The following is a 115,343-nucleotide window of genomic DNA, read 5'->3' on the forward strand; positions in this document are numbered from 1 at the left end:
CAACCGCGTCGATGTTCAAAACTTTGGCCTGAATGCTTATCTTCACCACATAAAAACGCACGCCTGACACAGCGTGTCATACAGTGATAGTAAGGTGTATCCACTAAACTGATTTGTTGCTTTCTGGGGCTAGTCATCACGTATCTGATATAAATGAGAAAAGGTCATTTGAGCTTAGTCCATAGACTAAAATTGTTCAATTTGGAATGGGTGTCCTTTAAATTTTTCTTAAACACGCTGAGTCTTTAACAAGCGACAACGCTATCATCGGCCCCAACTTGTTATTGGTTGAATGCTTGGTGGGTCAACTCAAACAATTAATGCTATCCATCGAACGTTTCGACCATGAAATTAAATCAATTTATAAACAACATAGCGACCGATTTATATTTGATAGTTTGCCAGGGGCTGGTCCGCAAATGGCGCCAAGATTATTAGCGGCGATGGGCTCAAACCGTGAGCGTTATCAATCGAGTGAAGAGGTACAGAAATATGCGGGTATTGCACCAGTAACAGAACGCAGTGGCAAAAAAGAATGGATACATTGGCGCTACTCATGCACCACATTTTTACGGCAGACCTTTGTTGAATGGGCAGGTCAATCAGTGCGATATTCATTTTGGGCCAAGGCTTATTATGAACAACAAAAAAGTAAAGGAAAGCCGCACAATACTATTATAAGAGCACTGGCTTTTAAGTGGATAAGAATACTGTTTCGGTGTTGGAAAACGAAGACCGCGTATGATGAATCAACGTATTTAGAAGCCTTGAAACGTAAGGGCTCTCCCTTGTTGAAATATGCGATGGAAAGCAAGTTTTAGGACTTGCGGTCCACCTCAGGGCGTGTTGTTATGTGTTTTTACACTATCAATATGATTATTAAGAGTAAAGTACCAACAGTTAGATAAATAAAGTTATTACCAAGACCTTTATTTTCTTCTTGTAAATCACCTTTCAACTTTAGAGCCTCTAGATTTGTGAGGTGTTTACAATGAGGACATTTAGCCTCCCTCTTATTAAACTGTAAGCCGCATCTAGAACATTGTTTAGAGTGAATGTAGTACCGGGGAAAAATTTTAATTACTCCAAACTAGAGAAACACATAACGCTATTTTAAGCTGCAAATTAGAGTTGGTTATAATCGCGAAGCGATTACCAGCTGTAATTTGTCTGCTTGAAAATTCTTGTTAGCAATATAAATTTCAGTTGCGCGCCTTAACTTCGACAGTGTATTTCCACATATCTGCCTCATCATCACCAAGTTCAATACTCGCACTACCACCTTCAGTACTGAGAACAAATTCCGGCATGTCCATATAAGACTCGCCGTCTTCGTTAATACAAGACATTTGCCCTTCTAGCAAAATAGCCGTTTCATCTTCCTGCGAGATCATCCCCGAATAAGTACAATCCCCCGTTTGAGTCGTTCCTTTATGACCAAAAGAAAGAATTTCGAAAGATGGAAAATTCAGCATAGATTTCGCATCTTTCACAATAACCGATACCTCATAGCTACTTGCTGAAAGCGTTAAACCGGGGAACCCGAATAACAGTAAAGCTAATATCTTAGTTCTCATATGACTCAATTTACCTCCATATTGCTAACAGCTTATTATGAGGAAATAATCCTTGTTTAAACAAGGAAAAAATCCTTCTTTCATATTTTTATGATAATCAAAACATACCTGATTTATTCACTGCCTACAATAAGTTACTAATAAAACATCTCGTTATGCCAAAGACATAAACGAGAATATTTCCTTTTTATTGGATGAAAGCAGGAAACTACACAGAACTGTATAAATAAACAGTTAAATTATTAACTCTCTTTTTCTTACCCATATTAAAGAGCAGATGTGGACATAAAGGTATGCAAAACACACTATCGAGTCTTATTTATATTGGATAAAAGTGTTTATCATTTTTAATAAAAGAAATAAAAGGAGGCAATGTCGACTTAAGCAATAAGCACCAAAGTAAGCTGTATTTCACTGATTATAAAGAGCCAAGAGAGCGATGAGTCGATTACAGGTTAACAATATATAAACTATTTACTCTGTTCTACAATGGTGATGATTCATTCAAATCCTGCCGCCCTGTTAACGTTTACTGCTGTTTCCTTGCTATACGTTTTTACATCAATACTTTTTTATTTGATGATTGTGCTGCCTTTCACCATAACAATCCAAAACTTTAACAGTGTTTTATTAATAATTTAGGACAAGTATCCATCTAATTTTTGCAGTAGCTATTCAGTTTTTTGGGCTAGGCTGATTTTATATAAAGGTTTGACTTACCAATGCGATTGCAATGAAAGACAGTAGTATTTTTAGTATTGTTTTATAATGATGTTCACTGATGATTGCTTTAAGTTTGATACCTAATGGCAGAAAAACGATAACAATGACTAGTACCAGTGTTGAGCTGTAAATGGTTTCGGTAGTAAATTTAAGACTGACTGTAAACAAAACCAGCTGTACAAGTTTTCCGAATAAAAAACAAAGATTGGTTGATTGTATGATTTCACTTTTTGATTGGCCTGATTCAAGCGAGTACATAATGAGTGTCGGAGCCATAACATTCGTTAAGCCTCCTAAAAATCCTGATACTAAACCGAAAATTACTTTAGAGATCTCTGGGTGTTTTCCGATCCAATGAAATCTTACTTTAAATGTATCCGTAATTAAGTAAATCACAATCGCTAAAGCAAGAATAACTTTGAATATTGGGGTATCAAATTGGATTAAAAAAACTGTACCAAATAAACTACCAAAAGCAGTATAAGCAACTAACTTGTAATGTTTTTTAATGGCTTTGAAAACTTTACCTTCAGATTTTATGCTGACTACATTAATAAATATATTTGGAATAATCGTCAGCATTATTGCTGTTTGCACATCAGTGAGTAGAGCAAGCAATGGTGTTGCTAACATTGGAAATCCAAAACCAATACTGCCATGAACAAGCGCAGCAAAACCACAGATAGTAGTGAAATATAAAATCAACTCAAAATTCATAAATACCTAATGCTAATGTGATGTTCTTTGCCGACTAACAAAATCCGAAAGGTTACTCATTTTTATGTTATTTTTGATTAAAAAATGTTATCTGCATTATTTTATTTTCATAATTAATGTTTTGTAGGGCACTCTAAATCAACAACCTAAAAGTCACTAAACTTTATCCGCATACCATCATAAAAAATGACATAACCCATAGAGTGATGTCATTTTGATATTTTTATCAAACGTGTCTAGCGCAGAGTAACACAGTAAAATAAATTACGATGGCTCATAATCTAAATTTGCCGACAGCCAACGCTCCGCTTGTGGCATGGTCATTTCTTTTCGGGCGGCGTAACTTTCTACTTGGTCTTGTGCTACTTTAGCTACCGCGAAGTATTTAGACTCTGGGTGGGCAAAGTACCAACCACTTACCGCTGCCCCTGGCCACATGGCAAAGCTTGAGGTTAGTTCCATACCAATGTTTTCTTCAACATTAAGCAGCTGCCACAACAAACCTTTTTCGGTATGCTCTGGGCAGGCAGGATAACCGGGTGCGGGTCGAATGCCTTGGTATTTTTCACGAATTAAATCGTCGTTCTCTAAGTTTTCGTCTGGCGCATAACCCCAATATTCTTTACGAATTTTCTCGTGTAGATACTCAGCGCTTGCTTCGGCTAATCGGTCGGCCACGGCTTTAATTAAAATGCTGTTGTAGTCGTCGTGCTCAGCATCGAAGGCTTTGACTAAGTCTTCTACGCCAAAACCTGCCGATACCGCAAATGCGCCAACATAATCGTTAACACCTGAGGCTTTATCGGCCACGTAATCGGCTAAACAGCGGTTAAATTGCCCTGCTGGCTTTTTACTTTGCTGACGTAGCTGGTGCAGCTTCATTAGTTTTTCCGTGCGTGAATCATCAGTATAAAGTTGTAAATCATCTTGTTCACGATTGGCAGGAAACAAGCCAAACACGGCTTTTGCGGTTAGTTTTTTATTGTTGATAACATCGTCCAACATGGCGTTGGCGTCATTAAACAATTTAGTTGCTTCTTCGCCGATAACTTCATGTTTCAATATTAACGGATACTTACCCGATAACTGCCAAGTCATGAAAAACGGTGTCCAATCGATATAGTTTCTAACAATGTTCAAATCGATATTATCAAGCACACTGACGCCTAATTTATTCGGCACTTTCGGCGTGTAGCCCTCAAATGAAATTTGCACGGCATTCGCCCGTGCGTCTTTTAATGAAATTAAACTTGAACGCGGGCCTTTTTTATAATGGCGTTCGCGCACTTTTACGTATTCAGCATTTTGGCGCTCTATAAAAGCGTTTCTGTGCTCGTCAGAAAGTAAGGTACTAACTACCGATACTGAGCGCGATGCGTTCGGTACATACACCACAGGATGATCATACTGCGGCGCTATTTTCACCGCTGTATGAGCTTTTGAAGTGGTTGCGCCACCAATTAGTAACGGCAGGTCAAAGTTTTGTCGCTTCATTTCTTTGGCAACATGCACCATTTCGTCAAGCGATGGCGTAATTAAGCCCGACAAGCCGATAATATCGACCTTTTCTTCGCGGGCAACGCGTAATATGTCTTCACACGATACCATTACGCCTAAGTCGATAATTTCGTAGTTATTACATTGCAGCACCACACCAACAATGTTTTTGCCAATGTCGTGAACATCGCCTTTTACTGTCGCTAGTAATACTTTACCGTTAGATTTAACTTCGGTTTTTTCTGCCTCAATAAACGGGTTTAAATGCGCTACCGCTTGTTTCATTACCCGCGCAGATTTAACCACCTGGGGTAAAAACATTTCACCTGCACCAAATAAATCTCCTACCACATTCATGCCGTCCATTAACGGCCCTTCAATAACATCTAAAGGTCGCTTAGCTTCTAATCGTGCTGCTTCGGTATCTTCAATAATAAATTCGTTAATACCTTTAACTAAAGAGTATTCAAGGCGTTTGTTGACCGCTAATTCACGCCATGAAAGATCGGCTTTACTGTTTTGGCTTCCGGCTTGGCCACGAAATTCTTGGGCTATATCTAATAAACGTTCGGTAGCACCATCGTCTGAGTTCTGAATAACATCTTCAACTGCTAAGCGCAGGTTGTCAGGAATATCAGAATAAATCGCTAATTGCCCAGCGTTAACTATGCCCATGTCCATACCCTTTTTTATTGCATGATAAAGAAATACCGCATGAATCGCTTCACGTACTGGGTTATTGCCACGGAACGAAAATGACACGTTAGATACGCCGCCTGAGATCATAGCGTGGGGTAAGTTTTGCTTAATATCGCCTACCGCTTCAATAAAGTCGCGTGCGTAGTTGTTGTGCTCTTCAATACCTGTAGCTACAGCAAAAATATTCGGGTCGAAGATAATATCTTCTGCTGGAAAACCAATTTCATGCACCAAAATTTGATAAGCACGCTTACATATCTCAAATTTTCGCTCACGTGTGTCGGCTTGGCCTTTTTCGTCAAACGCCATAATAATAACCGCAGCGCCGTAACGACGTAGCAATTCGGCTTGTTCGCGAAAGTTATCTTCGCCCTCTTTTAAACTAATGGAGTTAACCACCCCTTTACCTTGAATGCATTTAAGGCCCGCTTCTAAAATATCCCATTTAGACGAGTCGAGCATAATTGGCACTTTGGCGATATCTGGCTCGCCGGCAATTAAGTTTAAAAAGCGTACCATGGCGGATTTTGAATCCAACATGCCTTCATCCATGTTGATATCAATAATTTGCGCGCCGTTTTCAACTTGCTGTAAAGCAACAGCAATGGCTTGTTCGTAGTTTTCTTCGGTAATTAAGCGTTTAAAAATAGCCGAGCCAGTAACATTGGTGCGTTCGCCAACGTTAACAAACAAGCTGTCTTCTTTAATGGTTAGCGCTTCTAGCCCCGATAAACGACAGGCAATTTCTTTCGGCTTAATTTCACGCGGCGCAATGTTAGCCACGGCATCAGCCATGCCTTTTATATGATCAGGTGTGGTACCACAACAGCCGCCAATAATATTTAAAAAGCCAGATTTTGCCCATTCAGCAACATGTCGGTCCATCTCTTCAACGGTAAAGTCATATTCACCAAAGGCGTTGGGTAAACCGGCATTAGGATGAGCAGAAACAGCCACATCAGAAATACGGCTTAATTCTTCAACATATTGGCGTAACTCAACTGGGCCAAGTGCACAGTTTAAACCAAATGAAATCGGCTTAGCGTGGCGAAGCGAGTTATAAAAAGCTTCGGTGGTTTGGCCTGATAATGTGCGCCCAGAGGCATCGGTAATGGTGCCTGAAATCATGACAGGAAAACGCTCGCCGCGAGCTTCAAATACGGTTTCAACGGCAAAAATAGCTGCTTTTGCATTTAAGGTATCGAATATAGTTTCGATTAAAATAATGTCACTGCCGCCATCAAGCAAGGCGTTAGTTGATTCAATATAAGCGTCTTTTAGTTCATCAAAGGTAACATTACGATACGCTGGGTCATTAACATCAGGCGATATTGAGCAGGTACGGTTTGTTGGCCCTAACACACCGGCAACAAAGCGCGGTTTATCGGGGTTTTGTGCGGTAAATTCGTCAGCCACTTCACGGGCTAATTGCGCTGCCGCTAAGTTAATAGCTGCGCTGTAACCTGCCATGTCGTAATCGGCCATGGCAATGGTGGTGGCATTAAAGGTGTTAGTTTCAAGAATATCAGCGCCAGCGACTAAATATTCACGGTGAATGGCTTTAATCACCTCAGGCTGGGTTAGCACTAACATATCGTTATTGCCTTTAACATCACTGTGCCAGTCAGAAAACTGCTCGCCGCGATAGTCTTGCTCTTCAAATTTATACGCTTGGATCATAGTACCCATTGCGCCATCTAAAATAAGAATGCGTTTATCTAACTGCGCTTGTAATAAGCCATAAGAAGCTGATTGCACAACTTTTGTTTGAGAATTTTCTAATTTAGACACGAGATTTTCCTGGATGAATAGCTTTAATATGGTCTGCATCTAATTGATACGGCGTAATTTGATAAACGTAATAGTTTAACCAATTGGTAAAAAGCAAACTTCCATGACTGCGCCAGGTATTGGCCACATCGCTTTTTGGGTTGTTATCGCTAAAATAATGTTCAGGTACGGCGACCTTGCCACCCGCATCAAGATCACGAAAATATTCGTCGCTTAATGTTGATGCGTCATATTCGGGGTGGCCAGTAAGATAAACCTGCTGCTTATTTTTACTGGCGGCTAAATAAACACCAGCGTCAGCCGACTCGGCTAATATTTCTATGTTATCAAGTGATTGATAATCGCTTTTATCGATATAACCATAACGAGAATGTGGCACGTTAAAGCTTTCGTCAAAACCTCGCGTGAGTTGATCATTCGGCTTTAAACAACGATGGCGGTAAACACCAAAAAGCTTTTGCTCGCGTAAATGTCGCTTTAACCCGTAATGATGATAAAGCGCAGCATGTGCTGCCCAACAAGAAAACATGGTGGAGGTGACGTTTTGCTCTGCCCAGTCAAACACTTGGCAAATTTTGTCCCAAAAAGTTACCTGCTGATAATCGAGTAATGCTAATGGCGCACCTGTAATGATCAAACCATCATACTGCTTATGCTTAATATCATCGAATAAGCGATAAAAGTTATCTAAATGTGCTTGCGGTGTATTTTTAGATTCATTGGCGTGAATACGTACAAATTCAACATTAATTTGTAACGGCGTATTCGCCAACATACGCAAAATTTGCACTTCAGTTTCAATTTTATTAGGCATTAAGTTAAGAATGGCTACTTCCATTGGTCGTATTTCTTGATCGGCAGCACGACGTTCAGACATCACAAAAATATTTTCATGATCTAAAATCGTCAAAGCTGGCAGTTCATTGGGGATCTTAATGGGCATAGCACTAACCTAATATCAAATATTCTCAAAGTATAAAATAACGCTGGAAAACAGCATTATTACTCACAAATTTTATCTGTCTATAATGTGACTTGGATTTCTAGCTATGTCAACCTCTAAACGTATAGACGTCTAAATGTTTTTTTTATAATAAATCAGTTTTATTTATTAAGACGATAATTCGGCTGGAGGAGCTCATGATGAAATGACAAAAGTAAAGTAGTGTTCAAGCAAACAAAATCAATAACTCGTTCGAGGTTTAATGGACTAGTGAATTTACAGAAACTGAACTTACGAATAGCGCTATATCAGCTGAAGCTGAACGTTTTCAAATATAATATATTGCAGAGAAGACGCGCTCTAGGCAGGTAGGTTTTTAATAAAAATTACACGTTGATTTGTTAGCACCTAAAGGTTATACACCTTAGGAAATATGCATGGTACTGTAATAAATATTAAAATAGTTAGCTTAAGCGCTTACCAATAAACACAACGCTATTAATAAACAATTAAGCTCAGCGCGAGTTACTTTTTACGGTACTTAACATAACCATAAACGTAGTTTAACAACACAGCTATAACTAGTAGCAAAACACTGGAAGACATCTGTTTTTCACTCAAAAGATTTAAGTGCCAAAAGTAAGCGATAATGGTCAAACATATCGCAAATAGTAACAGACTTATCCCGATACTTTTTACAAAAGCTTTCGGCTTAGAGAAACTCCCCTCTTTGTAGCCAGTAATAAGACCCCTACGCCCTTTGAAAATAATCAAATAACCACAAATAGCACAAGGTAAAATGGCAAATGCTAAAATAAATAAAGCTTCTATTATCGACTCAAGCATAACGCACTTCCTTGATGCTACCGTTAAGCCTAAGCTCAACAAAAACAGTAAATCAATTAACTAAAATCAGGCAAACAGACTCTTAGTCTTGTTGTAGCCTAACAACCAATATTTTTTATATCATACTGACAAAAATAAGCACAAAAGCTAACAGTAAATATTTAATACTATCCCTTGAAAAGGTGATCTTAGATTGAAACCAAGTTTTAACAGGCACAATTAACAACATCGGCGACAACAACAAAGCCCTAAATAGGGCTAATGTACCAACGGCTCCAGCTAACTCACCAAAATCAATAACCTTAGATTGATAAAACTGCAGCGCATAAGTCAGTACAACAAGTGCCATAAAGCCTTTGATAAGCCTTGTACTGCGTTGGACTTTACTGATTTGGCTTTTCGATAAACTCAAATCTTCCATAATATAAGCTCCATAATGATCTCACAGGTCATAAAGTTGGCTATCACTAAGTTAGTGGCAATAATAAAAGCCAACAGTATGTTGAATTATTTATATAATTTACTATTAATTTATTTCTCTTTGCAATAGCGCAACCATGCTGCCTGTTTTAGCTGACCAAACATTTTGTGCTAATTCTGGTGTTAATATCTGCACGACTAGCCACCCTTCCTTGCCCTCTCGATTAAATATTTCAGCAAAGTCAGGCAGTTTAGCCTTTTTAATTCCAGCTAAAAAGCCTTCTTTATTCGGTAGTTCTAGCGTTTTATATTCGTATTTTTTCATTTTTATCACTTCCTGGTAATCGAGGTCATGAATACTAATATCAAATACAGACGCTAATGCTTTTTTAGATTGAAGCGATGCTGATGCTTCATTTTCAATTCGTTGTATTGTTCTAAGATTCAACCCTGTTGCTATCGCAAGTTCATCTTGTGACCAGTGCTTTTTATTTCTTAAATCAATAACTAAATTTGCATTAATTTTCATAAGTATCACAACCTATTATTTTAGAGACTGATAAATTACCGACAAAATTACTAAAATATTTACGACAAAGCGACGAGATAGTAACGACAACTATACGACACTTTTACGACAGTTGTGAAATAAGTAAACAAGTTAAAAATAACAGCACTTTACATATCGATTTATCAGCCTGCAACCTGCTCTGAATACTTAATAGGCCATTACTACCCAGCAACGCCTAGCATAAAAAACATCTTGTTAATTACCCCCTGAGAAAGAGGATGATACAAGCAACAGCATATTACGCTAAAGTGCATGATTGGTTATTAAGTTACTAAGTTGAGTGAGTGGTTTGGTGGTTTGGCGGTTTGGCGGTTTGGCGGTTGAGTATGATCGAATTAATGGACTCAACAACCAGTATAAACAAGCAAAGAGGATCATCGTACCATCAACTATATAGAAAACGACGTACGTAACCCTCTATGTGAAGAGCTATTTAGTAACCTAGTTATAAAAAGCTTCAACTGTTCCTTTTAATGTTATCAAAAGAGGTTGTCCTCGACGATCTAAGGCTTTAGGGTGAGGGATTTTTACCCATCCTTCACTGATGCAGTACTCTTCAACATCTGAGCGTTCTTTGCCGTTCAACAAAATACCAATAGCGTGTTCAAAAATTTCTGCTACGTGGTGTGGGCTACGAGGGTTACCTGAAAGACGATCCGGTAAAGCCGGCAACGAAGTACTATCGTTCATGTTAATGACCTGAATTAAATAAAAGTGCGCTATTGTAGACAATATCATCGTAGCGCTCAAGAACTGCCATCGAGTTAAATAACAATATTATTGCCTTAAAGCAAAGGTTTGTCTGGCTAAGCTAAGCTGCCGCATTACATAAAACTACCACACTTTATATAGATTTTATGTCGATATATAATCTTTCTTGCTCAGTAAACAATGATTCTACGTGTTGTTTTATTTCAATATCGGAACCAACTAGCTGAAAATCATAACCGTTACCATTACCGTCAATAATAACTGACAAACAATTACGACCAATATTGACTGTCGACATTCGCGACACACTAACATCAACTTGCGCTGATTTTTTTACAAAAGGTACTGTTTTCAATCTCGAGAACTCAATCATATTGCCATTTCGCTTTATCAAATTAGCTGGCGAATTTTTAAATTTATATTCATGACTAAAACGATAAGACACCATAAAGCAAAAAATCGACAAAAATAAAAGGTATATCTCAACTTCGTTATTATAATGCCAACTCATAAAAGCAACGGCTAAAAGTAAGCTAGCAAGTAATATTATGCTGTTTCTATAAAATATATTAGTCATGTTCAATTGGCTCATCTCTTCAATATCAAACGTATGAAAATAGTGAAAAATTTCGAACAGCATAAACTATCGCAGGAAAAATTTCTAACGAAATAAAGGCCTATTCATATGATTTTAATAGCGATATTATTGAAACAACGAGTCGATATTAAGCAAAGCGATACAGCCTTGATGATATCCATTTCGGTTTTAAAGTACCCTCCACCTTAGCGATTATTTATGACCAAGGGTACGTAATTTACTATACAAAAGTGAAGTTGAGCCAAGCATTAACCGCGACTTATTTAAAACTTTATTTGCAGCGTTATGATGGCGATGCTAACTTAGCAATAAGTGGCTCATTGCCTTTACCGTTGACCTTTTAAGAGATAAACCATGGACTTATTACAAGGACTACTGTTAATTACCTCGATACATTTATTAGCCGCAGCTTCACCGGGTCCTGACTTTGTTTTAGTATCACAGCAAACACTATTAAACGGCAAAAAATCAGGTTTTATGGTTAGTATCGGTATTGCCCTAGGCCTGTCTGTACATATTGTTTATTCAACGTTAGGTTTAGCTGCAGTTATTGCTAATTCCAGTGCCGCTTTATGGACAATAAAAATTATTGGTGGTTGTTATTTACTTTATTTAGGTATTCAAGGTTTACGTTCGAAACCCAAAAGCAACAGCGCGGATGGCGTTACTGTACAGCCTGTAGAGAAGCATTCAAGCTTAAAGTCGCTAACAAAAGGCTTTTTATGTAATGCTTTTAACCCCAAAGCACCAATTTACTTTGTTGCATTATTTACCGTTGTTTTATCGCCAAATTTACCAACATTACATCTAGTTATTTATGGCATTTGGATGATGGTATTACAGCTATGCTGGTTTTCAGCCGTAGTAATATTACTTTCTCGACCAAGTGTTAATAGAAAATTTCAACATTTGAGTCATTGGATTGATCGCGTACTCGGTGGGGCTATGGTTTTACTCGCCTTAAAAGTACTGAGCAGTAAAATACATTAGGTAATCAACATGACAACTTCACAAGAAAAAAAATATACAAGTTTTGCCTCATTCTACCCCTTTTACTTAAGCCAACATCAGAATACTACCTGTCGTAGATTACACTTTATTGGTTCGAGTTTAATATTAATTATGCTGTTATACATAGTGCTCAACGGTGCTTGGGTGCTGCTTTGGACCTTGCCTTTATTAGGCTACGGTTTTGCTTGGGTTGGTCACTTCTTTTATGAAAAAAACAAACCAGCCACTTTTACCTACCCTTTATATAGTTTTATTGGAGATTGGGTTATGTATAAGGACATAGTAACCGGTAAAATTAAATGTTAACTTGCCCTTATTTTTATTGCGCTAAGTGATGGCAGCACTGCCAAGGAGTAAACCCAGTGACGATATATATTTCATTACTCAGAGGTATTAATGTCTCAGGCCAAAAAATTATAAAAATGGCCGATTTAAAAGGCCTTTACCAATCACTGTCATTGCAAGATGTTAAAACCTACATTCAAAGTGGTAATGTCATTTTTACCAGCGATATCAAAGCACCGGACGAACTTGCAACAAAGATAAGCCAAGCTATATTTGCCCATTATCAATTTGAAGTGCCGATATTTGTGCTTACGCTTGAGATGTTAAAAGCTGCGCGACAGCAATTACCGTTTGACGATATTAACCTTGATAAAGAAGGCAGTAAGGTGTTGTTGTGCTTTTTATCTGGCAAGCCTGACAACGCGATAGAGCTGTTATCTCCCTACTTAAAAAGTAATGAGCGATTGTGCATAAATGACAACGTACTTTATATCTATTGTCCTGATGGCTCAGGACGGACAAAGTTAACGCATCGAAATATTGAACAAAAGCTTGCGTTAAGCGCGACAAGTCGTAATTTAAAAACTGTCGATAAGCTTATTGAACTTGGCTCTTGCTAGTAACCCTACTAGTGACTGTAAAGTACTCAAACGATTTACGACATAATAGCTAAAGCAATTGAGTACTCTATATCAGTGAGGAAAAGCAACTGATAACAACTAATGGCAACTAATGGCAAGTAAAGTAAAACTTATCTAACATCATGTAAAAAATATTTGACTCATAATAATTTATTATCTAAAGTCTAAATATTGTTACATCAAGTCTAATATTTTATACACCACTTTTGATAAGCCTATTCTATATGTCGGGCTTTCTACATTTTGAGGTGATAAGTAATACCAGCTCCATTAATGGGTTGATTTATTTTATACGTTGAAACAAACGGCCAAATACAAGGTAGTTACTTTAATAACGAGTTGTTCTAATGATTAAATAAATAACGAAGCAGTTGGTTGTTTTAACAAGTAGAAATGATCACACAGTTAGTGCGATTGGGTTAATAACGATAAGCGAGGATAGGTTATGTCATATAAAGAAAGAAGTATTTGGGTATCACTCGCTATTACTGTATACATTTGGTTTAATTATTTTTCGGGTATTTATCACGCTGCGCAGCAAAATGAGTTAACCATTAGCAGTATGCAATCAGCTTTACTCAATGTAGTAATAATGACCATAGCGTTAGAAATACTGCACCATATTGTTATGGCGATAATTGACCATAAAAACACTAATTACGACGAAGATGAACGAGATAAGCAGATATCATTGATAGGTAATACAAATGCATATTATATTTTAAGTTTCACCGTTATTACTGCGGTGCTGCATTTACTCTTTCCTGTGATGACACAAAGTTTGGTCAGCGCACTTAATTTACCCAGTGATTATGTCATTATTAATATAATTATTTTTGGCGCTTTGATCGCTGAAATTACAAAATTTTCGACACAAGTGTTTTATTATCGTAGGGGCTTTTAAAGTGACAAAAAGCATTTCTAATCAGATCCGCCGTTTACGTTTTAATCGCAATGAAATGACCCAACAAATGTTAGCCGACGCTGTCGGGGTATCTCGACAAACTATTGTCGCGATTGAAAAAGACAAATATTCGCCATCATTAGAAGTGGCATTTAAAATTGCACTATATTTTGATGTGCCATTAGAGTCAGTTTTCCAATACCAATAGCACCGGTGTAAGCAGCATTTACCATAACACTTGATCTATCTCGTTTAACAATTCTTGAGCTTGCTGATTAATACTGTCAATTTGATGCTTTTTAATCACTGTTTCTAGTTTGAGAGCAATTTTAGATAAGTCTGCAAAACCGAACATTTGTGCTGCACCTGCAATACGGTGCGACAACCTCGACAGTTGCTCAAGATCATTGTTATTGATATGTAAAACTAAATCTTGCTGCTCTAATACTAAGTTAGATTTAAACTCCTCTACTAAGTCTGACATTTCTACTTTATTGAAACTATCATTTGCTTGTTCTTGAGAAATAGCATCGCCATAATACTTAGCTATAGTAGGAATAAATATCTTACGCTCAATAGGTTTGGATAAATGACCATCAAAGCCTAAAGACAAGTAATGTGCTATTTCATGTGACATTGCATTGGCTGTTAAGGCAATAATGGGGGTTTCACAGCCTTTTTGCTGCAATATTTTAAATGCTTCAATACCATCCATTTCAGGCATTTGTATATCCATTAGCACTAAACTTGGCTGATGTTGTTCAAATAAAGCGACTGCTTCCCGCCCATTTCGAGCTGTCAGCACCTCTAAGCCCAACGAAGCTAACAGACGAGCAATGAGTCGACGATTATCATTGTGATCATCTGCAAGTAATATCGTGCCTTGTAGTTTCTCATGTTCCGTCACTAAATGATTATTGGCATCATTTGCAAATATGCTGCTTTCATCACATTGCTCAGCAGTGCTCGCCTGACAAGGTAAACTAAAAACAAACACGCTGCCTTGATTTAGTTCACTTTCAACATCTATTTTACCGCCCATAATTTTGGCTAATTGATCGGATAAACATAAGCCTAAACCCGTACCACCAAAACGTCGGCTGATACTACTATCACCTTGAGTAAAACTTTCAAATAAATTTTGCAGTTGCGAACTGCTCATACCGATACCACTATCAGTGATCTTAAATATTAAGCTGCCATCATTACGAGTAATTTTAAGTTCTACGTGACCTTTGGGGGTAAACTTAATGGCGTTTGAGCATAAATTAATTAAGATTTGTTTAACACGGAAACCATCAATTTCAATTAAAAAAGGTTTTGGCAGGCTATGCACAATTTCAAATGTCAGGCGTTTTGAGCTCGCTTGCAAAGTGAATATGTTGGCAAGTTCTTGCAATATATCATGTAAGTTTTGTGTTTGTAGTTCTAACTCTATTTTATTGGCTTCAATTTTACTTAAATCAAGAATATTATTGGTTAGCTCTAACAGGTGTAAGCTATTTCCATGAATAATTTCCACTTCTTTATTGATAAACTCATCATCTACATCACCACTAATAATCGCCTCTGCTTGGCCAATAACCGTTGTTAACGGCGTTCTGATTTCATGGCTCATATTGGCTAAGAACTGACTTTTGATCTTATTAGCATTTTGTAATTCCTGCATTAAGTACTCAAGTTCAGTTGTTCTTTGTTTTACTTTTGACTCTAGATCTTGCGTCGAGCGACGCTCAATATCTCGTCGGGCAATTAAAAAACCAATTAATAAGGCAGCGAAAATAACAATAATAATAAAGTTGCGTTCTTGAGATGAGCGTTCGCTTTCAAGCTCTTGTAAACGTTTTTGTTGTTTCAATTGCTCAACTTGTTGTTTAAGTTGTTCAGAATCAAATAAGGCTAATTGCGAATTAAGCTGACTATTCGCCATTTCAAGATGAGTTTGTAAAAAATCTGCTTGGCTTTTTACAGCTTCAAAAGTTTTATTTTGTGCTGCCAAGATCAGTGAGCGCAGCGACAGGTTATGCTTTAGTTGTTCTTTGTATTGCATTTTATTCGCAACTTCACTGGACTGCTTTACATACCTTAGGGCTAATTCTAGTTTACCTTGGTGAAAATAGGCTTTGGCTAAGCTATAAAGGCCGCCAACATAAGCATTGTCATGACCCTGTGCCACGCTTAACCGTATGCCCTCTTTGGCATATTTTATCGCTTGTTCTATATTGCTTTTATGGTTATTGAGTTCAGCTAAGTTATGTAAGGTTGAAGCTGCATTATAGTCGTCTTGGTTTTGGTGGTGAAAATCAAGAGCCAAGGTCATGTAGCGTTCGGCTTGCTGATAATTACCGGCATACCGGTAAGATGAGCCTAAGTCACTATAAGCCATTGCAAGGCCGATTTGATCATTGAGTTCTAATCGCTTTTCAATCACCGCATGAAACATCGATATTGCGATATCAAAACGTTTAAGCCGTAAATGTAAGCCCGCAATATTGTACTGAACGTCGATTTTATCTTTCTCACTACCAAAAGACTGATAAAGTGGCAGCGCTTGTTGGTAACTTACTAATGCACTTTCAATTTTTGACGTTGCAGCATGCACCAAAGCAATATTATTGTATAAGTTTGCTTGAGCAATAGGCGCATTAATTGTTAGATAATAATTTAGTGCTTGTTGGTATGACTGTAAGGCTAAAACATTATTGCCTTTGTAGTATGCATAAACCCCGATTCTTTTATAGGCATCGGCTTCAATAGCGTAAAAATCAAATTTATGCGCAAGTTGTTGTTCTTCTTTAGCAACCTCAATTGCTTTGTCGAGTCGGCTTAGTTGGTGATATATTTTGCTTTTACTTGCTAAAATTGAAAGTTTATTTAGTGTTGATAGCGTTTTATCAGCACTGAGGGAGTTAACCAAAATTAAAGCTTGATTTTTATCTGTCATTCCTTCAAGAGTTAATAATTTTTGTCCTAGGTTTTTACCAAGGTATTCACTTGTTCTCTCACTGTTAGCTGCAAAGCTAATAATAAGCGGGAAAAATAATAACAACAGTCGACTGGCAAAAGCCATTGAGACACCTTAAAAACACCAGAAACTCTTATTACCGTTAACAATAATGCTTCTTCACGATAAACAATTATTTCAATTGAAAAAATATATGAGCGCTATTTATAGCATTTTGCTATTACACTAACAACGCTAACAGTGAGTGATTTCGAGATTACCTTACCCGCTTTGATTTAATCGAAAAAATTATAGCTATTAGACAGATAAATAAGGAAAAAATGATTTTACCCTGACTGCTTAAATGAAAATAAAACAAGGCTTAAATATTCTTATTTTGCCCCTTTGAGGTTTTGTAAAAATATAAAAGCAGCTCTGTGAATTACTATTTAGACAAGCCAAAACGGCGGTGAAGTGAAAGTTCAACAGGTGCTAGTAAAGAGCGAGAAAAAAAGTTTATAATTCGCGCCTAAATGCACCACTCATCAAATGAATCGTATTCACAATGTATCAGTCGACTAAAGCCGCCTTTATTAAACTTAAAAACAATAAACTTTTCGAGTTAAGTGTTATTTGCGTAATCATCATTTCAGCACTTGAAATTGGCGCTAAAACCTTTCCATTGTCAAATACAGCAGTATCAATCACTTCAGTACTCGACACCTTTATTACTGTGTTTTTCTTATTCGAAATATCATTAAGATTCCTCACCGACGAGAATAAAAAAGCCTTTTTCAAATCAGCTTGGAATGTTTTTGATACCCTAGTAGTGATTATCAGCTTAATTCCTATTAATGATTCTGAAATGGCTTTGCTAGCTCGACTAGTAAGGGTATTTCGGGTTTTAAGAATGGTTTCGGTTGTACCTGAGCTACGCATATTAATTAATTCTCTGGTTAAAGCATTACCACAACTGGGTTATGTCGTATTGCTCATGTTCATTATATTTTATATATACGCAGCCATTGGTAGCTTTCTGTTTAGTGTTATTAACCCCGTATTATGGGGCGACATTGCCATTTCAATGTTAACCCTTTTTAGGGTCATGACTTTTGAAGATTGGACCGATATACAATATGAAACCATGGAGGTTTATCCGTATAGTTGGATTTACTACATGACCTTTATATTTTTTACTGCTTTTGCATTTCTTAATATGGTTATCGGTATTGTGGTCAATGTTATGGAGGAAGAGCATTCAAAAGAAAAAAATAAAAATGAGCCAACATTGAGTGAACTAAAACAAGAAATCTCTGAATTGAAAACACTCATTTTAAAGCTCGATAACAACACCAGTAACGTTAGCGAAAAAGTAAAGCAGCAACCTTAAATAACTCTTTTTGTATTATTTTATGGTTATTTTACTAAAACATTAGCTGTTAAATAATCATATGAGTGATTTACGTTTTTTTACATTTTAAGTTGTATATTTTTGTTGGTTTTAAAGATAAGCTTTAGAGATTGCTATAAATTTCATTGAAAACATAAGGGAAAATATGAACTATTTAACTAAAGTAATGTTAGCGACTTCTGCGATTATTACCGCGACATCAGTTATGGCCGAAAGTGCAAAATCTTTAGACCATGCTCAAAAAGCAACAGATAACCGTAAAGCTGTATTCACCTTGCTCGGTAGTAATATGGGACCTTTAGGTGCGATGGCAAAAGGCAAAATACCCTTAAATGCCAAAGCTGTAGAGAAAAATGCGGAAAGAATTAACCAGTTATCTTTGATGTTGGCTGATTACACGAAAACAGACACCTCTGGTTTTAAAGTAAAAACAGAAGCATTAGATAAAATTTGGCAAGAGCCAAAGGCTTTCGCTAAGCGTATCAACGCATTAACTGAAGCCTCTGCACAATTGCAATTAGTTGCAAAATCAGCCGACAAATCAGCAATTAAGCAAGCTATTGCTGGTGTAGGTAAATCATGTGGTGGTTGTCACGATGATTACAAAGCCGACTAATGATTGTGTAATACTATTAGCGAATATATTTACTAATGTTTACTAATACTAATGTTTACTAATACTAATGTTTACTAATACTAATGTTTACTAATAATAGTATTCTTCAATAACCGGGGCATTTAACACAACTAACCAATAAATGAATCCGGCAACAACGATTGATATTAGGATAGCTAAGCCGATTTTAGAATGGCTGATGCTATCCTTTTTATTAACCATTTTGGCCGATTTTTTGCCGGTAATTATTGCAGAAATCAGTGCTTGCTTTTTAACGCGTTCATAGAAGATCACGGCAGAAATATGCAGCGCTATCGCTGCTAATATAAGATTGAAACCGTTGCGGTGAATAAAAACCAATACCGACTCAACGCTACTGTTTATTGAGCCGCTATATGGTCCCGTAGTAAATATGTCATCATCCATAAACAAGCCACTCACCGCTTGCAAGAGTATGGTGATTAACATGAAAAACACCATCAAACTTCCTAACGGGTTATGCCCTGCATAATGTACTGGCTCTGCTTGCTTAAAAGATTGAATATAAGCGATTGTTTTTTTCAAACTAGGAAAGAAATCAATGAATTTCGAATGCGTTGTACCTAAAAAACCCCACAATATTCTGAATACAATTAAACCTAGAGCAAAATACCCTACCAATAAGTGATACTCAATAAGACCATTATCTTGATCAGACGTGTACCAAGATGCACCAATACTTAATACCAACAACCAGTGGAATATGCGCAAGGGTAAATCCCAAATTAAATGCATTTTTTCTTTATTCATTGCTACTTTTATCTCAACGTTTTATTTAAACTAAACCTTTGTCATATCAACAAAATTCAAACTGACATTACCACTAAGCTTTTTGTTTCAGCCATTTTATCAGTAAGATATTAGCATTTTCATTAAGAATAAACATGATGCATTACGACAAAATACACTTATATTGAAAGTAAATGTCACTGCTTTTTTTTACCATGTGCAGAAACAAATTCATTACGCAACGTAATCTTAACTCCCTGAGAAAAAAGCAAAACAAATACTTTGATATGGTGCGCAATAAATAATGCCAAGAAGTGAAATACTGGTCAATATTCAAGTTTGAAAATGTCCTCTTTAAGACAATGTTTACCTTATTGCTATAAATTTAGCCGCAAAAACAACAAAATCATAAAATAACTTTGCTAACGGGTGTTAACTAGGTAAGCTCAAAGCAAAGTATTAACAACAATAATAATTATCATTTATGAGTAACATTAGAGATTCGTTTCATTCCAGAATAGGGTTTGTTCTTGCTGCTGCTGGCTCAGCAATCGGTTTAGGTAATATTTGGGGCTTTCCAACACAAGCGGCAAATAATGGTGGCGGTGCATTCTTATTTGTTTACTTAGTGGTAACTGTTTTACTGGCGCTACCTGCCCTTTATGCTGAAGTGTACATTGGCAATCAAGCACAAAAAAACCCGGTTTCTGCAATAGAGGACGCTTGCCGTGACACAGCACCAAAGCTTGGTAAATATGCCGGCTTAATTGGCTTAAGTGGCGCAATTATGATGCTTAGTTTTTATACTATAGTGGCTGGTTGGATGCTCGCACATGCTCTTTCGCCACTGTTTGAATTACTTGGACAGCATGAGCTTTCTCAATGGTTAGCAACCTCGAGTACGCAACGAAACTTAATGTTTACGCCGATATTTATTTTACTTGGGGCGGGTATTATTCATCAAGGGGTTAATGCTGGTATCGAAAAATGGTCGGCACGTTTAATGCCAGTACTATTGGTTATGCTCGTTGCTTTAATTACTTATATTTTACAACAACCAGGCGCCGAGCAAGGCTTAAGAACTTACTTAATACCTGACTTTTCACAAGTTACTAACCCCAAATTAATCATTTCAGCTATGGGACAAGCTTTTTTCTCATTATCTATTGGCGTTGGCGGCATGATGGTTTACGGCTCTTATATGAAAAAAGACCGCGATATAGGCAAGCTCGCTATTTCAATCACCGCGCTAGATACCTTTATTGCCTTTATGGCAGGTTTATTAATTATTCCGGCACTTTATGTCGCACAAGAGGCAGGACAACAAGTATTTCAAGGCGAGAAGTTAATTGGTGAAGGACAACTGATTTTCAATATATTACCTGAGCTTTTCAATTCTATGGGCAATATTGGTATGTTAGTGGCAATTGGATTTTTTTCGTTATTATCAATAGCGGCGCTAACCTCAACAATTTCGTCAACCGAAGTACCCGTTGCCTACCTTGTTGAAGATAAGAAATTCAGCCGTTCAAAAGCAACTTGGCTAGTATCGGCCATTGTTTTAACGGCAAGTATGACCTTAATTGCATTTTTCGATAGCCTATTTGGCCTAGTAATTCGAGTTCTAACCACCATTTTACAACCTTTAAGCTGCTTATTTTATTTTATTGTCGTGGGCTGGCTATGGAAACGAGGCAACAAGTTACGCGATGTGTCGCTACAAGAAGGCAGAAAGTGGCTACCAATTTGGGGTAACTATTTGCGCTTTGTTTGTCCGCTGCTATTAACGGTAGTGTTTATCAATGTCGCTATATTGAATTAAGATTTTTTGCGCCAGTAATATGTAATAACACACCTAGTATTAGAAGCCTAAAAGCCATGACAATGTTCATGGTTTTTTATTGACTTTAAACTGCCAGCGCGCGCTCTTGTCATGTTATTCACTCACGTTATTGCGACCCGACTTTTTTGCTCGGTATAACGCTTGATCAGCTAATTTTAAAGTTTGTTCAAAGTTTAGCTTAGATGTTCTTACTGCCAAGCCAATAGAAATGGTGACTCTGACAGTTTTCATTTGGGAAGATTTTTTGCGGCTACGTGCTTTTTTCGTACTTCGCAGCCCTTGTCGAATAACAATATTGTAATCTTCTACCGCTTGTCGAATGGCCTCCAAAGCAGGTTTGGCCTGCGCAATGGTTTTTCCGGGGAAGATAATGGTAAATTCTTCCCCGCCATAACGAAACACTTTGCCAGCGCCTTTAACTTGAGCCAACTTACTTGCCACTAGTTTCAGAACTTGATCACCAATGTCATGGCCATAAGTATCATTAAACTTTTTAAAATGATCGATATCAAGCATAGCCACAGTATATTTTCGACCTAACGATAACGCACGCTGATTAAGTGCCCGCCGTGAAGGTAAATGAGTTAACTCATCTCGATAGGCTAAAAAATATGAATCTATAAATATCACACACAAATAATGCATCATTAACAAACTTAACAGTACACTCCAAGGCAATGTAGTGAGCTGATAGTAATGCCCTAGCCAAATGCAATAGCTGCTTAACAATGCCGTTATGACTAAACTTTTTTCTCGCACACATCGCCACAATAACAATAAAGTGCAGCATGTTAATGGTAACTCGATAGTTAGATATTTCAGGTAAGGTGCCAAATGCGTAACATGCACTAAGCGTGCTGTTAACATATTAACAATATCAAACCAATAGTAACTGGCAACAGCTAAACCAGACAGTAGTGTAAAACGATAAGCACCATGAATTGACAGTAGCCCTCGGTCTTTAAGCACACTCAATACCGATAATATGCTTGCGCCAGCCAGTAGCATCCAATCACCATGAGATAGCAACCACTGCTGCCAAGGTATAAAATTAGTTAAGGCTAAATAGAAAAGTAATAATACGATTGTCGCTAGCGTCAAACGACTACGATTGAAATAACTGGAAAGTACAATAGTGAGCACAAATAGGCCATAAAGCACTTGCTCAATAAGGCTTATTTTTACTGACCAATAGATTGGATATTGTTCAACAAGAATGAACAAAGCAGCAAAAGCGCTCAAACTTAAAATACTACTTTTTAAGCCGCTGAAAAACTGACCCAAGCGTAACTCCAAAATAAAATATCGACTAATTCAACGCCATATCCAGTTATTATAATGACCAGTAAAATAAGCAACATCAAACTATTTAACTTCACGCTGATAATAATAACTTTCAACGATGAAAACAAAGTTACCTTTATTTAAAGTTTTAGCTTTTTATCTGCTGCTATAGCAAGCTTTTCATCTTCTTGCTTTAATTCAACTTGCTCTATTTTTTCAAAACGATTACTAATTTTGTCAGCCGAAGTATGAATTTGTTTAACATCACTCGCCGCTTGATCAATATGTTTGGCTAAATTAGCAAAACGGCCTTTAAAGCGAGAAAAGTCAGCCGCCAAGTGTGACAAATGCGCCTGAATAACATGTATCTGCTTACGCGTTGCCTCGTCCTTCAGCACTGAACGTGCGGTGGTTAAAATAGCCATTAAAGTGGTTGGCGATGCTAACCAAACACGTTTTTTATTGGCATAGTCTACCAGATCACTATGATGCGCGTGTATTTCAGCAAAAATAGCTTCAGCAGGGATAAACATTACCGCACCATCTGCCGTCTCTTTATCAATTAAATATTTATCACTAATATCATTAATATGCTTTTTAATATCAACTTTAAATTGTCGCTCAGCCGTTTTGCGCTCAAATTCACCCAAGCTATTGTCAGCCATTTTTTTATAGCTTTCTAATGGGAATTTCGAGTCAACCACCACATTACCGGTTGGCTCAGGCAAAAATAAAATACAGTCAGCAATTTTGCCATTTGATAAGGTGTGTTGTAGTGAAAAATGTTGTTCTGGTAGCACATTACGAATTAAAGCATTTAACTGTACCTCACCGAAAGCACCACGTGAGCGTTTGTCTGACAGCACTTCTTGCAAGCTCACTACGTTACTAGAAAGCTCGGTAATTTTTTTCTGCGCGTCATCAATTAACGCCAAACGCTGTAAAATATCGTTAAAGGTTTTGGTCGTTTTCTCAAAGCCGTCCGCTAAACGTTTTTCAACCTGGCCGCTAATATCTTTAAGGCGGTTATCTGTCGAAACGGTAAGCTCATCAATTCTTTTCGCCATTTGCTCAGCTGATAAATGTAGCGACTTAGCCATTTCTTCACGGCCTAATTTAGCTGTAGCCGTGAGTTGATTGGTTAATTGCTCAGCAGCTGCACGCTGATTATCATTAAACGTAACATGATGTTCATATAAGTTTTTTTTAAGTTGCTCACTGTGATTATGCAGTTGTTGTACTTGCTTTTCACCTTGTTCACCATGCTGACGCAATAACTTTAATTTAAAGTCAGAGATTTGTTGTTCAAAGTAAGTTTTTAGCTCATTTTGTTGAGTCGCTAATTGTTGGTGATTAAAACTTAACTGCTGTTGTAACTGTTGCTGATTATTGGCATTTACTTCATAGCTTAAATTTACTTTTTCTGCTAATTGTTGCAAAAGTTGTTGTTGTGCTTCAAAAGATACTTGGCTGACTTTTACCCGTCGTAGTAATAACAAGCTTGTGATAAGCAGAGTTATCAGCAATATAAGCACAAGAGCGATTAGGGTCGGGAAGTTATCCAAAGTTAACCAAGGAAGATTTAATACTGAGATCATACTGCTGCCAAACACTGTAAATATTACCAGTTATTAGAGCATACTTTACTGATAAGGTTAACTAAATATTTAAGTTCGAACACTGACTATATGATGAATTTTAATTTCACAGCCAGATTAAACATTAGTTTATCCATCATTAGTTTCACTTTTATATATCAGCAATTTTTTGCATAGCTTATTTAAAGTAATCCCTGTCTAGCTATAGAGATGCGCTTTTCATACTGAGTTACTGGTTTTAACGAGCAACTCACAGGTATCTAGAAACTAGAATGACACACCCGTGCCCATTGACCTTTAAGTTTGGCTCTGTGAAAACTACCTCAACCATTAAATAATAAATAATAAAAAACGGTAATTCATTAAACTCAATTACCGTTTTTTTTATTGCATCAGTGAAACTTAACTTATTCACTATGTAGCGCAATATGTAGCGCAACAACTCGTTAGTTAGTGTATTTTTTCATCCAATTAAATACTTCTTGGTACCATACTTTCAAATTATCAGGGTTGCGAATATGATGATCTTCATCGGGGAACATCACCAAACGACTTGGAATACTTTGACGTTGTAAAGCGGTAAACGCTCCTAAGCTTTGTGCATAAGGTACACGATAATCTAGTTCACCTTGGATCACTAACATCGGTGTTTGCCAGTTTTTAACTAAAGCTGCAGGGTTAAATTTATTATAGTCTTCACTCCCCTGCCATACCGGGCCGCCCATATCGTGTTCAGGAAACCATAACTCTTCTGTTGAACCGTAAAAGCTTGGCATATCATACAAACCAGCATGATTAACAATACATTTGAAGCCATCAGACCAATTACCTTGGATCCAATTCATCATGTAACCACCATATGATGCACCAAGCGCACAAGCGTTATCAGCGTCCATCCAAGGCTCTTGACTGGTGATATCAGCAAGACCTTTTTGTAAATCTTCTAGTGGCTTGCCGCCCCAATCACGGGCGATCGAATCGGTAAATTTTTGTCCGTAACCAATCGAGCCATGAAAATCTATCATCACAACCGCATAACCTTGTGCAGCCCATAACTGAGCATTCCAACGATAATGAAACATATTACCGAAGCTACCTTGTGGTCCGCCATGCACTAAAAAAGCAACGGGGTATTTGCTACCCTCTTGAAAGTTTGCTGGTTTTAGCCAGTAACCATGCACTTCTTCATCATTCCAGCCTTTAAAATTAAACTGCTCAAATTCTGCAAGTGTAATGTTACTCAGTTTATCGACATTGACTTGCGTCAGTTGTTTTAATTGATAACCATCACGGTCAACCATAAAGATATCGGTTGGTGCATCAAGCGCGTGACGCGTAAAAAATACTTTGTCTGCCGATACCGCTATTTTCCCTGCCGTTCCATCATTATATACCCGTCGAACATCACCAAACTCTGGGTTTATTTCAAAAATGCTTTTTTGCCCCATATCGTTAGCCGTAACATACAAAGTACGATTATCATTCGCAAAAACTAATTCACTCACCGAGCGATCCCATTGCTTTGCAATAGCACGAGTTTTACCGGTTTTTCCGTCGCGGATCATCACCGTAAACTTATCAGACTCATAGCCTGGCACTGACATGGCTTTATACGCCAAATAACGACCATTAGAAGAATAAACTGGCTTGGCATCCCAAGCGGTATTTTCTTCGGTAATATTAGTCATTTTTTTAGTGGTTAAGTCGACTTCAAAAATATCAAAGTTAGTATTCCACGCTTGTTCTTTGCTTGGTAGTTTTGCTGAGAAGCTCAAGCTTTTACCGTCAGGATGAAAACTCACTTCGCCTGCACCGGCGATATCGCCCTGCCAAGAAGGCATTAAATCAGTCGCTTGGGTAAATGCCCCGTTGGCACTTTTTTCAGCCACAAACAGATGCGACTTATAAGCGGTATTCCAAGTGTCCCAATGACGCACCATTAATTGATCGTATACCCTTACATTATGCTGTTTTTTGGCATCATTGGCTTTGGCATCAAGCGTGCACTGCATGGTTTCACAACCTGGTAACACAGTCAGTTCAACGGCAAAGCGTTTGCCATCGTTGGACATTTGAAAACCATTGATATCAAGTGGCAACGCGGACACTTGTTGAGCTTCACCACCGCTCAGTGGTAATTGCCATATTTGTGAGCTACCGCTGCGCCCAGAAAGAAAATAGATACTTTTTCCATCTTGTGAGTACATAACATTGCTTTCACCACTTTTATTGCTGGTAAGTTGCTGCACCTTATCTGAGTTAACTTTTTGTAAATACAGGTGGTTATCTGTAGAGCGAATGCCTTTTTTTAAGCGGTATATAAAGCTGTCACCTTGCGGAGAAACGACAAAATCATGAATTTGATTAAACTCTGTTAATGCGCTGACATCTAACACCTTTGACTCAACTGTGCTCGCAGCACTTGTCGCACTGGCAAAGGCCAACGTAGTAAGGGTCGCCATGCTGACTATTTTTTTATTCATAACATCCTACTTTGGTTTATATGCTTTTATTAATACTTTTTACTGTAAGTTCTGAACATACACGCTCTTTCACATCGACATATAAGGGTATATTAATGTCGTAATGCCATGAATGGCAAGAAACGACCATGTGACCGCGATATACTATACGTCCTGTATATAAAAAACGCCCATATGGGCGTTTTATAACAGAAAATTACTCGCCTTTTAATTTGCTATCAAGCTCAGCAATTTTCGCTTGCCAGATTGCAGGTCCGGTTACATGCGCTGACTCACCTAAGCTGTCAACGGCAACAGTGACAGGCATATCTTCGACAACAAATTCGTAAATAGCTTCCATGCCCATATCTTCAAACGCCACAACTTTAGCTTTTTTAATGGCTTTAGACACTAAGTACGCTGCACCGCCTACGGCCATTAAATAAACTGACTTGTGTTTTTTAATACACTCAACGGTGTCAGGGCCACGCTCAGCTTTGCCGATAGTACCTAACAAACCTGTTTTTGATAGCATCATTTCAGTAAATTTATCCATACGTGTTGCTGTTGTAGGGCCTGCAGGGCCTACAGCTTCATCACCAATAGCATCAACAGGACCTACGTAGTAAATAAATTTGTCAGTAAAGTCTACAGGTAATTCTTCACCTGCCGCTAACATATCTTGAATACGTTTATGCGCAGCATCGCGCCCCGTTAAAATTGTGCCACTTAACAGTACCGTTTCACCTGTTTTCCATGAACTAATATCAGCTTTTGATAACTCATCAACATTTACGCGACGAACATTCTCACCAACTTCCCAAGTAATTTCAGGCCAGTCTTCAAGTTTTGGCGGTGTTAAATCAGCAGGGCCTGAGCCATCAAGATGAAAATGCACATGTCGAGTGGCCGCACAGTTTGGGATCATTACCACAGGTTTTGAAGCCGCATGGGTAGGCACTGAATTGATTTTAATATCAACCACAGTCGTTAAACCACCTAAACCTTGGGCGCCAATACCTAGCTTGTTAACACGATCATAAATTTCTAAACGTAATTCTTCTTCTGCATTTTCAGGCCCACGGTCAATCAGTTCTTGAATGTTAACAGGGTCCATTAGGCTTTCTTTGGCTAATACACCAGCCTTTTCGGCCGTACCACCGATACCTATACCTAACATACCTGGTGGACACCAGCCCGCGCCCATTGTCGGTAAAGTTTTTACCACCCAATCAGCAATTGAATCACTTGGGTTTAGCATGACCATTTTAGATTTATTTTCGCTTCCGCCACCTTTAGCTGCGATCATCACTTCAATGTGATCACCAGGAACCATGTCAATATGCACCACAGACGGTGTATTATCTTTGGTATTGATACGTTTGCCAGCAGGATCGGCAACAATTGACGCACGTAATGGGTTATCAGGGTTTAAATAAGCACGACGAGTACCTTCATCAACCATTTGTTGCACTGTCATGTCAGTTTTATCCCACTGCACGGCCATACCCACTTTAACGAAGCAGGTAACAATACCGGTATCCTGACAAATAGGTCTTTTACCATGTGCCGACATACGTGAATTAATGAGAATTTGCGCAATAGCGTCTTTTGCCGCCTGACTTTCTTCTTTGTGATAAGCCTTTTCAAGTGCTTGAATAAAATCTAACGGATGATAGAAGGAAATATATTGTAGCGCGTCTGCAACGCTTTCGATTAGGTCTTGTTGTTTTATAATAGCCATAACGGTCTCTTTTTTTATCAATTGGGCGAGAGATAAGTTGAAAGTTATAAATTTGCCGATATCATACATCGGTTGTTAAATCCCTACCAGTATCAAATGGTCTAATATGACCCTAAGATAATACCAATAAATAAAATAGCGTGAGAATATTTTGCCAACACATTCCATAAGACGATTGTCTGCACAATTACTGCAATTAGACACACCATTTAATAGCCAAAGCCTATTCTCGCTTATTGCAGAGCAACCTTGGGCAATGTGGTTAGACTCTTGTGAAAGTACGCATGTTGATAGCCGCTATGACATAATGGTATGGCAGCCCTGCGCAACATTAACAACTTTTGGTGATGTTACTGAGATAAAAAACGCGCTCGATAATAGTCAGTATCAAAGTGATAAAGACCCATTATTGCTTTTAAAGCAGCAGCAAAAAACCTGTTTTGAAAATGTGACTATTGCCCCCTGCGAATTACCTTTCAAAGGTGGTGCAGTTGGTTATTTTGCTTATGATTTAGGTAAACGTTTTGAAGTGATCAAACAGCAAACAGATAAAGATATCGATATTCCTGAAATGGCTATTGGCATTTACCAACAGGCAATTATTTTTGATCGCAAGTTACAAAAATACTGGTTGCTGTGTTTTGATGAGCATAGAGCCTCCTTAGTTGATTTTTTTCATCAGGCCTTAGTAAAAAGTTCCTCAAAACTCGCAATAGATAAAGATTCAGGAACAACAAAAGATTTCAAGTTAACCACAGCTTGGCAATCGAATATGCCACAGCCACAGTACCGTAAAAAATTTAAGCAAGTGCATGATTATTTACTATCAGGTGACTGCTATCAAATTAATTTAGCACAACGTTTTAGTGCGCAATATAACGGTTGCGAATATCAAGCTTATTGTGCCTTAAGAGCTGAAAACAAAGCGCCTTTTTCTGCTTTTCTCCGCTTTGATGATAGTGCGATATTAAGCATTTCACCTGAGCGCTTTTTGCAAAAAATTGATAACAAAATTCAAAGTAAACCCATTAAAGGCACTCGTCCTCGTAATCAAGATCCAGTTATCGATCTGGCAAATGCTGACGAGTTACGTCAAGCCAGTAAAGATAGAGCAGAGAACTTAATGATTGTTGATTTGCTGCGCAACGATATCAGCCGAGTATGCGTGCCAGGCTCGGTAACCGTGCCAACGTTATTTGCTATTGAAAGCTTTCCAGCAGTGCACCATTTGGTCAGTACCGTAGAAGGCGAAATAGCAGCACAATATGACGGCAGTGATTTACTGCGTGCCTCATTTCCTGGTGGCTCTATCACCGGCGCGCCTAAAATTAGAGCTATGGATATAATTGAGGAACTTGAGCCAAACCAACGAAGTGTCTATTGCGGTGCTATTGGTTATTTATCTGCCTGCGGTAATATGGATACCAGTATCACCATCAGAACCTTAGTTTGTCATGATGAAAAAATACACTGCTGGGCCGGTGGCGGCTTAGTTGCAGATTCAAACGTTGACAGTGAGTATCAAGAAACTTACGATAAAGTGAATAAAATTTTACCGATATTAAGCAAACTAAACTCAGTTTAAGTGCCTAATACTTAGCTGGAACTTGCTTTTTTACAAATAACTTTTGAAGGTATGTATGACGAAAGAAGAATTTATACAGCGCTTTCATATGCGGTCTTTACCTGCCTCGGTGCATAATTTCCGTTATCCGCAACAACTAAAAAGTGCTGCGGTGTTAATCCCTATTGTAAGCGATCAAAATCAGTTAAATGTTTTGTTGACTAAACGCGCAAGCCACCTTACCCATCACCCTGGGCAAATTAGTTTTCCAGGCGGTAAAGCAGAGCCATTTGACCGCGACTTAACCGCTACAGCATTGCGTGAAACTGAAGAAGAAATTGGTCTAGTGGCTCCCTCTATTAATGTGCTCGGCCAACTTAACCCTTACCAAACCATTTCAGGTTATGAGGTAACACCAATAGTTGCAATTGTGACTAACAGTAAAAGTTATCACATTGACAAAAATGAAGTTTCAGAAGTATTTCAAGTACCTCTAGCACATTTTTTACAACGTCAGCACCATATTCAAGTGCCGTTTTATCATAGAGGTGAGCACCATAACATCCACTTCATGCCTTACCAACAATACAATATTTGGGGCGCAACTGCCGCTATGTTGCATGACCTAAGCGTTTTAATAAATTAATTTATGCCTGGGTAAGTTACTGACTATAATAATACCAAGTAAGTGATATTTTGTTTTGCATGCTGAAAGCTTTCAGCTACAATCTCCGAATAATATTTTACCTCAAACTATATTTAACAGTATTTATTCAGGTTTTTCTATGATTAGTGTATTTGATATGTTTTCGATTGGAATTGGCCCTTCCAGTTCTCATACCGTTGGCCCAATGAAAGCTGCAAAGCTATTTGTTGAGAATCTTATTGCAGAAGGTAAATTAACCAACACAGATCGGGTTAAATGCGAGTTATTTGGTTCGCTAGGACAAACAGGTATTGGCCACGGTACAGGTAAAGCTGTTATTTTGGGACTTACGGGTCAATGTCCGGAAACAATCCCTGTTGACTCTATCGAATCGACCCTAGCTGAAGTTGTTGCTAGTGAGAAAATAAACCTCAACATGCAACACCTGATCACTTTTCCCAAAGCAAACGCTATTATTTATCATCGTAGAAAAACTCTACCTGCGCATGCTAATGCCATGACTTTATATGCTTATTCCGATGACAGCGTGATTTTTGAAGAAACCTATTACTCTATCGGTGGTGGTTTTATTGTTAAAGATTGTGATTTTGAAAAAGAAAAAGATAAAGCGCTATCAACCCACGCCAATATTGATCGACCACATCGTTTTTCTAGTGCCGATGAATTATTGCAAATAGCCAATGAAAAAGGCCTGAGCATAAGTAGCATCATGATGGATAACGAAAAGTGTTTGCAAGCTGAAGCTGATATTCGTTCGGGTTTATTAAATATTTGGCATGCAATGAAAGCCAGCATTGCACGTGGCATAGTCACTGAAGGTATTTTGCCTGGCGGTTTAAAAGTTACACGCAGAGCGCCCGCCTTGCATCGTGCCCTTTCAGTTGAAAAAAGTAACGACCCTCTCTCAGCGATGGACTGGGTTAATTTATTTGCCTTGGCAGTAAATGAAGAAAACGCAGCGGGGAGTCGAGTAGTAACCGCTCCAACCAATGGTGCAGCAGGTATCCTTCCCGCGGTATTATCTTATTATGATAAGTTTATTAAACCCGTGAGTGATGAAGACTGCATTCGTTATTTATTAACCGCGGCTGCCATTGGTATTTTATATAAAACTAACGCAACTATTTCAGGTGCCGAAGGTGGCTGCCAAGCAGAAGTTGGTGTTGCCTGTTCAATGGCTGCAGGGGCATTAACTGAAATTATGGGCGGCTCACCAGTACAAGTTGAAAACGCGGCAGAAATTGGTATGGAGCATAACTTAGGCCTTACCTGTGACCCTGTCGGTGGCTTAGTACAGGTGCCTTGCATTGAACGTAATGCCATGGGCTCAGTAAAAGCAATTAATGCCTCTCGTTTAGCATTACGTGGTACAGGTAAGCAAAAGGTGTCATTAGATAAAGTGATAAAAACCATGTGGGATACTGGTAATGACATGAAAACCAAATATAAAGAAACTTCGCGTGGTGGTTTAGCGGTTAATATTATTGAGTGTTAATACCTGAACTCTGCATAATGAGTGCAGCATAATGAGTGCTTGATATTCAAGTGAATCAAAAGCTGTAGTCTGAACATTATAAAAGCAAAAAGCCGTATTAAAGTTAATACGGCTTTTTACTATTTATACTATAGCTTATCAAAAGTTAACTAAGAATTCGCCAGTACTAACGCACAGGTAACTTAATGTTGGCAAACATCTCATCGATTTCTGCATTGTTTTTCAATAGAATAGCTCTAGTAACTAAGTCACGATTTAAATGCGGGGCAAAGCGCTCAATAAAATCAAACATATAACCACGCAAGAAAGTACCGCGTCTGAAACCTATTTTAGTGGTACTTGGACTAAATAGATGACTCGCATCAATAGTGACTAGATCATTATCAATTTTCGGATCCATCGCCATGGTTGCAATAACACCAACACCGACACCTAATCGCACGTAGGTTTTAATAACATCCGCATCGGTCGCCGTAAAGGCAATCTTAGGTTCAACGCCAATTTGACTAAAGGCCGCGTCTAATTCCGATCGCCCAGTAAAACCAAAAACGTAAGTTACTAAAGAATATTTCGCAATATCTTCAATAGTAATATTTTGTTTACTCGCTAACGGATGGTCAGCTTTAACAATAATACTACGATTCCAATGATAACAAGGTAACATCACCAAATCGTTATAGAGGTGCAAAGACTCGGTGGCAATCGCAAAATCAGCTTCTCCTTTACTTGAAGCATCACTGATTTGTGCAGGTGTTCCTTGGTACATATGTAATGAAACTTTAGCATACTTCTTCATGAAGCCTTGAATAACTTCCGGTAAAGCATAACGCGCTTGCGTATGCGTGGTAGCAATACGTAATTTACCTTCATCAGGTTGCGTGTGCTCACGCGCAACGGCTTTAATGGCTTCAACCTTTGATAATATCTCTGTTGCTATATTAATCACTTCATTACCAGCGGACGTTACATGAGTGAGATGTTTACCACTGCGGCCAAAGATTTGAATGCCTAGCTCATCTTCTAGCATACGTACTTGTTTGCTGATGCCTGGTTGCGAAGTAAAAAGACTTTCCGCAGTAGCGGAAACATTTAAGTTATTATTGAGTACTTCGACGATATAGCGGAGTTGTTGCAGCTTCATAATTATAATTCAGAGGTTTCTTATTCGAAAAATATATACTTATAATGACATTTATACCATATTAATTTTTTAATTGTGGGGAAATTAGCAACTAATGAACAATTAAAATGGTTACTTAAACAGCAAAAGCATTACCTTTAGCCATTCGATATCTGCAAATCTATGAAAACAGGGAAAAGAAAACGCTTTATCCTTTGCTTCATCGAACAATTTTTGTAGACTGCTATATTAGCAATTAATATTTTTCATAATAGAGAATTAAACATGGGCATTATCATCGCTTTAATTATCGCTTTAATTATCATTGTCGTGGTAGTCAATGCAATACAACAGCATAAAGAAAAATTAGAACATGAGAAGCGCGCTAAGGCAGCAAAGCAAAAAGCTATAATCGATGAAACTGAAGAGTTACTCTTGAGCTTGGCTAACTTACCTAACAACCCGAGTTTAATAAAAATTCTCAATAACCGCAGTTTACATGCGGCAAAGTCTATGGCCAAAATACTACCAGAGAACAAATCTTTGGGTAAACGCGTCCAAGAGCTAGAAGCCCGAGTAAGTGCCAGTAATGATAACAATAGCCAAGCAGCGAGTGAGCAAAGCTTTACTTTACCTGATAATGAGCAACACTTAGTCGGCATTTTACAATGTATAAAAAAATTACGAGCAACACTGAAATCTGAACAAACTAAAGGTAATTTAGATGCTCAGACTTTTACACAAGAAGATCAAAAGTTGGGTGCAATGCAGCTAAAGATTGGCGTAGAAAGCTTACAAAAACGTGGCATGATGGCTTATCAAAAAGAAATGTTAGGCTCTGCAAGACAATACTTTGAAAAGGCATTACAAACCATATCAGAAAGCCCTGTGCAAACAGAATACTGTACCAGCAAGCGTGAAGAAATTGAAAATATACTCGAAGATATTACCTCATCACTAAAAAATACCAATGCGAAAGATGCCGCTAAAAAAGCTAAAGCTGAAGAAGATGATTTAGATTTATTATTTCAACCTAAGAAAAAGTGGTAACCTAACCAGCACATTAATTAAAAACCAGCAGCAATGCTGGTTTTTAATTTATTAGCATAATGAAAACACGCCAAAATCAAACACCTTATATTACCCTGCCCTCTTTTATACGTCGTGTAGATAAAACTGACCATCTCAAAAATCTGATCCGTGAACAAGGCTGTGAACTCAAACGTATTGGCCGTTCTCGTCACTGGCAATTACAAGCTAGCTTTGAACAAATAGAAGCAATAATAAAAGCTATTGAGGCGAGTACAGAGCCAAGTTGGCAATGGTTGGTCACCCACCTATCTAAACAGCATAAAGATTTGGGGTTTGATATGCTACTCAGCATTGCTGAGAAAAAGCCTGCGATAACAGTGTCTGAGCTAATGCAGCGCACTGATTGCACCATAGCCCAAGCACGAAAAGTGATAGATACACTAGAGTTTAGTGATTAAAAGTCACTGCAGCTAATTACCCCTTCTACTAATAGCTTAGTTAAATAACAGCAGCATTAGAAATAATAAAAGCGCTCAAAGAGCGCTTTTATTTTGTCAACCACCTGATACTAAAACGGGTGGGTTAAGCTATGCTGTCTTTTTTTCTTTCGGCTTTGCTTTTGGTTTCGCTTTAGCTTTAGCCTTAGGGGCTTTTTTCTTTGCTAACTCTTCAACCCATTTACCATCAATATATTTAGCATTCCAACCAGTAGCTTTACCTTCCACTTCTGTCATCACATATTGTGATTTAGTTTTCCGGCTATAGCGTACAACGGCAAGGTTACCTTCAGGATCTTCTGCTGGCGCATCGGCAAGGTAGTAGAATTTTTCTGAAATTCTATCACGAAAACGTGCTAATTCGGCCACTTTAGGTGCCCGTGTTTCGCGTGACTTTGGAAAAGTATTGGCCGCTAAGAAAATACCTGCTGCACCGTCGCGTAAAACAAAGTGTGCTTCAGACTTTTCGCATGGTAATTCAGGTAGCTGTACCGGATCTTCTTTCGGTGGCGCAGCTTCACCGCTTGCCAATAGTTTACGGGTATTTTTACATTCACTATTGGTACAATCAAAATACTTACCAAAACGACCAGATTTAAGCTCCATCTCGGCTTCACAACGGTCACATTCTAAAATAGGACCATCGTAGCCTTTAAGCTTAAATTCACCTTTTTCTAGCTCTAAACCATCACAAACGGGATTATTACCACAAACATGTAATTTGCGTGTTTCATCAATTAAGTAGCTATCCATAGCCGTACCGCACTTGTTACAACGATGCATAGCACGTAACGCTTCAGTTTCTTGATCTTCCGCTAAAACACTAACCGCTTCTTCACCCGGTGTTAGGTTCATGGTAGTTGTACAGCGCTCTTTTGGCGGCAATGCATAACCAGAACAGCCTAAGAAAACACCTGTTGAACCGGTTCTAATCCCCATTTTACGGCCACAAGTAGGGCAATCAATATCGGTAATAATAGGTTCGTTATTACGCATGCCACCTTCATCAGAAGGTTTATCAGCAAGCTCTAACTGTTGCGTAAAGTTTTTATAGAAGTCGTTTAATACATCTTTCCAGTTACTTTTACCTTCAGCAACTTCATCTAACTCCTGCTCCATATTGGCAGTAAAGTCATAATTCATTAATTTTTGAAAGCTACCCGATAAACTATCTGTAACAATTTCGCCCATTTTTTCAGCATAAAAACGTTTTTTATCTAAACGCACATAGCCGCGATCTTGAATGGTTGAAATAATTGACGCATAAGTTGATGGTCGACCAATTGAACGCTTTTCTAGCTCTTTAACTAATGATGCTTCACCAAAACGAGCAGGTGGCTTAGTAAAGTGCTGAGCAGGATGTAATTGTTGCAAAGTTAACGCTTCGCCAACAGCTAAATCAGGTAAGTGCTTGTCATCACCTTTCGATAATTGTGGGTGCACTCGTGTCCAACCATCAAACTGCATTACACGTCCTTTAGCTTTCAAATCAAAACCAGACGCATCGACCGTTATGGTACTTACCGTATAGCGTGCTGCGGTCATTTGACAGGCAACAAATTGGCGCCAAATTAGCTCATATAATTTTTTCGCATCAGCATCAACGTCAGTGATAAAAGCAGCTTCAAGTTTAACATTTGACGGACGAATAGCTTCATGCGCCTCTTGTGCATTGCCTTTACTGCTATATACCTTTGCGTTCTCTGGTAAATAATTGTCACCAAAGCTATCGCTAATATAAGCACGGCATGTTTCAACGGCGTCTTTACTTAAATTAGTTGAGTCGGTACGCATATAAGTAATATGCCCAGCTTCATATAAACGCTGTGCTAAACCCATAGTACGTTTAACACCAAAGCCTAACTTAGTACTCGCAGCCTGCTGTAATGTTGACGTAATAAACGGAGCAGACGGTGTGCTCTTTGATGGTTTGTCTTCACGCTTACTAACGGTGAAAGCAGAAGATTTTAAAACCGCTAATGCTTTGTTTGTATCTGCTTCATTTGTTGGCTTGAACGGCTTACCCTTTTCATGAGTAACATCAAGTGCAAAGTCTTTACCCTCAGCTGTTTGTGTATCAGCACTGACTTCCCAATATTCTTTCGGATCAAACGCCTTGATTTCACGCTCTTTTTCAACCACAAGCTTTACTGCGACCGATTGTACTCGACCGGCAGATAAACCTCGGGCTACTTTTTTCCACAGCAATGGACTAACCATGAAGCCAACAACACGATCAAGAAAGCGGCGAGCTTGTTGGGCATTCACCCCAGGCATACTCAACTCACCCGGAGCAGAGAACGCTTGTTGTATCGCGTTTTCAGTAATCTCATTAAAAACTACACGCTTAAACTTCGCATCATCGCCACCAATGATCTCTTTTAGATGCCACGCTATTGCTTCCCCTTCTCTATCCAAATCGGTTGCGAGATAGATAGTATCAGCAGTACTGGCAAGTTTAGTTAATTCACTAACCACTTTTTCTTTGCCGGGCAATATTTGATAATTCGCCGCCCAATCGTTATCTGGATCAATCCCCATACGATTGACTAAAGCGAGCTTATCGCGCTTCTGCTTATATTTAGCTTTCGCTGCAGGTGCCATTTTTCTCACCTCAGCAGGAGATTTAGCTGCCACTTTTTTACCAGTGCTACCGTGGGGTAGATCACGCACGTGACCGACACTCGATTTAACAATAAAATCCTTACCAAGGTACTTGTTAATTGTTTTCGCTTTGGCTGGCGATTCCACAATTACCAGAGATTTTGCCATATTATTTTATATTCCTACTAAGCTGACTATTGCCAGTTTCGTCACAGTTAGTTGCGCTGAATTACTTGATATTGCGCGAGCAAAATATTAAGTAAAAATTGTATTCATCAATAAAACTGAGACCTAAAATTAAATTTGAGACTAAAATTACTATTAGATATATCTGTAAATTAGCAAGGTGACAAGCAAAAAATTTTTATATATGTGCCTTTTTACAACTTTTAGCTATAATGATGCGAATTTTTCGGCGCCATCATAATCGACTTTATGATAAAACTTAAGGGCTGAAACAGAAATAACTTCAGTTTATCACCAGTAATAACAATTTATTACCATCACTCCAGGTAGTTTGCGTTCATTTAAGTGAATTTCAATACCTTTTAATAGGAAGAGAATATACATGACAACTTCATGGTCAGCATTTAAAAATAAAATCAGTCAGTGCCTATGTCCACCAGGCAACGGAGTTTTTACCGTTAACACCGCAAAAGAACGTAAAGAGCGTTTACATCAAGCGTTATTTGGCCAATCAGATAATATTGAGGCTCTATGGCAGCAAAGCATTGAAAAATTGCCAGAATCAACTAATGCAGTGATTCTAGGCATTGCTTCAGATTGTGGCGGCGGTATTTTACGTGGCGCAAACTGGGGGCCATTATTTGTTCGTTCAACATTACTCGCACAATATCCCAATTTAACTGCCTTTGATTTAGGTGACGTGCGAGTTATTCCTCATTTGTTACACGATAAATATCTTAATGAATCCACGTTGGCCAATTGTCGTAAAGCACTGTACCAAAATGAAAAAAGCGAATTAGCGGTTAGTCCATTAACGATAACTGAAGACGTTTTACACGACTTTTATGCTGAATTTCCAAACAAAGGTATTTTTGGTATTGGCGGTGATCATTCGGTAAGCTACCCATTAACAAAAGCATATTTACAGGCAAAGAAAAAGCAAGGCGTACGTGCTGCAATTGTTCATTTTGATGCACATACTGATTTGCTCGTCGAACGTTTAGGTATCGATCTTTGCTTTGGCTCTTGGTGTACACACATTTTAGATGATTTAACTGAGCATCGTGATTTGATTCAAGTTGGAATTCGCTCAAGCGGCAAGCCTAAGTCACATTGGGAAAGCACCTTTGGAGTTAAACAACATTGGGCTCATGAAGTTAAAGAGCAAGGTGTTGAAGCGGTTATTGAAAAAATTATTACTCAGTTAAAGGCTGATAATATTGATGAAGTTTATGTCAGCTTTGATATTGACGCGCTCGATGAAAGCTTTGCCTCGGCAACAGGTACACCTGAGCCTGATGGCCTATCTCCAAACGAAGCGATGCAAATACTACGTGCTGTTGCTGCTCAGTGCCCTATCACTGGCGCTGATATGATGGAGATAGCACCATTTACTGATAGCACAGGCTTAGGCGAAGTTAGCCGTGATAGAACGTTAGCGGCCGGTGCTGAAATTTCAGCCTTTTTAATTGAAGAAATGAATAAGTAAACCATATAAATAACAGTACGTACTTTACACTACATTATGCTGCGAGACTGTTAACCCATGTTAATTAAAACAAAAAAGCCGTTCAATGAACGGCTTTTTTGTTACTTAGTTCCGGTTACTCAATCACAATATTAACCGAACTATAGGTTGTCGTTAAGCCACCAGGCGCCGTTACTTTTATTTCCAAAATGCCACTTTTAGGGTCTGCTTCACCTTTAATTGCCACACTAAAGGTACTTGCGCCATTGCGTGAATCACTTGGCCAAGTATAGCTACCTGTGCCGACCACTGTCCCGACACCGGCATCAAAAGATACAATCGTACCTTCAGGCATTGGTTGGTTATGAAAGTCAGCCACAGCAATCGTTACTGTTCCCGTATTTTCGCCTGCGATATAAAGTGTAGTATCTGTAGAGTCAAGATTTGGCGAACTAAGCGCGACAGCATCATTTGTCGCTAACAATGTTATATAAGGTTCATCATCAGACATAACAATAACGGCAGAGCCGCGGACATTAGTTGAAACTTTCTGAGATTTTTTCGTTGGATCTGGCTCATCGTCTGGGTTAGCACAATACTGATTTACTACTTGTGTGCCAGGATTTGACACATCATTAAAGCCGCATAACACACCATTATATACACCATCTTGCACGTCAAATGTACCGTTGGCATTAAAATCAACAAACTCTTCTAATTCACCACCAGTTTCAGAACTTGTCTCTTGTGGGTTATATAAATTATCTTCATTATGGTCAACAAATGCTTCTTTTAAATCGTATGCTCTGCCACCCACATCTGTTCCTTGGAATAAAGTATATTCACTTTCATCAAAACGACCATTACCATTCTTATCAGGAAAAGACTCTTCACCAATAGCCGTTGCTAAGACTGTGACACGACCGCCGAACTCCTGACCTAAATAATTTTTTCCGTCTGCCAAGGGCTCGCGAGCACAAAAAATAGTTGGATCAAGATCATTGGCTAATGTACAAAAACTTTGCGTCAAAATACGACCTGCCGGCCGAGGGTTTTGACTCGTCCACAAGACAGAACAAACACCATTCGTAGTCGTACACGAAGACTCTACAGAGCCACCTTCTGTTGTAAAATTAACTGCCGTGCCATCCGGTACAGGATTATTAAAGGCATCAGCCATGCGAACAGTAACAGGCACTTCAACACCATCTACTCCCCATGCCTCTGGATTTGCTACCCCTCTAGACATACTGAAACTATCTTGGTCAGGTAACCCTGTTGAAACAACAAGTAAGCTAGACTGGGTAAAAACGATTTGATCGTTAAGTGTTTTAGTTGAAGCCGTCACACGAACGGTTGTCGGTACAGTACCCGAATTAACCACAGTTTGTACCAAACCTTGAGCGTTAGTTGTCGCAACTTCTTGACTTAAATTGATACCACCAACATTGGTATTTAATGCAAAATTAACATCTCGATTATTATACGGGTTGCCATCTGTGTCCTTGACTTTAAAAACGACAGTAGAACTCTCTGAGCCGCCAACAATACCAGTACCTAATATGCCAATATTTTCAGGACTAGCTGAAACAAATTCAATACTACCAATATCAGCAGCTAGCACATTGATTGATGCCGAAGCTGATAAATTGATACCACCAGCATTTGCAGTTACATTAATAGGATCATCACCCACACATCCTTGCGCTAAATAAGTACTTGTCGCAACACCGTTTGACGTTGTCACTGGGCTACTGAACATTGCTGTTGATTGTGCAGAACAGCCCGAAGAAAAATTCACCTCTACGGGTTCTGTAAATAAATTCCCTTGATCATCAACAATTGATACCGAAATAACACTAGTACCACCTGCAGAAATCTGTGCGAGAGAGACACTAGCAGCACCTTCTACAAATGGTGTCCCGCTTCCCATTGTAACTGTCGAAGAGCCAACAACAAGAATAGTACTACTTGATTCGCCACTAGAAATAGATGCTGTAATTTCACCTGCACCTAGAGTGTCTCCCGCAAAAATATCAACAGTTGCTTGGTTATTATCATTAGTAATTGCTGATGCAATTGGGATATCACCGACAGTTGTACTAAATGTCACGATTAATGGTGCACTAATACCACCAACAGTAGCAACTACACGACCTGGTTTTGATGCTGTAATAGTATTGGTAACATCGCCGTTTTCGTCAACTAATACGACATTTACATTAATATTACCTACGACGCCAATGTCATCACCTTGGGTAGTAAAACCTAACGGCGTTGTCGAGCTTTCACCTGTAGAGATAGAAGCTGATATTTCAGCAGCGCCACGAACATTACCAGCGGTAAGCATTATCGTAGCAACACCGCTATCATTAGTTAAAGCTGTGCCTGAAGCAGGAGAAAATGCCCCTAAACCAGTACTAAAGGTAACCGCTCTACGAGCAACAGGCTCAGAGCCTTGCATAACGGTTGCAGTAACGGTTACTGGTGCTGCACCTGTCACCGTAGTTTCTGAAATAGCCAGTGAAATAGTTATAGCGTCTGGTGTACTACCATCGCCCTCACCTGTGGTTTCATCAAAGCCACCACTACTACCGCCACACCCGATTAAGGTTGCGAACAGTAAAATAAAACTAAAGCGTTGAAGTAGCGCCATAAAAAGCATCTCCCTGGTAATTTTTGTCATCAACTATCTCATCTTAACCGAATTTTTCAGAAAAGGTCAGCGATTAAGAAAAAAAACCTAACTTGGGTGATAGTTGATGATTTTCAACTAGATAATCTATTAAATACTTGGTGATTTAAGTCACAACCCTAAACTTTTCAAAACATTACCTAGCATTCACATTGATAAAACAAGTGAAGCTCCCTGAATCACGAAACAACAAAAAAATGACTTCTTATCCTGACCTTTTATGATGATTGCCAGGCTATAAAATACACACTGATAAAATAATCTCTATAAATCAACAAGCACAAGCCCTTAATCATTTGATTTATACTCCTAGCAACAACATAATAAGTTATCGTTCAATAAAACTAGAATAATATGACTGAAAAAAAGCAAGCAAGTTTAACCACTAGAATTGTTACCGGCATGGTTGCAGGTATTCTTGTTGGTACCATTTTACAATGGTTGATGCCCGATGGTTCAGATGCCGTCATTCCTTTGTACCTCTTTGACCTTTCATTACGCGGATTTTTAGTTGATGGCGTTTTCGAAGTTGGTGGACAAGTATTTATTTCCAGTTTACAAATGTTAGTGGTGCCATTGGTCTTTGTTTCGTTGATCTGCGGTACTTGTTCGTTAAAAGATACCACTAAGCTTGGCAGAATAGGCGGAAAAGCTATTGGGTTATATTTATTAACCACTGCAATTGCCATTAGTTTTGCGATGTCGCTGGCTTTACTGATCAGCCCTGGAGAAGGGGTAGATATGGTTGCTGGCACTACATTTACTAGCCGTGAAGCACCGTCACTTGCACAAGTACTTATTCAAATGTTTCCAAGTAACCCATTTGCCGCTTTCGCTAAAGGCAATATGCTACAAGTTATTATTTTCGCATTATTGTTTGGTATCGCTATTGCTCTTTCTGGTAAAGCAGGTGAGCGAATTGCCTCATTATTCGAAGATTTAAGCGAAGTTATTATGCGCCTTGTAACAATATTAATGAACATTGCACCTTATGGCGTATTTTGTTTATTAGCGGGTTTATTTACTGACGTTTCACTTAGCACTTTTGGCAATTTATTAAAATACTTTTTTGTTGTGGTATTTGCTTTATTATTACATGCCTTTGTTACCTACCCAGTATTACTTAAATTACTAACCGGCTTAAACCCGTTAATTTTCCTGAAAAAAATGCGTGATACCGCCATTTTTGCTTTTTCAACGTCAAGTAGTAATGCCACATTACCGATAACCCTTGAGACGACGACCAAAAAAATGGGAGTAAAAAATTCTATCGCATCATTTACTGTCCCATTAGGTGCCACTATCAACATGGACGGCACCGCTATAATGCAGGGTGTTGCGACTGTTTTTATCGCCCAAGTATTTAGTCAAGATTTAACCCTTGCTGATTACTTAATGGTTATCCTTACCGCTACACTAGCTTCCATAGGCACCGCGGGGGTTCCTGGTGTTGGTTTAATCATGCTAGCAATGGTGTTAGAGCAAGTAGGCTTGCCTGTTGAAGGCATTGCCTTAATTATTGGTGTTGACCGCTTATTAGATATGACACGTACTGCTGTGAATGTTACCGGCGACAGTATGGTTACGGTCATTGTTGGTAAGTCTGAACAACAGTTTGACGAAACCGTATTTAACGATGCTAACGCGGGTAAAAATATCGAAGATATCGACTTTCATCACTTGAATAAGCAATAATATTGCTCAAAGTGCCGTATTGTTTCATTAACAATACGGCACTTATATTAATCTCCTTGGCCCTATCGAATACTTCTAATACTTCTAATACTTCTCAAACAGTGCATTAACATGATGGCTATATAAACCGCCAGTTTTGCGATATTGATAGCAAATAAACCATAATGTTTTTACAGCAAAGTATTACACCAACAAAAAAGGTGCTAATTAGCACCCTTTTATCAATTCGTTATCGTATTAGCGTTTATTATATTACCCAGTAATTAATGGCTCAAAACCTTTAACTAACTCATCAATAGCTTTCATTTGTACTAAATAAGGTTCAAGTTTATCTAAAGGTAAGGCACATGGACCATCACACTTCGCCATTAACGGATCAGGATGAGCTTCAATAAATAACCCCGCTAAACCCAATGCCATGCCGCTACGAGCTAACTGCGCAGCTTTAGCACGCCGTCCGTCAGCAGAATCAGCACGTCCACCTGGCTGCTGTAATGCGTGAGTTGCATCAAACATCACTGGGGCGTAATCTTTCATCTCATCCATCGCAAGCATATCAACAACTAAATTGTTATAGCCGAAACAGCTACCACGTTCGCAAAGAATAATATCTTCGTTACCCGCTTCGGCAAATTTATTGATGATATGACGCATTTCATGGGCCGCAAGAAACTGTGGCTTTTTAACGTTGATAATTGCACCCGTTTTTGCCATCGCAACAACCAAATCAGTTTGACGGGCTAAAAATGCCGGTAATTGAATAATATCAGCAACTTCAGCAACAGGAGCCGCTTGATAAGGTTCATGTACGTCGGTAATGATCGGCACATTAAAAGTAGACTTTATTTCTTGAAAAATCTTCAAACCTTCATCTAAGCCAGGGCCTCGATAAGAGCTAACCGATGAGCGATTAGCTTTATCAAATGATGCCTTAAATACGTATGGAATATTGAGCTTTTGTGTCACTTCAACATAATGCTCTGCAATGGTCATCGCAAGATCACGTGACTCAAGCACATTCATACCACCAAACAGTACAAAAGGCTTATCGTTTGCGATCTCAATATCGCCTAATGAAATTAATTGCTTTGTCATAATATTTCCAAATTTGTTTTATAAGTTAGTGCATTAACTACCGACAATTCTTAATAGCTGACCACATAACCATGCCATGTATGTGCCTAATGCATAGCCTAAAACAGCTAACAATACACCTACAGGGGCGAGTGACGGATGAAATGCTGACGCAATAACGGGGGCAGACGCTGCACCACCAATATTAGCTTTACTGCCTACAGCTAAATAAAATACCGGTGCTTTAATAAACTTACCAACAGCGAATAGTAAAATAACATGTACCGCCATCCAGATTAAGCCAATCACCATATACTTAGGTGCTTCGACGATTTGGGTAATGTCCATATGTAAACCAATCGTTGCCACGAGTACATAAAGGAAGCTGCTTCCTACTTTAGATGCCCCTACTGACTCTAAGTTTCTTACCTTGGTAAAAGATAATGCCAAACCAATACTCGTAACTAAGACAATGATCCAAAACAACTTGCTATGTAAACTAAACTTCTTTAAATCAGGGTAGTTGTTTTGAAAGAATGGCACTAAATAATCAGCAGCAAGATGCGCCATACCAGCAGCACCTAAACCAACCGCTAATATTAACATGTAATCTTTGAGCTCTGGTGTTCTAGAATTAGCCTTGGTATGCGCTTCTACTTTTTCCACTAAACGGTCAATACTTGATGTATCGGCACCATTTTTGGCATCAATACGCTTATGATTAGCGGCCATATAAAGTAGCCCGGCCATCCAAATATTTGCCACAACAATATCTACTGTTACCATGATAGTAAATATTTTGCCATCAGCCCCGTAGATTTCTTTCATGGCTAGCATATTAGCACCGCCACCAATCCAGCTACCGGCAAGCGCAGCCATACCACGCCATACAGCATCGGGGCCAGAGACACCAATTAATTCAGGCCAAATAGCTGAAACAATAAGTAGCGCTAATGGACCACCGATGATAACACCGACAGTACCGGTTAAAAACATAATAACGGCTTTACTACCCAGCCCTGCAATCGCTTTGATATCAATACTTAAAGTTAATAAAACCAAACAAGCAGGCAACAAATAATACTTTGCGACTTCATCAACTTGACTAATATCAGCACTAACAATGCCAAAAGTATTTAACAACGAAGGTAATAAGTAACACATAAGTAATGCGGGCACATATTTATAGAATGAACGGCAGGCTGCATTACTGCTAGTAGAAGTATAAAATACTAGGCCTAAAATGAGTGCTAAAATACCGAGAACGGTTGCATCGTTAGTGATTAATGGCATGTTAGCCACAACAGAATCTTGCATTATTTATCCTTTTAATTTTCAAGCTTATTTATTATTTTTATAATGGTTAAAACACTTCTCGTATTTGTTTACGTTGATTTTATTAATGTAATACCGTATCTGAAATTGAAATTTTATCTAACTGTAATTTTAACAGCTGCGCCGAAGGATCTTTTGGGCATTGCTCAACAAAGTACTGATAGTCATCGTATGCCACTTTAAAACAGTCAAGCTGGTGCAATAAAAAGCCCCGATCACGACGTTCAAATGGATCATTTGGGTTTAATGCCAAGAGCATATCAACACACTTTAACGCATTATCGTACGCTTGCTCTCGTATAAATGCCGTTTTTAAACTCGTGATATGCTCAAGCACTAAGCTTTCTTGATTCATCGTATCTAAGGTAATTTCAAACGGATCGCCAGAAATTTCATTCATTCGGCTATCTAATTCATGCCAATTCAAAGATTCACCAGTTACAGGATCAAAAATAATGGCGTAATTATCATCGCAAACAATGCGTAACATGGCTTTTTCAGGCACAAAAACAATATCTGCCTGACAATCACAAGCGTTAGCTACATACGCAATCAACACCGCTTTTAAAGTGGGTGAAATTAATTTATGGGCTAATGCTGACGATACTTGATGTGAAGCAACCGGCCAATATTGCTGTTGTTTATCGATAAACAATTGATCAATAAACAAAGCATTAATTAGCACCTCTGCGCGTTCTACAGGCTCTGAAACCTTGTCCGTTTCGGCTTGACAATAACGCACTAATTCATCCACTTCGTTTTGACCAGTAATTGTTTTACCAAAAATATACTCTTCTACTAATAAAAAAGTTTGTAATAGTTCACTTTGTTCAGATTTGATTTCTGACAACAACAGATCGTTCATGAATACTCTATTAATATTAAATCTTGAATTTCTACTATAAACCGGCAAAAAATACGGTTTCTTTACTCATCGCAATTCGAACAATGAGCATTACCCAGCCCATAGCACCTAAAAAGCCAATAATTTGCATCGTACGATTACGCGCTAGCTTTAAGGTGTAATAACCAGTAAAGATATACGCAACAACAGCAAATAATTTTTCAGCTAGCCACAATTGCTCAGCGGGGTTTATCGCTAATTTAATCGATAAAGCAATACCTAGCCCCAACAATAAGGTGTCGATAATATGTGGGGCGATTTTCAACCATTTCAATGTTAATTTTTCTGAATTAACTAAGGTTAAAGCAAAACGAAAAGTAAAAAGTAAAATACTGATCGCAGCAACGGTCATGTGTAAATGTTTAAGCACGGTTAACTCCATTAATTATTATTGTTTATCGGTAAAACAACCAAACGTAACGCGGTCGTTATTACCATAATCTTTTATTGTTTGAATGTTACTGTAAGCTAAATTAGCTAAAATGGTTTGTACTGCATGACTTTGTTCAAAACCATGTTCAATATACAGAAAACCACCCGGCTTTAAAAATTTAAGCGCTTGGCTGGCAATTATTTTAATATCAGCTAAACCATTATCGGGTGCCACCAATGCAGTTTTTGGCTCAAACTTAACATCACCCTCGTTCAGATGCTGATCATGCTCATCAATATATGGTGGATTACTGACAATAACATCAAAGCCTTTATTTACAGTTACCTGACTAAACCAATCACTTTGATAAATCGTAACCTGAGTTAATTGCAAGTTATCGGCATTGCTCTTGGCAAGCGCTACCGCATCATGGCTGTAATCTACTGCTTCTATTTGCCAATCAGGTTTTTCCGATGCTAACGCTAAAGCGATAGCGCCAGTGCCTGTCCCTAAATCCAAACAGCGGAGTGCTTTATCTTGATGGTGGTTCAAAACCAGCTCAACGAGCACTTCAGTATCAGGGCGAGGAATTAAAGTTGCGGGTGAGACTTGCAGTGGCAATGACCAAAACTCACGCATATTAACTATATAAGCAATTGGCTCACCCTGAAGTCTGCGTTGCATTAATGCTAAAAACTGTTCAGTTTGTGGGGTGGTTAACTTATGCTCAGGCCAAGTCAAGATGAAAGTGGCCGGTTTGTTCATCACAAAGCAAAGTAAAATTTCACTGTCCAACTTTGCACTGTCAGAATGAGGCAGCAAAAGCTGCTGACCAAAAGCAATTAATTCAGCAATGGTCAGCGATGATAATTTTTTAAGCGATAACAATGGTGTTAATACAGGTTCAGACACTAATTTTGCTCAGATAACTCTGCTAATAAGTCAGCCTGGCTTTCCTGCATAATCGGTTCAAGAACTAATTGTAAATTACCTTCCATAATTTCGTTTAAACGATAAAGTGTTAAATTAATACGATGATCACTCATTCGTCCTTGAGGAAAGTTATATGTACGAATTCGTTCAGAACGATCGCCACTAGCCACTAAATTACGACGCGAAGACTCTTCAGCACTTCGACGTTTTTCATCTTCGGCTTGCTGTAAACGTGCTTGTAATACTGACATGGCTTGCGCACGGTTTTTATGCTGTGAACGTTGATCTTGACATTCAACTACTACACCACTTGGGATATGAGTAATACGAATAGCTGAATCCGTTTTGTTAACATGCTGACCACCCGCACCAGAAGCACGGAAAGTATCAACTTTTAAATCCGCTTTATTGATTTCAATTGCTTGTGACTCTGGAATTTCAGGCATAACAACAACCGTACAAGCTGAGGTATGAACACGGCCTTGTGATTCGGTTTCTGGTACACGTTGCACACGGTGGCCACCAGATTCATATTTCATTTGACCATACACGCCATCGCCGTTAATTTTAGCAACAATCTCTTTGAAGCCGCCCTGCTCACTCTCATTTGAGTTCATTAACTCAATTTTCCAGCCTTGCTTTTCAGCATAACGGCTATACATGCGGAATAAATCGCCAGCAAAAATAGCCGCTTCATCACCGCCTGCGCCAGCACGAATTTCAACAAAACAATTGTTATCATCTTTTGGATCACGAGGTAAAAGCAAAATTTGCAGTTCGCCGGTCATGTTCTCAACAGCTTTTTTAGCTTCTTTGAATTCTTCTTGCGCCATTTCACGCATATCAGGATCATCATCCTTAAGCATTTCTTCAGCGGTAGCAAAATCATTTTCTGCTTCTTGATAAGCATGAAAAGCAGAAGTAACAACTTCTAGTTGTGAGAATTCTTTCGATAACGCTTGGAACTTTTCTTGATCGGCAATCGTTTCAGGATCAGAAAGTAACGCTTGTACTTCTTCAAAGCGTTCGACAAGTATTTCAAGTTTTTGGTAAACAGATTTATTCATTAAATGATCTTATATAGTCAATAATTGATGAATTACCCGCGCATTATATTCGACTAAGCAGATAATTAGCAGTAGTTTATAACAAATGGAATAAATAATTCACCGCAGCGAAGCATTAAAAGCTATAGAGGGCTAGGTTTATCGCACTAAAGTTGTGCAGAACAATATTCAATATCGACAGGCTAGACAAGTCATAAGCCTCAGGGAGATGGCCAGTTTAACAACACTAAATTAGCTAAGCAGCCCATTTCTACCGGCTGATTAAATAAGGTCACTGTTGATGATAAAAGGAGTTTAACTCACGTTACGCTTTAAAGAGAACTGCCTTTATTCATACTATGCTTGATTATCTATATCAAAAATATCGCGTAAATAAACCAGTCTATCTAACTGACCGCCTTGTGCAGCTGATTGAATAGCGCTGGTTGGTGCATGCATAAATTTATTGGTAAGTTTGGTCGCAAGCTCTGCTATGACCGCTTCAGGCTTTTTATTCGCGGCTAATTGTTGCATCGCTTTTTCAAGTAATAAATCACGATTTTTTAGGCACTGTTTACGATAAGAAATTACCGTATCCTGAGTATTTAAGCCTCTAAGCCATGACATAAAGCTTGTTGATTGCTCTGAAACAATGCCCTCTGCTAATACGGCTTCTTTACGGCGATTATCTAAATTTTTTGCAATGATATTTTGTAAATCGTCAACAGTATAAAGAAAGACATCTTCTAGATCTGAAACTTGCTCTTCAATATCTCTAGGCACAGCTAAATCAACCATAAACATGGGACGATGCTTTCTTTTCGTTAACGCTTTTTCAACCATACCTTTACCTATAATGGGCAAGGTACTACCTGTTGAGCTGATCACGATATCGGCATTGGCCATCATTTCTGGTATTTGTGCTAGCGTAATAACATCAGCACCAAATTGTTTGGCCATATTCTCAGCACGACTTATAGTGCGATTTGCAACAGTAATATGACCAACATTATTTTCATATAAATGTTTAGCAACCAATTCAATAGTTTCACCTGCACCGACTAGGAGTACACGCGCTTTGTCTAAACTAGCGAAAATATGTTTGGCAAGGTTAACGGCAGCAAAAGCAACTGAAACTGCACTCGCGCCTATTTCGGTATCGGTTCTCACTTGCTTAGCAACGCCAAAGGTACGTTGAAACAGTCGATCCATCACCAATGCCATAGAACCAGCAGCTTTTGCTTGATTATAAGCTTGCTTCATTTGCCCTAAAATTTGCGGCTCGCCAAGTACTAATGAGTCTAGGCCACAAGCAACGCGCATCATATGATTTACCGCTTGCTGATCTTGATGCCAATATAAGCTTGGGGTAATAATTGAAGCCGGTACATTATGATGTTGCTCTAACCAACGCACTAAACGCTCTTGCGTTAACGCTACATCACCTTCTTGCACGATATAAAGTTCAGTTCGGTTACAAGTAGATAAAATCGCGGCCTCTTTACAATCAGCTGAATCTAATAGTTCTTGCAACGCCATACTCAGGTTATCAGGGTTAAAAGAGATCTTTTCCCTAACGGCAACCGGAGCGGTTTTATGATTGATACCTACTGCAACTATTGACATATGAGTATATTAAATCCAAAAAATTTAAATGGCAGGCAAAGTCTGCTGCGAATAACCAATTATCTTCGTGCGCATTATACGCAGCTAATAACGGGTTAGCTCTATTATCAGCCAGACAATGAAAAAAACCTATGATCTGTGACAAAAAATCGCGATAATTTTACGAAAGATCACATTAAATTGAAAGTGCCGAATGAATGATTGCCCATATGTTTTGGTTATTTGTTATTATTCTCACTTAAACAATCGGGTTTTAAACCGAATTATTCAGGAATGCTATGCGCAGTAAGTTTCTCATTGTTTTATTATTTGTCAGTATATTAAGTGCTTGTACTAGCATTAATGACAGGCCTGTTGAAAGTAATACAGCAAGCCAAGGTATTGACAGTCGCAATAAACAAATATCACAACTAACACGCTGGACCATTAATGGCAAAATAGCTTTTATCAACAATCAAGAACGTCAAAGTGCAACACTGCATTGGCAAAAAGATGAAGCTGAAAAAACAGAATCATTAAACTTATCCACCTTGTTTGGCATTAAAGTCTTGGAGCTGAACCAACAACGAGACAACTTCACCTTAGAAGTCGATGGCGAATACTACCAAACACAAGATTTGGACTACTTAATATATTCGCTAACGGGCTTAAATTTACCAACTCGTGCCATGAGTCATTGGTTAAAAGGCATTGCCTTTTTGCCTACCGACAAACTGACATACAACGAAAAAACACAACTACCAGAGTCTTTGCTCAGTTACTACAATGATAAAAAATGGCTGATTAAATATAGTCAATACCACCATATAGGTCGCTACCAATTAGCTAAGCAACTGACGATTTCACAAGGTAATTTACGCATAAAGATTGCCATTCATTCATGGAATATTTAACGAGGTTGTTTTGAATAAACACGTATTTCATTCATTCCCTTCACCAGCAAAACTGAACTTGTTCTTACATATTGTGGGTAGAATGGATAATGGTTACCACCAGTTAGAAACCGTTTTTCAATTTCTTGACTATCATGACACCATTGATTTAAAGGTCACTGAAGATAAAGCGATCACATTACTAACCCCTATCCCTGGTGTCGACAATAGCGACAACTTAATCGTCAAAGCAGCTGTGCTGCTACAAGAACACAGTCAATGTCAGCTGGGCGTAGACATTAAGCTAGAAAAGTTACTTCCTATGGGCGGTGGCTTGGGTGGTGGTTCATCAAATGCCGCGACAATATTATTAGCACTTAATGCTCTTTGGCAAACTCAACTTACTATTACGCAACTTGCCGAACTTGGTGTCAAACTTGGTGCTGACGTTCCCATTTTTGTTCATGGCTTTGCGGCTTTTGCCCAAGGTATCGGCGAACAGTTAACACCGGCTTCGCCAAAAACTTATTGGTATTTAGTTGCCAAACCTAATTGCAGTATTTCTACACAAAGTGTTTTTAACGCAGAAGATTTAACTCGCGATACACCGGCTATACGTTATAGCGATGATGATATCGAAAATTATCACAATGATTGTCAAACTTGGGTAATAAAACACTACCCTGAGGTTGCCAAACTACTGGCTTGGTTGGTAGAATACGCGCCGTCTCAAATGACTGGAACTGGTGCGTGTATATTTTCACGTTTTAGCTCTAAACAAGACGCGTGCTACGTACAATCTTTATTGCCAAACGGCATAGAGTCATTCGTAGCAGAAGGACTCAATCAATCGCCCTTACATGCTGTAATTGCAGCAGTAAACGACAATTAAGTTCGGATGAAATTTCATATATATGCCACTAAAACTGGCAAAAATAAAATAATTTGCTGATATTTAACTTACCGTTTAATTCAGTATCGTAATTTAGATGTCAAAAATTTCTGAGGAACTGACAGTGCCTGACATGAAGATTTTTGCGGGTAACGCCACCCCTGAACTGGCCAAACAAATCGCTAATCGCTTATACATCACCTTAGGCGAAGCCAAGATTGGTAGTTTTAGTGATGGTGAAATTAGTGTTGAAATTACCGAAAACGTGCGTGGTGCAGATGTTTTTATTATTCAATCAACATGTGCCCCTACTAACGATAACTTAATGGAACTAATCGTGATGATTGATGCGCTACGCCGTGCATCAGCTGGACGTATTACTGCCGTTATGCCTTATTTTGGTTATGCACGTCAAGACCGTCGTGTACGCAGCGCTCGTGTACCTATCACAGCGAAAGTTGTTGCTGATTTCTTATCAAGTGTGGGTGTTGACCGTGTCTTAACGGTTGATTTACACGCTGAGCAAATCCAAGGCTTTTTTGATGTACCAGTAGACAATGTTTTTGGTACACCTATCTTACTAGAAGATATGTTAGAGCGTAATATTGAAAATCCAGTCGTTGTTTCTCCTGATATTGGTGGTGTTGTGCGTGCGCGTGCCGTTGCCAAATTATTAGATGATGCTGACCTTGCGATTATCGATAAACGTCGCCCTAAAGCAAACGTTGCGCAAGTTATGCATATTATTGGTGATGTTAAAGGTCGTGACTGTTTCATTGTTGACGATATGATTGATACTGGTGGCACATTAGCAAAAGCCGCTGAAGCGTTAAAAGATCACGGTGCTAAGCGCGTATTTGCTTATGCTACTCACCCTGTACTTTCAGGCAACGCTGCAGAAAACTTGAAAAATTCAGTTATTGATGAAGTGGTCGTAACTGATTCAATTCCACTGTCAGATGAAATCAAAGCACTTGGTAAAGTTCGCCAACTTACGCTAAGTGGCATGTTGTCAGAAGCGATTCGCCGTGTTTGTAACGAAGAATCGATTTCTGCGATGTTTGATGCTTAATCAAATTTAGCAAACTTCTGCAATGCATAAAAAAGCACCTTAGGGTGCTTTTTATTATCTTGGCATTAGGCCACAATATTCACATACCTGTAATGCTGTCAAGGCAATACAGTCGCTATCTTAAGCCCTGCATGACGGCTATGCTCTGTTATCATATTGGCAAGTTCAGGCTTACAAGATCCACAATTAGTACCACACTTTAAGCGTTCTCCTAATTGTTCAACTGTTGCTGCACCTGCCTTTATTGCATCAACAATAGTGTTTTGTGCAATATTAAAACAAGAACAAACTTGCTTGCCTAGGCTAAATTCACTGCTAGCTTGACCAAGCAACAACGCTTGTATATCACTGAATTCTAGAATACCTTTACTGAACAAATGCTGTAGCCAAGCACTTTCAAATACAGGCCAATGCCTCGAAACATAGCAAACAAAAAGTAATTTTTTATCCGCTAATAAAATAATGTACTGTGTCGTGGCATCACCAAAACTCAGCCACTCTAGATTTAACGGTAATGCTGATGTTATGTCTTCTTTCTCATCTATTTTTCGATTGCTTTTCTCATCAACCAACTGCTGGCACCATAACATCAGATCGGTTATCGGGGTTTTATTCGCCATGCTTAATTGCATGCCGTAATTGGTCTTATTTTTTAACCAGAAAGTAATATTCTTCACTGCAGCCTTGACATCTATCTGAGCTAAGAGTGCATCATCAATATGGCACTCTATAAATTGCTCGAACCGAGTACTCTTAATTGCCACCGGCACTTGCTTACTTTCCGGTTGCCCAGATATAGCGTCAACAATGCTCGGGTACAAACGGCTAGCATTAGCATGTGAAGCAAATTGTTCATTCCAATGAATCGACATAAAACATTCGTTATCACGTATGCCATTGTCAAATTGAACTTGCAACAGAACCGGCTCAGTACCAGAGCAAGCTGAATGAATCGCTACAATATCATTCTCCATTACATCTAATGCAACGGCATCTCGTGAATTAAGATATAAGTAAGGTTTCGTAGTGTGTTGAGTTAATTCATATGCTAAACCGGTGCGCGTCATACTATGCCAATGATCCCTTAAGCGACCGCTATTTAAGCTAAAAGGGAAGTTTGTATTGGTTACTAGTACGGAGGATTTCGGCGTAACAGCAAAGAGCTGTGCTTTTTGGCTATTAGTAGCAAAACATCCATTTTCAAACACTTGTGAACAACCTGTTGGATAATCTCTATTGATTGGCCATTGCATAGGTTTGAGCTTATCGTAAGCCTCAAGAGATAAACTCGCTAAGCCGGAAATATCAAAAATACGATTTGACTGTTGATTGACAGCAGTTAAGCCGGCAAACTCAGTGAATACTTCGCTAACATGCTGATAGTCAAAGCCTGAAAATCCCATAGCGTTAGCGACATCCGCAATAATTTTCCAGTCGTGACGAGCTTGTCCCGTCGGTGCTTGCACCGCTCTTTGTCGAGAAATACGACGTTCGGAGTTAGTCACCGTGCCATTTTTTTCTAACCAAGGCGTAGCTGGTAGTTTAATATCAGCAAGCGCTAACGTGTCATTATCGCTAACACAATCAGAAACCACCACTAATGGACACTGAGTTAGTGCGCGCTTAATTTTATCGCGCTCTGGTAAGCTCACCATAGGGTTTGTTGCCATGATCCAAACGGCTTTAATTTCCCCTCGCTCGATAGCATCAAACATCTCCACCGCACTCTTACCTGCCGAGCTCACCATGGTAGGCGATTGCCAATAACTTTGCACATGGTCACGATGTGCTTTATTGTCAATATCAAGATGCGCTGTTAACTGATTAGCCAAGCCGCCAACCTCTCGACCGCCCATGGCATTGGGCTGCCCCGTAATAGAAAATGGACCACAACCTGGTTTGGCTATTTTACCACTGGCTAAATGACAATTAATAATGCTATGGCATTTATCAACCCCAGTACTTGATTGGTTAATGCCCATTGAATACAGCGTAATAGCTGAGTCACTAGCAACAAATAACTGATAAACCTGTATAAGCTGACTCTGTTCAATATCACAATAACGAGCAACACGCGCAATCGACCATAATGATGCTTGGGCTAAAGCATCATCCCCTCCCTCAGTATGGGCAACTAAGTAGTTTTGATCTAAGCCGCCATGCAGAGATAAGTAATATAATAAACCATTAAAAAATGCCGCATCGGTGCCGGGTTTAATGGCAAGATGATAATCTGCCGCGACACTGGTGGCTGTAGCGCGCGGGTCAATAACCACTAATTTCATATTAGGGTTAATTTTTCTTGCTCGCTCAATACGTTGAAATAAAACAGGATGTGTCCACGCGGCATTTGAACCGGTGATTAATAGCAGCTCAGTAGTTTCTAGGTCGCGATAATTACACGGCACGACATCTTCACCAAAGCTGCGTTTATAAGCAGCAACCGCTGATGACATACAAAGCCGTGAATTAGTGTCAATATTGCCCGAGCCGATATAACCTTTCATGAGTTTATTGGCGAGATAATAATCTTCGGTCAATAATTGCCCAGAGACATAAAATGCTACTGAATTTTTGCCATATTTTTTAATGGTATCAGCAAAACCTTTGGCAACTTGCTCAATAGCATCAATCCAAGGCACTTTTTGACCTTTTACCTCTGGAAAAAGTAAGCGCCCGCTATCGCCAAGAGTATTAAGTAAATTACTACCTTTAACACAAAGCCGACCAAAATTTGCTGGGTGATCAGCACTAGCTTGCAGCTTTTTAGCTTTTTCACTTTGCTTAGTAATATCAATACCACAACCGACGCCACAATAAGCACAGGTACTTTCGATGATTTGCTCAGCTTGCACTATTATCCCCCAAAGGCATTGTGTTTTCACAATACCTGCTTACGTATTAATTATATGACCTACGCGACTTAGAAAACTCGTTAATAAGCTTAAACCAACAACTGAACTTGCTGATTCATAATGCGTACTGGATAGTTTTTGACACTAATGTCTTGCTGTAAGCACTGACCAGTTTGTAATGAGAAGTGTTGCTTAAATAATGGTGAGGCGACAACCAGATTTTCACCAATACTGCCAACAATACCGCGATAAAGTACATTCGCTTTGCCAATAGGGTCATAGTTACCAATGGCGTAGACTTGTTGCTCTGTATCTGGCAAGTGAAAAATAGCAACTTGTTCATCAACGACGGTTTTATCGCTTTGCTCCAAAAGCGCACATACACCTGAATTTGAGATCAAATCTTCCATTTGACAAACCGTTTGCCATTGCTGATCTTCTAATGAACTTGGCCATTGGGTTACTGTTTTTAACGACATATTTTTTTCCTTATACCGGTTCAACAATTTTAGGACTTTGCGTTACTCTATTTTCAGCTATATTCACTGCGATACGCTCATGCTGATAAGCAGGACGAATTTGTTGACGCTCTTCAACAAATTGAATATTTGTATCTGACTTATCCGAATTTACAAAAGGCTTGAAACGTTTCAGTGCCTGTGGATTGGCCAGTGTCGTTTTCCACTCACATTGATAACTACCAACAATAAGCTGCATTTGCTTTTCAAGTTCATCAGCAATTTGTAAACTATCCTCAATAACAACATCTTGTAAATAACTCAATCCGCCTTCTAAGTTATCCATCCACACAGAGGTACGTTGCAACCTGTCACCAGTATTCACGTAAAACATCAAAATTCGGTCGATATATTTAATCAGTGTTTTGTCATCCAAATCAGTGGTAAATAAATCACCATGGCGCGGTTTCATACCACCATTACCACAAACATAAAGGTTCCAACCTTTTTCCGTAGCAATAATGCCAATATCTTTACTTTGTGCTTCAGCACACTCCCTTGTACAACCCGATACGGCAAATTTTATTTTATGTGGGGCACGTAAACCTTTGTAACGATTTTCTAATAATATTGCCATACTAATGCTATCTTGTACGCCGTATCGACACCAACTCGAGCCAACACAAGATTTTACTGTTCTTAGCGACTTGCCATAGGCATGGCCGGTTTCAAAACCGGCGTCAATGAGTTCTTGCCAAATAGGCGGTAACTGCTCTACGCGTGCGCCAAATAAATCGACGCGCTGACCACCAGTGATTTTAGTATACAAATTATATTTTTTTGCTACCTCACCAAGCACAATCAACTTATCGGGCGTAATTTCACCACCAGCAATACGCGGAACAACCGAATAAGTGCCGTCTTTTTGCATGTTAGCGAGGTAGTTATCGTTAGTATCTTGTAGACCGACGTGAGATTTATCTAAAATATAATCATTCCAAACAGAAGCTAAAATAGAAGCCGTTAATGGTTTACACACTTCACAACCCAGACCTTTGCCGTGTGAAGATAATAGTTGTTCAAATGTGGTGATTTTCTCAACTTTAACAATATCAAACAATTCTCGGCGTGAATGAGCAAAGTGCTCACAAATATCTTTTTTAACTTCAACGCCACGTTGCTCAAGTAAGCTATCAGTGACATTTTTCACTAGCGCGGTACAACCACCGCAGCCTGAGCTAGCTTTGGTACAAGTCTTAATATCGCCAACACTACAAGCACCGTTATCAATAGCGCTGACAATGTCGCCTTTAGTGACGTTATGACAAGAACAAATGGTCGCGCTATCCGGTAAAGCATCAACACCTAATGCGGGCTTATCAGCCGCCATCGGCAAAATCAACGATTCTGGTGACTCTGGTAAATCAATAGCATTAAGCATGTATTGCAAAAGCGTGTCGTATTCACTGGTATCACCAATAAGGACGGCACCGAGTAGCTTAGTTTTTTCTGCATTTACGACTATTTTTTTATAAACACCATTCGGCTGATTTTCATAGGTATAACAAAGCGATCCTGATGTTTTCGCATGGGCATCACCAATGGAGCCAACGTCTACCCCCATTAACTTAAGCTTGGTACTCATATCTGCACCGGTAAAATGTTGTTCTTCGCCAAGAATATGCTTCGCCGCTACTTTTGCCATGGCATAGCCAGGCGCAACTAAACCAAAAATAAAGTTACTCCATAACGCACACTCACCAATAGCGTAGATATTATTATCCGAAGTTTGGCATTGATTATTGATAACAATTCCACCACGTTCGCCAATAACGAGATCAAATTCACGAGCGAGATTATCAAAAGGCCTGATGCCAGCTGAAAATAAAATTAAATCGGTTTCTAGTTCACTGCCATCACTAAAACAAAGTTTGTAGCGACAATGCTCACCATCAACAATTTCATTTGTGGCTTTTGACGTATGCACTTGCACACCCAACTGTTCAATTTTACTTTTCAGTAATCGCCCACCGCCTGCATCAACTTGCACGCCCATCAATTGTGGTGCAAATTCAACTACATGAGTTTTTAAGCCTAATTGTTTCAGGGCATTAGCAGCTTCTAAACCAAGCAGCCCGCCACCAATAACAACGCCAACCTTACTTTTATCAGCACTGGCTTGAATAGCATCAAGATCATCAATGGTACGATACACTAAGCAATGTTCGCGATCTTTACCTGGAATAGGTGGCACAAAAGGATACGAGCCCGTAGCAAGCACTAATTTATCGTAGTGATAGCGCTTTCCTTGCTCTGTTTCAACGAAACCTTGCGCTTTATCTATATGACTAACCTTGGCATCAACGGCGAAATTCACTTGCCATTGTTGATAGGTTTTTTCGTCTGTCATGGCTAAATCTTCCGCCGATTTACCAGCAAAATACTCTGACAGATGTACGCGGTCGTAAGCGAGTCTCGATTCAGCACAGAGTACGGTTATTTCTACCGTTTGTTCACTATTACTTAGCTCAACAAGTTGTTCAACAAAGTGATGGCCAACCATACCATTGCCAACAACAACCACTTTTGTTTTTACCACTGCCTGATTATCTATATTCATCAACCTACACCTGCTTATTTGTGACTTGTGTTAAACCAAAAATTTACTTTCAGTCAGACTAGCGTCAAAGAAACACCACTTACCTCAAGTGCTTTCAATTTACTTCAGCTGAACTTAACAGATGCAGTTGCAAAGCAGGTGCCAGTTAACTTTTAACATTAAAAACAATAACTAAGAATTTTATTAATGAAAGAAAGAGCGTTAATGCACTAGTATGATGATGCAGCCGCACCACTGCTGTGCAGTTAATCGGTCTTGTTATATTAATGCAGTAATGTATTAACGTTTAAAAAGCAATAACACCTAGTAGTGTGATCAACAAAATAAATGTCGTTGCTTGCCAAAATTGTGTTGGATAACGTTTTATAAAGGGTAGACTTTGATATGCTTGCAACACATCAATATTAGGTTTATTGAGATCCGTAAGAAATTCAGAAAAGGCTTGATAACGTTCTTTTGGATTGGCTTGTAAGGCTTTTTTCAAGGTCAAATCTAGCCATAAAGGTAATTCATTACGATAATCTTTAATACTGCGATATTGCCATAAAGGGTAGGCTTTTACTGTTTCATGGCTCGATGCCATCGGCTTATAAGGTAAAGATCCCGAAAGCATTTCATAGCAAACTACGGCAAGTGAGAATAAATCACTTTGGTGGTCGGCATGCATCTTCAGTAATGTTTCAGGTGCAATGTAATTCAGCGTACCTTGCGGCACAGTCTCTGGCAGGCCAGCTGTCACTTCATCTTGAGCAGCAATTAAAACCGTGCCGTAATCAATTAGCGTAATATGCCCAGAGGCATTAATCATAATGTTATCAGGTTTTAAGTCTCGATGGACTAAATCAAGACGCTGAAATGCTCGCAGCGCACTCACTATTTGACTAACGATATCACGTACCTGAGCAATAGTTGGCTTGGGATTATCGTGCATCCATTCACTTAAGGGTTGGCCATCAATAAACTGACAAACATGATATAGCGCCTTGCTAGGATTCGGGTTAGTAATAACCTGCATAACATTTCGATGCTTTATCCGCTCTCCCACCCAGCCTTCTCGCAAAAAGCCCTGAATATAGATAGCGTCGTCGATAAAGTTCATCGAAGGCACTTTTAATACTAATGGTTCTTCGTGATCTGCATGCTCGACTAAATACAAATGTGAACGCACGCTGGCATGCAATATTTTCTTAACCTTATAGCCATCGAGTTTCTGACCCACTTGCAGCGCTGGAGGTATTATTCTCGCCAACAAGTATTGCTCAATCTCGGCAAGTTCTCGCTTAGGTGTCGCATTAATATATACCAACACACAACTTACGTTGTCCTCACTACCCGCTGCGATTGCTTGTGTAACAATTTGCAAACTCACTTGCTCAAGCATGGCTTTATTAGGCTGCTTTGGTATTGTAGATAATACCTTGGTAAGTTGTTGGCCAGATATATGCTCATGGACACCGTCACTGGTCAACAAAAAAATATCTCCAACATTCACTGCTAGCTGGTATTGATCAACTTTTAAATGGCTGTCAGCACCCAATGCTCGGGTAAGTAAACTGCTACCGAACCCTTGCTTTTGATTATGATCGCGGGTAATAACGTGATATTCGCCGTGACAATATTTACCTACACGAGTGTCTCCAACGTGGAAAATATAAGCGCTAGTTGATTTGACAATTAAAGCAGTGAAGGTGGTTAACCATTGTGTAGTGTGCTGCAGATTATTTTCATGCCGACTGTTAACATCAGAATCTGACCCCATAACTCCTTGAGAAAACAACCACTGATTTAAACTCTTTAACACTTTAGCCGCTGATTTATTCGTCGACCAAGATGCTGTCGTTGCATAATACTCTTGAATAAATTGTATGACTGACAATTGCGCCGCTTGAGCCGCATGGCTAGCACTTGAAACGCCATCGGCAATCGCAACAACGATGCCCTTTGACTCTCGTTCAGCGACACTCGGTTGCAAGGCAGCAAAAGCATCTTGGTTTTCAGCTTTTGTGCCAGCTTGAGATGCGCCGCCAATAGTAACCGCTAATGACAAGCTCGTAACACTGGTTTGCTTGGCACTACTATCCTTTACAGCCTTATTATCTTTTGGATTTTTCATCATCTGACTAGCTGACACTAATAAGCTCTACCGTACCATCTTCATGTACCTCAGCAATACTACCTTTAGGTTCTTCCATAAATAATAAAGCGATAAAACCTATAACAGCAGTTGCAGCAATGACTAAGAAAAATTGACTATACGGCAAGAAAGTGAGCACCGTTAAATAAACAACTGCACCGACATTACCATAGGCTCCTGTCATGCCTGCTATTTGACCTGTTAAGCTACGCTTAATTAATGGTACAGCCGCAAAAACCGCCCCTTCACCTGCCTGCACAAAGAAAGAGCACAGCATCGCTGTTACTACTGCTAATGCTAGTGGCCAAGCCTCTGAAATCAACGACATAGCAAAATAACCACAAGCTAAGCCTGCCGTTAGAATTAGCAGGGTTTTCTTACGGCCAAACTTATCGCTTAGCCAACCACCACCAGGACGTGACATTAAATTCATAAAGGCATAAGTTGACGCTAACATGGCAGCAAACACCATATCTAAAGCAAAGGTTTCAGCAAAAAATAATGGCAGCATAGAAATCACCGCAAGTTCAGAGCCAAAAGTAGCGAAGTATAAAACATTCAGTACCGCAACTTGTTTAAATTTATATTGCTGCGCAGGTGGAATAATTGACTTAAAAACCTTTATATTCACTTTATAGGTTTGAATTAACTCGGAAATGAACAAGGCAAATAGCGCTAAATAAACCAAAATAGCACTTTGCTCTGACAGTAAGCTCACCCCACTTGGCGACAACTTCCATGTGAGTAGCGCCAACGCACCATACATGGGTAATTTCATTAAAATTAAAAGGTAAAAATCATTGCGACTAGTGACCAACATTGCACCGCTACTTTTAGGCTTAAAATAAGTAGAACCTTGCGGAGTATCTTTGACATTAAAATACCAAATAACACTAAAAACCAAACTAAGCATGCCCGTCAATGCCACGGCGTAGCGCCATCCGTCTTCGCCACCAAAAAATAACGCTAAACTGGGGAGTAACATAGCGGCAGCGGCTGAACCAAAATTGCCCCAACCACCATAAATCCCCTCAGCCGTACCGAGTTCATTGGCTGGAAACCACTCACTGACCATGCGAATACCAATAACAAAACCGGCACCAATAAAACCTAGTAAAAACCGTGATAACGCCGCCTGCTCGAAATCGGTAGCGAGTGCAAACATAAAACAAGGAATGCTACACAATGCCAACAATATTGCATAAACAAGCCGAGGACCATATTTGTCAGTTAACATACCTATGATTACTCGTGCAGGAATGGTAAGTGCGACATTTAATAATAATAACGTTTTAATTTCGGCACTGGATAAATTTAGGCTATCCGCTATTACCGAAAGTAACGGTGCATGATTAAACCACACAGCAAAGGTAATAAAAAATGCCATCCAACTTAAGTGCAGCACTTTCATCTTACCGACAAATGAAAATATTTTAATCCCTGCAGGATCAGACATATAAATTTCCTTAACTAACTGAGCGAAATGAAACTAGAGCTAAGCAATCTTAATACCAGTAAAAAAATAAAATTTTAAGCATTACAATTCAGTAAGATACATAAAAAGTGAGTTAAAAAATCAAAAGGTACGATAACCGTTAATCACCTTAATAGGGCTTATTGCACACCAAAGGTGCAGGTCATTGCTTGAAAGCATTCAACTTCCTATTCCTTTTTAACCCATTAATAAGTAATTAAATTAACAGTTTAATCCAAGGGGTTGCGATAACATTGGATCTCCGTTAATAGGGGTGTTATCATGCCGCGCCTTTTTTAGCTAATTAATAGCAGTTAAAAAAGGAACAGGTTGTTTTTGGTCGCAAAAAACAACAACTTTTAATTATTAAATAATGGATATAACCATGACTGATTTATTTACATTGGATGCTGAAGTACGTACAGATTTAGGGAAAGGTGCGAGCCGCCGCCTACGTCACGCGAACAAAGTTCCAGCGATTTTATACGGTGAAGGCCAAGAGCCTGTTTCTTTAACGTTAGAGCACAAAAATGTTTTCCGTGCACAACAAGAAGAAGCTTTTTACTCTCACGTTTTAACAATCAACGTTGACGGTAAGCCTGTTGAGTGTCTTTTAAAAGATATGCAACGTCACCCGTTCAAGCAAGTTGTAATGCACTTAGATTTCTTACGTGTTGATGCAAAACATGCTGTACAAGTTAATGCTCCTATTCACTTCATCAACGAAGATGTTGCTGAGAAAAAAGGTGGCGCTATGACTCACCACGTGAATGAAATTGCAGTAACATGTTTACCTGCTGACATTCCAGAGTTTATTGAAATTGATGTTGCTAACTTAGAAGTTGGTCAAACATTGCATTTATCAGACATTACGTTACCGAAAGGCGTAACTTCTGATGAATTAGCAAAAGGCGAAAGCCATGACCAAGCTGTTGCTACATTGAATGCTCCTAAAGGTGCAAGCGATGACAGCGCAGATGAAGCAACTGAAGAAGCTTCAGCTGAGTAAATATTAATTTACTCCTGATGATAAAGCTTAAAGGGATATTGTGTTATACATGCCCTTTAAGCTTTTTAGATTTATAACAAGTAGTTTAATGATACTTGAAATTATCGACCTTAAGTTTGAACAACAAGAGTAAACTATTAGATGACGATTCAATTAGTAGTCGGCTTAGGAAATCCAGGCTTAGAATACAGTAAAACCCGTCATAATGCCGGTGATTGGTTCGTCCAAGAGCTTGCTTCACGTTACAACATTTCATTAAAGCCAGAAAAAAAATATTCAGGTCTCTATGGTAAAGGATTAATTGCCGGACAATTAGTTCATCTTCTTATACCAACCACTTTTATGAATTGTAGTGGTAAAGCCGTAGCTCCATTAGCCAACTTTTTTCGCATCCCCGTTGAAAATATTTTAGTCGCTCATGATGAACTCGATATGTTGCCAGGTGTTTGTAAGATCAAACAAGGTGGTGGGCACGGCGGTCACAATGGCTTACGCGATATTATTGCGTGCATGGCAAATAACAAAGAATTTTATCGGTTACGCATTGGTATTGACCATCCAGGTCATCGCGATCGCGTCACCGGGCATGTGCTTGGTAAAGCACCGGCCAACGAACAAAACTTAATTGACCAAGCGATAGACGAAGCTGCGCGCTGTTTTGAAATTTGGCTAAAAGACGATATTAAGAAAGCTCAAAATCGTCTACATTCTTTTAAAGCGCAATAATCGCTATTGCGCCAACATTATAGGTAAACATCATGGGATTTAAATGTGGTATTGTTGGCTTGCCCAACGTCGGAAAATCAACACTTTTCAACGCGCTGACAAAAGCGGGCATTGAAGCTGCTAACTTCCCCTTTTGTACAATTGAACCTAACACAGGTGTTGTACCCGTTCCAGATCCACGCTTAGATGCACTTGAAAAAATTGTTAACCCTGAACGTGTTTTAGCAACAACAATGGAGTTTGTTGATATTGCAGGATTAGTTGCTGGCGCCTCTAAGGGCGAAGGCTTAGGTAATAAATTTCTTGCTAATATCCGCGAAACAGATGCTATTGGCCATGTAGTGCGTTGTTTTGATAATGACAACATCATTCATGTTGCAAATAAAGTAAGTCCTGCTGACGATATTGATGTTATTAATACTGAATTAGCTTTATCTGATATGGATACAGCAGAGCGTGCTATTACGCGTTTAGCTAAAAAAGCTAAGGGTGGCGATAAAGACGCAAAATTTGAGATGCCAATATTAGAAAAAATACTTAAGCATGTTGAAGATGGTCATATGGTTCGCTCTCTAGAGCTGAGCAAAGAAGAGAAGGCAGCGGTTGCTTACTTAAACTTCTTAACCATTAAGCCAACCATGTACATTGCCAATGTAAATGATGATGGCTTTGAAAATAACCCTTATTTAGATGCTGTACAAAAAATAGCTGACGAAGAAGGCGCTATTGTAGTTGCTGTTTGTGCTGAGATAGAAGGCGAACTATCTGAAATGGATGATGAAGACCGTGTTGAGTTTATGGCAGATCTTGGTTTAGAAGAGCCGGGCTTAAATCGCGTTATCAATGCCGGTTACTCATTACTGCATTTACAAACCTATTTCACCGCTGGTGTAAAAGAGGTTCGCGCATGGACAGTTAAGCAAAATGCTACCGCCCCTCAAGCTGCGGGTGTAATTCATACTGACTTTGAGAAAGGCTTTATCCGAGCTGAAGTCATCGCATATGAAGACTTTATCGAATTTAATGGTGAGTCTGGCGCTAAAGAAGCAGGAAAATGGCGTTTAGAAGGTAAAGAATACCGTGTCAAAGACGGTGACGTTGTTCATTTTAGATTTAACGTCTAAGTTTACTTCATAAAAACAAACGAAAAGAGAGCTAAGGCTCTCTTTTTTATTAGCCCTTATTTCTCCTTTCCTTAAAGTTACTGCACCAACCTACGAATTACATCGTAATAAAGCTATTCTGAAATTCCTAACTACATTAAAATAACGGCCAGTTTTATTCTGCCAAGAGCAATCATTGAAGAACAAAACTGGCAAAGTTTAACTTTCAGGTTAGACTTTCTAAAACAACAATATCAATATTTTAGGAATACTATGAAAAAAACTATTTTAGCTTCGCTAGTGCTTGCAACTGCAATGCTTTATACACCACAAAGTTCAGCCTTTGACGAAAGCATGTCATTACGTATCTGCGAGTATGTCTCTATTAATGATAAAAAACGCCTACGTAAGTATTTAAAGTCAAATAAAGTTAAGGTTCGCTCTATCTTTGACAGCATTCAATGTAATGGTGTCAACTTACTCGAGTTTGCAGCAACATCAAACGCTCTTGATGTTGGAGAATATTTAATAGGTAAACTTCCTGTTAAAACTGTAACAGAGAACTTAGCCTCTATTAAAGCAAGCTCTGCTCACTTAGCAAAAGTAGCAAACGAAAGAATTAAATAAACTTTTAACAACAATCAAAAACAAGCTCATTAAGTGAAAAGCTTAATGAGCTTGTTATTTTGAGATGTTTTTGTGCAGATATCCGGCAAATTGCACACTGAATAAGCAAACAAACAAAAAGTCGTATTTTTTTGATAAAAACGGTTGACGTAGCTCAATCAGATTTGCATAATACGCGCCACTTGCTGAGAGGCGAGATGGAAAGGCTACATAGCTCAGCTGGTTAGAGCACATCACTCATAATGATGGGGTCCCAGGTTCAAATCCCGGTGTAGCCACCACTTATCTCTAAGTAAGAATTGAAATGCGGGGTTGGCGGAATTGGTAGACGCGCTGGATTTAGGTTCCAGTATCGCAAGATGTGAGAGTTCAAGTCTCTCACCCCGTACCATTTCAATGTAACGAATTATGAAAATAATAAGTTACGAAAGTAAGTACATTGCTGGGGTATAGCCAAGCGGTAAGGCAGCGGGTTTTGATCCCGTCATTCTGAGGTTCAAATCCTCATACCCCAGCCACTTTCTTTTACTCTCTGTATTATTCGAAAGTTCATCAATGTTACTCACTTAATCATAGAAGTATCCTGTTGGGGTATAGCCAAGCGGTAAGGCAGCGGGTTTTGATCCCGTCATTCTGAGGTTCAAATCCTCATACCCCAGCCACTTTCTTTGATTACCTTAAATTCTCAATCAATAATTTTTACGAGAAAACTACCTAGTTATGCGGGGTTGGCGGAATTGGTAGACGCGCTGGATTTAGGTTCCAGTATCGCAAGATGTGAGAGTTCAAGTCTCTCACCCCGTACCATTTATAATAGCTTATTTAATTTCACACCTCGTTAAATCTAATAAAAATCCCTACACACGTAAAATTATAACTTTCTTTTTATCCCCTCTATTCATTACTCTTTATTCAAGCAATATATTGTTCAAATATCATAATATTTTATCCATTGAAGATTCATCGCTAGAAACAATACAAAAGAGCGACTCTCAAATCGAAGTATCAAAATACCCTGCCATTACTGCGCTTTACGTATGCGCTAATTCAGCATAATTTAAGCCGCTTCAGCCCCCTATTGGCCAGACCTTACTAACTAGTGCAAATGAGTCTCATGTAAACTCACTAGTGAGCTGCTTAGCAGCTTAAAAAACTAGCCAGCATTCATACAAAGTGAGGTTAAAAAAATCAAACCACTATATTTGAGCCTTTAATTGCCATTTTAGAGTATTCAAAGGCAATAGGCGTGAGATGAAAGAACGTGATGATCTGCAAATAACAGTTTTACACGCCCATTTCCCTAATTTTTTATAATAATGCTGACACTATACTCAGCATTATTATAAAAAGTTTTAGTGAAAATTAAGTAACGTTAGCAACAAAAGTAAATTCACTCTGTAAAACTATAGCCAATCTGCGTGAAGCCTATAGCTTAAGAAACCAAGTGGCTTTAAATACCACAAGCATAAGCGAGTGCTTTATTCTTTAATTGCGGTAACTTGTTTACCATAGTCAAGCCGGCATTACGAGCTAACTTAACTAAAGGTGAAACATGGCCAAATGATAAATATAAAGCATCCATTGTCGTCATCATTAACAAGTTATCTGTGCGCCTTTTCTGTTGATAACGAGCCAGTACATCCTCTTGGTGCCAAGACTCGCCATTTCCAATAGCTTGTGCAATAACATGCTGCAAAGCCTTAACATCTTTAAAGCCTAAATTGACACCTTGTCCCGCCATTGGGTTTATTGTGTGTGCAGCATCCCCAAGCAATAAAACACGCCCCTTGTGATACTGATTTGCATGACGCCTAGTTAATGGGAATGCCGCTTGATTGATAACTTCAATACGCCCTAATTTACTTGGAAAGTTTTGCATGATCTCTTGCTCTAGACTACGCGGAGACAAGGCTGATAAACGCTTTATTTCATCTTTAGCTTGATACCAAACTAAAGAGGCAGAATGACCAGGCATAGGCAACATAGCAAGAGGTCCTGTTTGAAAAAATTGCTGCCAAGTAATATCTTGTTGTGGCTTTTCAGTACGAACATTAATTAACATGGCTGATTGTGCATAATCCCAGCCTGTTGTTCCAATATGCGCCAACTTACGCACATATGAATTACCGCCATCAGCACCAACAACAATCTTAGTGCGTATACTTTGCGAAGCTAAGGTTAACTCGACTTCTGTGCTGTGCTGTTCAAGTTTAACCAAACTTTCAGGGCATAATAACGTGATGTTTGGATGTTGCTGTAATTTTTGCCAAAGAGACAGTTGAATTAAGCGATTCTCAATAATATGACCTAAGTGTGATTGCCCTATATTATTAGCATCAAATTCAGTATAACTAGACTCACATTCTGATACACCAAGGCGCTTGTATGGACACATTCGCCACTGTTTCAGTTGCTGCCACGCATCTAGTTGCTGTAATAACTGCTCTGAAGCTAATGAAATAGCGGAAACTCTTAAATCAAATGCTTGCTCTACAGAAAAAGCAGCCGGTGCCTTTTTTTCAATAACAGCAACCTTTAAACCTAATTCAGCCAATGATAAAGCACTCGCTGCTCCTACCATCCCTGCTCCAACAACTACACAATCAAATTGATTCATAATGATTTTCATAACTTTATTCAGATAAAGTTATTCTACCCAACCTGATATCGTAATTCGATATTTATATACTGGATTATTAAGTACCCTGACACTATGTGGCATTGGATGCGATAACTTTAAAACTGTTAGTGTATTAAACTTAGGTGAAATAACACGTTTATAAAACTTTATCTTTTTTGGATAAAGCTCTAACTGACCGCCAAACCTTTCTTGCCACCCAGTTGATAGCTGATAAATAAAAGCATACTTACCGGCACCGCCATCAGTGTGATAACTAATGAATTGCCCTTTTTTGAATGACGCAAAAAAGGTATCTTGCAACTCCCCCTTTATTAATTCTTTATCTTTAAACAATTCAACAACTTTATTACCCAAGTTTTGGTGCAAAGCTGACTGTTTATGTTGCTGCTGATATTTATTGCTTGAACGATAAAACGAGAAGGAAAATCGATTTCTTTTCAACGCCTTAATTGCTTGTGCATGTTTGGTGTTATCAATAACCTGAGTGGATATATTATTTTTTATCCGACTAAATGGTTGTGATGGAGCGCTTAATAGTCCCCACTTTTTAATATGTTGGCGCTGAATAATTTCACTTCTTAATTGTCGCGCTTCATTAGCAGGTAAAAACTGTTCAATGATTACAAAACCATTCTTTTCTAACGTGTCAGTCCATGTCATACCTAACTGTCCTTGAAAAATTGCCGCGCTAATAAACTGCAAAGCCTATAAAATCTTTGCGCGGCAGATGTATTAAACTTCGTACGAGAAATGCACCGTTAAACGTATAGATTTCAGCTCAACTAGTCGATAGTCAGCTTTTCATAGGCTTTATTAATCAAGGGCTGAAGAACTACTATGTTATTGTGAATAATTAACAAACACTCAATTACTATGATCAAAAAATACAGCAAAGGGTAATTAGTAGCTTAAACACTTTTCTTCGTTATAATCAAAATAGCTTAATCCTAAATTATATAAAAATACAACTAAAAAAAAGGAATGATTATGTCTGCATTACAAAAAGAAAGGCGCGTTGCTAAAGATATTAATTTAGTCTACGACTTATCAGAAAAGCCTAATTTAAGTCAGCTTAAAGCCCACGAAGACCGAGCGGTTGTAGCAAAATTAAAGGCCGACTTAGTACTACCTAACGATAAGATTTTAACTGTAGATATAGATTTTGATAGCACAAGTGGCTACCATGATAATGCCATCATGGTGATGGATGATTTTGGGGTCGAGATAATTGCCACGGCATTTGAAGTAAAATATGGAAAAGAACATGCAGATAAAGTGCGAAGAGCGTGGGCACGTAAACAAAATGATAGCGACCCTCGTAAGCCTACTTATCTGTTGGTACAAAAGCCTGAATCGGTTGAGAAAACACCAAAAATCTTTGCTTCTTGTGGTCAAGAGCGCCACCCGCCAAAAGAAGCACCAGCTAGCATTATCTAAAAAAATAAATAAGCCTTTAATAATCAAGCTAAGGCTGTGGCAATTATCATTGCTAATGCCTTGGCTTATATACTGTTCATCGACAACTGTTGCAAATGCACAAAATTTAACTCAACGCTTAACTACCAGTAATAGTATTGTACAAGACAGTAAAGGCTTTATTTGGCTATCAACAACTAATGGGTTAATTCGCTTCGACAGCGAAGATAAAATCATTTTTAATAGTAATAATAAAGATTGGCCGTTACCTTTTAATTGGATAAATGACATTTATCTCGTCGGAGATGACAAGTTATTAGTCGCGACGGAAACCCATAAACTATGGTTGTTTAACACCTCAAATGGCCGTGCTACTCAAGTTAATATCGCTATTAAAGAAAATAGCATTTATCAACTCATTGAGCATCATGGCTGTTACTACCTTTTTGTCCAAGATAAGCTCTATCAAGTAGACTCTACATCATTAGCCCCCCAATTGCTTTCTGGCAACATTGATATAAAAAAAATAAAAAGCACAATAGGAAACGTATATTTTTCAACAACAGAGGGTATTTACAAGCTATTAAATAACAAGCTAGTTTTAGTTGAAGCTGGTAGTGCATCTGCTATTGCATCGTCAGAAGATATGCTAGTTATTGCCAAAGAAAAAAAAATAATTACCCTCAATGACCAAGGTAAGCGTCAAACATTTTCTATTGATAACCCTATTTCGACTTTAGCTTTTGCTAATAGTAAAGACAGTGTTTTTGCGATTAATCAACGCGGTTATATCGAACACTACGCGCTAAGTGATTTCACGAAATTATCACATGCATTTCCAAATAATAAATTAGCTTTTGTTGATGAGCTATTTCATGACAATACTGGTGTTTTATGGCTTTTAACCAATCAAGGGGTTAAAAGGATGACACCTTCGCTCAATAAAAACCATAACAAGATATTTGACACCTCAATCAACTCGCTAGCGTTAACGGCACACAAGGATCAAATTTTAATTGGCAGTTATGGTGCAGGTTTACACGAACTTATGCCAAATAAATCTATATTGCCTAAAAATATCAATCAGGGTTTTAGCGCTAGAGGTAAAATTATTACCGACCTCTACAGCCATAAAAATGATGTCTATATCGCCACTTTTGATGGTCTATGGCAATACAGTGTTAATAAAAAACAACTCACACGAGTCAACTTTCCAAACAACAATAAGCTACTACTCGATCTTAGCTTTAAAGATAATCAGCTTTATTTAGCTAGTGACGCCAGTGGCGTCTATATTTTCGATTTAACGTCAAAAACGATTGTTAAGCATCTAGCAGATAATCACTTAAGATCGAACGAAGCGATTAATTCTCTACCATTAGCAGACGATATAATATGGATTGCAACCCCTGCTGGAATAGATATTGTCAACGCACGTAATAACGTCAGCCAAAAAATTAAAAGCTTAGGTGAAAATAAAGTAATTTCTTTATTGGCACATAACAATAAAGTTTTTGTTGCCACAAAGGGTGATGGTTTTTTTGTTTACAACTTCTCTGGTGAGCTATTAGCCCATTTTGCCAAAAATATCATTTTTGGCTACATGAGTGTTATCAACGATGAAATTTGGATATCCGGACGACCAGGCTTATACCAGCTTAATCCTAATAGCTACGAACTAAAGATGGTTGCAAATACCGAACAATACATATTTACTAAAAAGCCTATTTTATTGAATAACACTGTTTATGCTGCTCATTATGGCGGGGTGTTAGAGGTTGCTTTAAGCCAAGAAGAAACTATTAACTCTAGTGTTTATATCAGTAAAACCATCGCCTCAGGTAAGCCGCAACTATTAAGCAGTCCTATAAAAATAGCGTCATCAAATGATGTTGTCACCTTAGAATTAGCAAGTTTAGATTTTAGGCCTGGTCAAGAAAAGCAATTTAAGTATCAAGTTAACAATGGTGAGTGGAATGAGATTAATGGCAACCAATTAACACTAACGGGCTTATCTTCCGGTAACTATCACATTGAAATCATGGGGACCAATAGTTTAGGGCAATGGAGTGACTTCAAAGCCTATGCTGATATAGAAGTTGCTTATCCTTGGTATTGGCACCCAAATAGTAGAATCATCTACATCACACTGGTTACGCTAAGCTTGTTATTCATCTCCTGGTTATTATATCTACGTAGTCGTTCAATTAGTCATATTCATCAACTTTTAAATGAAGAAATGCAAACTCATGGTCAAGCCGCTGCAATTATTCGCCGTAAATTAAAAAAAATTCAAACGTTAATTAACCAAGAGAACGACGTTCAAGTCACTGTCAATAGCGACAAAACCCAACATACCAGTCACTATAACCAAGAAACGCTAACCCTGATAAATGATTGCCTTAAAGAACTTAACATCCAGCAAAACCATACTGAGCCTAGCAGTTTATCTGGCAGTTCTTTAACAATTGCACTGCCCTATCTAGCCGATTACTTTCATCAGCAATATCATGTCCTTGTATCGGTTCATTTAAACATTAGCTGTGAAAAAATTGAGTATGCAATTCAGAGTGCAATTTACAGCATAACTTATGAGGCGATATTGGCCGCGATTAACAATGGTGACGGAGGTGTTTTTGCCATACATATTAGCGAAACTAAAGACAAAATTTGGTTAAAAATAACCGATAACGAACAAAGTTTCGCGCAGTTTAATAGCAAAATTAATTTTGATATGGCGATGTATTATATTCGACAAGTGGCGAACAAATTTAACGCAACATTTCACACTTACGACAATCAAGAGCACGGTAGTGAAATCATCATTTCTATTCCATTGATGGAGCTCAATTTGACCTAAGGGTATGCCGAGAGTAGAAGCGATAATTAACATAATGGCAGAAATGTTAGAAATATATTTTTCTCTGATATTTTCTAAGCTAGCATCAAAGGCAAAGAAAGAGTAAAATACGCCCCCTTAAATTCTCTAGCAAAAACTAGAATCAATTTCATAGCAAAGATTAGGCGCGAATAAATGAGTAAAAAGCTATACATCAAAACTTGGGGCTGTCAAATGAACGAGTATGACTCGCAGAAAATGGCTGAACTTTTAGACTCAACTCACGGGTTCGAGTTGGCTGAAGAGGCTGAAGACGCAGATGTGATCTTGCTAAATACTTGTTCGATTCGTGAAAAAGCCCAAGAGAAAGTATTCCACCAATTAGGTCGTTGGAAAAACCTTAAAATCGACAAACCTGATTTAGTTATTGGTGTTGGTGGCTGTGTAGCCTCACAAGAAGGCGATGCCATTCGCAAACGCGCACCGTATGTTGACATGGTTTTTGGTCCACAGACCTTGCACCGTTTACCTGAAATGATCCAACAAGTAACCGGTAATAAAGGTTCAGTTGTTGACGTTAGCTTTCCTGAAATTGAGAAGTTTGACCGTTTACCAGAACCCAAAGCTGATGGTGCAACCGCCTTTGTTTCAATTATGGAAGGGTGTAGTAAATACTGTACCTTCTGTGTAGTACCTTACACACGTGGTGAAGAAGTTAGTCGTCCACTTGACGATGTCTTATATGAAATTGCTCAATTAGCTGAGCAAGGCGTTCGTGAAGTAAACTTACTGGGTCAAAACGTAAACGGTTACCGTGGTGACTCACACGATGGCAGTATTTGTCGTTTTTCAGAGTTATTACGTTTAATTGCCACTATTGATGGTATTGACCGTATTCGTTACACCACCTCTCACCCAATTGAATTTACGGATGACATCATTGATGTTTATGCTGATGTACCGGAGCTAGTAAGCCACTTACATTTACCGGTACAAAGTGGCTCAGATCGTATTTTAACGCAAATGAAACGCGGCCATACAGCGATAGAATATAAATCCCAAATTCGTAAATTAAAGAAAGTTCGTCCTGATATTTGCATGTCTTCTGACTTTATTATTGGCTTCCCTGGTGAAACCGATGACGATTTTGAAGCAACAATGAATTTAATCAAAGCAGTAGACTTTGATTTAAGTTTTAGCTTTATTTACAGCGCTCGCCCGGGTACGCCTGCTGCCGATATGATTGACGACATTAGTGATGATGTTAAAAAGCAACGTTTACAAATTTTACAAGACCGTATCAGTCAGCAAGCATTACGTATTGCTCGCCAAATGCTGAATACCGAGCAACGTATTTTAGTTGAAGGGCCGTCGAAGAAAAACCCAATGGAGTTACGTGGTCGTACTGAAAACAATCGTATTGTTAATTTTGTAGCCCCGCATACCGTGATTGGCCAGTTTGTTGACGTGAAAATCACCGATGTTTATGCTAATTCACTGCGTGGTGAGTTAGTTCGCCAAGAAAGTGAAATGGGCTTACGAATAGCGCATTCGCCAGCTGATATTTTGGCTAACAGCCATCATCAAACAAGCGAAAATACAGTTAACGAACTAGGCGTAGCAACTTACACACCATAAACTAAACACTCACTAAATTAGCAACATAAATGGCAAATACTCCTTTGTCATTTATGGCTAACAGCTTGAGCACTCAGGATAAGAAATTGAGTAAAAATATCAGCATAACTTTTGAATTATCTCCCGCCGATAACAATCGCTTGGCCAATTTATGTGGCGCTATCGATGACAATCTCAAAACAATTGAACGCCGTATGGGCGTTGAGATTAGCTACCGAAGCCATGAGTTTAAAGTTACCGGTAAAAGCTTACATTGTGAGGCGGTAAAGAAGCTCTTAATCGACTTATATCTCGAGACAGAAACCGTTAAAGGTAAAAGTAGTACTATTTCTGCTGAGATGGTGCATTTAGCTATAGTTGATGCTGGTGTGTTAGAAGTTGCCCCAAGTAAACTTGATGCTAAATATGATGAGATGGTGACGATAAAAACCAAACGGGGCATGATAAAACCACGTAACGAAAACCAGCAAAATTACGTGCAAAATGTCATTACTAACGATATTAGTTTTGGTGTAGGTGTTGCTGGTACTGGTAAAACTTATCTCGCGGTTGCTTGTGCCGTAGATGCTTTAGAGCGGCAAGAAATTAGACGCATTTTATTAACACGCCCTGCTGTAGAGGCCGGTGAAAAATTAGGTTTCTTACCTGGTGACTTATCCCAAAAGGTCGACCCTTATCTGCGTCCACTTTACGATGCTTTATTTGAAATGCTGGGGTTTGAAAAGGTTGAAAAACTAATTGAACGCAATGTTATTGAAGTTGCACCGTTAGCTTATATGCGTGGTAGAACACTGAACGATGCCTTTATAATTCTCGATGAAAGTCAAAACACGACGGTAGAGCAAATGAAAATGTTCTTAACTCGTATTGGCTTTAATTCCCGTGCGGTGATCACCGGTGATATCACACAAGTTGATTTACCGCGAGGACAAAAGTCAGGCCTTCGTCATGCCATTGAAGTGTTAGTCGATATCCCTGGCGTTAGCTTTAACTTTTTTCAGTCAAAAGATGTCGTGCGTCACCCTGTTGTTGCACACATTGTTGAGGCTTATGAAGCTTTTGAGCAAAAAGAAAATATTTTGAAAAAAGAAAAACAGCAAACACGCGAACAGCAGCAAAAAGAGCAAGCGCAAGTGCTCGTTCAAGCGAGTGAAAATAAAAATGACCAATAACGGTCCTACTATTACGCTTGATCTACAAATTGCTTGTGATAATAAAGTGTTGCCTGAAATTGAAGATTTTCAACGCTGGTGCGAAGCTGCTCTTACGCCTTATCAAAAGCCATTTGAGTTAACCATTAGGCTAGTCAATAACGATGAAGGCAGAGAGCTTAATCACCAGTACCGTGGTAAAGATAAAGCAACCAATGTTTTATCATTTCCATTTGAAGTGCCTGATGGCATTGAACTTGATTTACTGGGTGACTTAGTTATTTGCGTTGACGTTGTTGAGCAAGAAGCCATTGAGCAAAACAAAACCGCCAATGCCCACTGGGCACATATGGTGATTCATGGTTGCTTGCACTTATTGGGCTTTGATCATATCGAAGATGATCAAGCAGAAGAAATGGAAGCTCTTGAAACAAAGATCATAACGGGTTTAGGCTTTGCTGCACCTTATGATGTCAATTAGCGGTAAATGCGTATATTATCCAAATTATTATTTGATCTACTTCAGTAAAATTGTTGCTGAAGAGAGTAAACAGCGATTTAGTACTTGAAATTAACCCTGAACGGCTACAAACTAATCAAATGGTTAATAAAACTAAATCAACTAACAAGGAATTAAAAAGGCTCTATGAGCGACGACCAACCCCACTCTAGTAACGGTTCTTCGAACAAGTCAATCTTGGATAAAATTATGCAAGTATTTACTGGAGAACCGAGAAGCACAGACCAACTCGCTGAAGCATTGAATGATGCTGAAGACCGTGAACTTATTAATCCTGAAATTAAGCAAATGATCGAAGGTGTACTTGAAGTATCTGATATGCGAGTACGCGATATCATGATCCCTCGCTCACAAATGGTCACGCTAGACATTAATGATCCGTTAGAGAAATCTCTCGCCATCATTGTTGATTCAGGACACTCAAGGTTTCCGGTGATCAATGATGATATTGATGATGTTGAAGGCATTTTATTAGCAAAAGATTTATTAGCCTATGGCTTCAATCAAGTCGAAGAAGCGTTCACTATCGCACAAGTTATTCGCCCAGCGATTATTGTGCCTGAAAGTAAAAAAGTTGATCCTCTTTTAAAAGAGTTTCGTCAGCAACGTTATCATATGGCTATTGTTGTTGATGAATACGGTGGCGTTTCTGGTGTTGTTACCATAGAAGATATCTTAGAGTTAATCGTAGGTGAAATCGAAGACGAAACCGATGATGCTATGGAAGAAGATATAAAGTACCTTGCCGGTCAAGTTTATCAAGTAAAAGCATTAACTGATTTAGCTGACTTTAATAGTTACTTCAACTTTCAATTTAATGAAAGTGATGCCGACACCATAGGCGGTATTGTTATTCAACACTTTGGACATATGCCGAAAAAAGGTGAAAAAATCACCATCAATAAAGTGATATTTAAGGTGACCGCCGCGGATAGTCGTCGTATTCAAACATTGCAAATAACACTACCGAAAGAGCACGTCGTCACAGGTAAAGTTCCTGATTAAACTTTATGCTAAACAACATTGCTAGACGAATTTATCAAAATATAACCCATAAACAAAATGTGCTTAGTTTTAGCTTAGGGCTTGCATTAGTACTTTGCTATGCACCATTTTCTTATTATTGGTTAATGGCACTTATATTGCCAACTTGGTTATATTCATTACAAGGTAAGTCGAGCAGAGACGCCACTAAACAAGGCTTTATCTTTGCTTTTGGTTGGTTTTCTGCCGGCATCAGTTGGGTGCATGTTAGTATCGATCAATTTGGTGGCTTACCTTTAGCAATCTCATTACTATTAATGTTATTACTATGTTTATATTTAGCATTATTTCTTGCCCTTGCTTGCTATTTAGCCGCTTGTTTTTCTTATCAAAAACAACTTAACCTCTGGCTTTTATTGCCTTTTTGGTTACTTAGCGAATTTTTACGTGGTGTATTTCTTACCGGTTTTCCTTGGTTAACTCTAGGTTACAGTCAAATAGATGGTCCATTAGCTACCTTTGCCCCTATTATTGGTGAAAAAGGCCTGAGTGCTCTGATCCTCATCATCAGCATCGCTATGGTTTATGTGATTAAGCAGCGTCGCATTATGCTTAACATTGTCTTACTCGCTACTGTCAGTGCTAGCTACTTAGCATTGCATAACTCAGCTTGGGTTTCAAAAACCGGCAAGTCAGTCAATGTAATGATGGTTCAGGGTAACATAAAACAAGAAATGAAATGGCAGCCAGAACATACTTGGCCGTCAATGTTAAGCTATTTAGATTTAACCCGACAACACTACCCTGCTGACCTTATTATTTGGCCGGAATCAGCAATTACCGCGGTAGAACCAAGTCGACAAGCACAAGATTTTCTGCAAATAGCGCAAAGTTCAGCAACACTTAATAATAGCGCTATTATCACCGGTATTATTGATTACAACATTAATAACAAAAATTACTACAATAATTTAATTGTACTTGGCAAAAGTACCACAGAAGATGAACAAGGCAGCTATCAATATAATAATTTGAATCGTTATAGTAAGCACCACTTACTACCCATTGGTGAATTTGTTCCTTTTTCAGACTGGTTAAGACCCATAGCACCGTTTTTTAATTTACCTATGTCATCTTTTAGTCGTGGGGAATACGTACAAAAAAACTTACTTGCCAATGGTTTGCAGTTATTACCATTAATTTGTTTCGAAGTTGCATTTTCAGAGCAACTTAGTGCGAATTTTTCTAACCAAACAGACTTACTGTTAACGGTCAGTAATGATGCTTGGTTTGGAGACTCACATGGACCGCACCAACATTTAGATATTGTCAGAATGCGAGCGCTAGAGTTTGGTCGTCCATTCCTGCGCGCTACCAACAACGGCATCACTGCTGCCATTGATCATCAGGGCAACGTAATTAAAAAAATACCGCAGTTTGAAGAGGCAGTTCTCAAGGTTCAAGTTCCGCTCACAACAGGGCTAACACCTTATGCTAGCTATAGTAGAATTATCGATTTTACTATCCCTTTGCTCTTTTTAGTCCTAGCATTGTTTCGCCAATGGTATTATAAAAAATCATCAAAGTGATACCAGCACGCTCTGAATTTTAACTATTAGAGCTAAAAATAGCTTTATTTCATCTCACTTAATTTACCATATTAACTATTCGAATCTGTTTAGCTAAGCCTATCAACTAAGCCTATGAACTAAGCCTATTTGTACAATGCTCATAACCAAATACCCGTTTGTAAATTGCAACCGGCATGCGAAATTAAGCACTCAACAAAAAAATAAGATCCTTTTCTTTTAAACCTTTTTCGCTTCTCACACGACTTAGTTTATATCAGTGCACTTTAGCAAATGGTTTTGCAAAGCGCTGATTTGACATTCGGGGGAAAAGTCATGTCGATCAAAGATACCAGTGCACAAGACAGTAAAGTAATAATAAAAAAATCAGCCAGTAAACGCTGGGGAATCATCACATTAAGCATAGTAATAGCGGCTTGCCTTATCTGGCAAGTGGCTCCTTCAGCATCTCGTTGGAGTAAAGCTGAGCAATCAATAGCATTAGACAGAGTGCGCATCGCAACAATTAACCAAGGCGACTTCACACGCGATATTTCAGTGTTAGGACGAGTTGTTGCTGCGGTAAGTCCTACCGTATACAGCCCTGCTGATGGCACCATTACCTTAATGATCGAAGCTGGGCATGAAGTTGAGCAAGGCCAAGTCATTGCAAAACTCGAAAGTCCTGAACTTAATAGTCGTCTATTTCAACAACAAGCAACCTTAGAGGGATTACAATCGAGTTTCGACCGACAAAAAATTCAAGCGAAAAAGCAACGACTGATTGACCAAAAAGCGGTGGATTTAGCAAATGTAAAGTTAATAACGGCGAATAGAGAGAAACGTCGGGCTGATTTAGGTTTCGAAAAAAGTGCCATTAGCCAAATTGATTATGAAAAAGCTCAAGATGAACTCGAACAAGCAAATTTACAGCATAAGCATGCCGTGCAAGATGCCGCCTTAAACACCGAAAGTTTAGACTTTGATAGCAGGTCCTTGCTGCTAGATATTAGACGCCAGACATTACTCGTTAAAGAGTTACAGCGTCAGGTTGATGGCTTACATATCACATCTCCAGTCAAAGGGATTGTTGGCAACCTTAGTGCAGATAACAAAACTTTTTTAAGTAAAAACCAAGCAATTTTAACCATTGTAGATTTATCACAGTTTGAAGTTGAAATTGAAATTCCTGAAAGCTATGCCGATGATCTGGCCATAGGTATGGATGTCAACATTCAATTTGAACAACAACCTTTTCGTGCTCGTCTGGTCACAATTTCCCCCGAAATACTGAATAATCAGGTGACTGGACGAGTGCGTTTCACTAACAACATTCCAAAAAAACTTCGCCAAAACCAACGTTTAAATACCCAAATTATTCTTGAGCATAAAGAAAATGTTTTACAAGTTCAGCGTGGACAGTTTTTAGAAAGCAGCGGTGGTCGATTTGCTTATAAAGTTGTTAATGGTTTAGCTGTAAAAACCTCAATAACTACCGGAGCGCGAAGCCTCAGCCATGTTGAAATATTACAAGGTCTTGACGTTGGCGACCAAATCATTATTTCAGGAACGGATACCTTTAATGCCGCCGAACAAGTATTACTTAGTGAGTAAATATCACTGTAGTAAACAAAATATCAATGGCGTTACTGAGCCAATAAAAATTTAACAATAGAACAGAAAACTGTTCATTAGATACCAGGGAATTAGCTATGTTGATCATGAAAAATATTAATAAAATTTTCCAAACTGCAGATATTCAAACACATGCGCTACGCGACTTTTGTTTACAGGTAAACGAGGGCGACTTTGTCAGTGTAACTGGACCTTCCGGCTCAGGAAAAACAACCTTTTTAAACATTGCAGGACTCTTGGAAACTTTTAGTAATGGTGAGTTTTTATTAGATGGCGAAGATGTAGGTAAGCTCAACGACAATGGCCGTTCGCGGATGCGGAATGAAAAAATAGGGTTTATCTTTCAGGGTTTTAATTTAATTCCTGACCTCAATCTTTACGACAATGTTGATGTTCCGCTCCGTTATCGTGGCTTTAATGCCAAAGAGCGGAAGTTTCGCATTGAACAAAATCTTGAGCGTGTTGGCCTTGCATCTCGAATGAAGCACTTACCAAGTCAGCTCTCAGGCGGACAACAACAACGTGTCGCCATTGCACGAGCTTTAGCTACCGACCCAAGGTTTTTATTAGCTGATGAGCCAACAGGAAATTTAGATTCTGAGATGGCACAAAGTGTCATGAGTTTACTAGAAGATATCAATCAACAAGGTACCACTATCATCATGGTGACACATGATGCGCAGTTAGCACAACGCGCGAAAAGGACCATTCAAGTGAAAGATGGCAAAGTCAGCGAGCTAGAAAATATTAGCAGACAGCATAACCAAGCTATTGCTTAAAGTATTCAAACGTTAACGTACAAAAAACAAGGACACATTATGTTTAGTTATTATTTACGACTCGCTTGGATAAGTATTCTCCGGCATTGGGGATTAAGCCTATTAATGATATGTGCCATAGGGCTTGGTATTGGTGCAGCAATGACGACAATTACCGTAAACTATTTAATGTCGGCGAACCCGATCCCTGAAAAAAGTGCACAATTGTATTATGTTCAGCTTGATAGTTGGGACGTTAACGATCCCTTTGACGACGGTTTAAACCCGCCAGATCAATTAACATATACTGATTCAACCAATTTAATGCTTGCAAAACAAGCATTTCGACAAAATGTGCAAACACAAGCTTTCGGTGTTATTGAGCCTGAAGATCCTGAAATGTTACCCCTAATTGTCAATGGCCGGGCCAATTCAGCAGACTTTTTCCCAATGTTCAATGTGCCTTTTATTTACGGCAGTGGTTGGTCAAATAAAAGCGATGAAAGTAAAGAGTTTGTTGTGGTATTAAGTAAAGCAACTAACGATAAACTTTTCGGTGGTGCTGACTCTGTAGGTAAATCAATTAAGCTCGAAGGCAATATGTTGCGCGTAGTTGGTGTTATTGACAATTGGCAGCCAAAACCACGATTCTATGACATAACCACAGGTGCCTTTAACGACTCAGAAGATGTTTTTGTGCCCTTTCATTTAATTGCCGACGAAAAAATATCGCGCTCAGGCAATACCAATTGTTGGAAACCAAGCGGAGATGGCTTTCAAGCCTTCCTAGCATCCGAATGTATTTGGACACAATTTTGGGTGGAATTAAAAACTGAACAAGACAAAGCCGATTACCAACAGTTTCTCAATGCTTATGTACAAGAGCAGAAACAGTTTGGCCGTTTTCAACGCCCGCTTGATAATCGCTTAAGTCATGTAATGCAATGGCTAGAATCACAAGAAGTAGTTGCTGATGACGCGCAAATGATGATGGCGATGTCATTGATGTTTTTACTGGTTTGTTTACTTAATACCGTTGGTTTATTACTGGCAAAATTTTTAGGTAAAGCACCCGAAATAGGTTTACGACAAGCCTTAGGTGCTAGTAAGCGTACATTATTCAGCCAGTACATTATCGAGTCTGCATGTATAGGTATATTAGGCGGCCTGCTTGGCTTAACACTCGCTTTTATCGGCTTAAAAAGTGTAGAAAGTCTTTATGGTGATTATATGAAAGGATTAGCCAGCTTAGACACTAACATGGCCATATCTGCCGTAGTTTTGGCGCTGGTATCCACCATTCTCGCTGGCTTATACCCCACGTGGAGAGCTTGTAATATTCAGCCCGCTCAACAACTTAAAAGCCAATAAGCTTAGCAGATAAAGTAGGAAACAATTATGTTAGAAACAGGACTGATACTGCGCGCATTAGCACGTAACAAAATCGGAGCATTACTTATCGCGTTACAAATTGCATTAACCATGACCATTATGGTTAATGCAATATTTATGATCCAAGACCGTCAGCAACAAATGCAGCGCAAAAGCGGTTTAGATGAAAAAAATAGTTTTTACCTAACTAATACCGTTTTTGGTCAAGATTATAATATTCAAGCACACTTGCAAACCGATCTACATACTATTCGTAACACGCCAGGTGTTGTTGATGCTATCCAAATTAATGCTATCCCCTTAAGTAGCAGTGGTTGGTCAATGGCTTTACAGCATGAACCAGGTGAAGATAAAGATGCTGTGGGCACAGCCATATACATGGTTGATGATCATGCCATTAACAGCATGGGATTAACCTTAGTTGCAGGAGCTAACTTCCAGCCTGAAGATGTTGAATTACGTAAAGAAGGGCAATCAACTTGGCCAGCAAAAACCATCATCACTCAAGCTTTTGCAGAAAACTTATATCCTGATAATTGGCAATCTGCTGTTGGAAAAACCGTTTATATATCACAAACACAACCAATACAAATTATCGGTATTGTCGCGGCATTACAAGCACCATGGAATGGTTGGAATGGTGTTGAACGTAGTATGCTCGTACCATTTCAGCGTGAATCTAAAGGCAGTTATTACTTTATTCGTACTGAAGCCGGTCGACGTGACGAGTTGATGCCTATCATCGAGAAAACGTTAGCTGAAAGTGATAAAAAACGCATTATTCGTCGCGTGACAACTATTGAGGACACCCGCGAGCGTAGTTATCGCCAGCATAATGCTACCAATAAAATTTTAACAACAGTAGTGATAACCTTAACTTTAATTACCGGTTTTGGCATTGTTGGGCTTGCTATTTTTAGTATTAATCGTCGTACCAAGCAAATAGGTACTCGCCGAGCGCTTGGCGCGACCAAAGGACAAATAATGCGCTACTTTATGATGGAGAACTTCATTATTTCAACGTTTGGCATCATTATTGGTTGCTTTGGTGCCGTTGCACTGAATATGTGGCTAGTAAACACTTTTAACCTATCGCCTATCAGTTTTCAGTTAGTCGCTTTTGGTGTTATCACGCTGTTTATTGTTGGGCAATTAGCTGTACTATATCCCGCCAGAAAAGCCGCTATGATCGCACCAGCAACGGCAACCAGAACGATATAAACAATAACGTTCAAATTATCAAGGGCCCTATCGGGCCTTTTATTTTTTCCTTACAACATACAGCATTTTACCAAAACTAAAGTTTTCATTGTTTTTCATGCTAATATTCAAAGAAAAAGGAAGCCTGATGAAAACCTTATTCTACACAATAAAAGCCGTACTATTATTAGCAGCAATAAGCCCGACAATAGTTTTAGCAAAAACCACCTTAATTAAAAATATTCAAGGCTATACCATCACCAACAATGCCTTGGAGCGCTTTACGGCTATTACTTTTACTGACGATAAAATTGATCAACTTTACTCTGGGGCAGACCCACTACCCACAAGTAAAAATATAAATATTATTGATGGCCAAGGAAAAACCTTACTCCCTGGTTTGATTGACTCCCATGGCCATATCTTAAACTACGGCTTAAGCTTACTGCGTGCAGACTTAGTTCATAGCATTTCAGAACAAGATGCTGTTGATAGAACCTTTAACTATGCAAAATCCAATACTGAATTAACCTGGATACAAGGCCGGGGTTGGAACCAAACACAATGGCCGAGTAATACTTTTCCTAGCGCCAAAAGTTTAGATATTTTATTTCCAAATCAGCCGGTTTGGTTAAAGCGTGTTGATGGTCATGCGGGTTGGGCCAACTCAAAAGCTATGGCGATAGCTGGTATCAATAAAGCCACGTTATCACCTGAAGGTGGTGAGATTATCAAAGATGAAAATGGTCTCCCTACGGGGATTTTCATCGATAATGCTATGGCACTTATTGACAACAGTATTGCTCCACTTAGTGTCAAACAACAAAAGCAAGTACTAGTCAAAGCTATGAATTCACTGGCAAGTTATGGCCTAACGAGCGTGCATGATGCTGGTATTGATACTGATAATTTAAATGCTTTTAAAGAACTTAGCCAAGAAAATGCTATGAGTATTAGGGTGAATGCCATGTTGTATTTACCGTCAGCTAACTGGCAAGAAACCTTAACAAAAGGCCAATACCGCAGTAAAGACGATATGTTCACGTTCAACAGCGTAAAAATTCAAGCTGATGGTGCGCTAGGCAGTCGTGGCGCGGCACTCATTGAAGATTATTCTGATCATTCGGGTCATAAAGGCCTATTACTAAACACACCAAAAGCGTTTCAACAGCTAGTTAACACCTCAATGAAACTGGGTTTTCAAGTGAATAGCCATGCCATTGGCGATAACGCAAATAAATTAGTACTCGATACTTATGAAGCGCAAATTAAAGCAACTGACACTAAAGCGCTTCGACACCGTGTTGAACATGCACAAGTATTGCGATTAGAAGATATTCCAAGGTTTTCAGAGCTTGGAGTCATTGCAGCCATGCAGGCAACACATGCCACTAGTGATAAAAACATGGCTCAAGATCGAATAGGCCCAAATAGAATACTAGGTGCTTATGCTTGGAGAAAACTGCTTGCTGCTAATGCGATTATTGCGGCAGGTTCAGATTTTCCCGTGGAGTCACCCAACCCATTTTATGGCTTACATGCTTCGATTACTCGCCAAGATCATAGTAATAGCCCGAAAGGTGGATGGTTTCCAGAAGAAAAAATGACACCACTAGAAGCTTTTAGAAGCTTTACCTTAGATGCTGCTTATGCCGGTCATCAAGAACAAATCATTGGTAGTCTTGCCAAAGGTAAAAAAGCAGATTTTATTATACTAGACAATAATTTGTTTACCATGGCAAAAGAGGATATATGGCGAACCTCTGTCAACAAAACTTGGGTGAATGGTAAATTGGTCTTCGAAAAATAATATGACTACAATAACAAATTTAACTAAACACTACTGGCGAACCATTACCTTAGTCATTTTAGCCTTGATAACAATTGGCTCGTTATCACCGGTAGAAAGTTTACCGGCAGCACCTGGCAGTGACAAAACACACCATTTTATTGCCTACTGCGCTTTAATGTTACCCGCGGCATTACGTCGACCTAAATACTGGCTTGCATTAGCATTATTTTTCATTCTCTGGAGTGGTTTAATTGAATTAATACAACCGCATGTAAATAGATATGGGGAATGGTTAGATATGCTAGCAAATACCGGTGGCGTGCTTTTAGCCATAATAATAACGCAAGCCCTATTTTGGCTAACGCCAAAGCAATTAAGGTAACCCTGTTTGAGTAAGGAGAGTGTCTATTTATTGCTGACAAGGTATCAAGATGATTTAACCTAACCTGAACTCTGGATAATGAGTGCTTGATATTCACGTGAATAAGATGCTTAGGCGGCAAAGTAAATGCTATAGCAAGGTGAACATCACTAATAGATATCATCAATGCTTCATTTTATGCCATTTCCAAGGCAAAACGTTTATCAATAGCGCGCTATTTATCGACGTTTTAACGCAGATAATGGCTTAAAAGGGAAGATTGAGCAAGTGCTGCTTATCCAGAGTTCAGGTTAACCTAAGCTTGGGATAATCGATGTGCAAAAAGTTGCTATAGAGCAATGTTTTAAAAAACTTTAGTCAATTGTTATAAAACTTAGCGCATAGTTTCTTATCAAGCTGATAAGCCTTGATGCGCGCAGAAACCATCACATTGACAGACTCAGCTTATCCGAACTCAGGTTATTTGTGCCGGTCACTCTTTGAAAGTAAAAAAGCCCTAGCGGGCTTTTTTAGTCAATAGCTACCAAGCCAGGCTAAGGCAAACAGGCTAAAACAATAGAGATTAGCGTAAGTCATATTGTGAATATTCATTTTACGGTTTTTTAAATACCGTGACTTGGTTACGACCATTTTGTTTTGATTTGTATAACGCATCATCAACATGTTCAAGCCAATGCGACACCGTGGTAAACGAGGGGTCAATCTCAGCGATACCTAAACTGATAGTATATTTAATTTCAATATCGTTGTGGATAACTACAGATTGCTCGACAGTTTTGCGTAAACGCTCAGCAAAAGTCACGGCGTCATCAAGGCCTGTATCAGCTAACAAAACAACAAACTCTTCTCCGCCATATCGTCCTGATACGTCGGTTTCTCGTACTTGTTCATGAATAAGCTTTGCTAAATGGCGTATTACATCATCGCCAACTAAATGACCATAACTGTCATTAACTACCTTAAAGTGATCAATATCAAGCATCACTAAGCTACTTGAATGCTGGCTACGAGCATAGCGTTTAAATTCAGCTTCAAGGCAATGCTGCCAGTGATTACGATTGAACAATTGCGTTAAGCCATCAGTTTGACTCAAAATAGCCAAGTCGGCATTGACCTTTTCTAATTCTTTTTTATGTGTGGCATTATCCGTGACATCATAAACTAGCAAACATAAGTGAGAAACTTGTCCCGTTGTTGACATCAAGGGAATAAACGTCGTGTTCTGATACATAAAGTCAGCGGTACCAGTAATTGGACGGTAATTATTAAATTTAAAAACATAGGGGCGTTGCTCCCAAATAGTAAACGCTTTGTTCTTTAATAAAAATACCGACTCGGCTTTACGACGAAACCAGTCTTCGGGGATCTCATCAAAAAGATCAAATAATATTTGTCCTTTAACCTCACGTGGTAACAAGCCACTGTGGTTTTCCATAAAACCGTTCCATATTTGAATACTATAATCACGGTCAAGCACCACTAAGCCAACATCAATGGTATGAAGCATTTCCATTAGCCAATGTAATTCATTTAACTGTTCTGTTTCTATTGACATGATTAATCCAACAAATAAGCAATTTTATTATTAAGGGTTGTGACTGACTCTTCAGTAAAGAGTAATAACAGTTCACATTTAATTGGGTAATTTTCGATACTATAACTAATTTCTATTGCTAGCGTTTTCTTCCATTTATTGGTATTCGTCGCAATCAACTCAGCAATTTTTCTATGCTGCCCTAAAACTACAGGATGTCCTTGGCTAAATGACATATCAAGTTGTGCAGAAATACCACTTAAACAGGCACCAATAAGCAAGTTAGCTAAGTCCATAAGTAATTCTAATTCAATACTATTATCAAGTGCTTGATCATATTTCATTAGTGAAGCGACATCTTTAAAACTAGAATCATTTAAAATGAGTAATGCTTCTCCAGAAACCCCTGCCCCAATAAACCCTTGGCAAATACCAGAGGTTTTTTCTTTACTTTCAACATCTGAAAGCGCCATGGTAAGTTCACTAACTTCAATAAAGTTAACATTAGGAATTGGCAGAACAACAAATACATCTAGTAAGCGCGCAAGTAAATCCCCTGCTCGGCCCATAGCAACATTGGCAATTTCTTGGTAGCAATCAAGCATATCACTGTCAATATCAATCGTTGATTGCTCTGGCTTATCAAGATCTTCTAATTCAATTTCCTCTGCAAACGGCGTTACCTTTGTCTCTGCAGTAGGCACGGATATCGGGGTATTGTCATCCGAACTATGGTTGCTAAGTTCAGCAGGCTGTGTTTGAGTTTGCTGAATCAGGAGGTCACTTTTATTAAATACCCCATAAGCACTTAATATTTCGGTAAGCTTATTTTTATCAACTGGCTTTTTAATAAAATCTAACGCACCTAAACTTTTGACTCTTTGATGTGCTTCTGGCTGAATATCACCAGATATAACAATGACGAGGGTCGGTAAGTCTTGCTGTAATATGGTTTCCAATACTTGATAGCCATCCATTTCTGGCATATTCAAATCAAGTAGCAAAACATCACCTTTACCTTCCTTAATCGCTGCTATCCCCTCAACACCATTACTGGCAAAAGTTATCTCAACATCCCAACCATCAGGAAGCGAGCGCGCGACTTGTTTTCGCGCCATATTGGAATCATCACAAATGAGTAAAGGTGTTGGCATAAAGGAAAAATCCTAGGTTGCTATGTAAAAAGAATGTTCAAGCGATTTTCCTAACAAGATATATATTAGTAGTACATAGACTCGATAGGTAATGACGCTATTATAGTCAAAAATAGTACTATTTTAAAAATAAAACACCTTTTATTCGCATTTTTTATTACACAAAGGTAAGCTTGATCAATATTTTATCCTCAGTAAACTATCTAATGATGAATATTTCGAAACTACCCACATTTATACTACTTAGCTCATTATTTACCTTTGCCGCTTCTGCTGAAGAACTAACAGAAACCACTAATTTAGTGATGGCAGGTAATAAGTACGTTACCTTGCTTGGTAATCAAGTGAACTTGGGGGATATCGCCCCCGACTTTAAAGTAGTCACTGAATCTTTTTCTCCGGTAACATTGGCTGAATTTAAAAATAAAGCGGTATTAATTTCTGTCGTACCAAGTTTAGATACAGGTGTTTGTTCTATTCAGACTAAACGCTTTAATGAAGAAGTTACAAACTTACCTGAAGATTTAGTCATGTTAACGATCAGTAATGATCTACCCTTTGCCCAAAAGCGATTTTGTAAAACCGAAAAAGTCGATAACATAAAAGTTTTATCTGATGCGGTATGGCGTAATTTTGGTCAAAACTATGGTCTTCTGATTAAGGATATGGGCTTGCTAACACGGGCGATATTTATCATAGATACCGACGGTAAAATTGCTTATAAAGAATTAGTCAGTAATATATCTCAACATCCAGATTACGACACCGCCTTAGCCAAATTAAAATCATTAAGCCAAAAAGTTCCCCCGGTTCAAGTTGAAACAGCACCTGAAGCTGATAAATCAGCAGATTAATCCCTGCTGTTAATAAATCTTGTCAGAGCCAATAAAATCGCGCTCTGACAAGTATAAAAAAAACTTTTAATGACAATATTTTAAGTACTTTTTAATATTTTTTTTACTCTATCTATTGAATTTAAACTCATCAATCCCATCTTTAATATTGTAGTCGCCAATAGGGTCTACATTAACCGCCTGTTCAATATTGAAAGGCACTTTAACACTCTGAGCATTATAAGTTTCAGATGTATTAATTCGCAGCATCAGCTGGCTTTAGCATCACGAAATTTTGACAGAGACAACATATTGCTAAACTTTAATAGGATATGAATTATGCGTACAACAACAGATTTCAGCCCACTTTACCGCTCATTTATTGGTTTTGATCACTTAGCAGGATTAATCGATAAAGCTTCAAGAGCAGACAAACAGTCTTCTTATCCCCCGTACAACGTTGAGTTACTTGCAGAGGATCAATACCGTATAACCATGGCAATCGCTGGATTTGCAGAAGAAGAGCTTGATATTGAATCAAAGCAAGACACCCTTATTGTTACAGGTACAAAATCAAATGACAGTAACAATGCAGAGCGTAAGTTCTTGCACCAAGGCATTGCCGAACGCAACTTTGAACGCAGATTTCAATTAGGCGATCATGTAAAAGTTATCGGCGCTTTTATTGAGCACGGTTTATTACATATAGATTTAGAACGAGAAATACCAGAAGCATTAAAACCAAGAAAAATAGCGATTAATGGTAAAAGCCTGATACAGCCTAAAGGTATTGAGCAAAAAAGTTAACACGGTTACTTATTCACTTCCCTTCTTATTTTGCCCAGTTTTTAACTGGGCTTTTTTTTATGATTAACTGCTGTTAATATGAACATAAAAACAGCAATAATTAATTTTAATATCAACATATCTATCAATTATTAAGTTAAAGCTGATCTACCATTGCACTGCAAAATAGCACTGATAATCACTCACTATAATCATATAACTCATGATTATTTAACCCTCATGCCAAGGGATTTATACTTGCTAAAAATAGCCAAAAATAAACTCATCAATAACCTATTGTTATCGATATTACTTTTTTGCAACAGTGCAACTTCAGCAAATATAAACATTGTTACCGAACATTTATCGCCTTTTCAAATCGTTAATGGCAAAAACATTGGAGGTTTATCAACAGAAATAGTTAAGGCGGTATTAAAAGAAGCTAATTTACCTTATAGTTTAGCCGCAAACCCTTGGTCATTGTCGTATAGCAGTGCATTGCATGATAGCAACACTTGTATTTATTCACTTGCACATATCCCAGAGCGCAAAGCACTTTTTCAATGGATAGGACATATTGCGACGAGTACTATCTCATTGTATAGCCTCAAAAGTAATAGCATTAAAATCGCCAATTTAGCACAAGCTAAACATCATAAAGTTGCCGTAATAAAAGATGATGTCACCCATCACTTTCTAATGTCAAAAGGTTTTGTAGAAAATGAAAACCTTTATGTGATGAATAACTACGACTCGCTACTAAAGTTATTAGACATTCCTAGTAGACAGATTGACTTAGTCGTACTTAATGACGACCTGCTAAATAATCGAGTACAAAACTCAACTGAAGCAGCTAAATACAAAAATCAATTATTTTTAAAAGAGCTGACATTAGACTTTTATTTTGCATGTAGCCTGCATACAGACAAAGCAACCATCAATGCGCTGACCAATGCCATGCAACGGTTAGAGCAAAGAGGTGACATTACTGCCATCAAAAATAAATGGCGGCCAACTATGGTTAATCTTATTTAATCATTATGGCAGGTTCACACTTACTGTAAGATATAAAATTAATCACTTGGGGGCGCGTAAAACCTGTTTACACGCTTAAATACAGTATGTCAGCATTTATTCCCCTCATGCATTTTACTTCGCCATCACATCTAATAACGCATGAACCGTTGCTTCAACACCTGACTTAATTGCCGGTTCAGGGGTTATTTTAAATTGTGGACTATGATGACTCGGCACCGCGGCTCCGCCGTTTGCAGCCCTTTCAAAGTCAGCTTTGGGTGTACCACCTACTTTAAAGTAAACGCTAGGAATATAAGGATCAGAGGTGAAAAAACCAAAGTCTTCGGCTCCCATGCCGGTTTCAGCAGGCGCTAGCAATGCATCATCACCCATTTTCTCACTAAGTACCCCTTTTAGGCGCTTAGCGAGTTTTTGATCATTAAAAGTTGGAGGGAACGAGAACTCACTTACCACCACCTCAGGTAAGTTATCTTCTGCGATGCCAGCAGTACGAGCAGTGCCAATAGCAACACGTTTTATAGCTGTTAACAATTGCTCGCGTACCTCTGGCGTTAAACTACGTACCGTTAACTGTAATTTAGCTTCATCCGAAATAATATTATGCTTAGTGCCGGCATGAAATGCCCCCACGGTAATAACCCCCGCATAACGTGGCGCTAATTCACGACTAATAATGGTTTGTAAGTTATTAACAATTTGTGCGCCGATCACAATTGGATCCTTACCTTGATGCGGCGATGCACCATGAGCACCAATGCCATGTACAGTAATATCAACGGTATCCGCGCCAGCATAAGGCGAACCTTCATCAACAATCACTTTCCCCGCTTCTGAATTAGCACTGACATGGAAAGCAAAAGCATAATCAGGCTGACCAAATCGTTGCCATAAATTATCGGCCATCATTGCAGAAGCTCCAGGGCCTTTCTCTTCAGCCGGTTGCCCAATCAACATTAACGTACCTGACCATTGGTCTTTATGCTCAGCCATAAAGCGTGCAGTACCAACAAGGCTAGTAATATGCACATCATGACCACAAGCGTGCATAACGCCAACCATTTCACCGTTCCAGTCTTTCATCTTTACCGTTGAAGCATTAGCTAAACCTGATTGCTCAACAACCGGTAAGCCATCCATATCAGCACGCACCATCACCATAGGACCAGGGCCATTTTTCATGATAGCCACGACACCTGTACCACCTACGCCTTGAGTTACATCAAAACCAACCGAGCTCAACTCTTCACTTAAACGTTTCGCGGTTTTGGTTTCCATTAAGGATAACTCTGGATTACGATGAAAATGATCCCATAACGGCGCTAGATGCTGTTGGTAATCTTGCGCAACATAGTCTGCTGTTGTTGGTGAAAAGGCTAAAGCAGTATTTGGCATTAAAGCAGAAATTGCCAGCGTTGAGGCAATTAAAATAGAAAGTGCATTACGATTCATTTCAGTCTTCTTCTCAGGTTTATTGTGGTTAACTTAATGTACCTAGGCTAACCGTTAATGTCTTGTTGTTTTCGTTATTCTGCGCTATTACAACATCAAATAATATTAATTTTCCAACAGTTTCCGACTAATTTTCAGTAAAAACATGTCGTTAATTAAAGCAACAATTAACTGTGTAATGCTTCACCAAATCGTGTGCACAACGTGCTTTTTGTTTATTAAAAACACCAAAAACCAAATTATTTGTTTACTTATTGATTTATGAATCTCGGGGATAAGATTTTTTTAACAACAATCCTTGTTCAATAAATTAGCGGCAATTAAAGCTGACAGCAACGGCGTTTATTTGATGAAATATTGTCAATATTTTACTGACATTAAATTTTTTATTGTGCTAAAAAAGTGTCTAAAATAAAAACAATAAGGTCAGTAATGGATATTAATTTAGCCTCAAAAAAAGCATTAGTTTGTGGTAGCAGTCAAGGTATTGGCCGTGCTTGTGCAATAGAGCTTGCCAGTTTAGGTGCCAGCATTACCTTATTTTCTCGTAATAAAACGAGGCTAGAAAGCGTAAAAAATGAACTGTGTACTGCACAAGGACAACAACATAAAATACTGATAGCTGACTTTTCTCATCCTATAGAAGTTAAGCAAGTTATTATCGATGATATTGCCACTAATGGTGGTTATGACATACTCATAAATAACACCGGAGGCCCAGCACCTGGGCCGGCAAATAGTAGCGATGTCAATGCATTCATTGAAGCATTCAACCTGCACTTGATTACCAATCATCACTTGGTACAAGCCTTACTTCCTGCCATGAAAGAAAATCAATTTGGCCGTATTATCAACGTTATTTCGACTTCAGTTAAACAACCGATTCCAGGTTTAGGTGTGTCAAATACCATTCGGGGCGCAGTGGCAAGCTGGTCTAAAACGCTAGCAAATGAATTAGGCCCTTTTGGTATTACAGTAAATAATGTCTTACCCGGTGCTACTGCAACCGCTCGTTTAGATGCCATTATTGCTGGTAAAGCACAAAAGCAAAAGATTACGATTGAGCAAGCCACCGTCAACGAAAAAGCACAAATCCCCATGCGTCGCTTCGCCACGCCGGAAGAGTTTGCTGCTGCAGCAGCATTTTTAGCCTCACCAGCAGCCGGCTATATTACCGGTATTAATTTACCGGTTGATGGCGGTCGTACAAGTTGCCTATAAAGGAATTACCAATGGATATCATTGCAAACTTTATTGATGGTCAATATCAAGTACCGATAAATCAGCAGTACCTTGATAACATTGAACCTGCCACAGGTAAAGTGTACGGTCAAACTCCTGATAGCGACAACCAAGACTTAGCACTTGCGATTTCCGCAGCCAAACAAGCCTTGCCTGTTTGGCAAAAGATGGATCTTGAGCAACGCGCAGATGTCTTAATTGCGATTGCCGATGAGATTGAACATCGCTCAGAAGAGCTCGCCTTAGCCGAAGCCAGAGATAACGGTAAAGCTGTCAGTCTCGCCCGCAATATTGATATTCCTCGTGCAGCCAGTAACTTTAAGTTTTTTGCTCATGCCTGCTCTCAATTTGCCAGTGAAGCTCATGCCATGGCTGGTAGCGCAATAAATTATACCCTCAGGCCACCCGTGGGGATCGTAGGCTGTATTTCACCTTGGAATTTACCGCTATATTTATTTACCTGGAAAATAGCGCCAGCGTTAGCTGCAGGTAATTGTGTGATTGCTAAGCCCTCGGAGGTAACACCAAAAACCGCGGCCTTACTCGGTGAAATTTGTCAAAAAGTTGGTTTGCCTCCAGGCGTATTAAACATTTTACATGGCAGCGGTGCAAAGATCGGTCAAGCTATTTGCCAACACCCACAAGTAAAAGCGATTTCATTTACCGGCGGTACAGCCACCGGCGCTGCTATAGCCCAGCTTTTAGCGCCTAAATTTAAAAAGTTATCTTTAGAGTTAGGCGGTAAAAATCCGGCGTTAATTTTTGCTGATTGTGATTTCGACAATACCGTTGAACAAGTATTTCGCGCCAGCTTTGCCAATCAAGGACAAATTTGTCTATGCGCATCACGACTCTATATCGAACGCTCAATTTACGACAAATTTAAACAAGCACTTGTCAAAAAAGCTATCGCATTAACACCCAGTGATCCGCTAAAAGCAGAATGTCAAATGGGGGCAATAGTTTCAAAGCCCCATCTAGATAAGGTGCTGAGTTATATCGATAGCGCAAAAAGCCAAGGAGGGAAAATTCTCACGGGTGGCCAACAAGTTAAACTCAATGGTCGCTGTCAGCAAGGTTATTTTCTCCAACCGACGATTATCGAAAATTTACCCAACAGCGCCCGCTGTAATCAAGAAGAAATTTTTGGTCCTGTCATCACCCTACAACCCTTTGACACCGACCAAGAAGCGTTAGCATTAGCAAATGATAGTCAGTACGGTTTGGCTGCAACAGTATGGACCAACCATTTAGCACGCGCACATGATATGGCTGAGAGCCTAAATACCGGCATTGTTTGGGTAAACTGCTGGTTATTAAGAGACTTACGTACTCCCTTTGGTGGTATGAACCACTCAGGCCTTGGCCGTGAGGGTGGCCTAGAAGCCATGCGTTTTTTTACCGAAAGTAAAAACGTCTGTGTTAAATATTAACCAACACCAATTGCAAGCCTTAGGCTGAATATTTTATGAATCAAACTTGTACTAAGTTCAAATCTTCAGGAGCCATATTTGCTAGCGCGTTGGGCTGCAAATGGACATTAACCTGAATAGACCCTACTCAATATAAACAGGCTAGTTCACGTTAGCCCGCTTTTATTCGCCAATAAACGCTTTACTTAGACACTATGTTACCCAGTTGAGTGACTACACTTAAAAGTGTTCAAGCGCTGCTTAGCGCTTAAAACGAGTTAAGCAGTAACCCAAATAGCTAACATAACTAACATAACTAACATAACTAACATAACTAACATAACTAACATAATTAAAATAACGACAATAAAAAAAACATTTAATGGATAACCTTATGTCAGAATTTTTTAATGCCGATCAGGCACCAAAACCGGTAGGTTTATACCCGCATGCAAGACAAGTAGGAAATTTGCTATTTTTATCCGGTGTTGGCCCTCGTCAAGCAGGTAGTGCCGATATTCCCGGCGTCAAGCTCGATGAAAATGGTGGAATTATGAGCTACGACATTGAAGCCCAGTGTCATAGCGTATTTCAAAATGTCAGCACTATTTTAGCCTCAGCAGGCGCTAATTGGATGGATTTAGTTGATGTCACGGTTTTTTTAACCAATATGAAAGATGACTTTGCTATTTATAATCGAGTTTATGCTGAGTATTTTGCTGAAAACATGCCCTGTCGCACTACAGTTGAAGTCAATAAACTGCCGACTCCCATTGCCATTGAACTAAAGTGCATCGCTGCGCTTCCTGCGAGTTCAGCAAAAGAAGGCGCATAAATCATGACGAACTTCTCCATGCCTTTTAACTTACAACAATGGATTGATCAGCACCGAGAGCAGCTGAAACCACCAGTATGCAACAAACAAATTTTCGAACAAGATGACTTTATTGTCATGGTGGTGGGCGGACCGAATAGTCGCAGTGACTATCATTACAACGAAACGCCTGAACTATTTTACCAACTTGAAGGCGACATGGTGCTCAGTGTGATCAACGAAGATTATGCGAGCGACCCTAAAAATAGCCAAGCACCAACCTTTAGCGATATTGCCATCAAAGCCGGCGAAATATTTTTACTACCACCTAAAGTGTTACATTCGCCACAACGCTTTGAAAATAGTGTCGGGCTTGTGGTTGAACAAAAACGGGCAATAGGCCAACAGGACGCACTTTTTTGGTTTTGTCAGCAATGTAAAAATCCGCTATACAATCAACCATTTGGCTTAGATAACATCGAAACCGACTTACCGGTAGTGTTCAATAACTTTTATGGTGATAGTGAAAACTGTCAATGCAAAAAATGTGGCTTTCGCGCCGAAAAAAACTAGGGGGTCACAATGCTAAAAATAGATATTCATACACATATTTTGCCAAAAACTTGGCCGAACTTGCGTGAAAAATACGGTTATGATGGCTTTGTTAGTCTAGATCACCATAAATGTGGTTGCGCACGGATGATGGTTGACGAAAAGTTTTTTCGCGAAATTGAGCATAACTGCTGGGATCCTAAAGTTCGCTTGCAAGACTGCCAACAACACAAAGTTGATGTACAAGTATTATCGACAGTACCTGTGATGTTTAATTACTGGGCGAAGCCTGAAGATACGTTAGACCTGTCAAAATATTTAAACGACCATATTGCCGGTATAGTAAACGACTACCCTAAACGCTTTATAGGTTTAGCGACTTTACCAATGCAAGCACCTGATTTAGCGATAAAAGAATTAGAACGTTGTGTTAAAGACATTGGCATGGCCGGCGTACAAATTGGTTCTCATATTAATGACTGGAATTTAGATCACGAGAAATTATTTCCAATTTTTGAAGCAGCACAAGATCTCGGCGCAGCGATTTTTGTTCACCCTTGGGACATGATGGCAAAAGAAAAAATGCCCAAATACTGGTTACCCTGGTTAGTCGGAATGCCCGCCGAATCGAGCTTAGCTATTTGTTCTATGATTTTTGGCGGCGTACTACAACGCCTACCAAAGCTTAAAGTTGCTTTCGCACACGGTGGTGGTTCATTCCCGTCAACTATTGGTCGAATTGAACATGGTTTTAATGTTCGCCCAGATTTATGTGCGGTCGATTGCTCAATAAACCCACGTGACTTTCTCAAGCAAATTTATCTCGACTCACTGGTACATGACCCATTAGCACTGAAATACTTAGTTGATTTGATGGGGCCAAACAATATTGCCCTAGGCACTGACTACCCTTTCCCATTAGGTGAACTTAGTCCAGGTAAATTAATTGAAGACAGCCAGTTTGACGATGATATTAAAGCTAAGTTACTGCACGGCAGTGCGCTTAATTGGCTCGGTTTAAGCAAAGCACAGTTTTTATAAACACCAGCAAGTTATAATTCACGATTAGGTGTAAAAAATGAAAATAATCATTACGTTGGATCAGCAACATTATCATGTTAATACTGACGTTAGTTATTCGTTAGCTATCGCGCTAGACTTTCAGCAGAGCGAAAATCAACCCTGTCATTTTAGCGCTGCGCCAGCATTAGCCAAACCTATGCAAGCGAGTGGTTTTATTGGCGACACCACTCAAGGTGGCAGTTGTAATGTCTTTGAGCTCAGCTTCAATCCACATTGTAATGGTACGCATACTGAAACCATTAACCATATTTGCCATCAAGGCAGTGCTTTGGCGAACAGTATTGCTTCACTTGAGCTACCGCCTTTAATACCCTGTGTATTAATTTCAGTTAGTCCGATCGCCGCAAATGAGACTTCTGATAGATACAGTCCAAGCTTAAAAACAAATGACACAGTGATCAGCCGCCAGCAACTTGAACAGCTGTTAACACCGTACCAAGATCAGCAATTACAAGCCTTAGTGGTAAGAACCATGCCCAATAGCGCCAATAAATGCCAAGCCCATTATAGCGCAGCTAATCAACCGGCATTTTTTACCCGCGATGCCGTGCTTTATCTTAACGAGCGAGGGGTCGAACACCTGATTCTAGACCTGCCTTCGTTAGACCGACTCAACGACGATGGATTATTAACTTGCCATCACGAATTTTGGCAAGTTGATGAAGGCGCACATCAGCTGAACTGCACCAGCTTAGTCAATAAAACCATTACTGAAATGGCTTATATCAACAACAACATCATTGACGGTTTTTACTTTCTGAATTTACAAACACCGGCTTTTGTTAATGACGCTGCGCCCAGTCGTCCTCAGCTATTTCAAGCACAGCAAATAAATTAACCACTAGGTGTAACAACAATTAAATAATGAGAACAAAATGAACACTGATAAAAACACCTTAGCGTATGCACAACAATTAGATCAAAACGATCCACTTGCAGCAATGCGTGAGCACTTTGCTATCCCTAAACAGCCTGATGGCACAGACGAGTATTATTTCACCGGCAACTCATTAGGTTTACAGCCTAAACTAGCTCGTGCCGCGGTAATTGAATTACTTGATGCGTGGCAAAAAAGAGGCGTAAAGGGGCATTTCGAAGGCGAATTCCCTTGGCTACCTTATCATGAGTTTTTAACCGAGCAAGCAGCTGAACTTGTCGGTGCATTGCCAAAAGAAGTGGTTATGATGAACTCACTTACCGCCAACTTACATTTTATGATGGCGAGCTTTTACCAACCAACTGAGCAACGTGCAAAGATCTTAATCGAGGATCATGCTTTTCCTTCTGATCATTACGCGGTTGAATCCCAATTAAAACATCACAATAAAAATGTCGATGACAACCTACTATTATGGGCACCAAGAGCCAACGAGGAGTTACTTAACTATGATGATCTTTGGCAATTAATCGAACAACACGGCGATGAAATTGCCTTAATTTTACTGCCAGGCGTACAATATTATACTGGCCAAGTACTAGATATGGCACGAATCACCGAAATTGCCCATGCGAAAGGTATAAAGGTCGGCTTTGATCTCGCACATGCTGCAGGCAACATAGAGTTATCTTTACATCAATGGCAAGTCGACTTTGCTTGTTGGTGTAGTTATAAGTACCTCAATAGTGGCGCAGGCTCTGTTGCCGGCTGTTTTGTCCACCAACGACATGTTGAAAACACTGAACTGAATCGCTTTGCAGGTTGGTGGGGACATGACAAGTCTAGCCGCTTTAAAATGGAAAATAACTTTAAAGCAATTCCAAGCGCAGAAGGTTGGCAATTATCAAACCCACCGGTATTGTCATTAGCGGCTGTGCGTGGCTCTTTCGATACCATCACTTTAGCGGGCGGCATGCCCGCACTACGTAAAAAATCGTTATTATTAACGGATTATTTGATCGAACTGCTCAGTGCACAATTGGGCGATAAAATTCGTATTATTACTCCTAAAAATGCGGCTGAGCGTGGTTGCCAATTATCGCTCATGGTCAATGATACGGGGATTGACGGCAAGGCGATGTTTAATGCTTTAGAAGCAAAAGGTGTTACCACTGACTGGCGAGAGCCTAATGTTATTCGCGTTGCTCCAGTGCCTTTGTACAATAGCTTTCAAGATATTTATCATTTTGTCAGCATATTAAAGGAGTGCCTTTAATGTCGCTCAGTAAAAATTCCTCTACACGTGAAACTATCACTATTGCCGGTGCCGGCCCTGTGGGGACGCTATTAGCCATCATTTTAGCGCGCCACGGCCACTCGGTTAACTTGTTTGAATCACGTCCTGACTCGCGGTTGAAAAGTATTTATCAAGGTAAATCAATCAATATCGCATTATCAGATCGAGGCTGGCTAGCTCTTGAGGCTGTTGGGCTTGATAGATTAGTCAAGCAACAAGCCATTGCGATGCACAAACGTATTATGCATGCCATTGACGGCAGCCTTACCGAGCAAGCTTATGGTAAAGAATCGCAAGCAATTTGGTCTGTATCGCGTGCGGGTATTAACGAACAATTACTTGATTTAGCTGAGCAAGAACCATTAATTAGCATAAAGTTTGATCAACGATTAGTCGACGTTAACTTTGACAATGCCTGCGCCAGTTTTTTACACGAACATAATATTGAAAAAGTCTCTGCAGATATATTGTTTGGCGCCGACGGCGCTTATTCAAAAGTCAGGCGTTTAGCACAAGAAACACCGCGCTTTAGCTACAGCCAGTCTTATATGCCGCAAAGCTATATTGAGCTACATATTCCAGCCAATGATGACGGTTCATTTAAAATGGCGAAAAATGCCTTACACATTTGGCCACGAAATAAGTTTATGTTGATCGCCTTACCAAATCCTGACGGTTCGTTCACTTGTACATTATTTCTCGACTTTCAAGGCGACATGTCATTTGCATCATTGACTGAGCGCGATAACGTTGAACAGTTTTTCCAAGCTAACTTTGCCGATGCTATGGCTTTATTAGAGAACCCAATTGATGACTTCATGGCAAAAACGGCTAATCCATTGTTTCTGGTAAAAGTTGATCCTTGGGTGATCAACGAAAAAGTTGCGCTGATCGGAGATGCTGCTCATGCCATGGTGCCATTTTATGGCCAAGGCATGAACTGTGGCTTTGAAGATTGCCGTGAACTAGGACAATTGATTACTCAGTATAATCACAACTGGTCAAAAATATTTCCCGCCTACCAAGCGCAAAGAAAAATAAATGCTGATGCGATAACTGAGTTAGCCCAACGTAATTTTATTGAAATGAGCGAACACTCGGGTCAAGCTAGATTTTTATTACAAAAAAAAATTGAAGCTGAGTTTCATCAACGCCACCCTGAACTCTGGACTCCTCTGTATTCAATGGTGACTTTTTCGCCAGACATTCCCTATTCAACGGCGTTAGTTATCGGTGATATTCAGCAAGTCATTATGCAAGAAATCATGCAAATCCCTAATATTGAAAGCTGTTGGCAAGACGACCTCGTTTACGAAAAGCTTTACCAATTAGCCCATGCACTCATAAACGATCAACAGCAAGGTTTATCTCATGACTAAATCTGACTATAAAACCATAAACGCGAATAAATCAGCTTCGAATACAACAGCACATACAAGTGCCGACAACACAAGTGGTTGCCCTTTTCACCAAGCAAGGGCTAACGTAAATAGTAGCGCAGATAGTAACACTCGTCCGCTTGAGCAAGGGATACATCAAGACTTTAACAACGATATGTCTTACGGGGATTACCTACAATTAAGCCAAGTGCTATCTGCGCAAAAGCCCTTAAGTGGCGAGCATGACGAAATGCTCTTTATTATTATTCATCAAACTAGCGAATTATGGTTAAAGTTAGCCGGCCATGAATTACAAAGTGCGATTAATTATATAAAAGCTGAAGATTTTGGTCCTGCTTTCAAAGTGATTGCCAGGGTTAAACAAATATTTATGCAACTAACCCAGTCTTGGAATATTTTATCGACGTTGACCCCAAGCGATTATTTAAAATTTCGTGACGACTTAGGTCGTTCTTCAGGTTTTCAAAGTTGTGGTTACCGCAAATTAGAGTTTTTATTAGGTAATAAAAGTGCTGATATGCTCAATATTCATCGTGCTAACAGCAGTGAATATCATGAACTTGAGGCACTGTTAAAACAAAATAGTTTATACGATGAGGTCATCATCGCACTAGCAAACGCCGGCTTTAGCATCGACAAAAAGGTTAGCAAACGCGATGTTACCCAAGCCTATCAGCGTAACGACAGTGTTTTGCAAGCATGGTTGAGTGTTTACCAGCAACCTGAAACTTATTTCGAGCTATATGAATTAGCAGAAAAACTAGTCGATATTGAAGATGCTTTTCAGCAGTGGCGTTTTAAGCATATGTATACAGTGCAACGTATTATCGGTTACAAAAAAGGTACAGGGGGATCATCAGGTGTAGGCTTTTTGAAAAAAGCTTTAGATGTTAGTTTTTTTCCTGAGCTGTTTGAAGTACGCACGCATTTATAGTGCAACGCTGTAAACACGTCATGGTTAACCGTCATGTCCAGTTGCCATGACGGTTATGCTTGGCTAATTAAGCGTAGCCGTTGTGATTTTAGGCAGCATTACCCCTCAAGTACAAACAATAACTCTGCCAAGTCAGGCTGCCACTGAAAGTCTTTTAACTTAATTTTTCCGCCAATTACCACGACTTGTTCATCTTGCAGCAAATTACGTTGTTGTCGAAAGTTATCAGTGTCTGGCGCAAACGAAATTTTGCCTTGTGAATTAATCACTCTATGCCATGGTACAGCCTGACCACGCCAGCCAATCTTAGGCACCGAGCCTAAGGCTTTACCGACTAATCGTGCCCGACCAGGCAAACCAGCTAAATCAGCAATTTGCCCATAACAGGCCACTTTACCTAAAGGAATAGCCTGTACCGCTTGCCATATTTTTATATGCTTTTCATTTGGCTTTATTGCTGAAGTTAATTGAGTAACCATTAATTAGTAAAGAGCTTGTTAATTATTAACTCTGCCTCATGAAATAAATGTTGTGCTACATTTTCTGCTAAAGGTGGATAATTTTCAACGTCAGATGAACATGCATGATGAGAAAACACACCACGACAGCTGTTTAAGAGTTTGTTTATAACACGTGGCATTGTTTTCAACAATATTCCCTGATAATCAATACATTATTAGCTGGAATAGTACAAATATAGGTTTAGATTAAAAGCGCTTTGTCTCTCTTCAATTTTGCTAATAGGGCATTAACACTTGGCAATTGCTCTGTGACCTGTGCTTTGTCATAAAATTCATCTTTAATCATCGGCGGTGATTCAACATAATTATCGTGAATAATTTGTTCTATTATACTGATGCTTTCGTTAACTATCGTGGGGTAATTAGCAAAATTATCGCCCGCTTCAAGTACCTCTAATACTGTTTTTTCCCAATCGGTGTACCAACGAGCATGAATATCTTTACGGCTTGATTTTTCGGCTAACGAGATATTTTCCATTAGCTGTTGATAGAGTGCATATTCATCTTTTGCTTGAAGAAAAGAGCGTTTGGTGGCACCTTTAGCCATGCTGGGGCGCACTAGAGATAACAACTCGATACTTTCATCAGCCAGTGATTTCGCTAATGATAGCAACACTTTTGCACTGCGATAGCGAGCAAGATTTGGGAAGTAGTCTCGTACTTGTTGTAACTCAGTTAACTGCTTCGAAATTTCCTTTTCCCACAACATCACGGCAGGTATTTCATGTTGCAAAGCACTTTCTTGGATATACTCAAAAGCGCGCCTTAATTCAATAACGCTATGGTTGAGTTTATTCACTAGTTCATTACCTTGAATTAAATCCCAATCAACCACCTTTGACTGATAAAAGCGCTCGAATATTGGCCTTAATGATAATTGCCGATATTGATAGGAACGATCAATGCTTTCTTGGGCTTTTAATAACGTTAACAGCGGACGGCCTGACTGAATCAATACCTGTTTACTGTCTGCGCTAGGAAAACTGCGATAAGCTTCATGACTAGCAAGATAGGCAGTGTGATAATCATCATTGGCAAGTGCCCGTTCAGCAGTAGCTAATTTTTCCTGTGAATTTTCAGCCAGCACCAATTGCTCTTGATAGGTTTCGGGGGACAATTGTGCTAATTTTTTTAACGCTAAGGTCAGTGATGACAGTTTTTGAGTTTTTTGGGCTTCTTGATAAGCACTTAATGCCTGACTGTAGTCTGAAGGCGCACAAGAAACAACATAAAAGAGCAATAAACTTAAAACAGCTATTCGGTAATTCACCCCCATTTTCAAACCCTTTTATATGCTAAATACTTAATAATAAAGCAATTACTAAATAAACACGAGCACTAATATAATTAACATACTTTAACAAGAGCACTAAAAAACCACTTCAAATGAAGTGGTTTCTATGAATGTAGATGAATAACTTAGTGACTAAGTAATGAGCTTATTCGCCACACTTGCCTTCACCACATTTACCTTTAGCTTTAGTCTTTGCTTTAGTTTCGCCACACTTGCCTTCGCCACATTTACCTTTGGCTTTGGCTTTCATTTTAGTCTCGCCGCATTTACCTTCGCCACATTTACCTTCGCCACATTTACCTTTGGCTTTGTCTTTCATTTTACTTTCGCCGCATTTACCTTCGCCACATTTACCTTTGGCTTTGTCTTTCATTTTGCTTTCGCCACATTTGCCTTCACCACATTTACCTTTTTCGTGGTCATCAGCAGAAACGATAGTCATAGTATTTTGTACAGCAAATGGGTTAGTCTCTGCTTTTGCTGGCATAGTTGCCGCAACAGTTAATGCAAATAAACCTAATAAAGCTGCAATTGAAGATTTTTTGATTAATTTCATTACTTTTTCCTTTTAATTTTTCAATTTGACACTACATCATATAAGTATAGCTATTTACAAAGACCCTATGGACTGTAAATAAATTTCAAGTACTGTACACTTTTTACATAGAATTAAAGAAACTCACGTTTTATCAAACATAATATTTTTCCAACCTAATTGAGCCTAGCTTTATCTTCATGAAACCACAAGTTAATAAAATAATCCTAGCGCCAATGGAAGGTGTAGCGGATCAGTTAATGCGCCATTTACTAAGCTCACTAAATAGTTATGACTTTTGCATAACTGAGTTTGTTCGAGTAGTTGATTCTTTAGTGCCTAAACATGTGTTTAGAAAAATTTGCCCTGAAATCGCTAATCATTGTTGCACAGAAAATGGCACGCCATTAAGGATGCAGCTACTTGGACAAGAGCCCGATTGGATGGCAGAAAATGCGGTTAGGGCAATTGAACTAGGCTCACATGGCATTGATGTAAATTTTGGCTGCCCGGCCAAAGCAGTCAATAAAAGCAAAGGGGGGGCGGTTTTATTGAATGAACCAGAAAAAATTTATCAGATATTAACAAAAATCAAAGCCGCTATTAGCCAAGATACAACATTGTCAGCAAAAATTAGACTAGGATTCAATGATGCATCAAAACTCAATGAAATTGTCAGTGCCGTTGAATGTGCAGGTGCTGAACAGCTAACAATTCATGCGCGAACTAAGCTCGATGGCTATCGACCACCGGCATATTGGCACTTTATTGCCGAATTAACACAAAAGCACAGCCTTGAAATATTTGCTAATGGGGAAATTTGGAATAAAGCCGATGCCCAAAACTGCTTACAACAAAGCCAAACCGCTAATTTGATGCTAGGACGTGGCGCATTGGCACTTCCTAACTTAGCTAATGTGATTAAATTTGATGCCACGCCCATGCCTTGGTCTGAACTGAGCCTACTGTTAAAGCGTTACAGTGCACTTGAATTAGATGGTAATAAAAGCTTTTATTTCTCAAGCCGCTTAAAACAGTGGTTACGCTACTTAAGATTACAGTACCCGCAAGCTGAGCAGCTATTTAATGCGATCAAACTATTAAAAGATAAAGCAGAAATTCTGCAACAAATTGACCTTATTTCATCATCATAGGTCAATTAAAAAAAGATATATTTGTATTCTTCCTGCAAATATAAGTCTCATTTGAGCAGCTTGTTCTGGCAAAGTTGGACTTATGAGTAATAAGCATAATGCGGTAAAAATAATTATTAAACTAACGCAGCTTTTTAATATTTAACAAGGTAATATATTTTGTCTAAAAGATAGTTAATCTGATGAAATAAGAAGTAGCAATAGTGAAAAAAGGTTCAGAGTTAAGGGCTCGTTATAACGACATCAACCGTGGTGTATACTTTATTGGTACAACCCCACCCAAAAATGATACCCCCATTGAGCAAGTGTCGGCCATTGCCGATAAACTCCTTGAACGAGTCAGCGATATCGACTTTGACGGTTTAATTGTTTATGACATACAAGATGAAGATTCTCGTACCTCACAACCGCGCCCGTTCCCTTTTAAAACTACCCACGATCCTAGACTCTATTCGTCACTTTTAAATAAAAAGTCGACACGACCCGTGATCACCTATAAAAGTGTTGTGCAGTCTAATGCTGATGACTTTGAACAATGGACTAATGACGCATGGCATGATTATGGCGTTCGTGACATTGTGTTAGTTGGCAGCCCTTCTAAACAAAATAATATTAGTTTACCGTTAACTGATGCTTATAAAACCTTAGTAGCCAATGAAAATGACTTTTTTATTGGTGGTATTACCATTGCTGAACGCCATGCAAATAAAGGTAATGAGCATGCTAAACTCATTGAAAAACATCAGCAAGGTTGCAACTTTTTTATCTCACAGGCTATTTACAACGCGCAAGCAACCATTGACATGCTGACGCGCTATGCCATTGAGTGTCAACAACAGGGTCTAAAACCTCAACGTATTATTTTAACTTTTTCACCGTGCGGCAGTAAAAAAACCTTGGAGTTTATCGAATGGCTTGGGGTAAGCGTACCTGAAGCAACAAGCTTACGTATTTTAAATGCCGAGCAACCGTTATATGAATCAATTAGGATTTGCAGTAATACCTTAGTCCAAATACTTGATGCGGTATTACCGTATAAGTTACCGCTTGGGCTTAATATCGAAAGCTTAACCAATCGAAAAGAAGAAATTGACGGCTCGATTCTGTTGTATAAATTATTGCGTTCAACGATGGATAATTATCTAGCTAAACAAGAACTAACCGCTCTTATCACTGATAAATAGGCATTTTTTATTTTTATTTAGATACGCTATGCTTATTGATAAAGGTGATTAGCTTCGATCTTTAATCCATACAATAAATAGAGCATAAAGTGAGGATAAGGTATGTCTGGTACAGCAATGGTAGTCGCAATCGTATTCATCTCAGTAGGGTTTGGGGTGATATTCGACATGTATAAAAAGCATTTAGACTTTAAAGAAAAAACCTTAAATCATAACAGTCAAAGTAATGAACAAGTTATCGCTATGAAAAAACAAGTGCAAACATTAGAAGAGCGTATGCAAGTGTTAGAGAAAATTGTGACTGATGAAGGGTACGATGTTCGAAAAGAAATAAACAGATTGTGATGCAACCAAGTGCATGGTGAAAACACTGCCGCAAGCTGTCAGATAAAAACTGCGAGTAAAAAGTGTCAACTTATCTTCGTAGCTTTTTATTTTACTGGCAGCTAATAGCTTCAATTATCGCTACCTTTTTACTTAAAACTACGACCTATATTTGATATGAAATTAATCATGAGATCCGCGTTTGACAATTTACGACTTAATCCACTGCATAGCGTTGAAAGCGATGTAAATGGTGAGAAGCAAGTGGTAAAAATATTTTGCAACGAGCAGTTAATTGCCAAAAGAGTCACACTCAAGAAATCGGTACGTTATTTTGCTATTAAAGCTTATCAGCACTTCTTAACACAAGAAGAATAAAACAAGCGCTTAATGCGCTATCAAGAACTTGCTTTAAATTTTTAATTTTTGCTAACGAAAAACCTCGAGCTAGCTATGACATCAAATATCAGATAGCGACGCTAATGTTTTACCATGTGGAATTGGCTGCTTAGTCTCAGGATCCACTTGCACAAAAACAATATCATCAGCCAAACAGATAGTTTTTTTGGTGACTTTATTGCGCATCATACATGTGATAGTAATTGAGGTTTTTCCTACCGCTTTTGTAGCTAACCCAAATTCAACCACATCACCTTGTTGAGCTGACGATTCGAAGTTGATAGCACCAATATGTTTAGTCACCAAACAATTAGTCTCAAGCTGACAAATAGCATAAATAGCAGCTTCTTCATCAATCCAAGCCAGTGCCCTGCCACCAAATAATGAGTTGGCGTAATTTAAGTCATTAGGCAAAATTAGCCGACGAGATAGAAAGCGCATAAATAACCTTATTTATTTGTTAAAGATATTCAGCCAAGCTGAGCTAGCATTGGCTGATAATATGAGGATAGTGTTTAAACTGACTTAGCAGCAATAATATCATTTACTAGTTCAAGTCCAGTTTTATTGCATTTAGGTAGCTCAACAGAAGATGTTGATAAGGCGTGCGTTCTATCACCCCATTTAACAACATGTGCGCTCCAGGTTAACCCACCACCAAAAGCGGGTAATAACACATAAGATTGCTTATCAATAAAACCTTCTTCTATGGCTTCAACAAAAGCAACTAAGGTCGTTGCTGCTGACATGTTGCCATATTTATGGATATTGACAAACACTCTGTCTTTGTCCATTTTTAAACGTTTCACGAGCGTATCGATAATACGTAAATTCGCTTGGTGAGGCACAATACTTGCCATTTGGTCAGCACTAAGCTGCGCTTGAGCTAGGGCTTTTTCGCACGCTTGCGCCATACCTGAAACGGCTTTTTTGAATATCTCTTGTCCTAAAAATGCCCAATTGCTTTGTCCAAACATACGACCTTTATTAGCATATTTCATTCCCCAACCTTGCACAGAAAGAATATCTCGAGACTCACCGTAGCAGCCTAAAGCTTGCGTAATAACGCCCGTTTCTTCTTCACTTTCTTCCAAGTAAAGCGCTGCTGAGCCATCACCAAAAAGTACCGCAACATCACGGTTATCCCAGTCCATAATTGGTGAAATGGTTTCAGCACCAATGACTAATGCTGACTTAACCACACCACTTTTGATCATTGATGTTGCAACACTTAGACTGTACATGCCACCAGTACAAGCAGTACTAACATCCATACAAGCGGCATTATCGGCCCCAAGTAGCCGTTGTACATTAGATGCAGCATTCGGGCAAAGCTCATCAAAAGTTGTACTACCAAAAACAATCAAGTCAACGTCTTTTGCCGTTTTACCGGCCGCTGCTAATGCACGTTCACAGGCTACATGAGCCAATTCACTGACAGAGACATGAGATATTCTACGTTCTTTCATACCTGTTCTAGAGGTAATCCATTCATCATCTGTTTCTAAAAAGGTTGCTAAATCATCATTGCTAAGAATAGCTGGCGGTAAACATTTACCCCACCCTGTGATTGCTGCATATGTCATATTAAACCTTACTCTGCTATAACTCTTACTTCCAACCAGTAAAAGTAGTTCGTTCTTTATGGCAATATCATACTACAAAAAAACAGCGTTTTATCTGCCATTTATCTGATATATCGTTAATATTGAGCATTTAGCTGACTGAAACTAGATTTTTTTCATAATAATTTCGAAGCTTTTGCGCCAATCTTGATAATCGATGGGAATAGGTATCAATAATTGCTCTTTCACTAAAACTAGTGCTGGAAAACCATTGATAGGCAGAGAACGCATTTTGTTAATCTCAACCATTAGTTGCTCATCTACTGACTGACTCTTTAGTTTTTGTAGAAAGTCGAGGCTATCTAAGCCTATATCAACCGCGAGTGCTTGCAAAGTATCAAGGTTAGAAGGATTTTTTGCCTGTAAATAGTAAGCATGTTGAATAGCGGTAAGCATTTCTTGCTCTTTACCAAACTCTCTTGCTATTAGTGTCGCTCGACAAGCAGGATAGGTTGAGCGTCTTGGATGACAGTGTTGCCAAAAGTCAAAATTAAACTCAGTACCAAGCTGCTGGGCTATTTTACGCCAGGTTTGCTGTAAAAACACCTGCATTGCTTCTGGCATGAGCACATCGGAATCTTCGGCTAAGCCACCAAGACCATAAATGATGTCTACTTCTGATGTAAGTTCTCTTTGTAAGCGTTGCCAAGTTGGAGCATAACCCCAGCACCAACTGCACATAGGATCGTAAATATAAAATAGTTGAGCTCGCAATTTATACACTCCGCTTAAGTTTAGTTTTAGTTTTAGTTTTAGTTACAGATTATTTTTAACATCAAACGATACCTGCACCGCTTCACAAGACAGTCATGAGAATCGCAGCAAATAAACAACACTCCTGCCCAAATATCGCTAGATACTACCATTATTTAGACAAACAAATCCTAGCGCCTGATCTTACGTCAAGCAAGCTATACTTGGCTAATTTAAGCATATGTTTATTCACTCTGGAGCAACAGAAACAATATTATATCCAGCTTGTGTTTACAAAGGCCGCCATGCTTTAGCACCAAGCTAGCAGTAATATTGAAAGTGCTTATCAACAGTGTAATACACTCTTATAGTCAAATATCGTTCACCAAATTCATTACATATGTGACTTGATGCACTGACTAAGCTATTGTTTAGTATTTATAAAGTTAATTCATTAAAAACCATTGCTTGATGGTGAGGAAAATGTGATGCCTGCCGCGCAAAATAATAACGCTGTAGAATCGATGCAATCACATACTTTGATTCCTTTTATTATCGGCGTCACAGGTCATAGAGACCCAGTGCACCTGCAAGGTGAAAGCACGACTAAAGTTGAAATTAAACAAGCGATAAAAGACTGGCAAGTACATGAACAAACACAAACATCACGGTTCATCTCATACTCAGTTGCAATGTCACCTATGTTTATACAATTCAAATGGCAAGATGGCACTTATTCTAAAGTGATGATAGTACATAACTAGCCTGAGCTCAGAATAATTTAATTTCTCTATATTGCAGACACGAAAAAGCCGACATAAAAGTCGGCTTTTTCAGAAGCATAAAAATTAAAACGGCATTTTCATCCCTGGAGGCATTTGCATTCCTCCCGTTAAAGCACCCATTTTTTCTTTATTTTGCTCTTCAACACGACGTACAGCATCATTCATTGCTGCAGCAACCAGATCTTCAAGCATGTCTTTATCATCAGCCATTAAGCTATCGTCGATAGCAACACGTCTAACGTTATGGTTACCTGTCATAGTCACTTTGACCATACCAGCACCTGACTCACCAGTTACTTCCATATTGGCTAATTCTTCTTGCGCTTTAGCCATTTTTGCTTGCATTTGTTGGGCTTGTTTCATTAAGTTGCCCATGCCACCTTTCATCATAATTTTCACTCCAAAAGTAAGATGCCGCCAAAGATAGAGGTTAACGGCTAAAAATTCAAGTAGCGATTAACGCGCTACGATAGTTTCTTGATCAAGCTCAGCCTGGAATTGTTGTTGCAATGCGATGACTATTTCGTCTTCCGCTAACACTTGCTTTGCATATTCATAGCGTTTGGCATTAATATCAGCTTGGATCTGGTAAGGGTCAGCAACGGTTCTTTCAACAATATTCAATTCAACCGTTACTTTACGTTGTAAATATTCAGAAATTTTTCTTTCTAATTGTTTATGTGCAGCATCACTATTTAAATGTTTAATTGATTGGTCTAATTGTAATATCAATAAATCATCAGTAGAGTTTTCATCAATAGTTGCATGTATCGCCAGTTGTCGTAAACGAGCAGCTAAGGACATGCTATCAATCATATGTGCCCACTTATCAACTTGGTTCGCCAACTTTATGGTCGCAGGATCGATAAACTCTTCGCTATAAGGCTGTTCAGGTACCGTTGATAAGTCTAAGCCGCTATCAGGCTCAGTTGGTACAGTTTGCTCAACATTATCGTCGACTATCTCTGCGCTAGGACGCTTGATAGCGTCACTAGACTTTTTTCCACCATTCTCCAGCGCTTTTTTTCGGCTTCTGAGCATATTACGGGTAGCGATTGCAGCAGCAACCGGCGATAAATTTTGTGAATCCTGCGGCTCTGTTAATAAGCCATCTACAACCGTATTCTCAGTACCCAAAGTGTCATTAGTATTAGCACTGTGTACGCCTTGATTGTAGTTATTATTACTAGCTTGATTATGCTTAGCACTATCTTGAGAAGCTAGCTGTGGTGGCTCACTATGTTGTTCAGAAATGTGAGCTGATAAAAGCGGCTCATGAGGTACTGGCTCTATCATAGCATCAGCTTGACGTTCAATTGCGAGCATCTCATTCACTAATGCTGAGTTGTTCTCAGTATCGATACAACTACCAAGTTCGTTTTCAACTTGGTTTTGATGATTACTTCTTTGCTCACCATCACTATTAACACAGCTATTACTAGCGTCGTTATGACTAACAGTTGCCTTCATAGCCTCTGTTATAGGTGCTGTAGCAGGAGAAGATGATACTAAATCATCAGTACCAATAGCTTTAGTTACAGTAGGAGGTGCATAAGATAATTCGGCCGCAGGTAAGTTATCAAGCAAGGTATCTACATCAACTACTTTATTCGTCGATTCAGGTAAACTTTGATTATTAGCTAATGGTTTAAAAGCTAGCAACCTCAATAACATCATATCAAATGCTGCTTGTTCATCATCAGCGTAGGGTAAATCTTTTCTTGCCATTAGCACAATTTGATAATAAAGCTGTACGTCTTCAGGCGACATTAGCTGACAGAATTGTGTCAACATTTGTTGATGCTCTGTCGGTAAGCTAAAGTTAGTTTCAACAACTTGTGCCATAGCAACTTGATGAAGTAGTTGAATTAACTCAGCTGATAAGCGACTGTAACTTGGTGCATAGGATGCTATCGCAAGTGATAGTTTCATTAATGCTGTAGCATCTTGTTTTAATAGAGCAATTAAAATTTTAAACACCCAGTCACGATCTACACCGCCTAGCATTTGCTGGACGTTATCTCTGGATATATTGCCATTACCCTGAGCGATACTTTGGTCGGTCAAACTCAAGCAATCGCGCATACTACCGCGTGCAGCCTTTGCTAAAAGGTTTATGGCTTCATCATCAAATGTCACCGCTTCTTTGCTTAGTATTTCAGTGACTTTATCACTGATTTGCTTAACTGATAGAGCTTTTAAGTGAAACTGTAAACAACGAGATAAAACTGTTACTGGTAGCTTTTGTGGATCGGTAGTAGCGAGAATAAATTTAACGTGCTCAGGTGGCTCTTCTAAAGTTTTTAATAAAGCATTGAAACTGCTGCGCGATAACATGTGAACTTCGTCGATCAGATAGACCTTATATCGACCTCTTGTTGGCGCATATTGCACGTTGTCCAATATTTCACGAGTATCATCTACTTTAGTACGAGAAGCAGCGTCTATCTCAAGCAAGTCAACAAACTTACCCGCGTCTATGTCAACACACGCTTGACAGATACCACATGGCTGCGCGGTTATACCTTGCTCGCAATTCAGGCTTTTAGCAAAAATTCTGGCAATAGTTGTTTTACCAACTCCACGAGTACCGGTAAATAAGTAAGCATGGTGCAACCTTTGCTGCGTTAATGCATTAACCAATACGGTAACTACATGTTCTTGGCCAACAAGCTCAGTAAAGGACTTAGGCCGCCATTTTCTTGCTAAAACCTGATAACTCATTGTTCAGCCTTAATCACCAGCATATTGTAGTAAAGAGAATACGGATAAGCCCATACCTTGTATTTTTTCCTCACCACCTAAATCAGGTAGTGAGATAACAAATGCTGCGTCTGTAACTTTAGCGCCCAAACGCCTTATAAGCTTTGTAGTCGCTTCAATAGTGCCACCAGTTGCTAATAAATCGTCGATGATTAAAACATTGTCATTTTCTGTTAAAGCATCTTGGTGGATCTCTAACGTGTCATGGCCATACTCTAATTGATAGTCTTGAGCATAGGTAGCACGCGGTAGTTTGCCAGGTTTACGAACCGGAACAAACCCAACTCCCATAGCAAGTGCTAATGGCGCGCCAAAAAGAAAACCACGCGCTTCAGTGCCTACTATTTTTGTAAAACCACCATCTTTAAATTTATTCGCTAAGATATCAATAGTCAGTTTAAAGGCTTCAGCATCATCGAGTATGCCAGTTACGTCTCTAAACATAATACCCGCTTTAGGGTAATCGGGGATGCTATGAATTGCAGATTTGAGTGTGTCGATTTGTGTTTCAGTCATGTTCTAAAAGTCAAAAAAAATTTTAGCTACAGAATAAAGCAATTCAACTAAAAATTATAGTGACTGATAGCGAGTATTTGATGATAGAAGACTATTTATCGTATTAAGTAGGTTTTGTTCGTCGATCGGCTTATCAATTATTGCCGAAAACAGCTCAGTATCGCAAAGAGACTGGATGAGACCTTTGCCCTGTGTGGTCATAAATACTACAGGCGTACTACTATAGGTGCTATTTTGTCTTATATGTTTAGTTAATTGTATACCATTCATAACCGGCATTAAATGGTCGACAATAAACAAATCATAACCAGATTTTTGCAACTTTTCAGATGCCGCTAAACCATTACACGCAGTGTCTACAATGTAGCCATGTTTGGATAATAGCACGCTTAAACTATCTAATATTATTTGTTTATCATCAACAACAAGAATTTGCATATTTCTCTAAGCAACTTGAAATTTAATTTGC

98 protein-coding genes, 5 tRNA genes and 1 pseudogene (1 of these 104 running past the window's edge) are annotated in these 115,343 nt (G+C 39.0%); 58 read left to right on the forward strand and 46 right to left on the reverse strand.

The genetic code is table 11. The features are described from left to right. Window positions 1–227: 227 nt before the first annotated feature. Window positions 228–821 (forward strand): annotated as a pseudogene (locus B0169_RS06950) (transposase); the annotation flags it as partial. Between the two features lie 381 nt (window positions 822–1,202). On the opposite strand, the gene B0169_RS06955 reads toward B0169_RS06950, so the two are convergent. The 9 genes from B0169_RS06955 to B0169_RS06995 form a co-directional block, all read right to left on the reverse strand. Beyond that, window positions 1,203–1,577, reverse strand: coding sequence for a hypothetical protein (locus B0169_RS06955; protein WP_077285257.1), 375 nt, complete (start codon window positions 1,575–1,577; stop codon window positions 1,203–1,205). A 699-nt stretch (window positions 1,578–2,276) separates the two neighbouring features. Further along, the gene (locus B0169_RS06960) at window positions 2,277–3,017 is read right to left on the reverse strand and encodes a sulfite exporter TauE/SafE family protein (RefSeq protein ID WP_077285258.1); all 741 of its coding nucleotides are present in this window, start codon (window positions 3,015–3,017) and stop codon (window positions 2,277–2,279) included. 264 nt (window positions 3,018–3,281) lie between these two features. Next, window positions 3,282–7,004: a methionine synthase gene (gene metH, locus B0169_RS06965; protein WP_235838503.1), complete on the reverse strand. Its 3,723-nt coding sequence runs from the start codon at window positions 7,002–7,004 to the stop codon at window positions 3,282–3,284. Next, window positions 6,997–7,947: a homoserine O-succinyltransferase gene (locus B0169_RS06970; RefSeq protein ID WP_077285260.1), complete on the reverse strand. Its 951-nt coding sequence runs from the start codon at window positions 7,945–7,947 to the stop codon at window positions 6,997–6,999. Before B0169_RS06970 ends, metH begins: the two co-directional genes overlap by 8 nt. Before the next feature lie 525 nt (window positions 7,948–8,472). After that, window positions 8,473–8,793, reverse strand: coding sequence for a hypothetical protein (locus B0169_RS06975; RefSeq protein WP_077285261.1), 321 nt, complete (start codon window positions 8,791–8,793; stop codon window positions 8,473–8,475). 115 nt (window positions 8,794–8,908) lie between these two features. Beyond that, complete coding sequence (locus tag B0169_RS06980; protein WP_077285262.1) at window positions 8,909–9,214, reverse strand: hypothetical protein; 306 nt, start codon at window positions 9,212–9,214, stop codon at window positions 8,909–8,911. A gap of 105 nt (window positions 9,215–9,319) precedes the next feature. Continuing rightward, a complete protein-coding gene (locus B0169_RS06985) occupies window positions 9,320–9,742 on the reverse strand; it encodes a DUF4177 domain-containing protein (RefSeq protein WP_077285263.1) in 423 nt (140 codons plus the stop codon). Window positions 9,743–10,225: 483 nt separating this feature from the next. Next, complete coding sequence (locus tag B0169_RS06990; protein ID WP_077285264.1) at window positions 10,226–10,474, reverse strand: DUF3297 family protein; 249 nt, start codon at window positions 10,472–10,474, stop codon at window positions 10,226–10,228. Window positions 10,475–10,628: 154 nt separating this feature from the next. After that, window positions 10,629–11,072: a hypothetical protein gene (locus tag B0169_RS06995; RefSeq protein WP_235838505.1), complete on the reverse strand. Its 444-nt coding sequence runs from the start codon at window positions 11,070–11,072 to the stop codon at window positions 10,629–10,631. A 375-nt stretch (window positions 11,073–11,447) separates the two neighbouring features. Here B0169_RS06995 and B0169_RS07000 point away from each other — a divergent pair, with 375 nt between their 5' ends. From B0169_RS07000 to B0169_RS07020, 5 genes are all read left to right on the forward strand, one after another. Continuing rightward, a complete protein-coding gene (locus tag B0169_RS07000; RefSeq protein ID WP_077285265.1) occupies window positions 11,448–12,083 on the forward strand; it encodes a LysE family translocator in 636 nt (211 codons plus the stop codon). A gap of 9 nt (window positions 12,084–12,092) precedes the next feature. Next, window positions 12,093–12,410, forward strand: a complete 318-nt coding sequence (locus B0169_RS07005) for an Mpo1-like protein (protein ID WP_077285266.1) — start codon at window positions 12,093–12,095, stop codon at window positions 12,408–12,410. A 56-nt stretch (window positions 12,411–12,466) separates the two neighbouring features. Further along, entirely contained in the window at window positions 12,467–13,009 is a 543-nt protein-coding gene (locus B0169_RS07010) for a DUF1697 domain-containing protein (RefSeq protein WP_077285267.1), read from the forward strand. 466 nt (window positions 13,010–13,475) lie between these two features. Then, complete coding sequence (locus B0169_RS07015; protein ID WP_077285268.1) at window positions 13,476–13,934, forward strand: hypothetical protein; 459 nt, start codon at window positions 13,476–13,478, stop codon at window positions 13,932–13,934. Between the two features lies 1 nt (window position 13,935). Further along, window positions 13,936–14,142 (forward strand): helix-turn-helix transcriptional regulator, encoded by a 207-nt coding sequence (locus tag B0169_RS07020; protein ID WP_077285269.1) that lies wholly within the window; start codon window positions 13,936–13,938, stop codon window positions 14,140–14,142. 18 nt (window positions 14,143–14,160) lie between these two features. Here B0169_RS07020 and B0169_RS07025 read toward each other — a convergent pair whose 3' ends face one another. Next, window positions 14,161–17,004: a response regulator gene (locus B0169_RS07025; RefSeq protein ID WP_077285270.1), complete on the reverse strand. Its 2,844-nt coding sequence runs from the start codon at window positions 17,002–17,004 to the stop codon at window positions 14,161–14,163. Between the two features lie 439 nt (window positions 17,005–17,443). On the opposite strand from B0169_RS07025, the gene B0169_RS07030 reads away from it, so the two are divergent. Then, window positions 17,444–18,268 carry an ion transporter gene (locus tag B0169_RS07030; protein WP_077285271.1) on the forward strand — a complete coding sequence of 275 codons (825 nt, stop codon included), beginning with the start codon at window positions 17,444–17,446 and terminating at the stop codon, window positions 18,266–18,268. Window positions 18,269–18,434: 166 nt separating this feature from the next. Further along, a complete protein-coding gene (locus B0169_RS07035) occupies window positions 18,435–18,905 on the forward strand; it encodes a c-type cytochrome (protein WP_077285272.1) in 471 nt (156 codons plus the stop codon). 90 nt (window positions 18,906–18,995) lie between these two features. On the opposite strand, the gene B0169_RS07040 is transcribed toward B0169_RS07035, so the two are convergent. Further along, complete coding sequence (locus B0169_RS07040) at window positions 18,996–19,694, reverse strand: cytochrome b/b6 domain-containing protein (protein ID WP_077285273.1); 699 nt, start codon at window positions 19,692–19,694, stop codon at window positions 18,996–18,998. A gap of 463 nt (window positions 19,695–20,157) precedes the next feature. On the opposite strand from B0169_RS07040, the gene B0169_RS07045 reads away from it, so the two are divergent. Then, window positions 20,158–21,495 (forward strand): sodium-dependent transporter, encoded by a 1,338-nt coding sequence (locus tag B0169_RS07045; protein ID WP_077285274.1) that lies wholly within the window; start codon window positions 20,158–20,160, stop codon window positions 21,493–21,495. 114 nt (window positions 21,496–21,609) lie between these two features. Here B0169_RS07045 and B0169_RS07050 read toward each other — a convergent pair whose 3' ends face one another. The 4 genes from B0169_RS07050 to B0169_RS07065 all read right to left on the reverse strand — a co-directional run bounded on the left by B0169_RS07050 (window position 21,610) and on the right by B0169_RS07065 (window position 28,604). Next, window positions 21,610–22,800, reverse strand: a complete 1,191-nt coding sequence (locus tag B0169_RS07050; protein WP_143323490.1) for a GGDEF domain-containing protein — start codon at window positions 22,798–22,800, stop codon at window positions 21,610–21,612. Window positions 22,801–22,940: 140 nt separating this feature from the next. Beyond that, window positions 22,941–24,398, reverse strand: coding sequence for a DNA recombination protein RmuC (locus tag B0169_RS07055; protein WP_077285557.1), 1,458 nt, complete (start codon window positions 24,396–24,398; stop codon window positions 22,941–22,943). A gap of 446 nt (window positions 24,399–24,844) precedes the next feature. Further along, window positions 24,845–26,881: a S9 family peptidase gene (locus tag B0169_RS07060; RefSeq protein ID WP_143323491.1), complete on the reverse strand. Its 2,037-nt coding sequence runs from the start codon at window positions 26,879–26,881 to the stop codon at window positions 24,845–24,847. Window positions 26,882–27,077: 196 nt separating this feature from the next. Next, the gene (locus tag B0169_RS07065) at window positions 27,078–28,604 is read right to left on the reverse strand and encodes a fumarate hydratase (RefSeq protein ID WP_077285559.1); all 1,527 of its coding nucleotides are present in this window, start codon (window positions 28,602–28,604) and stop codon (window positions 27,078–27,080) included. A 151-nt stretch (window positions 28,605–28,755) separates the two neighbouring features. Here B0169_RS07065 and pabB point away from each other — a divergent pair, with 151 nt between their 5' ends. The 3 genes from pabB (at window position 28,756) to B0169_RS07080 (ending at window position 32,330) form a co-directional block, all read left to right on the forward strand. Next, the gene (gene pabB, locus B0169_RS07070; protein WP_077285276.1) at window positions 28,756–30,189 is read left to right on the forward strand and encodes an aminodeoxychorismate synthase component I; all 1,434 of its coding nucleotides are present in this window, start codon (window positions 28,756–28,758) and stop codon (window positions 30,187–30,189) included. A gap of 55 nt (window positions 30,190–30,244) precedes the next feature. Then, window positions 30,245–30,814 carry a CoA pyrophosphatase gene (locus B0169_RS07075; RefSeq protein ID WP_077285277.1) on the forward strand — a complete coding sequence of 190 codons (570 nt, stop codon included), beginning with the start codon at window positions 30,245–30,247 and terminating at the stop codon, window positions 30,812–30,814. Between the two features lie 139 nt (window positions 30,815–30,953). After that, window positions 30,954–32,330, forward strand: coding sequence for an L-serine ammonia-lyase (locus B0169_RS07080; protein ID WP_077285560.1), 1,377 nt, complete (start codon window positions 30,954–30,956; stop codon window positions 32,328–32,330). Window positions 32,331–32,496: 166 nt separating this feature from the next. On the opposite strand, the gene cysB is transcribed toward B0169_RS07080, so the two are convergent. Further along, entirely contained in the window at window positions 32,497–33,471 is a 975-nt protein-coding gene (gene cysB / locus B0169_RS07085; protein WP_077285278.1) for an HTH-type transcriptional regulator CysB, read from the reverse strand. Between the two features lie 264 nt (window positions 33,472–33,735). Between cysB and B0169_RS07090 the strand changes: the two genes are divergently transcribed. Together B0169_RS07090 and B0169_RS07095 are read left to right on the forward strand one after the other, a co-directional pair. Then, the gene (locus B0169_RS07090; protein ID WP_077285279.1) at window positions 33,736–34,500 is read left to right on the forward strand and encodes a hypothetical protein; all 765 of its coding nucleotides are present in this window, start codon (window positions 33,736–33,738) and stop codon (window positions 34,498–34,500) included. 59 nt (window positions 34,501–34,559) lie between these two features. After that, window positions 34,560–34,940 carry a ribosome recycling factor family protein gene (locus B0169_RS07095; protein WP_077285280.1) on the forward strand — a complete coding sequence of 127 codons (381 nt, stop codon included), beginning with the start codon at window positions 34,560–34,562 and terminating at the stop codon, window positions 34,938–34,940. Between the two features lie 129 nt (window positions 34,941–35,069). Here the strand turns inward: B0169_RS07095 and topA are convergent, their stop codons facing one another. Then, the gene (gene topA, locus B0169_RS07100) at window positions 35,070–37,751 is read right to left on the reverse strand and encodes a type I DNA topoisomerase (protein ID WP_077285281.1); all 2,682 of its coding nucleotides are present in this window, start codon (window positions 37,749–37,751) and stop codon (window positions 35,070–35,072) included. Window positions 37,752–38,151: 400 nt separating this feature from the next. Between topA and B0169_RS07105 the strand changes: the two genes are divergently transcribed. Further along, complete coding sequence (locus B0169_RS07105) at window positions 38,152–39,258, forward strand: arginase family protein (protein ID WP_077285282.1); 1,107 nt, start codon at window positions 38,152–38,154, stop codon at window positions 39,256–39,258. A gap of 115 nt (window positions 39,259–39,373) precedes the next feature. Here B0169_RS07105 and B0169_RS07110 read toward each other — a convergent pair whose 3' ends face one another. After that, complete coding sequence (locus B0169_RS07110) at window positions 39,374–41,893, reverse strand: Ig-like domain-containing protein (protein ID WP_077285283.1); 2,520 nt, start codon at window positions 41,891–41,893, stop codon at window positions 39,374–39,376. A 393-nt stretch (window positions 41,894–42,286) separates the two neighbouring features. Here B0169_RS07110 and B0169_RS07115 point away from each other — a divergent pair, with 393 nt between their 5' ends. Beyond that, on the forward strand, window positions 42,287–43,627 hold the full coding sequence (locus B0169_RS07115; protein ID WP_077285284.1) for a dicarboxylate/amino acid:cation symporter: 1,341 nt from the start codon (window positions 42,287–42,289) through the stop codon (window positions 43,625–43,627). Between the two features lie 252 nt (window positions 43,628–43,879). On the opposite strand, the gene kdsA is transcribed toward B0169_RS07115, so the two are convergent. From kdsA to hemA, 7 genes are all read right to left on the reverse strand, one after another. Continuing rightward, a complete protein-coding gene (gene kdsA, locus B0169_RS07120; protein WP_077285285.1) occupies window positions 43,880–44,722 on the reverse strand; it encodes a 3-deoxy-8-phosphooctulonate synthase in 843 nt (280 codons plus the stop codon). 33 nt (window positions 44,723–44,755) lie between these two features. Continuing rightward, window positions 44,756–46,018, reverse strand: coding sequence for a DUF819 family protein (locus B0169_RS07125; protein ID WP_077285286.1), 1,263 nt, complete (start codon window positions 46,016–46,018; stop codon window positions 44,756–44,758). An 82-nt stretch (window positions 46,019–46,100) separates the two neighbouring features. Beyond that, window positions 46,101–46,901 (reverse strand): SirB1 family protein, encoded by an 801-nt coding sequence (locus B0169_RS07130; protein WP_077285287.1) that lies wholly within the window; start codon window positions 46,899–46,901, stop codon window positions 46,101–46,103. Window positions 46,902–46,935: 34 nt separating this feature from the next. Continuing rightward, window positions 46,936–47,310: a SirB2 family protein gene (locus B0169_RS07135; protein WP_235838507.1), complete on the reverse strand. Its 375-nt coding sequence runs from the start codon at window positions 47,308–47,310 to the stop codon at window positions 46,936–46,938. Between the two features lie 18 nt (window positions 47,311–47,328). Further along, window positions 47,329–48,225, reverse strand: a complete 897-nt coding sequence (prmC, locus tag B0169_RS07140; protein WP_280522516.1) for a peptide chain release factor N(5)-glutamine methyltransferase — start codon at window positions 48,223–48,225, stop codon at window positions 47,329–47,331. Further along, complete coding sequence (prfA, locus tag B0169_RS07145) at window positions 48,225–49,313, reverse strand: peptide chain release factor 1 (RefSeq protein WP_077285289.1); 1,089 nt, start codon at window positions 49,311–49,313, stop codon at window positions 48,225–48,227. The genes prmC and prfA overlap by 1 nt, the downstream gene beginning before the upstream one ends. 336 nt (window positions 49,314–49,649) lie before the next feature. After that, complete coding sequence (gene hemA / locus B0169_RS07150; protein WP_077285290.1) at window positions 49,650–50,918, reverse strand: glutamyl-tRNA reductase; 1,269 nt, start codon at window positions 50,916–50,918, stop codon at window positions 49,650–49,652. A 278-nt stretch (window positions 50,919–51,196) separates the two neighbouring features. Here hemA and lolB point away from each other — a divergent pair, with 278 nt between their 5' ends. From lolB to B0169_RS07165, 3 genes are all read left to right on the forward strand, one after another. After that, window positions 51,197–51,811, forward strand: coding sequence for a lipoprotein insertase outer membrane protein LolB (lolB, locus tag B0169_RS07155; RefSeq protein WP_077285291.1), 615 nt, complete (start codon window positions 51,197–51,199; stop codon window positions 51,809–51,811). Window positions 51,812–51,821: 10 nt separating this feature from the next. Further along, entirely contained in the window at window positions 51,822–52,682 is an 861-nt protein-coding gene (gene ispE / locus B0169_RS07160) for a 4-(cytidine 5'-diphospho)-2-C-methyl-D-erythritol kinase (RefSeq protein WP_077285562.1), read from the forward strand. Between the two features lie 124 nt (window positions 52,683–52,806). Then, entirely contained in the window at window positions 52,807–53,754 is a 948-nt protein-coding gene (locus B0169_RS07165) for a ribose-phosphate pyrophosphokinase (RefSeq protein ID WP_077285292.1), read from the forward strand. Between the two features lie 98 nt (window positions 53,755–53,852). Here the strand turns inward: B0169_RS07165 and B0169_RS07170 are convergent, their stop codons facing one another. The 5 genes from B0169_RS07170 to B0169_RS07190 form a co-directional block, all read right to left on the reverse strand. Then, on the reverse strand, window positions 53,853–56,639 hold the full coding sequence (locus B0169_RS07170; protein ID WP_235838508.1) for a nitrate reductase: 2,787 nt from the start codon (window positions 56,637–56,639) through the stop codon (window positions 53,853–53,855). Between the two features lie 59 nt (window positions 56,640–56,698). Further along, a complete protein-coding gene (gene nirD / locus B0169_RS07175; protein ID WP_077285293.1) occupies window positions 56,699–57,088 on the reverse strand; it encodes a nitrite reductase small subunit NirD in 390 nt (129 codons plus the stop codon). A gap of 10 nt (window positions 57,089–57,098) precedes the next feature. Continuing rightward, a complete protein-coding gene (gene nirB / locus B0169_RS07180; RefSeq protein ID WP_077285294.1) occupies window positions 57,099–59,687 on the reverse strand; it encodes a nitrite reductase large subunit NirB in 2,589 nt (862 codons plus the stop codon). Window positions 59,688–59,973: 286 nt separating this feature from the next. Beyond that, window positions 59,974–61,803: a bifunctional protein-serine/threonine kinase/phosphatase gene (locus B0169_RS07185; RefSeq protein WP_235838510.1), complete on the reverse strand. Its 1,830-nt coding sequence runs from the start codon at window positions 61,801–61,803 to the stop codon at window positions 59,974–59,976. 4 nt (window positions 61,804–61,807) lie between these two features. Beyond that, window positions 61,808–63,277, reverse strand: a complete 1,470-nt coding sequence (locus B0169_RS07190; protein ID WP_077285295.1) for a NarK family nitrate/nitrite MFS transporter — start codon at window positions 63,275–63,277, stop codon at window positions 61,808–61,810. 403 nt (window positions 63,278–63,680) lie between these two features. Between B0169_RS07190 and B0169_RS07195 the strand changes: the two genes are divergently transcribed. From B0169_RS07195 to B0169_RS07235, 9 genes are all read left to right on the forward strand, one after another. Next, window positions 63,681–64,304 (forward strand): 50S ribosomal protein L25/general stress protein Ctc, encoded by a 624-nt coding sequence (locus tag B0169_RS07195; RefSeq protein ID WP_077285296.1) that lies wholly within the window; start codon window positions 63,681–63,683, stop codon window positions 64,302–64,304. Window positions 64,305–64,445: 141 nt separating this feature from the next. Beyond that, window positions 64,446–65,030, forward strand: coding sequence for an aminoacyl-tRNA hydrolase (gene pth / locus B0169_RS07200; RefSeq protein WP_077285297.1), 585 nt, complete (start codon window positions 64,446–64,448; stop codon window positions 65,028–65,030). Window positions 65,031–65,062: 32 nt separating this feature from the next. Then, entirely contained in the window at window positions 65,063–66,154 is a 1,092-nt protein-coding gene (ychF, locus tag B0169_RS07205; RefSeq protein WP_077285298.1) for a redox-regulated ATPase YchF, read from the forward strand. Between the two features lie 252 nt (window positions 66,155–66,406). Next, window positions 66,407–66,760, forward strand: a complete 354-nt coding sequence (locus tag B0169_RS07210) for a DUF3718 domain-containing protein (protein ID WP_077285299.1) — start codon at window positions 66,407–66,409, stop codon at window positions 66,758–66,760. A gap of 204 nt (window positions 66,761–66,964) precedes the next feature. After that, window positions 66,965–67,041 (forward strand) — tRNA-Met (locus B0169_RS07215). Between the two features lie 25 nt (window positions 67,042–67,066). Beyond that, a tRNA-Leu gene (locus B0169_RS07220) sits at window positions 67,067–67,151 on the forward strand. A 52-nt stretch (window positions 67,152–67,203) separates the two neighbouring features. Further along, window positions 67,204–67,278 (forward strand) — tRNA-Gln (locus B0169_RS07225). A gap of 69 nt (window positions 67,279–67,347) precedes the next feature. Beyond that, a tRNA-Gln gene (locus B0169_RS07230) sits at window positions 67,348–67,422 on the forward strand. 60 nt (window positions 67,423–67,482) lie between these two features. Further along, window positions 67,483–67,567: transfer RNA gene (locus B0169_RS07235), tRNA-Leu, on the forward strand. Window positions 67,568–68,210: 643 nt separating this feature from the next. On the opposite strand, the gene B0169_RS07240 is transcribed toward B0169_RS07235, so the two are convergent. Both B0169_RS07240 and B0169_RS07245 read right to left on the reverse strand, forming a co-directional pair. Beyond that, complete coding sequence (locus B0169_RS07240; RefSeq protein ID WP_077285565.1) at window positions 68,211–69,377, reverse strand: FAD-dependent oxidoreductase; 1,167 nt, start codon at window positions 69,375–69,377, stop codon at window positions 68,211–68,213. A gap of 30 nt (window positions 69,378–69,407) precedes the next feature. Then, entirely contained in the window at window positions 69,408–70,061 is a 654-nt protein-coding gene (locus tag B0169_RS07245) for a 2OG-Fe(II) oxygenase (protein WP_085328662.1), read from the reverse strand. A 327-nt stretch (window positions 70,062–70,388) separates the two neighbouring features. Between B0169_RS07245 and B0169_RS07250 the strand changes: the two genes are divergently transcribed. The 13 genes from B0169_RS07250 to B0169_RS07310 all read left to right on the forward strand — a co-directional run bounded on the left by B0169_RS07250 (window position 70,389) and on the right by B0169_RS07310 (window position 86,676). Next, a complete protein-coding gene (locus B0169_RS07250; protein WP_077285301.1) occupies window positions 70,389–70,838 on the forward strand; it encodes a hypothetical protein in 450 nt (149 codons plus the stop codon). A gap of 55 nt (window positions 70,839–70,893) precedes the next feature. Then, a complete protein-coding gene (locus B0169_RS07255) occupies window positions 70,894–73,677 on the forward strand; it encodes a ligand-binding sensor domain-containing protein (protein ID WP_077285302.1) in 2,784 nt (927 codons plus the stop codon). A gap of 174 nt (window positions 73,678–73,851) precedes the next feature. Then, on the forward strand, window positions 73,852–75,294 hold the full coding sequence (gene miaB, locus B0169_RS07260; RefSeq protein ID WP_077285303.1) for a tRNA (N6-isopentenyl adenosine(37)-C2)-methylthiotransferase MiaB: 1,443 nt from the start codon (window positions 73,852–73,854) through the stop codon (window positions 75,292–75,294). Window positions 75,295–75,347: 53 nt separating this feature from the next. After that, on the forward strand, window positions 75,348–76,466 hold the full coding sequence (locus tag B0169_RS07265) for a PhoH family protein (RefSeq protein WP_077285566.1): 1,119 nt from the start codon (window positions 75,348–75,350) through the stop codon (window positions 76,464–76,466). After that, window positions 76,456–76,926: an rRNA maturation RNase YbeY gene (gene ybeY / locus B0169_RS07270; protein ID WP_077285304.1), complete on the forward strand. Its 471-nt coding sequence runs from the start codon at window positions 76,456–76,458 to the stop codon at window positions 76,924–76,926. Before B0169_RS07265 ends, ybeY begins: the two co-directional genes overlap by 11 nt. Window positions 76,927–77,091: 165 nt before the next feature. Then, window positions 77,092–77,970, forward strand: a complete 879-nt coding sequence (locus B0169_RS07275) for an HlyC/CorC family transporter (protein WP_077285305.1) — start codon at window positions 77,092–77,094, stop codon at window positions 77,968–77,970. Between the two features lie 5 nt (window positions 77,971–77,975). Next, window positions 77,976–79,538, forward strand: a complete 1,563-nt coding sequence (gene lnt, locus B0169_RS07280) for an apolipoprotein N-acyltransferase (RefSeq protein WP_077285306.1) — start codon at window positions 77,976–77,978, stop codon at window positions 79,536–79,538. 315 nt (window positions 79,539–79,853) lie between these two features. Continuing rightward, the gene (locus B0169_RS07285; RefSeq protein ID WP_077285567.1) at window positions 79,854–81,131 is read left to right on the forward strand and encodes an efflux RND transporter periplasmic adaptor subunit; all 1,278 of its coding nucleotides are present in this window, start codon (window positions 79,854–79,856) and stop codon (window positions 81,129–81,131) included. 98 nt (window positions 81,132–81,229) lie between these two features. Beyond that, window positions 81,230–81,931 carry an ABC transporter ATP-binding protein gene (locus B0169_RS07290; protein WP_077285307.1) on the forward strand — a complete coding sequence of 234 codons (702 nt, stop codon included), beginning with the start codon at window positions 81,230–81,232 and terminating at the stop codon, window positions 81,929–81,931. A 39-nt stretch (window positions 81,932–81,970) separates the two neighbouring features. Next, window positions 81,971–83,281: an ABC transporter permease gene (locus B0169_RS07295; RefSeq protein WP_077285308.1), complete on the forward strand. Its 1,311-nt coding sequence runs from the start codon at window positions 81,971–81,973 to the stop codon at window positions 83,279–83,281. 27 nt (window positions 83,282–83,308) lie between these two features. Beyond that, window positions 83,309–84,523 (forward strand): ABC transporter permease, encoded by a 1,215-nt coding sequence (locus tag B0169_RS07300; protein WP_077285309.1) that lies wholly within the window; start codon window positions 83,309–83,311, stop codon window positions 84,521–84,523. Between the two features lie 127 nt (window positions 84,524–84,650). Beyond that, window positions 84,651–86,312: an amidohydrolase gene (locus tag B0169_RS07305; protein WP_077285310.1), complete on the forward strand. Its 1,662-nt coding sequence runs from the start codon at window positions 84,651–84,653 to the stop codon at window positions 86,310–86,312. A 1-nt stretch (window position 86,313) separates the two neighbouring features. After that, window positions 86,314–86,676: a VanZ family protein gene (locus B0169_RS07310; RefSeq protein WP_077285568.1), complete on the forward strand. Its 363-nt coding sequence runs from the start codon at window positions 86,314–86,316 to the stop codon at window positions 86,674–86,676. 592 nt (window positions 86,677–87,268) lie between these two features. Here the strand turns inward: B0169_RS07310 and B0169_RS07315 are convergent. Both B0169_RS07315 and B0169_RS07320 read right to left on the reverse strand, forming a co-directional pair. Further along, window positions 87,269–88,231, reverse strand: a complete 963-nt coding sequence (locus B0169_RS07315; RefSeq protein WP_077285311.1) for a GGDEF domain-containing protein — start codon at window positions 88,229–88,231, stop codon at window positions 87,269–87,271. A gap of 2 nt (window positions 88,232–88,233) precedes the next feature. Then, a complete protein-coding gene (locus B0169_RS07320; protein ID WP_077285312.1) occupies window positions 88,234–89,364 on the reverse strand; it encodes a response regulator in 1,131 nt (376 codons plus the stop codon). Between the two features lie 215 nt (window positions 89,365–89,579). Between B0169_RS07320 and tpx the strand changes: the two genes are divergently transcribed. The 3 genes from tpx to B0169_RS07335 all read left to right on the forward strand — a co-directional run bounded on the left by tpx (window position 89,580) and on the right by B0169_RS07335 (window position 92,018). Continuing rightward, entirely contained in the window at window positions 89,580–90,218 is a 639-nt protein-coding gene (gene tpx / locus B0169_RS07325) for a thiol peroxidase (RefSeq protein ID WP_412842120.1), read from the forward strand. Window positions 90,219–90,536: 318 nt separating this feature from the next. Further along, window positions 90,537–91,004, forward strand: coding sequence for an Hsp20 family protein (locus B0169_RS07330; protein ID WP_077285314.1), 468 nt, complete (start codon window positions 90,537–90,539; stop codon window positions 91,002–91,004). A 237-nt stretch (window positions 91,005–91,241) separates the two neighbouring features. Continuing rightward, window positions 91,242–92,018, forward strand: a complete 777-nt coding sequence (locus tag B0169_RS07335; RefSeq protein ID WP_158077063.1) for a substrate-binding periplasmic protein — start codon at window positions 91,242–91,244, stop codon at window positions 92,016–92,018. Between the two features lie 114 nt (window positions 92,019–92,132). Here the strand turns inward: B0169_RS07335 and B0169_RS07340 are convergent, their stop codons facing one another. Continuing rightward, window positions 92,133–93,470 (reverse strand): amidohydrolase, encoded by a 1,338-nt coding sequence (locus tag B0169_RS07340; RefSeq protein ID WP_077285316.1) that lies wholly within the window; start codon window positions 93,468–93,470, stop codon window positions 92,133–92,135. Between the two features lie 432 nt (window positions 93,471–93,902). On the opposite strand from B0169_RS07340, the gene B0169_RS07345 reads away from it, so the two are divergent. From B0169_RS07345 to kynA, 9 genes are all read left to right on the forward strand, one after another. Continuing rightward, window positions 93,903–94,691 (forward strand): SDR family oxidoreductase, encoded by a 789-nt coding sequence (locus tag B0169_RS07345; RefSeq protein ID WP_077285317.1) that lies wholly within the window; start codon window positions 93,903–93,905, stop codon window positions 94,689–94,691. Between the two features lie 11 nt (window positions 94,692–94,702). Next, entirely contained in the window at window positions 94,703–96,145 is a 1,443-nt protein-coding gene (locus B0169_RS07350) for an aldehyde dehydrogenase (protein WP_077285318.1), read from the forward strand. A gap of 373 nt (window positions 96,146–96,518) precedes the next feature. Then, window positions 96,519–96,959 (forward strand): RidA family protein, encoded by a 441-nt coding sequence (locus B0169_RS07355; protein ID WP_077285319.1) that lies wholly within the window; start codon window positions 96,519–96,521, stop codon window positions 96,957–96,959. 3 nt (window positions 96,960–96,962) lie between these two features. Next, entirely contained in the window at window positions 96,963–97,511 is a 549-nt protein-coding gene (locus B0169_RS07360) for a 3-hydroxyanthranilate 3,4-dioxygenase (protein WP_077285320.1), read from the forward strand. A 9-nt stretch (window positions 97,512–97,520) separates the two neighbouring features. Beyond that, window positions 97,521–98,531 (forward strand): amidohydrolase family protein, encoded by a 1,011-nt coding sequence (locus B0169_RS07365; RefSeq protein WP_077285321.1) that lies wholly within the window; start codon window positions 97,521–97,523, stop codon window positions 98,529–98,531. A 37-nt stretch (window positions 98,532–98,568) separates the two neighbouring features. Further along, the gene (locus tag B0169_RS07370; RefSeq protein ID WP_077285322.1) at window positions 98,569–99,411 is read left to right on the forward strand and encodes a cyclase family protein; all 843 of its coding nucleotides are present in this window, start codon (window positions 98,569–98,571) and stop codon (window positions 99,409–99,411) included. A 37-nt stretch (window positions 99,412–99,448) separates the two neighbouring features. Continuing rightward, entirely contained in the window at window positions 99,449–100,726 is a 1,278-nt protein-coding gene (gene kynU / locus B0169_RS07375; RefSeq protein WP_077285323.1) for a kynureninase, read from the forward strand. Then, complete coding sequence (locus B0169_RS07380) at window positions 100,726–102,126, forward strand: FAD-dependent oxidoreductase (RefSeq protein WP_077285324.1); 1,401 nt, start codon at window positions 100,726–100,728, stop codon at window positions 102,124–102,126. Before kynU ends, B0169_RS07380 begins: the two co-directional genes overlap by 1 nt. Beyond that, the gene (gene kynA, locus B0169_RS07385) at window positions 102,119–103,081 is read left to right on the forward strand and encodes a tryptophan 2,3-dioxygenase (protein ID WP_077285325.1); all 963 of its coding nucleotides are present in this window, start codon (window positions 102,119–102,121) and stop codon (window positions 103,079–103,081) included. The genes B0169_RS07380 and kynA overlap by 8 nt, the downstream gene beginning before the upstream one ends. A gap of 98 nt (window positions 103,082–103,179) precedes the next feature. Here kynA and B0169_RS07390 read toward each other — a convergent pair whose 3' ends face one another. The 3 genes from B0169_RS07390 to B0169_RS07400 form a co-directional block, all read right to left on the reverse strand. Then, entirely contained in the window at window positions 103,180–103,560 is a 381-nt protein-coding gene (locus B0169_RS07390) for an MGMT family protein (protein WP_077285326.1), read from the reverse strand. A gap of 223 nt (window positions 103,561–103,783) precedes the next feature. Further along, entirely contained in the window at window positions 103,784–104,878 is a 1,095-nt protein-coding gene (locus B0169_RS07395) for a hypothetical protein (protein WP_077285327.1), read from the reverse strand. 163 nt (window positions 104,879–105,041) lie between these two features. Next, window positions 105,042–105,452 carry an HvfA family oxazolone/thioamide-modified RiPP metallophore gene (locus B0169_RS07400; RefSeq protein WP_077285329.1) on the reverse strand — a complete coding sequence of 137 codons (411 nt, stop codon included), beginning with the start codon at window positions 105,450–105,452 and terminating at the stop codon, window positions 105,042–105,044. 179 nt (window positions 105,453–105,631) lie between these two features. Between B0169_RS07400 and B0169_RS07405 the strand changes: the two genes are divergently transcribed. The 4 genes from B0169_RS07405 to B0169_RS07420 all read left to right on the forward strand — a co-directional run bounded on the left by B0169_RS07405 (window position 105,632) and on the right by B0169_RS07420 (window position 108,471). Beyond that, the gene (locus B0169_RS07405) at window positions 105,632–106,585 is read left to right on the forward strand and encodes a tRNA-dihydrouridine synthase (RefSeq protein WP_179143628.1); all 954 of its coding nucleotides are present in this window, start codon (window positions 105,632–105,634) and stop codon (window positions 106,583–106,585) included. A gap of 203 nt (window positions 106,586–106,788) precedes the next feature. Then, complete coding sequence (locus tag B0169_RS07410; protein WP_077285330.1) at window positions 106,789–107,769, forward strand: methylenetetrahydrofolate reductase; 981 nt, start codon at window positions 106,789–106,791, stop codon at window positions 107,767–107,769. A gap of 102 nt (window positions 107,770–107,871) precedes the next feature. Then, window positions 107,872–108,114: a hypothetical protein gene (locus B0169_RS07415; protein WP_077285331.1), complete on the forward strand. Its 243-nt coding sequence runs from the start codon at window positions 107,872–107,874 to the stop codon at window positions 108,112–108,114. A 168-nt stretch (window positions 108,115–108,282) separates the two neighbouring features. Continuing rightward, window positions 108,283–108,471, forward strand: a complete 189-nt coding sequence (locus B0169_RS07420; RefSeq protein ID WP_235838513.1) for a hypothetical protein — start codon at window positions 108,283–108,285, stop codon at window positions 108,469–108,471. Window positions 108,472–108,552: 81 nt separating this feature from the next. Here the strand turns inward: B0169_RS07420 and B0169_RS07425 are convergent, their stop codons facing one another. The 3 genes from B0169_RS07425 to B0169_RS07435 form a co-directional block, all read right to left on the reverse strand. Beyond that, window positions 108,553–108,933: an acyl-CoA thioesterase gene (locus tag B0169_RS07425; protein WP_077285334.1), complete on the reverse strand. Its 381-nt coding sequence runs from the start codon at window positions 108,931–108,933 to the stop codon at window positions 108,553–108,555. A 74-nt stretch (window positions 108,934–109,007) separates the two neighbouring features. Beyond that, window positions 109,008–110,078, reverse strand: coding sequence for a ketoacyl-ACP synthase III (locus tag B0169_RS07430; RefSeq protein WP_077285335.1), 1,071 nt, complete (start codon window positions 110,076–110,078; stop codon window positions 109,008–109,010). 144 nt (window positions 110,079–110,222) lie between these two features. After that, complete coding sequence (locus B0169_RS07435; protein ID WP_328589013.1) at window positions 110,223–110,831, reverse strand: DsbA family protein; 609 nt, start codon at window positions 110,829–110,831, stop codon at window positions 110,223–110,225. 467 nt (window positions 110,832–111,298) lie between these two features. On the opposite strand from B0169_RS07435, the gene B0169_RS07440 reads away from it, so the two are divergent. Next, window positions 111,299–111,574, forward strand: a complete 276-nt coding sequence (locus B0169_RS07440; protein ID WP_077285336.1) for a hypothetical protein — start codon at window positions 111,299–111,301, stop codon at window positions 111,572–111,574. An 84-nt stretch (window positions 111,575–111,658) separates the two neighbouring features. On the opposite strand, the gene B0169_RS07445 is transcribed toward B0169_RS07440, so the two are convergent. The 5 genes from B0169_RS07445 to B0169_RS19615 all read right to left on the reverse strand — a co-directional run. Next, the gene (locus B0169_RS07445) at window positions 111,659–111,988 is read right to left on the reverse strand and encodes a YbaB/EbfC family nucleoid-associated protein (RefSeq protein WP_179143630.1); all 330 of its coding nucleotides are present in this window, start codon (window positions 111,986–111,988) and stop codon (window positions 111,659–111,661) included. Between the two features lie 63 nt (window positions 111,989–112,051). Continuing rightward, the gene (gene dnaX / locus B0169_RS07450; RefSeq protein WP_077285338.1) at window positions 112,052–114,319 is read right to left on the reverse strand and encodes a DNA polymerase III subunit gamma/tau; all 2,268 of its coding nucleotides are present in this window, start codon (window positions 114,317–114,319) and stop codon (window positions 112,052–112,054) included. Window positions 114,320–114,328: 9 nt separating this feature from the next. After that, window positions 114,329–114,874, reverse strand: a complete 546-nt coding sequence (gene apt, locus B0169_RS07455; RefSeq protein ID WP_077285339.1) for an adenine phosphoribosyltransferase — start codon at window positions 114,872–114,874, stop codon at window positions 114,329–114,331. Window positions 114,875–114,928: 54 nt separating this feature from the next. Beyond that, window positions 114,929–115,312 (reverse strand): response regulator, encoded by a 384-nt coding sequence (locus B0169_RS07460; RefSeq protein ID WP_077285340.1) that lies wholly within the window; start codon window positions 115,310–115,312, stop codon window positions 114,929–114,931. Between the two features lie 22 nt (window positions 115,313–115,334). Then, window positions 115,335–115,343 carry the 3' end of a hypothetical protein gene (locus B0169_RS19615; RefSeq protein ID WP_268875712.1) on the reverse strand. 114 nt of this gene lie beyond the right edge of the window, so only the last 9 of its 123 coding nucleotides appear in the window; its start codon lies beyond the right edge, outside the window; the stop codon is at window positions 115,335–115,337.

The sequence above is a fragment of the Cognaticolwellia aestuarii genome (genome assembly GCF_002000025.1).
GTDB classification, from domain to species: domain Bacteria; phylum Pseudomonadota; class Gammaproteobacteria; order Enterobacterales; family Alteromonadaceae; genus Cognaticolwellia; species Cognaticolwellia aestuarii.

What these genes read in the sequence shown, in the direction of transcription:
- nirB (WP_077285294.1), bottom strand. Translation starts at nt 59,687, where the DNA reads ATGAATATAGATAATCAGGCAGTGGTAAAAACAAAAGTGGTTGTTGTT.
- B0169_RS06995 (WP_235838505.1), bottom strand. Translation starts at nt 11,072, where the DNA reads ATGACTAATATATTTTATAGAAACAGCATAATATTACTTGCTAGCTTA.
- topA (WP_077285281.1), bottom strand. Translation starts at nt 37,751, where the DNA reads ATGGCAAAATCTCTGGTAATTGTGGAATCGCCAGCCAAAGCGAAAACA.
- ychF (WP_077285298.1), top strand. Translation starts at nt 65,063, where the DNA reads ATGGGATTTAAATGTGGTATTGTTGGCTTGCCCAACGTCGGAAAATCA.
- B0169_RS07060 (WP_143323491.1), bottom strand. Translation starts at nt 26,881, where the DNA reads ATGAATAAAAAAATAGTCAGCATGGCGACCCTTACTACGTTGGCCTTT.
- B0169_RS07025 (WP_077285270.1), bottom strand. Translation starts at nt 17,004, where the DNA reads ATGGCTTTTGCCAGTCGACTGTTGTTATTATTTTTCCCGCTTATTATT.
- B0169_RS06955 (WP_077285257.1), bottom strand. Translation starts at nt 1,577, where the DNA reads ATGAGAACTAAGATATTAGCTTTACTGTTATTCGGGTTCCCCGGTTTA.
- B0169_RS07425 (WP_077285334.1), bottom strand. Translation starts at nt 108,933, where the DNA reads ATGCGCTTTCTATCTCGTCGGCTAATTTTGCCTAATGACTTAAATTAC.
- lolB (WP_077285291.1), top strand. Translation starts at nt 51,197, where the DNA reads ATGCGCAGTAAGTTTCTCATTGTTTTATTATTTGTCAGTATATTAAGT.
- B0169_RS06985 (WP_077285263.1), bottom strand. Translation starts at nt 9,742, where the DNA reads ATGAAAATTAATGCAAATTTAGTTATTGATTTAAGAAATAAAAAGCAC.
- B0169_RS07055 (WP_077285557.1), bottom strand. Translation starts at nt 24,398, where the DNA reads ATGATCTCAGTATTAAATCTTCCTTGGTTAACTTTGGATAACTTCCCG.
- B0169_RS07095 (WP_077285280.1), top strand. Translation starts at nt 34,560, where the DNA reads ATGAAAACACGCCAAAATCAAACACCTTATATTACCCTGCCCTCTTTT.
- B0169_RS06975 (WP_077285261.1), bottom strand. Translation starts at nt 8,793, where the DNA reads ATGCTTGAGTCGATAATAGAAGCTTTATTTATTTTAGCATTTGCCATT.
- B0169_RS07340 (WP_077285316.1), bottom strand. Translation starts at nt 93,470, where the DNA reads ATGAATCGTAATGCACTTTCTATTTTAATTGCCTCAACGCTGGCAATT.
- B0169_RS06970 (WP_077285260.1), bottom strand. Translation starts at nt 7,947, where the DNA reads ATGCCCATTAAGATCCCCAATGAACTGCCAGCTTTGACGATTTTAGAT.
- B0169_RS07360 (WP_077285320.1), top strand. Translation starts at nt 96,963, where the DNA reads ATGACGAACTTCTCCATGCCTTTTAACTTACAACAATGGATTGATCAG.
- B0169_RS07250 (WP_077285301.1), top strand. Translation starts at nt 70,389, where the DNA reads ATGTCTGCATTACAAAAAGAAAGGCGCGTTGCTAAAGATATTAATTTA.
- B0169_RS07295 (WP_077285308.1), top strand. Translation starts at nt 81,971, where the DNA reads ATGTTTAGTTATTATTTACGACTCGCTTGGATAAGTATTCTCCGGCAT.
- B0169_RS07105 (WP_077285282.1), top strand. Translation starts at nt 38,152, where the DNA reads ATGACAACTTCATGGTCAGCATTTAAAAATAAAATCAGTCAGTGCCTA.
- B0169_RS07420 (WP_235838513.1), top strand. Translation starts at nt 108,283, where the DNA reads ATGAGATCCGCGTTTGACAATTTACGACTTAATCCACTGCATAGCGTT.
- B0169_RS07110 (WP_077285283.1), bottom strand. Translation starts at nt 41,893, where the DNA reads ATGGCGCTACTTCAACGCTTTAGTTTTATTTTACTGTTCGCAACCTTA.
- B0169_RS07355 (WP_077285319.1), top strand. Translation starts at nt 96,519, where the DNA reads ATGTCAGAATTTTTTAATGCCGATCAGGCACCAAAACCGGTAGGTTTA.
- B0169_RS07125 (WP_077285286.1), bottom strand. Translation starts at nt 46,018, where the DNA reads ATGCAAGATTCTGTTGTGGCTAACATGCCATTAATCACTAACGATGCA.
- B0169_RS07035 (WP_077285272.1), top strand. Translation starts at nt 18,435, where the DNA reads ATGAACTATTTAACTAAAGTAATGTTAGCGACTTCTGCGATTATTACC.
- B0169_RS07395 (WP_077285327.1), bottom strand. Translation starts at nt 104,878, where the DNA reads ATGGGGGTGAATTACCGAATAGCTGTTTTAAGTTTATTGCTCTTTTAT.
- B0169_RS07065 (WP_077285559.1), bottom strand. Translation starts at nt 28,604, where the DNA reads ATGGCTATTATAAAACAACAAGACCTAATCGAAAGCGTTGCAGACGCG.
- lnt (WP_077285306.1), top strand. Translation starts at nt 77,976, where the DNA reads ATGCTAAACAACATTGCTAGACGAATTTATCAAAATATAACCCATAAA.
- B0169_RS07415 (WP_077285331.1), top strand. Translation starts at nt 107,872, where the DNA reads ATGTCTGGTACAGCAATGGTAGTCGCAATCGTATTCATCTCAGTAGGG.
- B0169_RS07285 (WP_077285567.1), top strand. Translation starts at nt 79,854, where the DNA reads ATGTCGATCAAAGATACCAGTGCACAAGACAGTAAAGTAATAATAAAA.
- B0169_RS07265 (WP_077285566.1), top strand. Translation starts at nt 75,348, where the DNA reads ATGGCTAACAGCTTGAGCACTCAGGATAAGAAATTGAGTAAAAATATC.
- B0169_RS07245 (WP_085328662.1), bottom strand. Translation starts at nt 70,061, where the DNA reads ATGACATGGACTGACACGTTAGAAAAGAATGGTTTTGTAATCATTGAA.
- B0169_RS07075 (WP_077285277.1), top strand. Translation starts at nt 30,245, where the DNA reads ATGACGAAAGAAGAATTTATACAGCGCTTTCATATGCGGTCTTTACCT.
- B0169_RS07460 (WP_077285340.1), bottom strand. Translation starts at nt 115,312, where the DNA reads ATGCAAATTCTTGTTGTTGATGATAAACAAATAATATTAGATAGTTTA.
- apt (WP_077285339.1), bottom strand. Translation starts at nt 114,874, where the DNA reads ATGACTGAAACACAAATCGACACACTCAAATCTGCAATTCATAGCATC.
- B0169_RS07130 (WP_077285287.1), bottom strand. Translation starts at nt 46,901, where the DNA reads ATGAACGATCTGTTGTTGTCAGAAATCAAATCTGAACAAAGTGAACTA.
- B0169_RS07300 (WP_077285309.1), top strand. Translation starts at nt 83,309, where the DNA reads ATGTTAGAAACAGGACTGATACTGCGCGCATTAGCACGTAACAAAATC.
- B0169_RS07350 (WP_077285318.1), top strand. Translation starts at nt 94,703, where the DNA reads ATGGATATCATTGCAAACTTTATTGATGGTCAATATCAAGTACCGATA.
- B0169_RS07290 (WP_077285307.1), top strand. Translation starts at nt 81,230, where the DNA reads ATGTTGATCATGAAAAATATTAATAAAATTTTCCAAACTGCAGATATT.
- B0169_RS07405 (WP_179143628.1), top strand. Translation starts at nt 105,632, where the DNA reads ATGAAACCACAAGTTAATAAAATAATCCTAGCGCCAATGGAAGGTGTA.
- B0169_RS07400 (WP_077285329.1), bottom strand. Translation starts at nt 105,452, where the DNA reads ATGAAATTAATCAAAAAATCTTCAATTGCAGCTTTATTAGGTTTATTT.
- B0169_RS07440 (WP_077285336.1), top strand. Translation starts at nt 111,299, where the DNA reads ATGCCTGCCGCGCAAAATAATAACGCTGTAGAATCGATGCAATCACAT.
- B0169_RS07310 (WP_077285568.1), top strand. Translation starts at nt 86,314, where the DNA reads ATGACTACAATAACAAATTTAACTAAACACTACTGGCGAACCATTACC.
- ybeY (WP_077285304.1), top strand. Translation starts at nt 76,456, where the DNA reads ATGACCAATAACGGTCCTACTATTACGCTTGATCTACAAATTGCTTGT.
- B0169_RS07195 (WP_077285296.1), top strand. Translation starts at nt 63,681, where the DNA reads ATGACTGATTTATTTACATTGGATGCTGAAGTACGTACAGATTTAGGG.
- B0169_RS07345 (WP_077285317.1), top strand. Translation starts at nt 93,903, where the DNA reads ATGGATATTAATTTAGCCTCAAAAAAAGCATTAGTTTGTGGTAGCAGT.
- B0169_RS07185 (WP_235838510.1), bottom strand. Translation starts at nt 61,803, where the DNA reads ATGATGAAAAATCCAAAAGATAATAAGGCTGTAAAGGATAGTAGTGCC.
- pth (WP_077285297.1), top strand. Translation starts at nt 64,446, where the DNA reads ATGACGATTCAATTAGTAGTCGGCTTAGGAAATCCAGGCTTAGAATAC.
- B0169_RS07030 (WP_077285271.1), top strand. Translation starts at nt 17,444, where the DNA reads ATGTATCAGTCGACTAAAGCCGCCTTTATTAAACTTAAAAACAATAAA.
- B0169_RS06990 (WP_077285264.1), bottom strand. Translation starts at nt 10,474, where the DNA reads ATGAACGATAGTACTTCGTTGCCGGCTTTACCGGATCGTCTTTCAGGT.
- B0169_RS07380 (WP_077285324.1), top strand. Translation starts at nt 100,726, where the DNA reads ATGTCGCTCAGTAAAAATTCCTCTACACGTGAAACTATCACTATTGCC.
- B0169_RS07240 (WP_077285565.1), bottom strand. Translation starts at nt 69,377, where the DNA reads ATGAATCAATTTGATTGTGTAGTTGTTGGAGCAGGGATGGTAGGAGCA.
- B0169_RS07330 (WP_077285314.1), top strand. Translation starts at nt 90,537, where the DNA reads ATGCGTACAACAACAGATTTCAGCCCACTTTACCGCTCATTTATTGGT.
- B0169_RS07040 (WP_077285273.1), bottom strand. Translation starts at nt 19,694, where the DNA reads ATGAATAAAGAAAAAATGCATTTAATTTGGGATTTACCCTTGCGCATA.
- B0169_RS07005 (WP_077285266.1), top strand. Translation starts at nt 12,093, where the DNA reads ATGACAACTTCACAAGAAAAAAAATATACAAGTTTTGCCTCATTCTAC.
- B0169_RS07305 (WP_077285310.1), top strand. Translation starts at nt 84,651, where the DNA reads ATGAAAACCTTATTCTACACAATAAAAGCCGTACTATTATTAGCAGCA.
- B0169_RS07000 (WP_077285265.1), top strand. Translation starts at nt 11,448, where the DNA reads ATGGACTTATTACAAGGACTACTGTTAATTACCTCGATACATTTATTA.
- B0169_RS06980 (WP_077285262.1), bottom strand. Translation starts at nt 9,214, where the DNA reads ATGGAAGATTTGAGTTTATCGAAAAGCCAAATCAGTAAAGTCCAACGC.
- kdsA (WP_077285285.1), bottom strand. Translation starts at nt 44,722, where the DNA reads ATGACAAAGCAATTAATTTCATTAGGCGATATTGAGATCGCAAACGAT.
- B0169_RS07315 (WP_077285311.1), bottom strand. Translation starts at nt 88,231, where the DNA reads ATGTCAATAGAAACAGAACAGTTAAATGAATTACATTGGCTAATGGAA.
- dnaX (WP_077285338.1), bottom strand. Translation starts at nt 114,319, where the DNA reads ATGAGTTATCAGGTTTTAGCAAGAAAATGGCGGCCTAAGTCCTTTACT.
- prfA (WP_077285289.1), bottom strand. Translation starts at nt 49,313, where the DNA reads ATGAATAAATCTGTTTACCAAAAACTTGAAATACTTGTCGAACGCTTT.
- B0169_RS07365 (WP_077285321.1), top strand. Translation starts at nt 97,521, where the DNA reads ATGCTAAAAATAGATATTCATACACATATTTTGCCAAAAACTTGGCCG.
- B0169_RS07390 (WP_077285326.1), bottom strand. Translation starts at nt 103,560, where the DNA reads ATGGTTACTCAATTAACTTCAGCAATAAAGCCAAATGAAAAGCATATA.
- hemA (WP_077285290.1), bottom strand. Translation starts at nt 50,918, where the DNA reads ATGTCAATAGTTGCAGTAGGTATCAATCATAAAACCGCTCCGGTTGCC.
- B0169_RS07275 (WP_077285305.1), top strand. Translation starts at nt 77,092, where the DNA reads ATGAGCGACGACCAACCCCACTCTAGTAACGGTTCTTCGAACAAGTCA.
- nirD (WP_077285293.1), bottom strand. Translation starts at nt 57,088, where the DNA reads ATGTCGTTAAAAACAGTAACCCAATGGCCAAGTTCATTAGAAGATCAG.
- cysB (WP_077285278.1), bottom strand. Translation starts at nt 33,471, where the DNA reads ATGAAGCTGCAACAACTCCGCTATATCGTCGAAGTACTCAATAATAAC.
- B0169_RS07210 (WP_077285299.1), top strand. Translation starts at nt 66,407, where the DNA reads ATGAAAAAAACTATTTTAGCTTCGCTAGTGCTTGCAACTGCAATGCTT.
- B0169_RS07115 (WP_077285284.1), top strand. Translation starts at nt 42,287, where the DNA reads ATGACTGAAAAAAAGCAAGCAAGTTTAACCACTAGAATTGTTACCGGC.
- B0169_RS07320 (WP_077285312.1), bottom strand. Translation starts at nt 89,364, where the DNA reads ATGCCAACACCTTTACTCATTTGTGATGATTCCAATATGGCGCGAAAA.
- B0169_RS07090 (WP_077285279.1), top strand. Translation starts at nt 33,736, where the DNA reads ATGGGCATTATCATCGCTTTAATTATCGCTTTAATTATCATTGTCGTG.
- kynA (WP_077285325.1), top strand. Translation starts at nt 102,119, where the DNA reads ATGACTAAATCTGACTATAAAACCATAAACGCGAATAAATCAGCTTCG.
- B0169_RS07015 (WP_077285268.1), top strand. Translation starts at nt 13,476, where the DNA reads ATGTCATATAAAGAAAGAAGTATTTGGGTATCACTCGCTATTACTGTA.
- B0169_RS07045 (WP_077285274.1), top strand. Translation starts at nt 20,158, where the DNA reads ATGAGTAACATTAGAGATTCGTTTCATTCCAGAATAGGGTTTGTTCTT.
- B0169_RS07080 (WP_077285560.1), top strand. Translation starts at nt 30,954, where the DNA reads ATGATTAGTGTATTTGATATGTTTTCGATTGGAATTGGCCCTTCCAGT.
- miaB (WP_077285303.1), top strand. Translation starts at nt 73,852, where the DNA reads ATGAGTAAAAAGCTATACATCAAAACTTGGGGCTGTCAAATGAACGAG.
- B0169_RS06960 (WP_077285258.1), bottom strand. Translation starts at nt 3,017, where the DNA reads ATGAATTTTGAGTTGATTTTATATTTCACTACTATCTGTGGTTTTGCT.
- B0169_RS07430 (WP_077285335.1), bottom strand. Translation starts at nt 110,078, where the DNA reads ATGACATATGCAGCAATCACAGGGTGGGGTAAATGTTTACCGCCAGCT.
- kynU (WP_077285323.1), top strand. Translation starts at nt 99,449, where the DNA reads ATGAACACTGATAAAAACACCTTAGCGTATGCACAACAATTAGATCAA.
- B0169_RS07370 (WP_077285322.1), top strand. Translation starts at nt 98,569, where the DNA reads ATGAAAATAATCATTACGTTGGATCAGCAACATTATCATGTTAATACT.
- B0169_RS07190 (WP_077285295.1), bottom strand. Translation starts at nt 63,277, where the DNA reads ATGTCTGATCCTGCAGGGATTAAAATATTTTCATTTGTCGGTAAGATG.
- B0169_RS07255 (WP_077285302.1), top strand. Translation starts at nt 70,894, where the DNA reads ATGCCTTGGCTTATATACTGTTCATCGACAACTGTTGCAAATGCACAA.